The sequence below is a fragment of the Azospirillum brasilense genome (assembly GCF_005222205.1).
Taxonomy (GTDB): domain Bacteria; phylum Pseudomonadota; class Alphaproteobacteria; order Azospirillales; family Azospirillaceae; genus Azospirillum; species Azospirillum brasilense_G.
Map to the genome: position 1 here is coordinate 275,001 of NZ_CP032348.1, position 112,837 is coordinate 387,837.

Genomic DNA, 112,837 nt, shown 5'->3' on the forward strand with positions numbered 1-112,837 from the left:
CTGGCCGGGCTGGGAGCACGGGCGACCGTGCTGGTGCTCTGCGGGATCGGCAACCACGACAATGTGGGAGGCATCTTCCGCAACGCGGCGGCCTTCGGGGTGGACGCGGTGCTGCTCGATTCCGGCTGCTGCGACCCGCTTTACCGCAAGGCCATCCGCGTGTCGGTCGGGGCGGCGCTGCGGGTGCCCTTTGTGCGAATTCCGGCGGGAACCGATCCGGTCGCCCTGCTGGAGCGGCACGGCTTCGCCGTCCTCTCGCTGAGCCCGGCGGGGGCGGTCCCTCTGGCGGCCCTGCGCCGTCCGGAGCGCGCGGCGCTGCTCCTGGGGTCGGAGGGGCCGGGGCTGCCGGCTTCCGTGCTGGAGCGGACACGGACGGTGCGCATTCCCATGGCGCCGGATTTCGATTCCCTGAACGTCGCCACGACCAGCGGGATCGTCCTGCACCACCTCGCCTTCATGGCGGAGCCGGAGTCAGGCGTCGGCTGAGCCGTCGATCCGGCGCAGGCCGGGCGGGGTGGCGTCGCGCAGGCTTTGGGCGAGCGCGCGGAAGCCGGCGGCGCGCGGGTCGCTGGCCCGCCAGACCAAGCCGATGACCCGGCCCGGCGGGTCGCCCTGGAAGTCGCGGTAGGCGACCAGACCGCCCACCGTCGCCGCCTCCCCGTTGCCGGTGGCGAGGCGCGGCATCAGGGTGTAGCCGGTGCCGCTGGCGACCATGTGGCGCAGCGTCTCCAGCCCGGTGGCGTGGCGCATGCCGCGGGTGGTGGCGCCGCAGGCGGCCAGCGCCTGATCGCGCAGGCAGTGCCCTTCCTCAAGCAGCACCAGCTCGCCGGGGTCAAGGTCGGCCAGGGCGATGGAGGGCAGGCTTTCCAGCCGGTGGCCGGCGGGGTGGGCGAGCACGAAGGGTTCGAAGAACAGGGCGTCGCAGGTCAGCCCTTCCGCCTCGACGGGCAGGGCGAGCAGGACCGCGTCGAGCCGCCCCTCCCGCAACTCCTCCAGCAGGCCGTCGGTGCGGCCTTCGGACAGGACGAGCTGGACCTCGGGCAGGTGCCGGCGCATCGCCGGCAGGACATGGGGGAACAGGTACGGCCCCAGCGTCTGGATCGCCGCGATGGCGAGCGGACCGTGCAGGGCCCCCGCCGTCCCACGGGCCAGCGCCAGCAGGCGGCGCGCCTCCTCCAGGACGACGCGGGCCTGGCGGATCACCACCTCCCCCTGCGGGGTGGGCAGCACGCGGCGGCTCGTCCGCTCGAACAGGGGGATGCCGAGAAGGTCTTCGAGCTTGCGGATCTGCGCGCTCAGCGATGGCTGGCTGACCGAGCAGCGCTCCGCCGCCTTGCCGAAATGCCGCTGCTCGGCCACCGCCACCACATATTCCAGATCGCGAAGGGACAGACCGGCGAGATTCATAGGTTCAGACTATCGAAGCATTTGAAACGATGTCTTGGATATATCAACGAAGCGGCGGGATAACCAGGGGGCAAAGCGGACGCGGCAACTGATAAGAAACGCAAGGAGTTGAGCCATGAGCACCCTGACCACTGCCGCCGGCATCCCCGTCGTCGACAACCAGAATTCGCTGACCGCCGGCCCGCGCGGTCCGGTGCTGATGCAGGATTTCCACCTGATCGAGAAGCTGGCCCACTTCAACCGCGAACGCATCCCGGAGCGGGTGGTCCATGCCAAGGGGGCCGGCGCCTATGGTGTCTTCCGGGTGACCCGCGACGTGACGCCCTACACCGCGGCCAAATTCCTGTCGGCGGTCGGCAAGGAGACGGAGGTGTTCCTGCGCTTCTCCACCGTCGGCGGCGAGAAGGGCTCCGCCGACGCCGAGCGCGACCCGCGCGGCTTCGCCCTCAAGTTCTACACCGAGGACGGCAACTACGATCTGGTCGGCAACAACACGCCGGTCTTCTTCATCCGCGACCCGCTGAAGTTCCCCGACTTCATCCACACGCAGAAGCGCAACCCGGCGACCAACCTGAAGGACCCGACGGCGGTCTGGGATTTCTTCTCCCTGTCGCCGGAGACGATGCACCAGCTGACGATCCTGTTCAGCGACCGGGGCACGCCGCGCGGCTACCGCCACATGGACGGCTTCTCCAGCCACACCTTCTCGTGGATCAACGCGGCGGGCGAGCGCTTCTGGGTCAAGTACCACTTCAAAACCCGCCAGGGCATCCAGAACTTCACGGCGGATCAGGCGGTGCGCATGGCCGGCGTCGATCCCGACCACGCCACCCGCGATCTGTTCGCCGCCATCCGCGACGGTGATTTCCCGGCTTGGACCGTCTCGGTGCAGATCATGCCGGAGGTCGAGGCCCACGCCTACCGCATCAACCCGTTCGACGTGACCAAGGTGTGGCCGCACGCCGATTACCCGCTGGTCGAGATCGGCGAGCTGGTGCTGAACCGCAACCCGGAGAACTACTTCGCCGAGGTCGAGCAGGCCGCCTTCAGCCCGGCCAACGTGGTGCCCGGCATTTCCTTCAGTCCGGACAAGATGCTGCAAGGACGCCTGTTCGCCTACGCCGACGCGCACCGCTACCGGCTGGGCGCCAACCATCAGGCGCTGCCCGTCAACCGCCCGCACGCCGCGGAGGTCCGCAACCACCAGCGCGACGGCGCCATGCGCTTCGACGGCAACGGCGGTAGCAGCCCGAACTACGAGCCGAACAGCTTCGGCGGGCCGGTGCAGAACCGCGCGGTGGCCGAACCGCCGCTGCGCATCGCCGGCGACGCCGCCCGCTATGACCACCGCGAGGGCAACGACGACTACGCCCAGGCCGGCGCGCTGTTCCGCCTGATCGGGGCGGAGGCGCAGGAGCGGCTGATGGACACCATCGCCAACTCGCTGGGAGAGGCGCCGCTCTTCATCCAGCGGCGGCAGTTGGCGCACTTCTTCGCGGCGGACCCCGCCTATGGCGCGGGCGTCGCGAAGCGGCTGGGGGTGGCGGCGGCGGCACAGCCTGAAGAGGCTGCCGTGGCCGGCTGAGGCCCAGCTCCCGAACACTCGGCACCGCCGGACGCACCCCCTCGCGTCCGGCGGCTTTTTTTGTGGGACGGGTCAGTCGGCCGCGGTGTTTTGCCGTCCCTCGTGCTGCCGGCTCGTCCAGCCCTCGGCGATGCGCGGCAGGTTGAATTCGATCCAGTCGGCGAGGAGGCGCACCTTCTCGGCGGCTTCCCGTCCCAACGGCGTCAGGCTGTAGTCGACATGGGGCGGCACCACGTCATGGGCGGTGCGCTTGACCAGCCCGTCGCCCTCCAGCCATTGCAGCGTCTGGGCGAGCATCCGTTCGCTGACCCCGCCGATGGTGCGGCGGAGTTCGCTGAAGCGCAGCGTTCCGCTTTCCAGGGCGATCAGGACCAGCACGCCCCAGCGGCTGGTGACGTGCTTCAGCACCTCCCGCGAGGGGCAGGCCGCGGCCATCAGGTCGCCGCGCTGCATCCGCTCCGACAGCGGCAGCGGAATGTAGTCATCGTCCGGTTCCGGCATGGCCGTCCTTCTTCCACCAGGAATCTTCACACTTACATTTATGTACGTACTTACGAAAAGTAAGTAAGTGGTTTAGGTAGTGGGCATCACCCAACCGCAAACGGGACACCCGACCATGACCATCGCCGTCACCGGTGCCACCGGCCAGCTTGGCCGCCTCGTCATCGCCCGCCTGAAGGAGACGGTTCCGGCCTCCGGCATCGTCGCCCTGGTGCGCTCCCCCGCCAAGACCGCCGATCTGGGGGTCGAGGCCCGCGAAGCCGATTACGGCAATCCCGACGCGCTCGCCCGCGCGCTGGCCGGCGTCGACACGCTGCTGCTGATCTCGTCGAACGAGATCGGGCAGCGGGCGGCGCAGCACCGCAACGTCGTCAACGCCGCGAAGGCGGCGGGCGTCGGCCGGATCGTCTACACCAGCCTGCTCCACGCCGACCGCTCGCCGCTGAGCCTCGCCGAGGAGCACCGGGCGACCGAGGCGGACATCACGGCGTCGGGCATCCCCTTCACGATCCTGCGCAACGGCTGGTACACCGAGAACCACACCGGTTCGGTCGGTGCGGCGCTGGCCGGGGGCGCCTTCATCGGCAGCGCCGGCGAGGGGCGGATCTCCTCGGCCACGCGCGCCGACTACGCCGACGCGGCGGTGGCGGTGCTGACCGGCACCGGCCATGAGGGCAAGACCTACGAGCTGGCCGGGGACGAGGCGGTGACTCTGGCCGACCTTGCCGCGGAAATCTCCCGCCAGTCCGGCAAGGACATCCCCTACCGGAACCTGCCGGAAGCGGACTATGCGGCGATCCTGGCCGGCTTCGGCCTTCCCGAGGCCTTTGCGAAGGGCATCGCCTCCTGGGACGCCGACGCGTCGAAGGGCGCGCTGTTCGACGACGGGCGCCAGCTTTCCGCGCTGATCGGGCGCTCGACCACGCCGCTCTCCGCCGCCGTGGCTGCGGTCTTGCCCCGGTAACGGTGGGGCGGCAACAGAAAGACGTCTTAGAGAGGTCGACGTGTAGCTAGACGACAGCGCTATTGATGACCATCTGCACCGGCAAGCCGCTGGTGTTAGTGCAGGGTATGCGGGAACGGTCCCATGCCTCGGCATTTTCCATGCGCAGCACCGTACGGAGCGAAATGATCCAAGCGGTTGCGGAAAAGAGGAAATGCCGAGACATAACGGAGCCATCAACGCTTTTCGTTGGCATTGACGCCAGTTCGTGATGTCGTTACATTTTCCTAATGCTGACACCGGAGCAGAGCCGCGCCGCGCGTGGATGGTTGGATTGGTCGCAGGATGATTTGGCAAAACGTGCAAACGTTTCGCTATCGACAGTTCGCGACTTCGAGAAAGGCAGACGTGTTCCGATTGCCAACAATTTGGAAGCAATCCGGAAAGCGCTGGAAAGCGCAGGCATTTCCTGCCTGACCAACGAAGCGGGAAATGCCACTGGCATCCGTTTTGACGGGATGCCAGTGGCTGCCAGTTGAGGCTATTATTGGGTGGGCGGAGCTACCCCGCAGTCGCTGGGACAACTCCGCTAACGGCGGGAACTAGCGCCGAGGCCAACGTCGCGTGTGTCGGCAGACGATCTCAGGGCGACCGAACCGGAAGCGGGTGTACGAACGCACGCGGACGCGCAGATTAACGGTAAGCATGAACGTAACTCCTTATCGTTGACCCTTGCCAACAGGAGCCATTTCATGCGAGTATCCAAGCTGTGGTGGCTGACGGACCTCGCAAGGGGACTTCCATCGGCTACGTCGGCGGGGCGGGTCACGTCCACCGACAACCCTTTCGTCATTTGGCGTTAGGCTTTGGGACCTGACAACGAGGGGGCCTATTCCCTCCTTGTCAGGCTCCCGATCCCCCTGTTCCGCCGGGGACCTAAGAGCGACGGTTATGTCATCTCCGTTGAGAGATCACTCCTTCCAAGTGTCATTGAGCAACGACGAGGGGGGCATAGTCTGCACGCCTATCTCGTCGCTATCGGTCTCAGCCTGCTCGTCTGCATCATCCGTTGCGTCGCCGAGCTGGGCGAGTTTTTTTCCTCTGAGTTTCTGATAAGCCTCAAAGCGTTCAAGTAGCGACAAGCCCGCTGGTGTCAGACTCAGCTTCTCTTCCGCTCCACTTTCGGCCACAAAACCCAACTGCAGGTCGGAAACCATCTGATCACGCACGCGCTTCTCAGACAGATTCGTGGCATCAGCTATTTCGTGGCGGGTAAGGCTTCCGAGCGTGCGCAGCGCAATAAACATCTGGTAGCGTTGCGGACCAATCCGAGCGCGCGGCGGCTTTGTATTTTCAACCGCAGTGTCTTTACCCCCAATCGCTATGGATATAGCCAGCTGCCCAACGCCGCCTGCGGCGTTCGTTCCGAGCATCTTGCGATACAACGCCTCTGTAGTGTCTAGAGCGCGCTCTTGCTCTTGAATTTTTGCCCGCTGCGCAAGGCACTCCTCGAGCTGTGACTTCAACTCTTGTTCTCGCACGCTGATACGCTCGACCTGCAGGCGCAGGTCGGAGCGAATGCGCACATGCGCAGACAATATCTGATTGAGAGTCGTGTCTAGCGGGGGCGTGTCGTTCATAAGGAATTGATACCGGACACAACCGCCCGAGTCAATGCGCTGTTATTCTGGTAGCGCGCAGCTACCGGCGCCAACCGCCTTGGCGCGGCTTGCGGCGATAAAATATGCTTAAAGGCATATGCCTTCGATGTGCTGGCGCTAAGTCGCGCCACATTCTGGCCTAAATGGGTAACCCTGAATGTAGCGCTCTTGTGAACAAGCGTACGACTCGGAAACAGTGGTGAGGAATGACGAGCCGGTTTCTGCCCGACTCGAATGCGGGCCAGCGTCGCGTCGCTAGGCTACGCAAACATTGCTGTGGAAGCCGATTTGGTAGGAAAGAACCGCGGTGATGTTTGTCACCTAATGCCAAAAAAGCCCCCCTCGCCCGTGCAAGGCGAGGGGGGCTTTTTTTGAGAGGCTACGGTCTGACGACGCTTACTGCGAAGCCGCCGCGATCTCCCGCGCGCGGCGGGAGACCGACGCCGCGTAGTGGTCCTTGGCCAGCACGGTGTAGACCGCCGGCAGGACGAACAGCGTGAACAGCGTGCCGATCAGCATGCCCGACACGATCACCAGACCGATGGAGAAGCGGCTGGCGGCACCGGCGCCGGCGGCGGTCAGCAGCGGCAGGAGGCCCACCACCATCGCCGCCGTGGTCATCAGGATCGGGCGCAAGCGGACGCGGGCCGCGTGCTCGATGGCGGTGCGGCGGTCCACCCGTTCGTTGATCTGCATCTCGCGGGCGAACTCCACCATCAGGATGCCGTGCTTGCTGATCAGGCCGATCAGCGTCACCAGACCCACCTGGGTGTAGATGTTCATGGTGGACAGGCCGAAGAACAGCGGCAGCAGCGCGCCGCAGATCGACATCGGCACGGAGATCAGGATCACCAGCGGGTCGCGCAGCGATTCGAACTGCGCGGCCAGCACCAGATAGATCACCACCAGCGCGAAGGCGAAGGTGACCATGAGCTGGTTGCCCTCGGTCACGTACTGGCGCGATTCCGACAGATAGGAGTGGCCGAAGCCGGCGGGCAGGACCTCGCGGGCCTGCCGCTCCAGGAACTCCACGGCCTGGCCCATCGTCACGCCCGGCATCGGCACCGCGGAGAAGGTCGCGGAGGGAAGCTGGTTGTACTTGGTCAGGGCGTTCGGCTCCGTCGCCATCTCGATCGAGACGACGGTGGACAGCGGGATTTGCGCGCCGTTGCCCGCCGTGACGTAGTAGCGGGTCAGCGTCTCCGGCGTCAGGCGCTTGTCGCGCGGCACCTGCGGGATGACCTCGTAGGAGCGGCCGTTCAGGTTGAAGCGGTTGACGTAGTTGCCGCCGACCAGGACCGCCAGCGTGTCGCCGATCGACTGCATGGACAGGCCGAGGTCGGCCGCCTTGGAGCGGTCGACGTGCAGCCGGACGACCGGGCTGTTGAACTGCAGGTCGCTGTCGGTGACGATGAACATGCCGCTTTCCATGGCGGCGGCCTTGATCCGCTCCATGGCGTTGAAGATGGTCTGGTAATCGCCGGGGCTGTTGATGACCATCTGCACCGGCAGGCCGCCGGTGGAGCCGGGCAGGGCCGGCGGCGACACCAGGAACACCTGCGTGCCGGACACCTTGCCGAGATCGGCCTGGACCAGCGGCTGAAGCTCCTTGGCGCTGCGGGTGCGCTCGTCCCACGGCTTCAGGATCATGCCGGCGAAGCCCTGGGTCAGCGTCGGCAGGCCGTTCAGCACGAAGCGGGTGTCGGTCTCCGGATAGTGGGTGAACACCTCGTCCATCTCGCGCCCGTAGGCGTCCATGTAGTCGAGGTTGGCGTACTGCGGCCCCTTGGTGATGCCGAACAGGATGCCCTGGTCCTCCTCCGGCGCCAGCTCCGACATGGTGTTGGCGAAGAGGAAGCCGACGCTGAGCAGGACTCCGAAGCCGAACAGCAGGGTCGCCGCCCGGTAGTCCAGCGCGCCGCCCAGACGCCGCCCGTACCAGCCGGACAGCTTCTCGAAGGTCCGGTCGACGAAGCGGGCGAAGCGGCCCTCGTTCATGTCGCGGGTCAGCAGGAGCGAGCACATCATCGGCGACAGCGTCAGCGCCACCACGCCGGAGATAATCACCGATCCCGCCAGCGTGAAGGCGAACTCGCGGAACAGCGCGCCGGTCAGCCCGCCGAGGAAGCCGATGGGGGCGTACACGGCGGCCAGCGTGATGGTCATCGAGATGATCGGCCCGATGATCTCCCGCGCGCCGATCAGCGCGGATTCGACGGGCGATTTTCCCTCCTCCAGGTGGCGGTGGACGTTCTCCACCACCACGATGGCGTCGTCCACCACGAGGCCGATGGCCAGCACCATGGCGAGCAGCGTCAGCAGGTTCAGGCTGAAGCCCATCGCCAGCATGATCGTCGCGGCGCCCACGATGGACAGCGGGATCGTCACGATGGGGATCAGCACCGAGCGGAAGGAGCCCAGGAACAGGAAGATCACCACGATGACGATACCGACCGCTTCCAGCAGCGTCTTCTGCACCTCGTCGATGGAGGCCTGGATGAAGCGGGTGGAGTCGTAGACGATCTCCATCTTCAGCGACGGCGGCAGGTTGCGCTCCAGCTCCGGCACCAGCTTGCGGATGTCCTCCACGATGGTCAGCGGGTTGCCGGTCGGCGTGGAGTTGATGCCGATGAAGATCGCCTGCTGGCCGTTCATCGACACGCTGGCGTTGGAGCTTTGCGCGCCCAGTTCGATCTCGGCGATGTCCTTCATGCGGACCAGAGCGCCGTCCTTGGACTTCACCACCATCTGCCGGAACTGCTCGACGTCGGTCAGGCCGGTGTTGGTGGTGATGTTGGAGACGACGAAGACGCCCTTCGATTGCCCGGGGGCCGACTGGTAGTTGTTGGCCTGGATCGCCGCCCGCACGTCGGCGGCGGCGATGTTGCGCGCGGCCATCCGGTCGGGGTCGAGCCAGACGCGCATGGCGAAGGTCTGCCCGCCCAGGATCTGCGCCTCGGCCACGCCGGACACGGTGGACAGCAGCGGCTGCACGACGCGCGTCAGGTAGTCGGAGATGGCCGCCCCGGACAGCTCCGGGCTGGCGAAGCCCATGTAGAGGATGGAGGTCGTCTCGCCCGTGGACTTCAGGATCACGGGGTCGTTGGCCTCGCGCGGAAGCTGGTATTTGACCTGCTGCACCTTCGACATCACGTCGGTCATCGCGACGTTGGGGTTGAAGTTCAGCCGGATATAGGCGGTGACGAGGCTCACCCCCTGGGTGGAGGAGGAGGTGATGTAGTCGATGCCTTCCGCCGTCGCCACCGCCTGCTCGATGGGCGTCGTGATGAAGCCCTGCATCAGGTCGGGAGAGGCGCCGGGGTAGGAGGTGGTGATGGTGATGACGGTGTTCTGAAGCTCCGGATACTGCCGGATCGGCAGATCCGTCAGCGAGCGGACGCCGACCAGCAGGATCAGCAGGCTGACCACCAGAGCCAGGACCGGCCGTCGGATGAAGATGTCGGTGAATGACATGGCCGGGTCCTCAGTTGCGCGGAACGGTCTGCGGCGGCACCAGCGCGCTCGCTTCCGTCGGCACCACGGCGGCGCCGTTGTTCAGCTTGAGCTGGCCGGAGGACACCACCCGGTCGCCGGGCTTGACCCCGTCGAGGATCTCCACCTTGCCGTCGAAGCGGTCGCCGGTCTTCACCGGGACGCGGTTGGCGACGTGGCCGTCCTTGCCCTCGGCGTCCTTCTGGGCGGCGACGACGAAGACGCTGTCGCCGTAGACCGTGTAGTCCACCGCGGTTTCCGGAATGACGATGCGGTTCGCGGCCGGCGGCTGGACGACGCGGATGTTGGCGAACATGCCGGGCAGCAGCTTGCGCTCCGGGTTCTTCAGCGTGGCGCGCACCTTGATGGCGCGGGTGTCCGGGCTGACCTGCGGCTCGATGGTCGAGATCACCGCGTCGAAGTTGGCGCCGGGGGCGGCGTCGGCGGAGATCAGCACCGGCTGGCCGACGCGGATCTGGCTCAGCGCCTGCTCGGGCAGGGTGAAGTCGACGAACAGGTTGGTCAGGTCGGTCAGCGTGACGACGGGGCCGCCGGCGCTGACATACTCGCCGACATTGACCTGCCGGATGCCCAGTTCGCCGTCGAAGGGGGCGCGGATCAGCTTCTGGGCGATCAGCGCCTCGGTCTTCTTGATGTTGGCGTTGGCCTCGTCGAGCTGGGCCTGGTTCTGGTCCACGGTGACCTGCGGGCCGGCCTGGTTGCGCAGCAGGTTGCGGGCGCGCTGCAGGTTGTTCTCGGCCAGCTTCGCCTGGGCGCGGTAGGCCAGCAGGTCGGCCTGGTCCGGAGCGTCGTTGAGCTGCACCAGCGGAGCGCCGGCCTTCACGCTGGCGCCCGATTCGAAGAAGATCTGGGTCACGCGCCCGACCACCTCCGGCGCCACGGTGACCTGCCGGCTGGCGGTCAGGGTGCCGATGGCGGTTGTGTATTTGGGAACGGACTGGGCCGTCGCCTCGGCGACCGAGACGGGGGTCGGCGGCGGCTTGTTGCCGGCGAAGAAGTCGGCGATGGCCTTGTTGCGGAAGTTGTTGAAGGCGTACAGGCCGCCGAACAGCACGGCCAGGATGACGGCCATAATGATGATGCGGAACGCCAGCCGCCCGCGGGTGACCGGACGGCGTGCGGTGGTCCGCTCCGGCGCGTGAGCGGAATGGTTGATGTCACTCGTCACGATCAGCCTCTCTCGAACGGGTCGGTTCTGGTTCTGTTGATTGGGTGCAATGCAATGATGACGTGTAAAGGGCGACCGCCTCCTCCTTCAGGCCGAGGCCGCGGAGGATGAAGGCGACCGCGTCGCGAACGGTGCGCCGCGGCTCGGCCAGGGAAGGGACGAGCGGCGTCGGCGGCAGGTGAACGGTCGCCAGGGTCGAGCCCAGCATTTCGGACAGCCAGAAGGCGTTTTCCGTCACCGGGGCCGAGGGGATGAGGTCGCCGGCGTCGCGGGCGGCGCGCAGCGACGCCACGAAGGGCGGCGCGATGTGCTCCGACATCCAGCGGCGCACCATATGGGCGAACTCCCCGTCCTCCAGCAGGCTCATGAAATAGAGCCGGAAGCGGGGGAGCATGATGTCGCGGTCGCTCGGCAGCTCGCTGGCGTAGCAGCTCACCATCGCCTGGACGTAGGCGGCGAGCGTCTCCGTGCTGGGCGGCATCGCCAGCAGCTTCGCCAGATCCTCGTCCCCGTCCACGCAGGAGCGGAAGATCGCCTCGTAGAGGGCGGCCTTGCTGGGGAAATGCTTGAAGATCAGCGCCTCCGACACGCCGGCGGCCTGCGCGATCTCCTTGGTCGTGGTGGTGGCGAAGCCCTTGCGCGCGAACAGCGGAAGGGCCGCGTCGATGATCGCCGCGCGCCGGGCCGAGTTGTCCAACCGTCCCATGATTAACCTTATGGCATAAGTGAGTACTAACTCACTTTGTTCGGGCCGGAGATACCACGGCGCGGCGGGGCTGTCCATGGTGGTCATCGGAGCGGCGTGCGAGGCGCGAATTAGCGCTTGACCTTCCCGCCGCTGGAAGGTGGAAACTGTGCGGTGTGATGCCGATGCAGGAGCGGGAAACGACGATGGCGCGGGGTGGATGCACCCTTGTCGGATCGGTGCCGATGGGGCGGCTGATGGCGGCGCTGCTGCTGCTGGCCGCGCTGGCGCTGTTCGCGCCGTCCCCAGCGCAGGCCCACATCCATGCCGGCGCCCATGGACAGAACCATGCCGCATCCTCGGCTTCTCCGCCGGCCAACGCCGTCTGGATGGGCGATGCCGACCACGCGCCGCCGTCGGACGACGCCTGCGCGGGGAGGAACGGTCTGTCCTGCGGTGGCGCCTGTCCGATGATGCTGTCGGGCATCGCCGCCACGGCGGCCTTCCCGACGCCGCCGCTCCGTGCGTCCGCGCCCTTCCGGCCGACCGGCCTGCTTCCGGAGGGAATCGGCCCGCCCCCCGCCCTCAGACCACCACGCCTGGCCGTTTGACCGGACATCCACGCCCGGGCCGCGTCTTCGTGGCGCGCCAAGGGCCGGCATTTCCCGAAAACGGACCATTGCATCATGACGATTCTTCAAACCCGCCGCCGTTTCCTGGAGTCCGCGGCGTCGGTCGCCGCGCTGGGCGGCCTGTCCGCCCTCATCCCCGCGGCCGTGCGCCCGGCGCGGGCCGAGGCTCCCCTCCGACTAGCCGTCGAGCGGAGGGTGCTGGAGGTGATGGGCAAGCCCGCCTCCGTCTTCGGCATTCGCCAGCCGGACGGCACCTCCGGCCTGTTCCTCGATCCGGGGCAGCGCTTCCGGGTCGATCTGGCGAACCGGGCGGGGGAGGACGCGGTCATCCACTGGCACGGCATGACCCCGCCCTACGCCCAGGACGGCGTGGCCGACGCGAACCGCCCGCTGATCCGCGACGGCGCCAGCCAGGACTACGACTTCGAGCCGCGGCCCGGCACCCACTGGATGCACTCGCACCACGGCCTTCAGGAGCAGCGGCTGATGGCGGCCCCGCTGATCGTCCGCACCGCCGAAGACCGGCGCGCGGACGCGCAGGAGGTCACCGTGCTGCTGCACGATTTCACCTTCAAGGACCCTGCCCAGGTGCTCGCCGGGCTGACCGGCGGCACCATGAATCATGGCGGGATGGATCACGGCGGCGGTCACGATGGCGGGCATGGCGGGGGACATGGAGGCGGCCACGGCGGCCATGGCGGCGCCATGCCGATGATGGACCACGCGAACATGACGGGCATGGGCGGCATGCCCATGGCCGCCATGGACCTCAACGACGTGGAGTACGACGCCTACCTCGCCAACGACCGCACGCTCGACGACCCGGAGGTGGTGCGGGTGGAGCGCGGCGGGCGGGTCCGGCTGCGGCTGATCAACGGGGCGACCTCGACGGCCTTCCACATCGACCTCGGCGCCCTCGACGGCACGGTGGTCGCGGCGGACGGCAACCCGGTCCAGCCGGTGACCGGGCGGCGCTTCGGCATGGTCATGGGCCAGCGGCTGGACATCCTCGTCCAGCTTCCCGCCGGGGGCGGCGCCTTCCCCATCCTGGCGCAGCGGGAGGGCGAACGCCAGCGCACCGGCGTCATCCTCGCCACCCCCGGCGCGCCGGTGGGCAAGACCGCCGTCCTCGCGGACGGCGCCGCCGGACCGGTGGACCTGTCGCTGGAGCGGCGGCTGACGGCGCTCGACCCCCTGTCGCAGCGCCCGGTGGGCGCGGCCTTCACCATCCGGCTGACCGGCGGCATGGCCCCCTATGCCTGGACCATCGACGACCGCCCCTTCGGCGAGCACCGGCCGCTGACCGTCCGCAAGGGGCAGCGGGTGAGCATCACCATGGTCAACGAAAGCCCGATGGCGCACCCGATGCATCTGCACGGCCAGCATTTCCAGGTGACCGCGCTCAACGGGACGGCACTGGCCGGGGCGGTGCGCGACACGGTGCTGGTGCCGATGAACGGGTCCGCCACCATCGCCTTCGACGCCGACAATCCGGGGCGCTGGCCGTTGCACTGCCACAATCTTTTGCACATGGCGACGGGGATGATGACCGAACTGGTGTGTGAACAAACCATATGAACACGAAGATTCCGGCGCGGCCCGACCGCGCCGGAACGGGTACCGCAAACGCTCCGCGCCGGTTCGGACGGATGAAACCGGCACATCCAGGCGCATTCCTTTGGGAGCGAACTTTCACGCATCACTCCCATTCACATTGGACCGGGACGTGTCACTTCTCTTCCATCTCCGGGGGCGGCAACCAATGTTCCGGGACCAATCTTCTGCGGGGGCGGCCATTGGCCATGGATACGTGGTGTTATGACGGCGGTGCCGGGGGGCGCTCGGCCGCCGGGTCTGGTGGCGGGTCCGCCGGCGGTGCCGCCGGTGCGGCGGACCTGTGGCTGGACCCGGATCTTGCGGCCCTGGAGGCGCTGTCGCTGCGGGTGCGGGACCTGGTGCTTCCGCATCTGGGCAGCGGGCCGGCCGTCTATGCGGACATTCCGGTCCATCTCAATGTCGGGGACCTGCTGATCAACCAGGCGGCGGAAACCCTCTTCACCGACGGCGGGGTGGAGATCCGCGAGCGGGTGACGCTGGGCAACGCCCGGCGCCTGCTGCGCCGCCAGCGCGACGGGCAGGCAGCGATCCTGCTGCACGGCGGCGGCAATTTCGGCGACCTCTACCCCCATCACGAGACGTTCCGGCAGAAGGTGCTGGAGAGCTTTCCGTCCAGCCGCGTCGTTCTGCTGCCGCAGACCGTCTACTACCGCGACCGCGACCGGCTGCGCCATGACATGAAGCGCTGGGCGGCCCACCGCAATCTGGTCTTCATGGCGCGCGACGCGCCGTCGCTCGATCTGGTGCGGCCCTTTCTCGGGGAGCGGGCGATCCAGGTGCCGGACCTCGCCCACTACCTGACGCGCTACCCGACGCGGCTGACGCCTGTGCGCCCGGCCCACGACACGACCCTGCTCGTCATGGCCCGGCGCGACCAGGAATGCGCGGGGCGCCACTGGCTGCGCCAGGACTCGCCGGTCTTCGACTGGGAGGATCTGTGCGGGCCGGAGGATTTCGCCGGCTTCGCGCTGGCCGCCCGGCTGATCCGGCTGGACGACGCGGTGCCGTTGCCCGCCGACCCGCTGCGCGGCTGGTACCCCATCCGCGACCGGCTGGTCCGCAAGGCCGTCGCGCATTTCGGCGCGGCCAACGCCGTGGTCACCAACCGCCTGCACGGGATGCTGCTCGCCCTGATGATGGGGTTGCCGGTGCAGGTGCGCGACAACTCCTACGGCAAGCTGACCAACTACATCGACAGCTGGCTCGCCGATTGGAAACGCTGAGACCTCCGGGAACGTTTGCGCCCCGCATCCGTCTGTCATCCCGGAACACGGGCTGAAGAGGGCGTCGGCGGGCATGGCGGGCAGGGGGTTGCACATCGGAGTCGAGGAGACGGCAAGCGGCGGTCTGGTCCGCCGCACCGTCCTGCTGTCCGAGGACGGCGCCCGCCGTCGGCACCGCGTGGTCTACGAGTTCGAGGACCCGGCCGGAACGGCGGCGGACCGGCCGATGGACGGGACGGTGATGGCCGTCCTGTTCCACGCCATGGAGCGGGGACTTCCCGTCCATGTGCACGGGCCGCTGACCCGCACGGCGCTGCACAACATCGACGCGCTTCAGGGAGTGTGGCGGCGCTGGCGTCCCGACCGCTATCGGACGGTGGAGATCATCCCGGAGACGGTCGTCGACCGCACCGCGCCCAAGCCGGGGCGGCGGGCCATCGCCGCCTATTCCGGCGGGCTGGACAGCACCTTCACCATCCTGCGCCACCGGCTTCTCCTGCCGCCGGAACGCCGCCACAGTGTCGGCGCGCTTCTCATGGTGCACGGTTTCGACGTGGAACTGGACCGGTCCGAGGATTTCGAGCGGCTGGTCGAGCGCACCCGGCCCTTCCGCGAACTGGTCGGGCTGGACCTGCGCGTGGTGCGCACCAACAGCAAGGAGCTGCATCTCCAGAACTGGCAGGATTCCCACGCGGCGGAACTGGCGGCCTGCCTGCACCTCCACGAGGCGGAGTTCGAGTTCGGGCTGATCGGCAGCACCAAGCCGTACGACGCGCTGGTCATCCCCTACGGCACCACGCCGATCGCCGACCATCTGCTGTCCGGCGACGGCTTCTCCATCGTCCATGACGGCGCCGCCTATTCCCGGACGGAGAAGGCGGCGGCGGTTGCCGTCCATCCGGAGGCGGTGCGCTCCCTGCGCGTCTGCTGGGAGGGGGCGGAGCAATTCCGGAACTGCGGCGTGTGCGAGAAATGCGTGCGCACCCGGATGAACTTCGCCGCCGCCGGGGTGATCGCCCCGGACTGCTTCGACGGGCCGCTGGACCCGACCCGCATCGCCGGCATCCCGGTGCGCAACGAGCCGCAGGCGGCGGAGCTGCGCTCCATCCTCGACTACGCCCGCCAGAACGCGGTGGAGGGAGAGTGGCTGGAGCGGCTGAAGGAGCGGGTGCGCGCCATCCAGCCGGATTTTGGCCAATCCGAGGGTGGCTCCTCCGAACCCCGTCCTGTCCGGGCGGTGAAGGGCGCCGCCGCCTCGCTGCGGCAGGCGGCGGTGGGGCTGCTCGACGCGATGGAGCTGAAGCAGCCGCTCAAGCGGGTCCGCAACCGGCTGCGGACCCGCGGCTGAGCTGTTCGTTCCGTAGCCGGCCGTCCCGTCGCGCGCCGAGCAGCCGCATCGCCACCAGCATCAGCAAAGCGGCCGCCAGCAGCAGGATGGCGCAGGCCACGGCGATGCCGGTCTCCCCGGTGGCGATGTTGAGGAAGACGGCCATGGGCAGCGTTTCGGTCTTCATGCGGGTGGCCCCGGCGACCATCAGCGTGGCGCCGAACTCGCCCAGCGCCCGCGCCCAGGCCAGCACGGCCCCCGCCGCGATGCCCCTGGCGGCCAGCGGCAGCTCCACCCGCCAGAACACGGTCCAGGGGGAGGCGCCCAGCGACTGCGCCGCGATGGCGCAGCTCCGGTCGACGGACCGGAAAGCGGCCGTGGCGGTGCGCACCACGACCGCCGTGGACACGAAGGCCAAAGCCACCACCACACCCGCGGGAGAGAACAGCAACTCCATTCCCAGCTCCGGGAATGGCCCGTTGCGCCCGAGCAGGAACAGCAGACCCAGCCCGGCGACCAGCGGCGGCATGACCAGCGGCACGTCGAGCAGCGTGTCGAGCAGGAGCTTCCCCGGAAAACGCCGCCGCGCCATCAGGTAGGCCGCCGGCATGCCGAGGACCAGCGCGATCCCCAGCGCCGCGACGGAGGTCAGCGCCGACAGCCGCAGCGCGAACAGCGTTTCCACGCTGGTCAGTGCGGCCCGGAGGTCGCCCGGGGGCAGGCGGGCCAGCAAGGCGACCAGCACGCCCGCGATCGTCAGCGCGACGACGGCGAGCGGCAGGGCGAGGAGGGCGGCAAAGCCCATCCGTCACATCTTCGGGGCGGGCGGGAAGCCGAAGCGCTGGAAGGTGGCGAGGCCGGCGTCCGAGGCCAGGAAATCCGCGAAGCGCTTGGCGGCGTCCGGCGCGGCGCTGGTCTTCAGCACGGCGACGGGGGCGTATTCGGCCTCGTACCACTCTGGCGGAATGGCGATGACGGACAGCTTGCCCGGGTTCTGCGCCGCCTCCGACGCGCCGATGATGGCGGCGTCCACGTTGCCGTCCAGCACATAGAGGGCGAGCTGCTTCACGGTCGCGGCGCGGACGGTGACGTTGCGGCGGATCGCCTCGCCCTGGCCGGACTTGTTCAGGATGTCCTCCGCCGTGCGGCCCAGCGCCATCGCCTGCGGGTCGCCCAGCCCGACGCGGACGCCCGGCTTGGCGAGGTCGGCGACGCTGCGGATCGCCTCGGCCTTGCCCGGCGCCACCGCCAGCACCGGGCCGTGCACCACCAGCACCTTGAGGTCGGCGACGGCATCCAGTTCCTTCAGCTTGTCGGTGTAGAAGGTCGTGCCGGGGATGAACAGGTCGCCGGCCCTCGTCTCGTCGAAGCGGGCGAGAAGCTGGCCCGACCCGCCGTATTCGGCCGTCACGGTGATTCCCGTCTCCTTGCGGAACGCCTCGATCAGCGCCTCAACCGGCGGGCGGAGGCCGGCGCCGACATAGGCGTGGAGGTCCTGGGCCGCCGCGGCGGTCTGGGCGGCGGTCTGGAGAGCCAGCAGCCCGAAGGCGAGGGCGAGGGCTGTCAAACGCATGGGCACGGTTCCTTCGGTTCGTTGCGGAATGGTGACTCGCCCGACGCTGTATCGGTTCGGATACTGCGCTGGGTGGACGCTGTCAACAGGCCGTTGTACGCGAAGGTATATAGCGGTTGTGAGGGCATTGAGCGTTCCCCTCTCCCCCCTGGGGAGAGGGTTAAGGGTGAGGGGGGTGCACGCTTGCCGGACGTTAGCGCCACGCGCAACCCCCTCACCGGCCCTGCGGGCCACCCTCTCCCCGGAGGGGAGAGGGCTTCTGACTCAGCTCACCAACGCTTCCAAAGCGCCGCGCATGCCGCGCTCCTCGATCACCGCCAGATGGGCGGCGGTGCGGTGCGCCAGACCGGGGATGCGGGTCAGGTCCTCGCCCCACAGCGCGGCGTTGGACAGCACCGCGTCCACCAGCGCCGCCGGGACGCCGCCATGCGCCGCCCAGGCGCCGGACAGCGCCGTCAGCACCGCCGCGTCGTCGCGGATCGGGTAGGGGCCGGCGTCGCGGTTGCCGGTGCAGGCACCGTCCGCCGTCCGCGTGCCCTTGTAGAAGCGCAGCAGGGCGGCCAGCGAGAAGGACAGGCCGTCCGGCGCCTCGCCATGGGCGGCGGCGTAGTCCTTCAGGCTGGGCAGGACGCGCACCTGCCACTTCGACACCGAGTTCAGCGAAATGGCGATCAGCTCGTGCCGGATGTAGGGGTTGCCGAAGCGCTCCATGATGGTGCGGGCGTAATCCTGGCGCTCGGCGTCGGGCAGGGGCACGAAGGGGACGATCTCCCCAAACATCACCGTGTTCAGGTAGGCGGACAGGGTGGCGTCGTCCATCATGCCCTTCACCGTGTCCACCCCCGCCACGAAGGCGGCGAGGGCGCTGGCGGTGTGGGCGCCGTTGAGGATGCGCACCTTGCGCGTGCGGTAGGGCTGCAGGTCGTCGGTCCAGACCACGTTCAGCCCGGCCTTGTGCAGCGGGAACTCCTCGGCCAGGGCCGCCGGGCCTTCGATGACCCAGACGTGGAAGGGCTCGCCGGCCACGGCCAGCGGGTCCTCATAGCCCCATGCGGCGGCGAGCGCCGCGGCCTCGTCGCGCGGGTGGCCGGGTACGATGCGGTCGACCAGCGTGTTCAGGAAGTGGTTGTGCGCCTCGACCCAGGCGGCGAAGCCGGATTCCAGGCCCCAGCGCTTGGCGTGGGCCAGAACGATCCGCTTCAGCTTGGCGCCGTTGGCCTCGATCAGCTCGCAGGGCAGCAGGACGAGGCCGCTCTCCGGCGTGCCGCCCAGCGCGGTGAAGCGGGCGTGCAGCAGCGCCGCGACCTTGGCCGGGAAGCTCTGCTGGCAGGCGCCGGGGGTGTAGGGCTCCGCCACGTCGGCAATGCCGGCCTCCGTCGTGTTGGACACCAGGAAGCGCAGCGCCGGTGCGGTGGCGAGCGCCAGCATGCGGTCCCACGCGGCGTAGGGGTTCAGCGCGTCGGACACGCAGCTCACCACCCGGCGGGATTCGACCTCCTTGCCTTGCTCGATGCCGCGCAGCAGAACGGTGTAGAGCCCCTCCTGCGCGTTCAGCAGGCCGGCGACGCCCTGGTCCAGCGGCTGGGCGACGGCGACCCCGGCGCTCATCAGCCCGGCGCCGTTGGCGACGTCCACCATCCAATCGACGAAGCCGCGCAGGAAGTTGCCGTCGCCGATCTGAAGGACGGTGACGGGCAGGCGCGGGGCGCCCGCCGTGTGCGCCACATCGAAGGCGCCGGCGGCGAGCGATTCACGGGAGAGAAGAGGCATGACGGAGAGTCCTTTGGGAATCGGATTGCGCTGGCCGGGGATTCAGGCGACGCCGAAGCGGTAGACGATGCGGCCCGTGTACCACTGGCCGGGGGCCAGAGCGGTGGAGGGGAAGGACGGGATGTTGACGGCGTTGGGGAAGTGCGACGGCTCCAGGCAGAAGGCGCTGTGCCGGGTGTAGAGCGTGCCGCCTTTGCCGAGGTCGCGCGGCGTCTGGCCGTCGAGGAAATTGCCGGTGTAGACCTGCACGCCCGGTTCCGTTGAGAGGACCTCCAGCACCCGCCCGCTGCCCGGATGGACGACGCGGGCGTGCAGCCCCAGCGCGCCCTCCGGCTTGTCCACCGCGTAGTGCAGGTCGTAGCCCTTGCCGAGTGCCAGCATCGGGTGGTCGGCGCCGATCCGCGCGCCGAAGGCGGCGGGGCTGCGGAAGTCGAGGGGCGTGCCGGTCACGTCCACAAGCTCCCCGGTGGGGACGGCGGTGGCGTCGAGCGCCAGATAGCGGCTGCCGTTGACCGTCGCCACATGGTCGAGGATGGACGACCCGGCGTCGCCCGACAGGTTGAAGAAGCTGTGGTCGGTGAAGTTCGCCACGGTTGCCTTGTCCGCCGCGACGGCGGTCCAGGCGATGGTCAGGGCGTTGTCCTCGTCCAGCGCATAGACCAGCCGGACGGGCAGGGTGCCGGGGAAGCCCTCCTCCCCATCCTCGAAGACATAGGTCAGTTCCAGGCTCGTTTCGTCCAATTGACGCGCGTTGAAGGTGCGGAAGCGCGAGCCGCGCTGGCCGCCGTGCAGCGTGTTGGGCGGCGCGTTGACGGCGGTGCGGTGCTCCACCCCGTCCAGCGTGAAGCGTCCGCCGCCGATGCGCCCGCAATAGCGCCCGATGAAGGAGCCCATGGAGGGCTGGCCGGCCATCGTCTGCTCCAGCGTCTCGTAGCCCTGCACCACGTCGCCGAGGGCGCCGTCGCGGTCGGGCGCCAGGATCTGGACGATCTTGCAGCCATAATTGGTGATGCGGACGGCCATGCCCCGGCGGTTCCGCAGGGTGAACAGGTCGGTCGGCGTGCCGTCGATGGTGGCGCGGAAATCCTCGCGCCGGAGGTCGGCATAAGGCGTCATGGCGTGGGTGCCCCTTGGACCGGAGGATGCCGGAAGGATATTGGATATATTAATATATCAGTATCCGGGGCGGAAGGAGAAAGGCGCCCGCCGCGGGAGCGGGCGCTTTTGCCGCACGTCGACGGCTTGGCGGCGTCAGCGGGCCAGGGCTGCGCCCAGCGCCGCGACGTCGATCTGGTGGGTTCGGAGAATCTTGTGCTCCGCGTAGCCGAGGCGGCGGTTGATCGCCAGCATCGGCCCGTTCGTCGCCGCGTTGCGGGTGATCATCAGCCGGACGGAGGGCCGGGCGGAACGGACATGCCGCAGCAAGGCGGCCTTCAGCCCCTTGCCCACCCCCAGCCCGCGCCGGTCACGGCGCACGCCGGTGACGATCTGATGGACCCGGTCGGTCATCTCCGGGTGCCAGAAAACGTCGCTGAAGCCGATCACCGACCCGTCGGCATCGCGCAGCACGATCATGTGGTGCTCCACCTGCTGGAACTGGACGTTGCGCTTCCATTCCATGGCCATCGCCATCGTCACTGGGATCAGCGGCTGGTCCAGCCGGTCGCGCGGCAGATCGGGCAGCAGGGCGTTGTGCAGCGGCAGGATCGCTTCGAATTCCGCGTCCGGGACCTCGCCGGCGTGGATGGTTTCCGTCAAGCCGGGGACCGCAAGGGGCATTGCCGCGTGCCAATCCTCCACCATCGCCCAATCGACGCTGTCCAGCGCCAGCCGGCTGTCCACCGATCGCAGCCGTTCGTCGGCCCCGATGGCGCGGAGGAAGCCGTGGCCGTCCGCCTCTTCGGTGACCAGGGTCAGCAGGTTCTTCCCGTGCGCGGTCATCAGGCCGTGGATTTCCGCCAGCAGTCGGCGGCCGATCCCCCGGCGCCGCCACTCCTTCAGCACGAAGCCGTCGGCGTGCAGGTGGGGCAGCGCCGCCCGGATGTCCGGCTGGTCGGGGTTGGGCAGGAAGGCGTAGACGATGCCGACGATTCGCCCCTCCGCCCGAGCGACCCAGTGGACATTGCGTCCGAAGGCGCTCGGCTGCCGTTCGATCGCTTCGAACCAGGCGTCGGAGGGCGGGAGATCGTCCGCGCCGGACTGCGCGTGCCGCGCCCGGCGGAAAACATGCCGCTCCGCCCACAGCTCCGGCGGAGCGCTGTGCGGGTCGAAGGGAAGAATATCGAACGCGGGCAGAGCGGAAGCGGTCATGAACACCCTCGGCGGAACCGATGCACGGAGCGCGGGAGTGTGTGGTGTGTCGCCACGCTCCAGGGCTGTGTCGGATCGTCGCAAGCCGAGGGGCCCAGACGTTGCCCCGGCCCGTCGACCGGGCCGGGGCAATTCGCGGAACACAGGAAAGGGCTGTCCTACCCGGCAGTTACCAAGCCGGGACCACCGCGCCCTTGAAGCGGTCGAGGATGAACTGCTTCACCTCGTCGCTCTGGTACACCTTCACCAGCGTGGCGACCCACGGCTTGTCCTGGTCGGCCTTGCGGACGGCGATGACGTTGGCGTAGGGGCTCTCGCTGGCCTCGCGGGCGATGGCGTCCTTGTTCGGGTCCAGGCCGGACTCCATGGCGAAGTTGGTGTTGATGACCGCCACGGTCACATCGTCCAGCGAGCGCGGAAGCTGGGCGGCGTCCAGCTCCAGGATCTGCAGCTTCTTCGGGTTGTCGGAGATGTCGAGCGGCGACGCCTTCAGGCCGGCGCTCTCCTTCACCTTGATCAGCCCCTTGGCCTGGAGCAGCAGCAGGGCGCGGCCGCCGTTGGTCGGGTCGTTGGGGATGGAGATCTTGGCGCCGTCGGGCAGCTCGTCCAGGCTCTTCACCTTCTTCGAGTAGACGCCCATCGGGAAGATCACCGTCTTGGCGACGCTGACCAGCTCATAGCCACGGTCCTTCACCTGGTTGTCCAGGTAGGGCTGGTGCTGGAAGGAGTTGGCGTTCAGGTCGCCCTGGGCCAGCGCCTGGTTCGGGATGACGTAGTCGGAGAACTCCAGCACCGTCAGGTCGAGGCCCTCCTTGGCGGCCAGCGGCTTCACCTTTTCAAGGATCTGGCCGTGCGGGCCGGGGGTGACGCCGATCTTCAGGGCTTCGGCCGACGCGCCGACGGCGGTCGCCAGGGTCGCGATGCCGGCCACCAGACCAAAGGCCGCGCCGAGCACACGGGTACGGAACATCTCCAACTCCTCAGGACTTCAGGTTGCGTTTGTTGACGCGGCGGGCGATCCAGTCGCCCGTCGATTGAACGATCTGCACCAGCACGATCAGCACGATCACCACCGCCAGCATGACCTCCGGCAGGAAGCGCTGGTAGCCGTAGCGGATGCCGAGGTCGCCCAGGCCGCCGCCGCCGACAGCACCCACCATGGCCGAATAGCCGATCAGGCTGACCACCGACAGCGTCAGGCCCAGCGCGATGGCGGGCATCGCCTCCGGCAGCAGGACCTTGCGGATGATCTGGAAGGGCGTGGCGCCCATGGACTGCGCCGCCTCGATCAGGCCGCGGTCGACCTCGCGCACGGCGCCCTCGACGATGCGGGCAATGAAGGGCACGGCGGCGACCGTCAGCGGCACGATGGCCGCGGCGGTGCCGATGGAGGTGCCGGCGATCATCCGGGTGAAGGGGATGATCGCTACCACCAGGATGATGAAGGGGGTGGAGCGCGTCATGTTCACCAGCACGCCGGCGATCCGGTTGAAGGTGAGGTTCTGCAGCAGCTCCCCCCGGCCGGTGACGGCCAGGAGCACGCCCAGCGGAAGGCCCAGCGCCGTGCCCAGGAGGCCCGACACCGCCACCATGTAGAGCGTGTCGAGAAGCGCCTTAAACAGCAGCGCGTAGATTTCCGGGGACAGCATGACCGAGCACCTCGACACCGAGCTTGTTGACGTTCAGGAGGCTGATGGCCGCCTCGATGGACTGCGGGTTGCCGATGGCCTCCACCACCAGCGTTCCGAAGGGCGCGCCCTGGATCTCGTCGATCTGGCCGTGCCAGATGTTCAGGTCCAGGTTCAGCTTGCGGCTGATCGCGCTGATCACCGGGGAGGTCGCGCGCTCGCCCGTGAAGGTGATGCGCAGCACCATGTTCGACCCCGGAACCGGCGTCGCCGACAGGCGGGCGCGCAAGCTGTCCGGGATGCCGCGGTTGATGACCGGATCGACGAAGGTCTTCGTCGTCTCGTGCTTGGGGTGCGCGAAGATGTCGAAGACCGGCCCCTGTTCGATGATCCGCCCGTTCTCCATCACCGCCACCTTGTGGCAGATTTCCTTGATGACGGCGATCTCGTGGGTGATCAGGACGATGGTCAGCCCCAGCCGCTTGTTGATGTCGGCCAGCAGGTGGAGGATCTGGGTCGTCGTCTCCGGGTCCAGCGCGGAGGTCGCCTCGTCCGACAGCAGCACCTTGGGCTTGCTGGCCAGCGCGCGGGCGATGCCGACGCGCTGCTTCTGCCCGCCCGACAGCTCCGCCGGGTAGCGGTCGCGCTTGTCGGTGAGGCCGACGAGGTCGAGCAGCGGCTCCACCGTTTCACGGATCTGTGCCTTGGCCACCCCGGCCAGCTCCAGCGGCAGGGCGACGTTGTCGAACACCGTGCGCGAGGACAGCAGGTTGAAGTGCTGGAAGATCATGCCGATGCTGTGCCGCGCCTCGCGCAGCTCGCGCGGCGACAGGGCGGTGACGTCCACCCCGTCGACCAGCACGCGGCCCGAGGTCGGCTTCTCCAGCAGGTTCACGGTGCGCAGCAGCGTGGATTTGCCGGCGCCTGAACGGCCGATGATGCCGTAGATCTCGCCGCGACCGATGGTCAGGTCGATGTCGGCGAGCGCCTGGACCGGCTGGCCGGTGCCGCGGGACGGGTAGGTTTTCTGAAGCTGTTCGAAGGTTATCATACGCTCTTGGCCTCCCGACGCGCGCCCAGATCGCGGGCCGCGTCGCGCAGGACGGTCTTCTGGATTTTACCGGTCGATGTCTTCGGCAGATCGCTGAACACAACGGTGCGCGGCACCTTGTAGTGCGCAATGCGGTCCCGGCACCATTGAATTATGTCGGACTCAGAGGGGCGTTCGCTGCCGGGCTTCACCGTCACGAAGGCGCAGGGGCTCTCGCCCCAACGGTCGTCGGGGCGTGCGACCACTGCGGCCTCCAGAACGGCGGGATGCCGGTACAACGCTTCCTCCACCTCCAGGGACGAGATGTTCTCGCCGCCGGATATGATGATGTCCTTGCTGCGGTCCTTGACTTCGATATAGCCGTCGGGATGCAGCACGCCCAGGTCCCCGGTGCGGAACCAGCCGTCCTTCAGCGCCTCCTTGGTCGCCGCGGGGTTCTTCAGATAGCCCTTCATCACCGTGTTGCCGCGCAGCGCGATCTCTCCGATGGACTGCGCGTCGGCGGGCACCGGCCGGCCGGTTTCGCGGTCGAGCACGGTCGCGTCCTCCACCGCGACGTGGTTCACCCCCTGCCGGGCGAACTGCAGCGCCAGCCCGTCGGCGTCCAACGCCTCCCAGCCGTTCTGCGGGGCGCAGACGGTGGCCGGGCCGTAGCATTCGGTCAGCCCGTACATGTGCACCACCTCGAAGCCCAGCGTCGCCATGCCGGCGAGGACCGCGGAGGGAGGGGCGGCGCCGCCAGTGCCCACGACGACGCGGCGGGGGGCCGCCCGCCGCACCGCCGCCGGGGCGTGAATCAGCATGTTCAGCACGATCGGCGCGCCGCACAGATGGGTGACGCCCAACTCCGCGATGGCGTCGAAGATCGCCGCCGGCTCCACCCGGCGCAGGCAGACATGGGTGCCGCCCGCGGCGGTGACCGCCCAGCTGTAGGTCCAGCCGTTGCAATGGAACATCGGCAGCGTCCACAGGAAGACGCTCTCGGGCCGGACGTTCAGGGTGAAGGCGTTGCCCAGCGCGTTCAGATAGGCGCCGCGGTGGTGGTAGACGACGCCCTTGGGGTTGCCGGTGGTGCCGCTGGTGTAGTTCAGCGCGATGGCCTGCCACTCGTCGTCCGGCCCACGCCAGGGGGCGGGCTCGGCGGCGGTGAGGAAGTCCTCATACTCCACGGCACCCAGCGACGGCGCGTCGGGCACCTGCTCGTCGGCGACCTCCACCACCGTGATCGGGCGCTCCGTCCGGGCGAGCGCCGCCTTGGCGACCGGCGACAGCTCGCGGTCCACAATGAGGAGCTTCGTCTCGCTGTGGTCCAGGATGAAGGCGATGGCCGCGGCGTCCAGCCGGGTGTTCAGCGCGTTCAGGACCGCCCCGGCCAGTGGCACCGCGTAATGCGCCTCCAGCAGCGCCGGGACGTTGGGCGCCAGCACCGACACCGTGTCGCCGCGCCCCACCCCAGCCCGCAGCAGCGCCCCGGCGAAGCGCCGCACCCGGTCAAGGAACTGCGCATAGGTGATGCTCCGGCGGCCGTGGACGATGGCCGGCTTGTCCGGATAGACCTTCGCCGCGCGCTTCAGGAAGCTGAGTGGGCTGAGCGGAACGTGGTTCGCGGGGTCGGGGGCGAGGCCGCGGTCGAAGATCGAGGCGGTGCGGCTGAACGGGCCGGTCATGACGGAACTTCCTGAAAAGAAAGGCCCCTCTCCCCTTCAGGCGGGGAGAGGGGATGGGCAGAGGGCAGTCACCAGGTCGGGATGATGGTGCCGTTGAAGCGCGTGTTGATGAAGTCCCGCACCTCGGCGGAGCGGTACAGCTCGATGAAGCGCTTGATCGCCGGGTCCTCGGCGCGGTCCTTGCGGACGGCCCAGACGAGGTGCCATTTCGACTGGTCGTCCTCCAGAACCAGCGCGGTCTTCGGGCTCAGCCCGGCGAGGACCGCGTAGTTCAGCGTGATGACCGAGGCGTCCACGTCGTCCAGCGAGCGCGGAAGCTGGGCGGCGTCCAGTTCCACCAGCTTGATCTCCTTCGGGTTGGACGCGATGTCGGCGATGGAGGTGTTCAGGCCCGCCCCGTCCTTCAGCCCGATCACCCCGGCCTTGGCCAGCAGGAACAGGGCGCGGGCGCCGTTGGTCGGGTCGTTGGGGATGGAGACGCTGGCCCCCTCCTTCAGGTCGGCCAGAGACTGGACCTTCTTCGCGTAGATGCCCATGGGCACGACGATGCTCTTGGCGACCGGAACGATGTCGTAGCCGCGCTGCTTGATCTGGTTGTCCAGGAAGGGCTGGTGCTGGAAGTTGTTGGCGTCGATGTCGCCGGACTGGAGCGCGGCGTTGGGCATGTTCCAGTCGGTGAACTCGATCACCTCCGCCTTCAGACCTTCCTTGGCGGCGATCTTCGCCGTGTATTCCAAGATCTCGCCATAGGGACCGGCGGACACGCCGAGCTTCAGGGCCGCGGCGCCGGCGCCGGTGGAGACGGTGAGAAGGGCGGCGGTGACAATGGACGTCAGAAAGGCTTTCACGGAACGGGTCCTCTATGCGCGGTGTGGAATGGTCGGATCGGGCGCGGGGTCGGTGTGAAATGCGGGCGCGATCAGCGCCGCCGCACGCCGGAGCGCCGGGCCGCCAACTGCTTGGCGGCGCGCTCGGCCTGTCCGACGTTGCGGAAGGTCTGGCGGTCGAGGTCCTTGAAGGACCAGTCGGACACGAAGAAGGTGAAGCCGCCCTGGCCGGCGACGACGATGCCGGCGGACCGGCCCTGGACCTCGATGGCGTAGGCGTTGGAGGTGCTCATGACGGTGTTCTCCCTCGGCCCGCGGCGCTGCGCGCGCGGGTTTCATGCGGATCGGATGCTGGACGGGACGGGTTGGCGCGCTGGGGTCAGCGGCGACACGAGGCGTTGCGCATTCGGCAACACAGGTCCGTCGCGGTGCCGGTCCGATCGGCTGGGGAGGGGAGGGTCATCATGGTCATTCCGGTCACTCCTTCCAGAGTTCCACGACCGGTATCGTGGCGCTTTAGCGTTTGGTGACGCGGCGCAAGCTGGCGATCAAATTGCCGCGGGGCGCCCCCCTTGGGCGTCCGGCTTTTTATCTACAATGAGAGTGGGCATTCGGTCAAGGCGGAAAGTGAATTGAATTTGTGAAAATGCACATATCACTTTTTTAGATTGTGAAATAGGGCGCTCGGCCATGGATGGCCGGGGCTCAGCGCGCGCCGTCCTCGCGCGCCGTCTCCCGCGGGCGGCTCTGCGCGTAGTGCAGCGACAGGGCGCGGATCTGCTCCTCCGTCAGGTTGCGCACGGCGGTGCCCATGATCCTGGACAGCGGCGTGTCGCCGTGCGCGTCCCTCTGCCAGAGGCGGAGCTGGTCGGCGATGTAGCTCGCGTGCTGCCCGTCGAGGCGGGGGTAGCGCGGGTCGCGGTCCTCGCCATGGCAACCGGAGCAGGCCGGCACCCCAGTGTCGCGGTCGCCGGACTCGGCCAGCCGTGCGCCCAGCGCCAGCAGGGCCGGATCGGCGTCGGCGGGCGGCGGCGGGTAGGGCGCCCTCTGCCTTGCATAGTGGTCGGCCAGGGTTCGCAGGATCGGCTCGTCCAGCCCGGCGGCCACCGGCTGCATGATGCCGCTGTGCCGCCCGCCCTCGGCGTAGGCCTTCAGCGCGTGGAAGAGATACGCGGCGTTCTGGCCCGACAGGCGGGGGAAGGCGGCGGCGCTGTCTCCGGGGCCGCCCCCGGCGCCGTCATAGCCGTGGCAGCGCGCGCAGTTGTCCAGCACCTCGCGGGCGGAACCGTCCAGCATCGCCAAGTCACTCAGCGCCGAGCGGTCGCCGTCCGGCGTCGTCTCCCCGAAGGCGAGGCGGCGGTACTCCTCGGCGCTCATGCCGTCGAGCCGGCGCAGGAAGGCGGCCACCGCCCAGGGCTCGTCGTCGCGCGCCTGCGCCGGCCAGGCGGGCATGCCGGCGTATTTGATGCCGTTGTAGGTGATCCAGTAGAGCTGCTTGTCCGTCCAGTCCCCGGCATGGCCCGGCAGGAAGGGCGGGGCGGGCAGCATGTGGCGCGAGATCGGGTTGCGCCCGACGTCCGGCGCGCCGTGGCAGGGGGCGCAGCCGTCCTCGTAATGGCCGGCGCCGCGCCGGATCAGCGCCGGATCGTCGAGGTCGGGCGGATCGCCGACGAAGGCGGCGTGCGTCTCGATGGAGCTGCGCATCGCCATGCTGAAGAACCAGTGGACCGGCGGCCAGTGCTCCTTGCTGGCGGCGATGCTGTAGAGCCCCGACCAGGCGAACAGGAAGCCCCCCACCGCTTGGGCGCCCAGAACCAGCCCGATGATCGTCAGAACTCTGCGCATGGATGGGACGCTCCGCCGGTTGCGAGTGTTTGTTCCCGAGTGAATGCTCCCCCGCTGACCGAAGTTCCGGCGGAACCTGCGGCCTTGCCGTGAGTTTAGCCGTGCAACGACGATGCCCGCCGCCGCGGGCCAACGCCGCGAGGGGGGTGCATGGACCGCAGGTCTGGCCGCAGCGAGGGACGCCGACGGAACTGGCGGAGAGCGGCCCTGGCCGGCGGACTGGGGCTCCTGGCGGCCTGCGAGCGGGGTCCGCAATCCGCGCTCCACCCCGCCGGGCGCAACGCCGAGGCGATCCTCGACCTGACGCTGATTCTCGTCGCCGGGGGCGGGGTCATCTTCCTTTTCGTCATGGCGCTGGCGGGGTACGCCGTCATCGCCCGGCCGGAACGCTTCCCCGGAAGCCGCGCCTGGATCATCGGCGGCGGCCTCGTCTTTCCCATCGTCACGCTGACCGCGCTTCAGGTCTACGAGTTCGCCGTGGCCCGGCAGTTGTCGGACACCGGCGGGGTGGAGCCTCTGCGCGTCGAGGTCACCGGCTACATGTGGTGGTGGGAGGTCCGCTACCCCGACGTAAGTATAGAAGGGGCCGGGGAGGGCGGTGAGGTCCTGCGCAGCGCCAACCGCCTCGTCATCCCGGCCGGGCGCACGGTGGAGGTGGTGGTGACCGCGGCGGACGTCATCCACAGCTTCTGGGTGCCCAGCCTGGGCGGCAAGATGGACATGATCCCCGGCCACGAGAACCGGCTGATCCTGGTCGGCGAGCGGCCCGGCACCTACCGCGGCCAGTGCGCCGAGTACTGCGGCGCCCAGCACGCGCTGATGGCCTTCGACGTGGTGGTGGAGCCGCCCGACCGATTCGAGGAATGGCTGGCCGCCGAGCGCCGTCCCGCCGCCGAACCCGAAGGGCTGCAGCAGGCCGCCGGGCGCGACGCCTTCCTGCGCGCCGGCTGCGGGTCCTGCCACACGGTGCGCGGGACGCCGGCCAACGGGGCGGCCGGGCCGGACCTGACCCATGTCGGCGGGCGCGGCGCGCTGGCCGCCGGGACGCTGCCCAACACGCCGGAGGCCCTGGCCGGCTGGATCGCCGGGGCGCAGCACATCAAGCCGGAGAACCGCATGCCGTCCTTCCCGATCCTGGGCGGCGACGATCTGCACGCCATCGCCGTCTGGCTGGAGAGCCTGAAATGACCCCGCCGCTCGACGATGCCGCCCTGCCCAGCCGCCTGCCGCGCCCGAAGGAGGAGCTGGAGGCGCTGAAACGCGCCTGGAAGCCGACCTCCGGCCTCGGCCTGCTGAAGGAGGTGAACAACAACATCATCGGCGTGATGTACATCGGCACGGCGCTGCTGTTCTTCGTCATCTCGGGCACGCTGGCGCTCGTCATGCGGACGCAGCTCGCCGTGCCGGAGAACGACGTGCTGGGGCACAGCCTCTACAACCAGTTCTTCACCGTGCACGGCACGGGCATGATGTTCCTGTTCGCCGTGCCCATCGTCGAGGCCATCGGCGTCTTCCTGCTGCCCTCCATGCTGGCGGCGCGCGACCTGCCCTTTCCGCGGCTGTCGGCCTTCGCCTTCTGGGCCTATCTGTTCGGCGGGCTGGCCTTCTTCTGCTCGCTGATCTTCGAGGTGGCGCCGGACGGCGGCTGGTTCATGTACCCGCCGCTGACCAGCATGAAGTTCTCGCCAGGCATCAACGCCGATTTCTGGCTGCTCGGCATCGGCTTCATCGAGATTTCGGCCATCGCCGGGGCCATCGAGATCATCGTCGGCATCCTGCGCACCCGCCCGCCCGGCATGACGCTGGACAAGATCCCGGTCTATTGCTGGTCGATGCTGGTCATGGCGGGGATGATCGTCTTCGCCTTCCCGGCGGTGATCATCGCGACCGCGCTGCTGGAGATCGAGCGGGCCTTCGACTGGCCCTTCTTCATCGCGGAGCGGGGCGGCGACCCGCTGCTCTGGCAGCACCTGTTCTGGTTCTTCGGCCATCCCGAGGTCTACATCATCTTCCTGCCGGCGGCGGGGCTGGTGTCGATGATGGTGCCGGCGCTGGCGCAGCGGCCGCTGGTCGGCCACGACTGGGTGGTGGTGGCGCTGGTCGGCACCGGCTTCTTCAGCTTTGGCCTGTGGGTGCACCACATGTTCGCCACCGGCATCCCGCCGCTGAGCCTCAGCTTCTTCTCCGCCGCCAGCATGGCCGTGTCGGTGCCGGCGGGCATCCAGGTCTTCGCCTGGATCGCCACGCTGGGCAAGGGGCGGCTGCAATGGACGGTGGCGACGTGGTTCCTGCTGGGCTTCCTGTTCATCTTCGTGGCCGGCGGCCTGACCGGCGTGATGGTGGCGGTCATCCCCTTCGACTGGCAGGCCCATGACAGCTACTTCGTGGTGGCGCACCTGCATTACGTGCTGATCGGCGGCATGGTCTTCCCGGTCTTCGCCGGGCTGTATCACTGGTGGCCGACGATGAAGGGCACCATGCTGTCGGAGCGGCTGGGGCGCTGGGCCTTCTGGATGATGTTCATCGGCTTCAACGTCGCCTTCTTCCCCATGCATGTCAGCGGCCTGATGGGCATGCCGCGCCGCGTCTACACCTATCCGGGTGATCTCGGCTGGAACGTCCTGAACATGGTCTCCACCGTCGGGGCCTTCGTGATGGCCTTCGGCGTCCTGCTGGTGCTGATCGACATGGCGCGCGACGCCTTCGGCCGGGGGCGCCCGGCGCCGGAGAATCCGTGGAAGGCGGGAACGCTGGAATGGATTCCGAACGACGACTACGCGACGCGCAGCATCCCGCATGTCCGCTCGCTCTACCCGCTGTGGGACAACCCCAACCTGTCGCGCGAGGTGCAGGAGGGCGCCCACTACCTGCCCGGCGCCCCGACCCGCCGGCGGGAGACCATCGTGACCAGCCCGATCGAGGCCCGGCCCCAGTATCTGATGCCGATGCCCGGTCCGCACTGGAGCCATTTCCTCGCCGGGCTGTTCACCGCCGCCCATTTCATCTGTCTGGCCGTGCAGCTCTACTGGGTGTCGCTGGTGCCGGGGGTGCTGGCCATCGCGTCGGTCTTCTGGTGGGTGTGGGGCCTGGACAAGGGGGCCGACCATCCGCCGCAGGACGTTGGCGGCGGGTGGCGCGTGCCGGTCTATCTCCAGGGATCGGAGAATCATTCCTGGTGGGGGACGGCGGTCCTGCTGCTGGTGGACGGGACGGCCTTCGCCTGCCTGTGCTTCACCTACGTCTTCCTGTGGACGGTCAGCCCGGACGTCTGGCCGACAGGCACCGACGCCCTGCCGGGGCTGGGGTGGCTGTTCGGCGAGGCGGCGCTCTGGATCGTGGCGGCGGGCGCGATGCTGCTGGCGAGCCGCGCCGTGGCCCATAACCGCTCCTGGACGATGCGGGGCGCTCTGCTCGTTGGTCTCCTGCTGATGCTGGCCGCCGCGGCGGCCGAGCCCTACAACCACATCGGCAGCGGGCTCGTGGCGTCGGAGAGCGCCTATGGCGCCATCGTCTACATGCTGGCCTCCTGGCAGGTCTTCCACGTCGTGATCCTGGTTCTGATGACTGGCTTCACGCTGGCGCGCTCCTTCGCCGGGCGGCTGCACGCGCGGCGCCGCGTCACCTTCGACAACGTGATGCTGGTCTGGCTCTACACCTGCGGGCAGGGGGTGGTGTCGCTCCTGCTGGTGCATCTGTTCCCGCGTCTGGCCGTGTGAGGCGTGCCATGGAAAAAACGGCGTTCACCGCGACCTTCACCGGGATGATGTCGGCCTTCCTGATCTGGGCGGTCCATTTCGCGGCGGTCTACGGCATCAACGGGCTGATCTGCGCCCGTGCATGGGACGGGGTGGAGCTGTACGGCCACCCCGTCGCGGTGGTTCTGATCCTCGGCGCAACGGCGGTCGCCCTGCTGCTGGCCGCGGGCGTGCTGGCGGCGGCGCTGTGGGGCGCCGCTCCGGGCCGGCGGACCAGCGAGGACCCGCGGCGCTTCATCCGCCTGTTCACCGGGCTCGCCGCCGCGGGATCGCTGGTCGCCATCCTGTGGAATGGGCTTCCTGCTTTGCAGGTGCCGGCCTGCGGCTAGCCCGGCCGCCTCATTCCGGGATCAGGCGACGGTAGAGGTGCCATGTGGCGTGGCCGAGCACCGGCATGACGATCACCAGCCCGACGAAGGCGGGCAGCGAGCCGAGCAGGAGCCCACCCGCCACGATCAGGCCCCAGAGCGCCATGGGTTCGGGATTCCTCAGGGTGGCACGAACGGAGGTGCGGATGGCCGTCGCCACGCCGACGCGGCGGTCCATGAGGAGCGGGAAGCTGACCACGCTGATCGCCAGCACCAGGACCGCGAACAGGAAGCCGACACCCATCCCGAGAACGATCATGCTCCAGCCGGCGCGGGTGGTGAACAGGGCTTGGACGAAGGCGCTCCAGCCCTCCGGCGCCAGCGGGGCGAGGGTCGCCATGTAGATGAGCTGCGCCGCCACCAGCCACAGCAGGAACACCGCCGTCAGGATCGCCCCCATCGCCAGGATCGCCCCGAAGGCCGGGGAGCGCGCCACGCCGAAGGCGTCCGCCCAGGACACGTGCTCGCCCCGCTCGCGCCGGCGGCTCATCTCATAGAGGCCGACCGCGGCGAAGGGGCCGATCAGGACGAAGCCGGAGGCCAGCGGAAACAGCAGGTGCAGCGCGTTCTGGTCGAAGACCACCTCAGCCAGCAGCAGCCCGACCAGCGGGTAGATCAGGGCGATGAACAGGACGTCGGTGCGGCAGGCCATGAAGTCATGGAGCCCCTTCCTCAGCGCGTCGCGCAGATCGTCGCTGCGGATGCGCCGCACGGTCGGCTCCAGCGCCGCCCGCTCCGCCGCCGGCGGGGCGATGGCGTGACCCGCCTCGGCCAGGCCGTGGGACCAGGATTTGAAATGGGCCGCTCCCCATTCCGCAGGGTTTCGGATGGTCATGTCCGTTCCTCCCGAACCGTTCGTTCAGGGAACGCGAGCCCGCCCGTGCCCGGTCGCGGCCTTCGCTGTCGCGGCCCGGCGGTCACAGGAGATCCCGCGCCCCGCCATGCAAGGGATGATACGCCGACGAATGGTTGGCGGCACTGTTCATTGGGGGAGGGGAGGGCGCCGGCTTTTCCGGAACCGGCGCCTGTCCTATTGTCCTTCGCCTCATGGAAACGACACCGGGGATGGGAATGGCGGATAAGGAAGACCGCAAGGCCGTGCTGGCCCGCATTCATGGCAAGGTGCAGGGCGTGTGGTACCGCGGCTGGACCGTGGAGACGGCGAACCGGCTGGGGCTGGACGGCTGGGTGCGCAACCGCGGCGACGGCACGGTGGAGGCGCTGTTCGCCGGCCCGGCGGACGCCGTGGACCGCATGCTGGAGGCCTGCCGCCGCGGCCCCTCCGCCGCCATCGTCAGCGACATCGCCGTCGAACCGACCCGCGATCCCGGCCCGGGCGCCTTCGAGCAGCGTCCGACGCAGTGACGCGGGTGGGATGGCCGGGCGCGGCCGGGCGCGATGGTTAGCGTTCTGTTAGCCATGCGGGGGCTAGGCTGACCGGTGTGGATGAGGGGTCGGATCGCCTTGCCCCCACCCCGGCCCTCCCCCGCTGCGCAGGGGAGGGAGGATGGTCCCCTCCCCTGCGCAGCGGGGGAGGGTTAGGGAGGGGGCACTCGGGTCGGGATGAGCGGCAAAAGGCCAAAATCAGCGCTCCGGCTCCTGCGCGGCACGTTTCTGTCGCTCGGCTTGCTGACGACCGGAGCCGCCTGGGCCAAGGGACCGCTCGACCGGACGGAGCCGGGGCACATGCCGCCGGTGCCGCCCGGCGGCTATAACCTGCCGCTGGCGCCGCCGGTGGTCCAGTACCCCTTGCCGCCGCAATGGGTGACCATCCGCTCCACCCAGGACTGGCGGCACGCCGGCACCTTCGAAAAAGAGCTGAGCAAGGCCTGCGCCGCCCGCCAGTTCCGCGAGCAGACGCCCATGCGCTTCCGCGCCGTCTTCAAGGGGGAGGTCCTGGGCGTCGCCTTCGGCCATGGCCTCAACCTGCACGACCCGAAGAAGCAGGCGAACCGCAAGCTGATCTACCTGTTCCGCAACGGCGACAGCACCGGCTGCACCATCGTGTCGATCACCAACGAGGATCTGCGCGTCCTCAACGACGCGCAGGCCGGCGGGGCGCCGAAGCGGTAGGAGTCATTCCTCACCGGCGGCGCCGCCGAAGACCTCTGCGAAGCTGGCGATCAGGGCGGCGTCCACATCCTCCATGGTGACGAGATGGCCGAGCGCCACGATGGAGGTCACGCCATGCTCGCTGATGCCGCAGGGGACGATGCCGGCGAAGTGGGACAGGTCCGGCTCGACGTTCAGGGCGACGCCGTGGAAGCTGACCCAGCGGCGCACCCGCACGCCGATGGCGGCGATCTTGTCCTCCTGGCCGGGGGCGCCGCCATAGGGCTGCTTGTCCACCCAGATGCCGACGCGGCCGTCCCGCCGTTCGCCACGGATGTTGAAGGCGGCCAGCGTGCGGATCAGCCACTCCTCCAGGTCGTGGACGAAGGCGCGGATGTCGGCGCCGCGCGTCTTCAGGTCGAGCATCACATAGGCCACGCGCTGTCCCGGCCCGTGATAGGTGAACTGCCCGCCGCGCCCGGCCTGATAGACGGGGAAGCGGCCCGGTTCCAGCAGGTCCTCCTCCCGCGCGCTGGTGCCGGCGGTGTAGAGGGGCGGATGTTCCAGCAGCCAGACCAGCTCCGGCGCGGTGCCGGCGCGGATGGCTTCGACGCGCGCTTCCATCTCGGCCAGCGCGTCGGGGTAGGGGACGGGCGTGTCGCTGATGCGCCACTCCACCGCCCTGGCCGGGGCGGGAGCGGCGGCGGGAACGGCATCGCCGATGGCGTCGGGGGCGGGCGGAACGGGGGCGGTGAGGTCGGTCATCCCGACGTTATGAACTTTCTTTGGCAAAAACGCGAGACGCCGCTTGATCGGTCTTCGGGGATCTGCTATTCCCCCGCTCCACCCGATGACGGGAGCGATCCTGACGTCGGTTCTACCAGCCTTGTGCGGTCGTGGCGGAATTGGTAGACGCGCAGCGTTGAGGTCGCTGTGGCAGAGATGCCGTGGAAGTTCGAGTCTTCTCGACCGCACCATCCCCCTGAAACGGGGGATTTGGCAAACAAACGAAAAGCCCGCCGGTCCATCGGACCACAGCGGGCTTTTTCGTTTTCGGGCCGTCTTTCGTTGTCAGGCTGCCCTGTCCAGGCACCTTCCCCTTAGCGGAACTCCACATACTGGTCGAGCGCGACGCGGCGCATGGTCTGCACGATGTAGGGCTGTGCGTTGTGCACCGTCACCAGCCCCTTCGCGTCGCGGCAGCGGTTGGCGAGGACGAACAGCATGCCGATCGCCGCGGAGTCGAGAAAAGTCAGATAGCGCAGGTCGAGCCGCACGTCGGGCCGCGCGCCGATGTCCCAATCCGCCAGCAGGTCGTGGAACTTGCGGCTGTCGTCGTAGGTGAAGCGCCCCGACAGCATGATCCCTTCCTGACCGTCGATGTCGGTGTAGGCGTACTCCATCGTCACATCCGCTGGCCGGTGGTGTCGGTTCTTCTCGGGCTGCGCGAGGTGGAAAGCCCCGCGCGCATTATGGGTGCACGAATTGTGAAGCCCACGCAAGCAATTGCGCGTGGGGCCGGACGCTCCGGAATGGCCCGCCGGACTGGACAAAAGGGCGGCACACCTATATTCGGTGGTCGCCCCGGCGGGAACCCGCGAGGGCTCCCCACCAACCCGCAAACGCCGGTGCGCCATGGTCGGCCGATCGCAGGACCATGCCGTCACGCCGCATTGCCATCGTGAAGGGAGGGTGCCGCCATGCACACCGACCGCCAGGAACCGGATCGTATCCAGGACGATGTGCCGCACCCGGCCGAACGCCCCGACCCGCCCCGCGAGGACGGCGAGGAGGAGCGCGCCTATGGTGTGGAGCCGGAATTCGTCGAGGAGGTCGTCGAACGGCTGCACGCCGGCCGGCGCGACGAGCTGCGGGCCGAACTGGACCGGCTTCATCCCGCCGACATCGCCGACCTGATCGAGCAGCTCGGCCACGACGACCGCGAGGCGCTGATCGGCGTCCTGCGTCCCGACTTCGACGGCGAGGTGCTGAGCTACCTCAACCCCGATCTCCGCGAGGAGATCGTCGAGCTGTTCGAGCCGAAGGAGCTGGCCGCCGCCGTCGCGGAGCTGGACACCGACGACGCCGTCGACGTCATCGAGGACCTGGACGAGGACACCCGGCGCGAGGTGCTGGAGAATCTGCCGGCCGCCGACCGCGCGCTGGTCCAGGAGAACCTGACCTACGACGAGTACACCGCCGGCCGCCTGATGCAGCGCGATCTGGTGGCGGTGCCGCAGTTCTGGACGGTGGGCAAGACCATCGACTATGTCCGAGCCGCCACCGACGAGCTGCCGGAGGACTTCTACGACATCTTCGTCGTCGATCCGATGCACCGGGTGGTCGGGGCGGTGCCGCTGTCGCGCCTGCTGCGCCAGAAGCGGTCGGTGCGCATCGCCGATCTGGTGACGGAGGAGGTCGACACCATCCCCGCCACCATGGACCAGGAGGAGGTGGCGAATCTGTTCCGCCAATACGCCCTGGTCTCCGCCCCGGTGGTGGACGCCGGCGGGCGGCTGATCGGCGTCATCACCGTCGACGACGTGGTCCACATCATCGACGAGGAGGCCGAGGACGACATCGGCAAGCTGGGCGGCGTCGGCGACACCTCGATCTACCGCTCGGTATTGGAAACCTCGCGCTCGCGCATTTCCTGGCTGGGGCTGAACCTGTTCACCGCCTTCGCGGCGGCCGGCGTCATCTCGCTGTTCGAGGCGACCATCGAGCAGATCGTGGCGCTGGCGGTGCTGATGCCGATCACCGCCTCGATGGGCGGCAACGCCGGGACGCAGACGCTGACCGTGGCGGTGCGCGCCCTGGCGACGCGCGAGCTGTCGTCCTCCAACGCGCCCCGCGTGGTGGGGAAGGAGGTGCTGGTCGGGCTGCTCAACGGCGCCGTCTTCGCCACGCTGGTGGGGGCCATCGCCGCGACGTGGTTCGAGCCGATGATCGGCCTCGTGATCGGCTGCGCCATGGTCATCAACCTGTTCGTCGCCGGGCTGTGCGGCGTGCTGATTCCCATCGGGCTGGACCGGCTGGGCGTCGATCCGGCGGTGGCGAGTTCGGTCTTCCTGACCACCATGACCGACGTCATCGGGTTCCTGTCCTTCCTGGGGCTGGCGTCGCTTTTGTTGTTGTAACCAACGAAAAGGGGCTTGCCAAAGGCGGCCCTCTTCCGGATGATCCGGGCATTGGCTGGGGTGCCGTGCGGGATGAGCCCGCGCGGCTGAGATCACACCCATCGAACCTGTCTGGATAATGCCAGCGAAGGGAGCCGCCGCATGGTATCCGCGCCCTCATTTCACTCCGATTCCGCTCTTTCCGTTTCTGGAGGGCCCTCCGTCGCCGTGGTCGGCGCCGGTGTGATCGGCCTGTCCATCGCCTGGAGACTGGCCGCCGCCGGCTGCCGGGTCGAGGTCTTCGACCGCGGCGCCGCCGGCCGGGGCGCCAGCCACGCCGCGGGCGGGATGCTCGCCGCCTGTGTGGAGACAGAACCCGGCGAAGAGAGCCTTCTGCCGCTGACCCGCGCCTCGCAGAACCTGTGGCCCGCCTTCGCGGCGGAGCTGGAGGCCGCCTCGGGCATGGCGGTGGACCTGCGCACCGAAGGCACGATGGTCATCGCGCTGAACGCCGACGACGCGGCCAAGGTGCGCTTCCTGCACGACTTCCAGACCAAGCTCGGCCTGCCGGTGGAATGGCTGAGCGGGGCGGAGGTGCGGCGGCGCGAGCCCTATCTCCAACCCGGCGTGGCCGGCGCGTTGTTCTGCGCCGGCGACCATCAGGTGGACAATCGCAAGGTTGCCGCTGCCCTGCACGCCGCCGCCCTGCGCGCCGGCGCCGTGGTCCATGAGTACGCCGAGGTGTCCCGCATCGAGATCCGCGGCGGCCGGGCCGTCGGCGTCCAGGTCGGGGACCGGCTTTTCGAGGCCGATCAAGTGGTTCTGGCCGCCGGGGCGTGGTCGGGCTGGATCGACGGGCTGTCCCCGGCGGTGCGTCCGCCGGTGCGTCCGGTGAAGGGGCAGATGCTCTGCTTGCGGATGGACGCCCGGCTGCCGCTGCTGCGCCATGTGGTGTGGACCCCCGGCACCTACCTGATCCCGCGGCTGGACGGACGGCTGCTGGTCGGCGCCACGACGGAGGAGCGCGGTTTCGACGACCGCCTGACCGCCGGGGGCCAGTTCGCTCTGCTGGAGGGGGCATGGCGCGCCCTGCCGGGCATCGCCGAACTGCCCATCGAGGAGGCGTGGGCCGGCTTCCGTCCGGGCACCCGCGACGACGCCCCGATCCTCGGCCTCTCGGAGGTGGAGGGGCTGGTCTACGCCACCGGGCACCACCGCAACGGCATCCTGCTGACCCCGGTCACCGCGGATTCGGTGGCGCGGCTGATCCTGACCGGGGAGGCCGATCCGGTGATCCGCCCCTTCGCGCTCGACCGCTTCGCCCAGCCCAAGGGGGCCGCGGCATGAGCGCCCGCATCCGTGTGAACGGGCGGGAGGAGGATCTCGCCGCCCCCACCGTCGCCGCCCTGCTGGCCGGGCGGGGAATCGCCGCGGGCACGCGCGGAGTCGCCGTCGCCCTGAACGGTGCCGTCCTGCCCTCCCGCCGCTGGGACGAGACGCCACTGTCCGCGGGCGACGCCCTGGAGATCATCCGTCCCGTGCAGGGCGGCTGACCTTCTCGCCCGCCGCGCCTCTTGATCGGTACTCCCGCAAAGGCGGCGCCCAATCCCTCTCCCGTCCCGGGAGAGGGTGCCCGCGCAGCGGGCGGGTGAGGGTCGTGCAAGGATCAAGGCGCTGATACTCGGCGGCACCCTCACCCTTCCCACGCTTCGCGTGGGTCCCTTCCCTCTCCCGGGGCGGGAGAGGGCATATCAATCATCAAGGAAACACCCATGAACGACACGCTCACCATAGCGGGCCGTGAGTTCCGCTCGCGCCTGTTTCTCGGCACCGCCGGCTATCCGAACCAGCAGGTCATGCTCGACGCGCTGGGAGCCAGCGGCAGCGAACTGGTCACCCTCGCCATCCGCCGCATCAGCCTGGACGGCTATTCGGAGAGCCTCGTCGACGTCATCGGCGACCGCGCCGGGCTGCTGCCCAACACCGCCGGCTGCCTGACTGCCAAGGAGGCGGTGCTGACCGCTCAGCTCGCCCGCGAGGCGCTCGGCGTGGACTGGATCAAGCTCGAGGTTATCGGCGACCGCGAACTGCTCTATCCCGATGTCGAGGAGCTGCTGCGGGCGACCGAGGAATTGGTGGCCGACGGTTTCACCGTTCTGCCCTACTGCAACGACGATCCGGTGACCTGCCGCAAGCTGGCCGACCTGGGGGCGGCGGCGGTGATGCCGCTGGGCGCCTTCATCGGCTCCGGCCTGGGCATCCGCAACCCGCACGCCATCGAGACGATCTGCGCGCGCAGCCCGGTGCCGGTGGTCCTGGACGCCGGGATCGGCACGGCGTCGGACGCCGCCCTGGCGATGGAGCTGGGCTGCGCCGCCGTCCTGCTGAACACCGCCGTGTCGAAGGCGCGCGATCCGGTGCGCATGGCGGCGGCGATGCGCGACGCGGTGGCGGCGGGGCGGGCGGCCCGTCTGGCCGGGCGCATGCCGAAACGCGCCTTCGCGGAGGCGTCGAGCCCGCAGCTCGGCTTGATCGGAACGTAAGGCTGGCGCAGGGTAGGGGCCGCCCGAACACAATCAGAGAGACCCGAGACGTGCCCAAGACCTTCGAACCGCGCGATCCGGACTGGGAGGCGCGCTGCCGCGCCGGCTTCGAGCGCCAGCCGATCTGCAAGACGCTGGGGATCGAGCTGACGCGGCTGGAGCCCGGCTTCTGCGAGATGCGCCTGCCGTTCCGCGCCGACCTGACGCAGCAGCACGGTTTCTTCCACGCGGGCATGGTCAGCACGCTGGCCGACAACGCCGGGGGCTACGCCGGCTACACGCTGATGCCGGCGGGCAGCGAGGTTCTGGCGGTGGAGTTCAAGGTCAACCTGATGTCGCCGGCCAAGGGCGAGGTGATGATCGCCCGCGCCCGCGTGTTGAAACCGGGCCGCACCCTGACCGTCACCAGCGTCGAGATTTCGATGCTCGACGGTGGGGTGGAGAAGGACTGTGCCATCATGCAGCAGACCCTGTTCTGCCAGGCCCCCGCCTGACCCGCCCCAACTTTTTCCGTCCGATCCAGGAGGTTCGCATGCCGCTGTCGCGTCTTCTCGGTGCCGCGTTGATCGCGGGCGCCGCCACCGTCGCCCTGGCCCAGCCGGCCTTCGCCCAGAAGAAGGAGCCGCCGGCCTGCGGCGCCGTGTCCTTCCGCCCCATCGCCCCCGGTGCGCCGGACGGCGAAACCGACGCCGGCCTCTACAAGTCCCGATTCGGCAAGATCGAGGTGAAGGCCGAGGTGAAGGGCGGGCAGGCCACCAACTACTACATGGTGCTGAACGGCAAGCGCGTCGACGCGTCGGCCAACCCGCCCAAGGCCGCCGATTCCTGCCTGAAATCCAAGAGCGTCAAGCTGCCCTACCAGAAGCAGGCGGCGGGCGCCTGCACCGGCAACCGCTTCCGCGTGGTCATCGACCGCTCCGGCAAGCAGCCGGTGGCCCTGTTCTTCGGCCTGCACGGCGACGACTGGGCCTATTGCAGCGGCACGACGCTGGACAAGGGCGCCTGACGAGAGGCTTCGCGACCGGGAGACCGCGCATGACCGGCACCATCGCCCATCTGTTCGCCGCGGGGCTGTTCCTGCTGCTGACGCATTTCGGCATTTCCAGCACGCCGCTGCGCGCGGCGCTGGTCGGACGGCTGGGCGAGAAGCCCTATCTCGGCCTCTATTCGCTGGTCTCGGCGCTGGCCTTCTGGTGGCTGGTGGCGGCCTGCAACGCGGCGCCCCATGTGCCGGTGTGGCCGCCCTCCGGCGGGCTGGCCTGGGTGCCGGTCCTGCTGGTGCCGGTGGCGCTGTTCCTGCTCGTCGCCGGGCTCACCACCCCGAACCCGACCTCGGTCGGGCAGGAGAAGCTGCTGACCGGCGACCGGGAGCCGGTCCGCGGCATCCTGCGGGTGACGCGGAACCCGTTCCTCTGGGGCGTCGGGCTGTGGGCGGTCGCCCATATGGTGCCGAACGGCGATCTCGCTTCCCTGATTCTGTTCGGCACGCTCGCCCTGCTGGCGCTGGGCGGCAGCGTTCTGATCGACACGAAGCTGGCGCGGCGGCTGGGGGCGGCGTGGGAGCACTACGCCGCCCGCACCTCGAACCTGCCCTTCGCGGCGATCCTGGCCGGGCGCCAAAGCCTCGTCTGGCGGGAGATCGGCTGGTGGCGCCCGGCGGTGGCTTTGCTGCTTTACGGCGGGCTGCTGCACCTGCACCGGATGCTGTTCGGCGTGTCGCCGCTGCCCTGGTGACGGTCAGCTTTCACGTTTAGCCCGCCACGCTCAGAACGTCATGCCGCGCACCTGATCGCGCAGCGTGTTGCGGGCGGTGTCGGCCTCCTTGCGGGCGGTGGCCAGCTCGCGGGACAGGCCGTCCAGGCGGGTTTCCTGCTCGCCCATCTTGGCGATGGTCCGCTTGAACAGGTCGCTGTCGCGCGGCAGCGTGGCGAGGTTCTGGCGCAGCCGCTCCTGCTCCTTGCCGATCTCCGCCTGTTCGCGCTCCAGGTCGGCGACGCGGCGCTCCTTGTCGGCGACGGCGCCGCGCAGGGTCGCGACCTTGCCCAAGGCCTCGCGCGCCGCGGGCGGCAGCTCCGTGGAGGAGGCGTAGGCCCGCACCTGCTCCGGCGACATCTCCGAGATGCCGAACCGTTCGATCCGCGGGCGCTCCAACGCGACCGACAGGGTCACCGTCTGGCCGGCGGGCACCGCCACCGGGAGCCGGTAGGCGTCGGCCGTCAGGTCCGGGGCGGCCCCACCCGAAGGCTGCACCAGCTCCCAGCCGGAACGACGCGGATGCTCGACGATGACCGTGCGGTCCTCGCCCGCCGCGCCGGCGATCCGGTAGGTGGTGGTCTGGCGGTCGGTCACGGTCAGCTGCAGCACCCCGTCGGCCAGGGTGGCGCGGGACAGGGTGCGGCTCGGCTGCTCGGAGCGGTCCACCGTCACCGCCTGATCCACCGCGAAGCTGAGGATCCGGCTCTCGCCGGCCGGCAGGGTGGCCAGCCGCGCGTCGCCCACATAGGCGGCGGCCCCGCCAATCCGTTCATAGAGCGTCAGCACGCCCGGCGGCAGGCCGGTCTCTCCCGAGTCGCCGTTGCTGAGGCGCAGCGCGGCCAGCGGATGGCGCGGCTGGGTGTTGGGCTGGTAGAGCGACAGCCGCTCCGCCGGGATGGCGCGGGCGGTGATCGGCATCATCATCGTGCCGCCGTTGGCCAGGGTCACCGGCTGCGGGTAGCGGAACAGCACCTGCGCCGTCGCCTCCGTGCTCTCGGCGGGGGTGGTCTCCGCCGCCCGCTGGGGCATCGCGCCGGCGAAGGGCGCGCTCATGGCCGGTGCGGGGGCCGGCGGGGGCGGGGCGGCCATGGCGGTGGGGGCGCCGGACTCGGCGGCGGCGCGGGAGCGGACGGCCGAATCCTGCGCCTTTGCCATCACGTCGGCGGCCACGGCCCCCTCGTCGGGGGGCGGCAGGACGCGGCCCAACACCTCCACCGGCACCTCCGGACGGTTCACGAAATAGGCGGAGTAGAGCGCCTGCCGGAAGGTGACCGGATTGCCCGACGCCACCGACAGCTCCACCCCCTTCCAATCGTCGCCGCTGAGATTCTCCAGCACGGCCCAGCCCTGCAGGTCGCCGGTGCCGCCCTCGGTCCCCTTCGCCGATCCGGGCGCCGATTCGGGCAGGGTCAGGCGGTAGGTCGCCTTCCACAAGGGGGCCGCGACCACATAGGCGACGCGTACGGTGCGCTCGGCGCCCGCGTCCGCCTGCGGGGCGGTGGTGCGGATGGTCAGGCGCCGCCGCTCCTTGCCCGCCGCTCCGGCGACGGCAGCCAGCGCGGAGTCGAGCTGCGCCTGCACCCGCGGGTCGGCGAAGCGCAGGGAATCGGTCTCCTCCAGGACGAGCTGGCGCAGCCCCTCCGCCGTCATCAGGCTGACGCGGTTGCGGGTGACGGTGCCGCCGCCGTTGGGAAGCTGGGTGTATTCCTCGGTCACCGAGAGCAGGCGTCCCGACACCGCGCGGGAGCCGCTGGTCTGCACCTCCGCCCCCTTCATGGCGTTCAGGAGCGCGGTGGGGGAGGCGAGATCCTGCGGCGTGAAGGGCAGCTCGCGGAAGGCGGTTTCCAGCGGCTCCTGACCCGGCAGGTCCACCGTGCCGATGCCGCCGCGGTCGTCGTAGACCACGATGCTCTTCAGCACGTCGTCCACCTGGTCGCGGCGCACCTCCAGGGTCAGGGCCGCGTCGCCGGAGACGCGCGCCTCATGCTCGAAATAGCCGACGCCGCCGGTGGACAGCAGCACCCGCTTCAGCGCCAGCGCTCCCGGCGGCTGGTCCGCCGCCAGGGCGGGCGCGGCCAGCAGCGGCACGGCGAGGGTGAAGAGGGCGGCTTTCGTGATCCCGGACATGCGGGTTTCTCCCATTATGGACGATTGGGCGTTCTTGGCCTGACGCAGAGGGCCTGACGGATTGGGCCCGGCTTCCTGGCCCGGCTTACGCTTGGATTTGGGAAAGATTTGGGCAGACGGAAAGACGCAAACCGCGCCGACATGCCGCGGAACCGCCGCCGGTCAGGCTTTGTGCGGGTTCGGCCCTCTGTGACATAAAGGCGCCAAGATGGTTCTGCTGACGATCAAGAACACGAACAACAAGGGAGGGAAGCGCCATGGATCGTGGTGGGAGCAAAGCCGAAGGGATGCCCGGTGGCTGGTGGGGCAACGATGCGCGGGCGCTTGTGGCAGGGAGTGCGGGCGCACCGGACCGGCGCTGGGTGTTCGTGTCCGGCACCTCCGGCTTCGACGCCGAACGCCGGGTGATGGCCGGCGATGTGGAGGAGCAGGCGCGCCAGACCCTGCGCAACATCCGTGGAGCGCTGCGGCGGTCGGCGGCGGATTTGTCGGACGTGGTGCGGATGCGGGTCTATCTGGCGGATGCCGCCGACTTCGCCCGGGTTCAACCGATCCTGGGGGAGGCGTTCCGCGACCGCCCGCCCATCGGCACGACCATGGTCTGCCCGCTCGCCGACCCACGGATGAGGATCGAGATCGAGGTCACGGCCCGCTGCTGAGTGCTTCTCCGGTCCGGCTCACGCGTCGCCGACCAGCGTGCGCGCCGATTCGATGTGACGGCGGGCCTCGCTCAGCAGCGCGCGATGCTGGGCCAGCGCTTCGCGGATCGGCAGGCGGTTGTTGTAGACGCGCACCTCGTTCAGCAGGCGGTCGGCGCGGTCGAGATGGGCCATCCGTTCCAGGCACTGGTCGAGCACGAGCATCGTCATTCCCCTTCGGTGCGGGCTTTTGCCTTTCGCCTCGCGGCTGAGAGGAATAAACCAACCTGTGATGACCGCGTGATTTCAGGAAACCGGCTTTTTCGTTTCGATCGCGCGGCAGGATGTTTCAGCCGATTCACCCATCGGTCGTGCGGCGAGTGCCTGTTACCGGCTTGTAACCGATTGCGTGCACCCACGGCGGTGAGCTATGAAGAGGACGGGAGGTAACGGCCATGCACATTCTCGCGGTCGATGATGACGAGCCGGTGCGCGAACTTCTGGAGTCCTATCTGGCTTCGGAAGGCTACCGCGTGACCACCGCACCGGACACGGCCGCGGCGAAGAAGGCGTTGGAGAGCGATTCCGTCGATCTGGTGGTCTGCGATCTGCGGCTTCCCGACGGCGACGGGCTGGGGCTGGTCCGCCAGATCCGCACCGAATCGCACATCCCCGTCATCATCCTGTCGTCGAAGGACCAGGACGTGGACCGCATCGTCGGGCTGGAACTGGGCGCCGACGACTACCTGACCAAGCCGTTCAACCCGCGCGAATTATTGGCCCGGATCAAGGCGGTGCTGCGCCGCGTCTCCGGCGAGGGGCGTCCGCCGCGCAGCCCCGACGACCTGCGCGCCGTCGTGCAGTTCGCCAACTGGGAGCTGGACCTGACCGCCCAGCGCCTGCGCAGCCAGGACGGGCGCGAGGTGGAGCTGACCAAGGCGGAGTTCGGCCTGCTGGCCGCCTTCGTGAAGCGCCCGCAGCGCGTGCTGACCCGCGACCAGTTGCTGGACCTGACCCGCGCCGACGGGGCGGAGGTGTTCGACCGCTCCATCGACGTGCTGATCCTGCGCCTGCGCCGCAAGATCGAGGCGAATCCGAAGGAGCCGCGGATCATCAAGACCGAGCGCGGCGCCGGCTACGTCTTCGACGCCAAGGTGAAAACGGTCTGAGTCCCGTCCGGCCTCGGCGGTGGACGGAACCTTCGGCGCGCGCTAGCCTTTCCGGAAAAGCAGAACCGGGAGGATGCGCGGATGGCCGACCCCATCGATTTCTATTTCGATTTCGCCTCGCCCTACGGCTATTTCGCCAGCCGCCGCATTGAGGAGCTGGCTGCGGCGCATGGCCGCACCGTCACCTGGCGCCCGATCCTGCTCGGCGCCATCTTCAAGGTGACGGGGATGAAGCCGAACCTGCAGCAGCCGTTGCGCGGCGAGTATCTGGTCCATGACGTGGGCCGGATCGCCCGGCTGACCAACGCGCCCTTCACCTACCCCGACTCGGCCCCCGCCAACAGCGTCGCCGCGTCGCGCGCCTTCTACTGGCTGACCGACGAGCATCCCGAGCAGGCGAAGCTGCTGGCGCGCACCCTGTACCACGCCCATTGGGGGGAGGGGCGCGACATCGGCCCCGCCGAAACGGTGGTGGAGATCGCCGGCACGCTCGGCCACGACCGGGCGGCGGTGGCCGCGGCCCTGCAGGACCAGACCGTCAAGGACCGCCTGCGCGCCGAGAACGACGCGGCGGTGGACCGCGGCGTCTTCGGCTCCCCCTTCGTCATCGTCGACGACGAGCCTTTCTGGGGCTGGGACCGGCTGGACATGGTGGACCGCTGGCTGGCCACGGGCGGCTGGTAGGCCCGCCGCAAAGCCCGTTGGGGGAGGGCGGTTGAAAGTCCTGCCATCGGGGCCGGCGGTGGGGCTATAAGGTGGGCACCACCGACAACCGGTTCGCGCATGGACCAGATCCTCCCCGACCGCCGCTCCAGCAAGGCCGCCGGCCCCGCCCATACGTCCCGGCCGCGCGCCCGCCGCTCCTGGCTGACCGGCGCGGTGCTGACCGCGCTGATGCAGGGGATGATCGCCCTGTCCATCCGCTCGGTGTCGGGCGATCTGGCCTTCGCCCTGCTGGGGTCGGTCGGCCTCGTCGTCGGGGCCTTCCACTATCTGTTTCCGGGGAGCCAGTTCTTCAGCCTGGCCCTGGCGAACTTCATCGGCGTCTACGCCTGCGTCTTCGTCTTCTTCCTGGAAAGCAACTTCCACAGCATCCCGTCGCATATCCAGGCCGCCGCCTTCGCGATCCCGCTGATCGCCTTCCTGGGGGGCGCCTGGTGGCGGGCCGACACGATCCGCAGCATCGTGATGTCGCGGCGCCTGCGCGACGGCGGGCATTTCGACCGCATCTTCCTGTGGATGGCTCCGGTCTGGGGCATCGGCGCGCTGACCTTCCTGCTGCCGGGGCGGGAGGTGGCGCCGGAGACGCTGACGGCGATCTTCCTGCTGTCGATGTCCGCCATCGGAGTCGTCGTCGCCCTGGTCGCCCGCGACATCGCCGTCTTCCTGCTCGACGCCGGGCTGCTGTTCGAGGGTTTCTTCCAGCAGGCGGCCCGGCTGGTGCTGCCGGCCTTCGCCTTCCTGACCTTCTATTCGCTGTGCATCATCATGTTCGGCGCCTTCTACACCATCCTCGACCGCTTCATGGTGGAGCCGAACTTCATCATCGACGGCGTGCGCCGCGACCTGACCTTTCCGGAGGGGCTGTACTTCTCGCTGGTCACCTTCGCCACGGTCGGCTACGGCGACATCCACCCGGTGACGGGGGCGGTGCGGCTGATCTGCGGGATCGAGATCGTGATGGGCGTCCTGCTTCTGCTGTTCGGCTTCAGCGCCATCATCGGCCACACCGCCCCGCGGGACCGCCGCGACCGCGACGGTCCCCTCTGAGCCGCATCAGGGGGCGAGGAACACCGTCTCGGCCTGATGGACCACCCCGTCCGACAGGCGGGTCAGGGTGAGGGTCAGCGGCGTGGAGCCGGCCACCGCGGCACCCGCCGGGGCGCGGACATGGACGCGGTGGGTCTGCACCGTGTCGGGTTCGGCGCCCAGCACCGGCGCCGCGCCGTCGGCACCCGCGCCGCCGGCCGCCGTCACCGTGGCGCCGCGGGGACCGGTGACGGTCAGGCGGTAGCCCTGCGGGGCGCGGGTCATGTTGGAGATCTTGACCGTGTAGCTGTTCTGGATCGCGCCGTCGGACAGGGTGACGTAGAGCGGCGCCCGGTCGCGCAGGACGGAGACGTCCACCGTCGGCTCCAGCAGCACGCCGAGCGTCATCATCCCGCCGACCACCAGCATCACCAGCGAATAAATGATGGTGCGCGGGCGGACCAGCCGGTAGGGCTCCGGCTTGCGGGCCACCGCCTTGGCCTCCTGGGCGGCCTGGGTGTCGTAGCGGATCAGCCCGCCGGGGCGCCCGATGCGGCCCATCACGTCGTCGCAGGCGTCGATGCACAGGCCGCAGCTGATGCAGTCCATCTGCAGGCCGTCGCGGATGTCGATGCCGGTCGGGCAGACCTGGACGCAGGCCTTGCAGTCAATGCAGTCGCCAAGCCCCTCGGCGGAGCGCTCCGCCCAGCTCTGTTCCTTGCGCAGCGGCGCCCGGCCGTCGCCGCGCCAGTCCTGGTAGGTGACGGTGAGGCTCTCGTCGTCCAGCAGGGCGGCCTGGATGCGCGGCCAGGGGCAGACATAGACGCACATCTGCTCCCGCATGAAGCCGGCCATGGCGTAGGTGCAGGCGGTCATGAACAGGATCCAGCCGGTCGCCACCGGTCCCGGCTGGAAGCGCAGCAGGTCCGCGACGTAGCCCGGCGCGTCCACGAAGTAGAAGAGGGCCGAGGCCCCGGTCGCCAAGGCGATCAGCAGCCAGACCGCGTGCTTGGCGGCCTTCTTGGCCAGCCAGCCGGCGTCGCGCGGGCCCTTGTCCAGCCGGATGCGGGCGCCGCGGTCGCCCTCGATCCATTCCTCCACCTTCACGTAGAGGTCGGTCCACACCGTCTGCGGGCAGGTGTAGCCGCACCAGACGCGGCCGGCCAGCGCCGTCGCCAGGAACAGGCCGACCGCCGCGAGGATCATCGCGCCGGTCAGGTAGTAGATGTGCTGCGGCCAGAGTTCGAGGGCGAACAGGTAGAAGCGCTGGCTGTCCAGGTCAAAGAGGATCGCCTGGTTCGGCAGGCCGGCCCCGCGGTCCCAGCGCAGCCAGGGCAGCAGCATGAACAGCGCCAGCAGGCCCACCATCAGCGCCGACTTGATGCGGCGGAACCGGCCGCGCGCCGCCTTCGGGTAGATCTTCCGGTGCGGCGCGTAGAAAGCGACCGGGGCGGACGGGGCCGGCGCGGCGGGCGGCGGGGAAAGAGTGGACGAGCGGGCGGGATTCTGCATGGCGTGCCTCTGCGCAAACATCCGGACCACCCGAGCGGCGGCCTGCGGCATGGCGCCGACTGTATGCCTTCAATCGCCGACTCCGCAAGCGGGATTGACTGCATTCAATGAGGCGTGTGTATGGAAAACCCTGATTCTTCGGGATGCGATCCCAGCAATGCGACACTCTGAAGCAGGCTTTGATGGCCTCAGATGATCACGCCGGCGGTGGCGGGGGGCAGGACCAGGGCGTCGGCCAGGATCTCCAGCGCGCGGCGGGTCTCGTTGCGGTCCAGGGGCGCGCCCAGGCAGAAGCGCAGGGCTGCGGGCACGTCCGGGGTGGTGGCGAAGGCCTCCGCGGCCACCGCGGAGATGCCCCGGCTGCGCAGATGGGCGGTGAACTCCCCGCCGGTCCAGCCGTCCGGCAGGGTGAGCCAGAGATGGAAGGCCTCGCGCTTGGTGACGATCCGCTCCGCCGGCAGCAGCGATTCGGCGAGCGCCCGGCGGGCCATGGCCTCCGCCCGGATGGCGTCGCGCACGGCCTCCGCGGTGCCGTCGGCGATCCACAGCCGGGCGATGGCGGCGGACAAGGGGGCGGCGATCAGCGTGGTCGCCCGCTGCGCCACCGCCACGCGGCGGGCCTGCCGGGCGTCGGGCGCCGCCACATAGGCGATGCGCAGCGCCGGGGACACGCATTTGGCAAGCCCGGCGACGTGGTAGGTCAGCTCCGGCGCGAAGGCGGCCAGCGGCGGCGGCGCCGTTTCCGGCAGCGGGCCGTAGATGTCGTCCTCGATGACCGGAACGCCGTGGTCGCGCAGCGCCGCAGCGACCGCCCGCCGCCGCTCCTCCGGCATGGTCGCGGTGGTCGGGTTGTGGAAGGTCGGGATGCAGTAGAGCGCCTTGGGCCGGTGCTCGGCGAGCACGGCGCGCAGCGCGTCGGGGTCGATGCCGTCCGCGTCCATCGGCACGCCGACGACCCGCAGCCCGAGCTGGGCCGCGGCGGCGCGGAAGCCGGGATAGGTCAGCGCCTCCGCGCAGATTGTGTCGCCGGGGCGGGCCAGGGCGGAGAGCAGGGCGAGCAGGGCGGCCTGCGTGCCGGGCGCCACCAGCACCCGCTCCGCCGTCAGGCCGGGCAGGCGGTGGCGCAGCCAATGCACCGCCGCCTCGCGGTCGTCCGGGCTGTCGGCCCCGTCCGGGTAGCGCAGCAGGTCCGGCAGTCCCAGAGCCGCGGTGGCCGCGGCGACTCCGCGGGTCATGCGGGCGGTCAGGGCGGTGGAATCCTCCGGCTGCGGCGGCTGGTTCATCGCCATGCTGACGGCCAGCGGCACCGTGCCGACGGTGGTGTGCGGCTCCGCGGCGAAGGGCGGGAGGACGTGGCCCGACTTGCGCACGAAGGTTCCCTGCCCGACCCGCGCGTCGACGAGCCCGCGGTGGCGCGCCTCCCCATAGGCGCGGCTGACGGTGGTGAAGTCGATGCCCAGCCGGTCCGCCAGGATCCGCTGCGGCGGCAGCCGGTCGCCGGGCCTCAGCCGCCCCGCCCCGATGTCCGCCGCGATGGCGTCCGCGATGGCGATGTAGACGGGCCGGCTGCGGTCCTCCAGCGAGGGCGCCCAGTCGATGGCTTGGGAGACAGGGAGGGAAGCGGCGGTTTGGGGGTCGGGAAGCGGTGGCATGGCGATCCTTGTAGGGAGGCGGGGGGCTCCCTTCCAGACATAAGACCCGTGATTGTATGGATTGTCAATCCGCGCGTCGGAGAAGCGCGACCGGAGGGGCCGGCACCGCATCGTCTCCGCGGCGCGGCGCCACATCCGTGATGACGAAGCGTCTGCGCGGCACCGCCGGCAGGCGCAAGCGGGGGTTCGTCACGAAGCGGTACCCTTCCGACAGGCGGGCCAGCGTGCTGTCCGGGCTGGTGTCGCGCGGAATCGGATGCATGGGAACCTCCTTTCCTCCCACCGGGGACAACAGGCTCCACAGCCAAAGCGTGCGCAGAAAAAAGGCCACCGGGGTGGTCCCGATGGCCTTCGAGTCTAGGGAGGAAACGTCCAGGACGTCGCACCAGCCGCCGCGATTGGCGGCCCACAACGCTTGAACACAAGAGGAAGCATACTAATATATTAATATGAAGGCAAGCGGGAAATCGGGGGTGGCAATCCATTTTCGATGCCGTTCCACGGTTTTGCCGCTTCCGCTTCCGCCCCGCCGGAGCGACGGAGCGGAAGCGGCGGCCACAGAGGTCAGCCGCTGTTGCGCAGACCGGCGGCGACGCCGTTGATCGACATCAGGATGCCGCGCCGCACCCGCTCGTCGCTGCTGCCGGCGCGGTGGCGCCGCAGAAGCTCGACCTGGACGTGGTTCAGCGGGTCCATGTAGGGGAAGCGGTTGCGGATCGACCGCGCCAGCAGCGGGTTCTCGCCCAGCAGCTCGTCATGGCCGGCGATGGCCAGCAGATGGCGGCGGGTGCGCTGCCATTCCTCGCGGATGCGGCCGAAGATGCGCTCGCGCAGCTCGACGTCCTCCACCAGCTCCGCGTAGCGCGAGGCGATGGCGAGGTCGCTCTTGGCCAGCACCATGTCCATGTTGGACAGCAGCGACTTGAAGAAGGGCCAGGCACGGTTCATGCGCTGGAGCAGGGCCAGCCCGTCCGGCTCCTCCTTCAGCCAAGCCTCCACGGCGCTGCCGAAGCCGTACCAGCCCGGCAGCATCAGGCGGCACTGCGCCCAGGAGAAGACCCAGGGAATGGCGCGCAGGTCCTCGATGCGGTCCGACTTGGTGCGCGAGGCCGGGCGGCTGCCGATGTTCAGCGTGGCGATTTCCGAGATCGGCGTGGCCGTGCGGAAATACTGGGTGAAGCCCGGCGTCTCGTAGACCAGCCCGCGGTAGGCGCCGAAGGCCAGCTCCGACAGCCGCTCCATCGCGGCGTAGAAGGACTCCGCCGGCTCGACGCGGTTCTCCAGGTCGAGCAGGGTGGCCTCCAGCGTCGCCGCGGTCAGGACCTCCAGGTTGCGCTGCCCGACCTCCGGACGCCCGTACTTCGACGCGATGACCTCGCCCTGCTCGGTGATGCGGATCTGGCCGGACACCGCGCCGGTCGGCTGGGCCAGAATGGCCTGATAGCTGGGGCCGCCGCCGCGGCCGACCGAGCCGCCGCGGCCGTGGAACAGCCGCATGCGCACGCCGTGCCGGTCGAACAGCTTGGCCAGCTCGATCTCCGCCTTGTACAGCTCCCAGCCGGAGGTCAGGAAGCCGCCGTCCTTGTTGCTGTCGGAATAGCCGAGCATCACCTCCTGCTCGTCCCCGCGCGAGGTGACCAGGGCGCGGTAGGCGGGCAGGGTGAACAGCCGCTCCATCGTCGCCGGGGCCTGCCGGAGATCCTCGATGGTCTCGAACAGCGGGACGATGTTGAGGCCGAGCGCCGGCTCGCCGCCCGCGCCCGGGCGCAGCAGGCCGGATTCCTTGAGAAGCAGCGCCACCTCCAGCAGGTCGGACGCGCCGTCCGTCTTGGAGATGATGCTGTTCGGCAGGGCGGCGGGTCCGTAGGTCTCGCGCAGCTGCCGGGCGGCGAAGAAGATCGCCAGTTCGCCCGCCGTCTCCTCCGAATAGGCGTGATAGGGCGAATGGAGCGGGCGCGGGCTCTGGATTTCCTCGGCCAGCAGGGCGATGCGCTCGTCCTCCGACAGGGCGGCGTAGTCGGCGCAGCGGCCGGCGACGGCCAGCAGCTCCGCCACCGTGCGCTGGTGCACGTCGGAGTTCTGGCGCAGGTCGATCGGCGCCAGATGGAAGCCGAAGGTCTTCACCGCGATGATCAGGCGGCGCAGCCGCCCGGCGGCCAGACGGCCCGCCCCGTGGGCCTTCAGCGAGGCGGCCAGCACCTCAAGGTCGGCCAGCAGTTCGGCGCTGGTGGCGTAGGGATCGCCCTTGCCGACCGCGTTGCGCAGCGCCTCATGCTGGTCGAGCGTGCGCGAGGTCGCCGCCAGACGGGCGTAGATGCCGGTCAGGGCGCGGCGGAACGGCTCGTCGGCGCGGTGCGGCGAATGGTCGGGCGAGCGCTTGGCCAGCTCCTCCAGTTCCGGCGAGGTGCCGAGCAGCAGCTCGGACAGCGGCAGCTCGCCACCCAGCTCGTGGATTTCGGTCAGATAGTGGTCGAGCGCGGCGGTCGATTGCAGGCGCATCGCCTCGCGCAGGATCGGCGCCGTGACGAAGGGGTTGCCGTCGCGGTCGCCGCCGATCCAGGAGCCGATGCGGAAATAGGGCGGCAGCGACCACTCCCGGTCGGGGAAGCGCTTGGCCAGCAGATCCTCGAAGCGGCAGAACAGCTTCGGCAACTCGGAGAAGAAGGTGTCGGTGTAGTAGGAGATGCCGTTCTTCACCTCGTCGATCACGGCGAGGCGCTGCGGGCGCAGCATGCGGGTGCGCCACAGGGTCAGGATGGCCTCCTGCAGCGCGTCCATGTTGGCCTCCGCCTCCTCCGGCGTCAGGCGGGAGCGGTCGCGCGTGTCGAGCAGGGACGCCACCTTGTGCTCCAGCGCCAGGATGCTCTTGCGCTGGACCTCGGTCGGGTGGGCGGTCAGCACCGGGCTGACCTGGGCGATGTCCAGCATGCCGGCCAGCCGGTCCGGCCCGACGCCGGCGGCCTCCAGCCGCTCCAGCGCGTAGGGCAGGGTGCCCTCGCGCGCCGGCGAGCCGGCGATGGCGTGGTCGCGGGTGCGGCGGATGTGGTGCTGGTCCTCGGCGATGTTGGCGAGGTGCAGGAAGTAGGAGAAGGCGCGCACCACCGACATCATCGTGTCGCGCGGCAGGCCGTTCAGGATCTCGGCCATCTCGCGGCGGGCGGAGTCGTCGTCGTCGCGGTTGAAGCGCACCGAGGCCTGGCGCACGCTCTCGATGACGCCGTAGACGCCGTCGCCCTCCTGCTCGCGCACCGTGTCGCCGAGCAGGCGGCCGAGCAGGCGGATGTCCTCGCGCAGCGGGAAATCCTTGTCGTCGATGCCGGTATCGGTGCCGGTGTCGATGGTGTTGGCCGGAGCGTCGGGACGGAGGGCGGCGTCGGTGGTCATCGTGGGTCGCTCCGGCTGTGCGAAGGTGGAACCGTCGAGAAAGATCGGCGTGCAACTGTAAAGCAGTTTGCTGCACCCGCTAAAGCCCTTTTTCCCTTGTGGGAGAACGGCTTCGGCACGGTTGCGGACGCCGCCGCCCGGGGGCGCCGGTTGCGCTGCGGTGTCCGCACAGATCTATCACTTGGCGAAGGGGCCCGCCACGGCGGCGCACGATCCTTCCGCCATGCGGTGACGGCTGCTGGTCAGCGCCAGAGTTATACTAGTATATCAAATCTGCTGGCAAGACTCGCAGCCTGTTCAGGGCGCGCCGAACCGTCCCGGCGGCAGCCCGACGACGCCGGGCGTGCAGGCGAACAGCCCGCCGGCCAGCGGTTCCCCGGCCGGCGCGTCCTGAGTGGTGGCGGCGGCGGTGGTGATGAACAGCCGGTCCAGGCCCGCCCCGCCGAAGGCGCAGGAGGTGACGTTGGACACCGGCAGCCGCACCACCCGGTCCAAAGTCCCGTCGGGCCGGAAGCGGCTGACCCGCCCGCCGCTCCAGTGGGCGACCCAGAGATGGCCCTCGGCGTCGCAGGTCATGCCGTCGGGATAGCCGTCCTCCTCGCCGAAGCGGATGTGGACGCGCTTGCCGGACAGGGCGCCGTCCGCGCCCAGGGCGAAGGCGAAGATGGTCCGGGACGGGCTGTCGGTGTGGTAGAGCGTCCGCCCGTCCGGGGACAAAGCGGGGCCGTTGCTGACCGTGTAGCCCTCGTCCACCCGCTCCGCGCGGCCGTCCGGCCCGACGCGGTAGAGGGCGCCGGAAGCCTCCCGCTCCGCGTCGTCCATGCTGCCCACCCACAGCCGGCCCGCCGCGTCGGCCATGGCATCGTTCAGCCGGTTGCCCGGAGCGTCCTCCTCCAGCCGCAGCAAGTCCGGCCCCACCGAGAGTCGGTCGCCGTCGAGCGTCAAGCCGACCAGCCGGCGCGAGCGCAGCCCGGCGACGAAGCCGGTGCCGTCCGCCCGCTCGACCAGCCAGCAGGCGGCCTCCTCCAGCGGCCAGGCGCGGCCCCGGCCGTCGGCGGGGGTGTAGCGCAGCAGGCGCGACCCGCGGATGTCCACGGCGAACAGGGCGTCGCGCGACGGCGACCAGACCGGCCCCTCGCCGAGCTGCGCGCCCGCCTCCCAGACACAGTGAGCGTCCATGGTCCCGGCCTCCTTCTCTGGCTGTCCTGCTTCTCTGCCTGTTTTGCGCGATGCCGCGGGTCTTTTCGTCACAGGTCCAGGGTGGCGTTCGCGGCAAGTCTTTTGCAGCGTTCCGGCGCGGGAAGTGGCAAAAAGAGCGCGTGGCGTTCGCCGGTCCCATGCCCATATGGGGCTTGACCGAACGATCGAACCGACGTTTGAACCGAAGTTCGAGCCAAAGTTTCAAGGCAGTATTTTTCCGAGGGAGGAATTCACCCATGTCTGCCCCGACCCGACTGAAGCCCGGCGTCGTGACCGGAGAGGACTACCGCGCGCTGATCGCCGCCTGCCAGGACGGCGGTTACGCTCTGCCGGCGGTCAACGTGGTCGGCACCAACGGCATCAACGCCGTTCTCGAGGCGGCGGCGAAGAACCGCTCCGACGTGATCGTGCAGCTCTCGAACGGCGGCGCCCGCTTCTACGCCGGCGAAGGCATGAAGGACGCGCTCCAGGCCCGCATCCTCGGCGCCGTGTCGGCGGCCCAGCACGTCCATCTGCTGGCCGAGCAGTACGGCGTCTGCGTCGTTCTGCACACCGACCACGCCAACAAGGGCCTGATCCCCTGGGTCGAGGGCATGATCGGCCATGGCGAGGAGCATTTCCGCCGCACCGGCCGTCCGCTGTTCAGCTCGCACATGCTCGACCTGTCGGAGGAGTCGCTGGACTTCAACCTGTCGGAATGCGCCCGCATCCTCAAGCGCCTCGCCCCGCTGGGCATGAGCCTGGAGATCGAGCTGGGCGTGACCGGCGGCGAGGAGGACGGCATCGGGTCGGAGGACCTGGACGCCGCCAACAATGCCCACCTCTACACCCAGCCGGAAGACGTGCTGCGCGCCTATGAGGAGCTGTCGCCCATCGGCCACTTCTCGGTCGCGGCCTCCTTCGGCAACGTGCACGGCGTCTACGCGCCGGGCAACGTGAAGCTGCGTCCGGAGATCCTCGGCGCCTCGCAGGCCCTGGTGGCGGAGCGTCACGGCGGCGGCGCCAAGCCGTTGGCCCTGGTGTTCCACGGCGGCTCGGGGTCGGAGAAGGAGAAGATCGCCCAGGCGGTCGGCTTCGGCGTGTTCAAGATGAACATCGACACCGACACCCAGTTCGCCTTCGCCGAGTCCATCGGCGGCTTCGTGCTGGAGAACGAGGCGGCCTTCCGCCATCAGATCGACCCGCAGTCGGGCAAGCCGCTGAAGAAGCTGTACGACCCGCGTAAGTGGCTGCGCCTGGGCGAGCAGGGTATGGTCCGTCGTCTCGATGAGGCCTTCGCCGATCTGGGCGCCGCCGGCAAGTCGCTGGCCGGCTGATCGGTCGGAAATGGGGGGTGGGGGGCCGGCATGGCCGCTCACCCCTACACCGACGGCGGCACCGCGATCACCGGCTCCGGCGGCGTCGCGAGCACCGCCGGGGTCGGGGGTGCGGTGAAATCCACCGCCAACTGCTCGACCGTCATCGACCCGGCGCCAGCCGCCACCTCCGCGCCGAACTGGAAGCCCAGGATCCAGTCGGTCTCGTTGACGATCCCGCGGGTCTGAAGCTCGTCCAGCAACCCGTCCAGGTCCAGCGTCCCGGCAAGCCGGTCGTCGCCGTATTGCAGGACCGTGTATTCCCAGTCGATCGGATTGCCGTCCACCCCACCGCTGAACACCGGCTTGTTCCACAGGGTGGCGTCCCCCTGCGCGTCGGTCAGCGTGGCGACCGGCTCCCCGGCGGGGGTGAAGTAGCCGCTGTGCAGCCACACCATCACCTCGTCGGTCACCCCTTCGATCCCCTTTTTCGGATCGTCGCCGATCCACAGGCTGACGGCGACGTTGTAGAGGTTGGTCGCACCGGTCAGGCCGACCTTGTAGGTCACGTCGAAATTGGGCAGGTCGGCGATCCGCGCCGGCAGGACCGCGCTGGTGGACGGCGCGCCGTTCCACGGGTTGACGCCGTGGGTCAGTTCCGGATAGGCGCGCACCGGGTAATTCTCGTAGGTCAGGGCGCGCCGGCTGTCGTAGGGCCAGTTCCAACTGATCACCGTCCCGTTCGGAAAGGCCGCTTCGTCGAGGGCGATGGACTGGGTGAAGTCCTTGCCGCTGCGGTAGCCGCCCGGATTCCAGACGTTGCTGCTGGCTGCCCAGCCGCCCGCCTCCAGGCGGTCGGCGCTTCCCGTCAGCGTCGTGGTCATGGTGGGTCCCCGCTCCGTCCTGTTCTGTCCGGCGTCGGGGCTTCAACACGGGCGGGCGGCGATGATCGCGGTGGCGCTCAGCCCCCCATGGACAGCCGGCGGTCGATGTCACGGGCGAGCCGGTCCATCGGACTCTCCGGCTCGATGGCGTCGAACCACTTGTTGTGCCAGTGGAAGCAGAAGGCGCCGGGGAAGAAGCTGTCGAGGTCGAACGCGACCGGCGACGCCTTCATGAAATCCTTGAAGTGCAGCACGGGATTGTCGATCCACCCGGCGTCGAACCAGGGGCAGGGCAGCACGAGGATGTCCATCGGTGTGTCGTAGACCAGACCGGCCTGCTGGAAGCCCCAGCCGCGACCGCGGTTCCGGATGAACGCGATGTTGCCCTTCATCGCCTCCGACCGCGGCGTGGGGGAGATGTAGAGCGCGCCGTTGGGATAGTTCTGCCGCTCCCATCGATAGGCCAGGATCTTGCCGGGAAACTGGTTCAGGAGCGGTGTGACGCTTCTCAGGAACAGGCAGTCGAGGTCGAACCAGACGCCGCCGTGTTTGTAGAGCAGGATGTACCGGACGATGTCGGAGTAGAAGGATGCGTCGAGCGACCGCCCGAAATCATAGCCTTCAAGAAAGGTCCCGCGGCACTCGTCGCGCTCGGAGAAGGCACGGATCTCCGCGTATTTTGCGATTTCATTCCGATACGCGTTGTCAACGCCGTTCTGCGTCCAGACGATGATCCTGTTTGCCTTGCCGCGCACATTGAACAGATGGCAGCTTTTCACCGAAATCAGGTGCTTCTCGTTCAGCGCGCCGTCCCAATAGGCATGGAAGGTGAGCGGCTCGGCCGGAGGCGTTTCGTCCTTGATGAGCTTGGCGACCTCGAGCGAGAGAAGTTCATGGGAGAAATCCTCCGGCGAGAACTTCAGCACTTCCATTGGTGGCCCCTTTGCGACGCTGTTCTTGGGGAATTCTCCCGTCGAATGCCGTTATGCAACAGGTCCGGCAGGGCCGGCAACCTCACCCCAGCGGAAGACGGGCGCCCGGCGGCCGGGCGCCCGCTTCTCCTGCGGAGGCCGTCACTTGTCCTTGCGGGTCAGCAGGAAGGCGAAGACGCCGATGGTCACGACGAACACGCTGACGGCGCCGACCAGGGCGATGGTGGTGGTGGTGTCGAAATTCATGGCGCGCTCTCCTTGGTGGACGAGAAAGACGGGATCAGGGACCGAGGAAGACGGTTTCGTGCTGGACGGTCAGCCCGTCCGGCTGGCGGGTGACGACGAAGGCCGCGGGAGTCGAGGGCTGGCGCAGCGTCTCCTTCGGCACGCGGACCAGCACGCGGTGGGTCGCCACGCTGTCGGGATCGGCCTGGACCAGGACGGAGCCCTCCGCCGGCTCGCCCTCGCCGCCGGCCACCGACAGGACGGCGCCGGGAAGCCCGGTGACGGACAGGCGGTAGGTCTGGGCCGCCCGCGTCATGTTCAGGACCTTGACCGTGTAGGCGTTCTGGACGTCGCCATTGGACAGGGTGACGAACAGCGGCGCGCGGTCGCGCAGGATGTTCACGTCCACCTTCGGCTTCAGCACCAGCCCGGCGGCCATCATCCCGCCGACGACGGTCAGCAGCAGCGCGTAGACGATGGTGCGCGGGCGGATCGGCTTGAAGGCCGGCTTGGCGCCGTTGGCCCGCGCGATCTGGGCGTTCAGCGAATCGAAGCGGACCAGATCGCCGGGCCGCCCGATCCTCGCCATCACGTCGTTGCAGGCGTCCACGCACAGGCCGCAGCCGATGCAGGCGAGCTGCGGGCCGTTGCGGATGTCCACCCCGGTCGGGCAGACATGGACGCAGGCCCCGCAATCGATGCAGTCGCCCAGCCCCGCCGCCCTGCGCTCCTCCCAGCTTTGCGAGCGCTTCAGGTGGCCGCGGCCCTCGCCCCGCCAGTCCTCATAGGTGACGGTCAGGCTCTCCTCGTCCTGCATCGCCGCCTGGAAGCGCGGCCAGGGGCACATGTAGATGCACACCTGCTCGCGCGCGTGGCCGGCCAGCAGATAGGTGGTGGCGGTGAACAGCCCGATGAACAGCAGCACGGACGAGGACGCCTCGAACCGCAACATCTCCAGCGCCAGGGTCGGGGCGTCGTTGAAGTAGAAGACCCAGGCGCCGCCGGTCAGCAGCGCGATCAGCAGCCAGGCGGCGTGCTTGGCCGCCTTCCTGCCCAGCTTGGCCGGCGACCAGGGGGCGTGGTCGAGGCGGATGCGGTCGCCGCGGTCGCCCTCGATCCGGCGCTCCACCCATAGGAACAGGTCGCTCCACACCGTCTGCGGGCAGGCGTAGCCGCACCAGACGCGGCCGGCCAGCGCGGTCGCCAGGAAGAGGCCGATGGCCCCCAGGATCAGCGCGCCGGTCAGGTAATAGACCTGCTGCGGCCACAGCTCGATGAAGAAGAAATACAGGCGGCGGCCCGGCATATCCACCAGCACCGCCTGATCCGGCGCATTGGGGCCGCGGTCCCAGCGAATCCAGGGGGTAACGTAATAAAGGCTCAGCAGACAGATCAGCGTCAGCCATTTCAGCCGGCGGAAGGTGCCGGCGACCGACTTCGGGTAGATCTTGTCGTGCTTGGCGTAGAGGCCACTCTTGCGCGCGGATTCCGCGGGGCGGGAGGCGGTTTGCGGTTCGGTGGTGGAAACGCTCATCATGCTCGTCCGTGGTTCGGCCCGCGGACATGGGTGCAGAGGGGGCAGGGCAGGGGGCGGGCCGTTCCCCAGGCTAGGCAGACGGCGCGGCGCCGCCTTTGCGAATCCGCAAACGGACGAGGGTGGAGCGTCGATTCTTATCGGCGGACGCGCCGGGGTGCGGAGCGTGCCCCGGCTCAGGGCAGCAGGATCGCCGACTGCCATTGCTGGAGGAAGCGCTCCCGCTTCAGCCGGTCGAGGAAGACCAGCAGGGCCGGGCTGAGGGCGATGGGGTGCAGCGGCGCCGCCGTGCTGGAGCGCAGGCCCGACGCCGAGGCCTCCCGCTTGATGCCGGAGGAGATGGCGTAGAGGGCGGAGCGGTCGGCCACCACCTCCTGCCCGCGCGGCGACAGCAGGTAGTCGATGAACGCCCCGGCGAGCTGCGGCCGGGGCGCCGTCCGGGGGATCACCGCGACGCGGGAGATGACCAGCGTGTAGTCCTCCGGCACCACGATGCCGATGGGCGCCCCCGCCGCCGCCCGCGCCCGCGCGTAGGAGCCGAGGACGTTGTAGGCGATCAGCACCTCGCCGCGCTCCACCAGATCGAGGATGTCGCCGGAGCAGCAGGCCAGCCGCGCCTGGGCGTTGCCCATCATCGCCACGAGCTGCCAGTACTGGCCGAACAGCAGGGCGTCGTGGGCGGCCAGCAGATAGCCGATGCCGCTGGTGGCGGTGTCGTAGGTGGCGACGCGCCGGCCGAAGCGCGCCGGGTCGTCGCGCAGCAGCCGGATCAGCGCGGGGCGCGTGCGCGGCACTTCCGCGTCCGGCAGGAGGTTGCGGTTGTAGGCGATCACCGCCGGCTCGAATGTGAAGCCGAACGCCTCGTCCCGCCAGTTCGCCCAGTCCGGCAGGGCGTCCGTCAGGGCGGAGCGGTGGGGCTGGGTGTGGCCGTCGTTGACCAGCTTCACCTGCAGGTCGGAGGCGGAGCTGATGAGCAGGTCGGGGGTCTCCGCCGCGGTCCCCTTGGCCGGCGCGGCCACCGCCTCGGCGTAGAGGTCGGCGGTGTCCATGTCCTTGTATTCGATGGTGACGTCGGGGTGGAGTTGCTGGAAATCGAGGACCAGCGGCTCGATGGCCTGGCGGTCGGTGGCCGAATGGATGCGCAGCCGCTCCCGCTCGCCGCCGGGGGCGGAATAGGTGATGAGCTGCGCCGCCTGCGCCCAGGGGGACCAGAGCAGGGTGCAGAGGACCAGAAGCGGCAGCAGGGCCCGCGCGGCTCCTCCCGGCGCCGGGGCAGTGCCGTCCGCCGCGAGGAAGTCGATGCGCGCGATCAGCCCGCCGCCGGGACGGTCGAGCAGCGCGAACGCCGCCCCGTGCGCCTCCACCACCGAGGTGACGATGGCGAGGCCGAGGCCGCTGCCCGCCACCCCGGAGGCGGAGCTGCCGCGCCCGAACCGCTCCAGCACGCGGCGCTTCTCGGCGTCCGGCACGCCGGGGCCGCGGTCGGCAATCTCCACGCGCAGGCCGCGCCCGTTCGGCGAAGGGGTCAGGGTCAGGTCGATGGGGCCGGACGGGCCGGCGTACTTCACCGCGTTGTCGAGCAGGTTGGTCAGCGCCTCGCGCAGGCTGATGGCGTCGCCGGGGACGGTGGCCGCCTCCGCCGCGCGGTCGATGTCGAGGCGGATCGCCGTGTCGCCGGCCACCGCGCGGGCGCGCTGGAACACCTGCTCCAGCAGGGCGCCGAGATCGACGTCCTCGGGCTTCAGCGCCTCGCTGCGGTGAATCACCATGGCGTGGTTGAGGAGCTGGCTGGTGAGCTGGCTGGCCTCCACCGCGTTGCGGTGCACGCGCTGGGCGATGCGGTGCAGGGCATCGGGATCGTCCTCGTCGATGGCGAGTTCGGCCTGCAGGCGCAGGCTGGCCAGCGGCGTGCGGATCTGGTGGGCGGCGTCGGCCAGGAAGGTCTGCATGGTGTCGAGGTTGGATTGGAGCCGGGCCATGAGCTGGTTGATCGCCTGGACGAGCTGCGAGACCTCCTGCGGCGGCGGCATGGCGATGGGGGAGAAGTCGTGGGGCTGCCGCTCGCGGATCATCCGCTCCAGCGAGCCCAGCGGGGCCAGCGCCTGCCGCACCCCGAACCAGATCAGCCCGCCCGCCGCGACCACGGTGAAGGCGATGGGCAGGAAGGCGTTCGCCAGGATGTCGCGGGCCAGCGCCCCGCGCTCCTCCCGCGTCTGGGCGACGGCGATGGTGACCCAGCCGCCAAGCTCCGGCTGCGTGGCGAAGCGCTTCAGGACGGCGACGCGCACCGGCATGCCGCGGAAGATGGCGTTCTCGAACCGGGTGGCGGAATCGCCGCCGGCCGCGCCGGCGACCCCGGTCCTGGGAGGCGCCACCGGCAGGTCGTGGTAACCGGTGATCAGCTCGCCGTCCGGCGCGGTGATCCGGTAGAACACGCGGTCGCGCCGCGCCTGGGCCAGGATGCCCAGCGACGAGTAGGGCAGGTCGACGGAAAAGCGCCCGTCCTCCACCCGCACCGTGTCGGAGATCGACAGCGCCGACGCCATCAGCAGCCGGTCGAAGGCGGCGTCGGCGGCGCGCTGGGCGTAGGCGTTGATGAACAGGAACAGCCCGGCGGTCAGAACGGCCAGCACGCCGAGCAGCCGGATGAACAGCCGCCGCCGCAGCGAGAATCCTTCAGCCTTCGGCACACACTTCCGCCACATACCCGAGCCCCCGAACCGTCCGGATCTCCACCGACGCGCCCTCCAGCTTGCGCCGGAGGCGGGAGACATACAACTCGATGGCGTTCAGCGCGGTGGGCTGGTCGAGGCTGAACAGCCGGTCCATCAGGTCTTCCTTGGACAGGACCGTGTTCAGGTTGCTGAGGAACAGCTCCAGCAGCCGGAACTCGCGGCCGCCGAGATCGACGGGGCGGCCGTCGACCAGCACCTTCTTGGCCGCGGCGTCGAAGACCAGATTGCCGAACTGCGTGCGCGAGGAGGCGAGCCCGTGCGAGCGGCGCAGCAGGGCGCGGCAGCGGGCCTCCAGCTCCCGCAGGTCGAAGGGCTTCACGATGAAGTCGTCGGCGCCGAGGTCGAGCAGGTCGACCCGGACATTCACCTGGGAGCGGGCGGTCATCACCAGCACCGGCGTGGCGTCGCGGCGCTGGCGCAGGCGGTTCAGCAGCGTCTGCCCGTCCACCCCCGGCAGCATGATGTCGAGCAGGACGAGCTGGTACGCCTCCTGGCGCAGCAGCTCCTCCGCCTCGTCGCCGGTCGGCGCCCAGTCGACGGCGTAGCCCAGCTTGCGCAGCCGGTGGACGATGGCGTCGGCCAGATCCTCGGTGTCCTCGACGACGAGTATGCGCATGGTCCGTCTCCCGGTGCCGGGGCACCGTAATGCACAAATCAGTGGGCCATGAAGATGGGAATGGCGGGTGGTTCGCGCAGCACATCGAGCGTCACGCCGCCCCACACCCGTTCGCGCACACGGCTGTGGCCGTAGGCGCCCATCACCAGCAGGTCGCAGCCGGCTTCCGCCGCCGTCTCCTGCAAGGCCCGCCCGACCGCCCGGCCCGACGCCGTAACCCGGCGGATCGACGCCGCGACGCCGTGCAGCGCCAGATAGGCCGACAGGCGGTCGGGGTCGGCGGTGCGCCCGGGGTCGGCGACGTCGGCCGACAGGATGACCGCCTTGCCGGCGCGCTGCAGAAGCGGCAGCGCCGCCGCGACCGCCCGCGAGGCCGCAGCCCCGCCGTCCCAGGCCACCGCCACCGCAGAGCCGACCGAGGCCGGTTCGGCCGCCGGGGCCAGCAGCAGCGGGCGGCCGGAGCCGAACAGGCTGGCCTCGATGGCCGGCCCCATGGCGTTGGTCCCGTCGGAGGTCTGCGCGATCACCACCAGATCGGCGAGCCGCGCCTCCTCCGCCAGGGTCTCGGCCAGCGGACCGGTCGCCTGCTGCCAGGAGGCGGTCGGACCGTCCGCGCCCGCGACGCCGCCGGTCAGGCTGTCCGCCTCGGCGGCGCCGAAGCGGCCGCGGAATTCCTCGAACAGCTCGTGGGCGGAATCGACCACGCGCGCCTGATCCTCCTGCCCGATGCGGATGAGCTGCTCGACCAGCGCCTTGGGGATCGCGGCGCTTTCGACGGAGGTGCGGATTTCGACCTGCGGCATGACGCTCAACCCCTCGACATGGGCGCGGAAGCGGCCGGCGAGCAGAAAGGCCGTGGCGATGGCGCGGCGGTCCAGCGGCCGCCCGGTCAGGGGAACGAGAACCTTCTTGATCATCGGATTCGCTCCGTCACGATAGCCAGGAGGTGTGCATGAGGACTTCGTTGCTGCCGCGCCAGATCATGTCGAGCGCCACATAGGTGATGATGGCGAGACCGACCCAGCCGACCCAACGGTGCTTGTGCAGGACGTGGGCGATCATGTTGGCGGCGGCGCCCATCAGAACGACGGACAGCAGCAGGCCGATGACCAGGATGGTGGGGTGGTCCTTGGCCGCGCCGGCCACCGCCAGAACGTTGTCGAGCGACATCGACACGTCGGCCACGACGATCTGCCAGATGGCGGCACCCACCGTGACGCCGCCGACCGCGGCACCGGCGGCGGCGTTTCCGGACACCCCCACCGGCGTGTCGGGGGCCTCCATCGCCTCGTCGGGCGCCACCTCGTCCGTCCCGTGGGAGCGCAGCTCGCGGAACATCTTCCAGCAGACCCACAGCAGCAGCACGCCGCCGGCCAGAGTCAGCCCGATGATGGCGAGGAGCTGGGTGGTGATCAGGGCGAAGAAGATGCGCAGGACGATGGCGGCGCCGATGCCCCAGAAGATCACCTTGCGGCGCTGCGCCAGCGGCACCGCGGCGGCGGCCATGCCGACCACGATGGCGTTGTCGCCGGCCAGCACGAGGTCGATGGCGATCACCTGCCCGAGGGCGGCGAGCTGCGACCAGAGATCGACGCTTTCCATGGAAAAGTCCTTCGAAGAATGGCCGAAGAGTGGCGGTCTTACGTCGCGGGATGGCTGCCGGACGGGGAGGCGCTGCCATCCTTGCCCGCGCCCTTGGCCGCGCTGTTGCTCCGGTAGCGCACGACCATCGGGCCGATCACCAGCAGGGCCGCGATGATCAGCAGGGCCGCCGAGATCGGGTGGGTCAGGAAGACCGACGGGTCGCCCTGGCTGATCGCCAGCGCGCGGCGGAACTGCTGTTCGGCCAGCGGCCCCAGGATCAGCCCGACCACGCAGGGCGCCACCGGCACGTTCAGGACGCGCATGCCGAAGCCGAGCAGGCCGATCACCCACAGGATGACCAGATCGATGACGTTGTTGTTCAGCGTGTAGGCGCCAAGCGACGAGAAGACCAGGATGCCGGCGTACAGCCAGGGCCGCGGGATCAGCAGCAGCTTCACCCAGAAGCCGACCAGCGGCAGGTTCAGCACCAGCAGGAGCACGTTGCCGATGTAGAGGCTGGCGATCATGCCCCAGACCAGCTCGGGGTTGTTGTCGAACAGCGTCGGGCCGGGCTGCAGGCCGTATTGCTGGAAGGCGGCCAGCATGATGGCGGCGGTCGCCGAGGTTGGCAGGCCGAGCGACAGCAGCGGCGCCAGCACGCCGGCGGCCGACGCGTTGTTGGCGGCCTCCGGACCGGCGACGGCCTCGATGGCGCCCTTGCCGAACTCCTCCGGCTTCTTCGCCAGACGCTTCTCGACCAGATAGGACAGGAAGGTCGGGATCTCGCTGCCGCCCGCCGGCAGGGTGCCGATGGGGAAGCCCAGAAGCGTGCCGCGCAGCCACGGCTTCCAGGAGCGCGCCCAGTCCTCGCGGCTCATCCATTTGGAGCCCTTGAGCGCGTAGATCTCCTCCGTCTCGAAGCGGTGGCGGGAGGCGACGTAGAGCGTCTCGCCGACCGCGAACAGGCCGACCGCGACGACCACCGTGTCGATGCCGTCGAGGAGCTCGGGCACGCCGAAGGCCAGCCGCGCCTGACCGGTCTGCATGTCGATGCCGACCAGACCCAGCGCCAGACCGAGGAACAGGCTGGCCAGACCGCGCGCCAGCGAGCTTCCCAGCACCGCGGTGACGGTGGTCAGCGCCAGCACCATCAGCGCGAAATACTCGGCCGGGCCGAACAGCAGGGCCATCTTGACCATCAGCGGGGCGACGAAGGTCAGCGCCGCGGTGGCGATGGTGCCGGCGATGAAGGAGCCGATGGCGGCGGTCGCCAGCGCCTGGGCGCCGCGGCCCTGGCGGGCCATGGCGTGGCCGTCGATGGCGGTGACGATGCTGCCGGACTCGCCCGGCGCGTTCAGGAGGATGGAGGTCGTCGAGCCGCCGGACATCGCGCCGTAATAGATGCCGGCGAACATGATGAAGGCGGAGGTCGGCTCCAGCCCGTAGGTGACCGGCAGCAGCAGCGCCACGGTCAGGGCCGGGCCGATGCCGGGCAGCACGCCGACCGCGGTGCCCACGGTCACGCCGATCGCCGACCACAGCAGGTTGTAGGGGGTCAGCGCCACGAGGAAGCCGTGGCCCAGGGCGGCAAGGGTGTCCATTGTGCAGTTTCCTTCCCGAAGCGGGGGCCCGAAGCGGGGCCCCGAAGCAGGGCCCCGAAGCAGGGCTTGTCCGGCGGTCCTACTCGGCGTCGGGGGACGTGAGCCGTTCGACGATGCTGCCCTCGGGCAGGTTCAGGCCGAGCCCATAATTGAAGGCCACGAAGGTGAAGGTGGCGAGCGCCAGCCCGATGGCGAGGTTGACCATCAGCCGCCGGCCGCCGAAGGCGCGGGAGACCGCGGCGAACAGGATGGTGGTGGAGGGAATCCAGCCCAGCGTGTCCAGCAGCAGGAACTGGACGGCCAGCCCCGCCGCGACCAGCGCCACCGCCCAGAGGTCCAGTTCCAGCCCCTCGGCGTGGGCGACGGCACCGGCAAAGGCCTCGCGCAGCAGCGACAGGCCGACCAGGACGAGGCCGCCCGAGATCAGGTAGGGAAACAGGGCGGGGCCGACCACCGCCCGGCCGACGCTCGGGGTCAGCATGGTCTCGACCGCGATCAAGCCCCCCAGGGCGATCAGCCCGCCGCCCAGCACCGCCTCTCCGGCGCGCATGCTCCGACCGGTGGTCATCGCTTCATCCTCCCAGACTGTTTTTTTGCGGACCGGCGGGCGCGGCGCGGTGGCCGCGCCCACCTGGTTCGGTCCTTACTTCACGAGGCCGATGTCCTTCAGCGTGCCTTCGATCTGCGCGCGCTCCTGCTTCAGGAAGGAGGCGAACTCGGCGGAGGGCTGGTAGAGGTCGATCCAGCCGCGCTGCTTCACGGCCTGCTTCCACTCATCGCTGGCGACGGCCTTGGCGACGGCCTCCTGGAGTTCCTTCAGCTCGGCCGGCTTGGCGGAGGCCTGGGCGAAGACGCCGCGCCAGTTGACGAACTCCAGGTCGACGCCCTGCTCCTTCATGGTCGGCGTGTCGGAGCCCGGCAGGCGCTGCGGGGCGGAGACGGCGATGGCGCGCAGCTTGCCCGCCTGGAACTGCGGGGCGAACTCGCTGTAACCGCCCATGCCGAGCGTGACGTGGCCGCCGAGCGCCGAGGCCAGCAGCTCGCCGCCGCCCGCGGTGGCGACGTAGTTGACCTTGTTGGGATCGACGCCAACGGCCTTGGCGATCAGGCCGGCCAGGATCTGGTCGCTGCCGCCCGCCGAGCCGCCGCCCCAGGAGACCGAGCCGGGGTCCGCCTTGAACTTCTTGATCAGGTCGTCGAAGGTTTTGATGGGCGACTCCGGCGGAACGACGATGGCGGTGTATTCGCCGGTCAGCCGGGCCAGCGGGGTCACCTGGTCGAGCGTCACCGCCGACTTGTTGGTGACGATGGCGCCCAGCATGATCTGGCCACCGACGAGGATCGTCGGCGAGCGCTTCTTGGCGGTGACGAACTGGGCGAGGCCGACCGTGCCGCCGGCGCCGGGGATGTTCACGACCTGGATGCCGGAGGCCAGCTTCTGGTCCTGCAGAACCTGCTGGAGGGTGCGGGCGTGCTGGTCCCAGCCGCCGCCGGGGCTGGCCGGGGCGATGATCTCCAGCCCCTTGATCTCGGCCAGCGACGGGGTGGCGGCGAGGGCGGCCGTGGCGAGGACGGCGGCGGTCAGGACGCCCTTCACGGCGCCCGGCATGCGGATGGTCATGACGCTTCGCTCCATGGGTGTGTTTTGTTTTGATACTTGGTCCCGGCGGTCCGCCGCCGGGCTCCGGTCACTTGACGAGGCCGAGTTCCGTCAGGACGCCTTCGATCCGCGTCCGCTCGTCCTTCACGAAGGCGGCGAACTGGTCGGACGGCAGGTAGAGGTCGATCCAGCCGCGCTCCTCGGCGATGCGCTTCCACTCGTCGGTGCGGACCATGGCGCCGACCGCGTCGTCCAGCACCTGCTTCTCCGACGCCTTCAGGTTGCCCGGCGCCATCACGGCGCGCCAGTTCACCAGCTCGACATCCACGCCCTGCTCCTTGAAGGTCGGGACGTCGATGCCGGGAAGGCGCTGCGGGGAGGAGATCGCCAGCGCGCGCAGCTTTCCGGCCTGGAGCTGCGAAGCCATCTCGTTGTAGCCGCCGGTCGCCACGGTGATGTGGCCGCCGAGCACCGAGGCCATCATCTCGCCGCCAGCGCCGGCGGCGATGTAGTTCATCTTGGAGACATCGCCGCCGATCGCCTTGACAAGCAGGCCGTAGAGGATGTGGTCGGGGCTGCCGACGGCGAAGCCGCCCCAGGAGACGGAGCCAGGGTCGGCCTTGAACTTCTTCACGAGGTCGTCGAGCGTCTTCAGCGGCGAATCCGCGGCCACCACGATGGGCTGGTACTCGCCGGTCAGGCGGGCCAGCGGGGTCACCTGATCGAGCGACACCGGCGACTTGTTGATCAGGATCGCCCCGATCATGCCGAGGCCGGAGATCATCAGGCCGGGGTTGCGCTTCTTGGCGGTGACGAACTGGCTGAGGCCGATGGTGCCGCCGGCTCCCGGAATGTTGACCACCTGGACGCTGGAGGCCAGCTTGTGGTCCTGGAGGACCTGCTGCATGGCGCGCGCGTGCTGGTCATAGCCGCCGCCGGCGTTGGCGGGGGCGATGATTTCCAGATTCTTGATCTCCGCGGACGCGGGGGCGGCGAACAGGGCGGAAGCGGCCAGCACGGCCGCCGCCAGCATCCCCTTGGCGGGGTTGCCGAGGCTCATGGTGTTTCCTCCGATTGGGCTTCTTGTTCTTTTGGATGGCGCTTGGTGCGCCTTACGCTGCCTTGGCGGTGGGGCGTTGCGGCCGTGCCTCGTAGAGGAGGACGGAGCCGCCGGCCCCCGCGCCGCAGGCGGCGCCATAGAAGAGCGGAGTCCGCTCGTCCGCCGATGCGGTCTTCGCCGTGGTTTCCGCCGGCTTCCTGGCTGCGGATTCGGTCGCCATGGTGGAGTTTCCGGGAACGGTGGTTGGTTGTTCCAACTGTTTAGCAGACGAACCTGTCATGAACCTGTCAGCCACCACCCAGGCACGCGAAAATTCGGCGCTCCACCCGGAAGAGGCGGAGACCGGTTCATGGCGGCGCTCCAGGCTTTTGTTGGCGAGCAACCAGGCATTGGCGTGCTCAACGATACAGCGGACCGGACCGAGGCCGGAGCCGTGCGGCTGGCCGGTCTTGCGGATGATGGGTTGGATGCCTTCACCTAAAGCGGATTGCAATCCGCTTTGGAGCGCGACGGCGGTCCCGGTCGCACATGCGACCGGAGCCCGTCGGCGCATGAGGCGATATGAGTCTAAAGCGAACGGAAATTCGCTTTAGACAGAGCCATCGGTTGTCGGCGCTATCCTATCCGGCGTCCGCGTGGAGGCGAGCGATGCTGGCGCAGACGACCATGGCCAAGCGCGGAAGGTCGGGAAAGAGCCGGGTATCATGAACGTTGGCGGGCGATGGCAAAGCCGCCATGGAAGCCCTTCCGTGGTGACGACCACATCGTACTTGGTCCCCGGCTTGCCGCGATCCGTCGGGTGGCCAATGAAGGCTCCACCGCGCTTGGCGCGAACCGAGCGGCTATCCACCACGATGCTCCACGGATCGGCAGCGGCTTCCGGGCCGGAGCGGACCATGCGGATCAGCACGGCGTGGACGCGGCGCAAGAGGGCCGTTGGCCCCATTCCGTTAGCCGACGGCGCACCGTTGATCCCGGGGCGCGATCCGGTGAGGCCCGAAGTTCCCGCCACTGCACGCCTTCGCGCAGGAAGAAGCGGAGCGTCTCAAGGACGGCGTTGGTCGGCACCGGAGGCCGACCCGGTCCCGTGACGGCCCGCTCCATCTGGTCAATGATGCCTGCCACCAGTCCACCGTTGTTGGTCCCATACCAGCCTCCCCATGCCAGAGGCAGAGGAACTGGTGCGAGATCAAGGAGTGCCGGAGCAACAAGGCCGTTTTCCGGGAAATTCGTTCTCTGACGCTGGATTGCGCACTCCCAGAATGCTCTGCATAATCTGGACGCGACCGACGCCAAAGCGAAGCCGCGTCCTCGCACGAACGTCCGCGATCCAGCGACGCAAGGCTCAGAACACCCCGTCAACGAGCAGACAGGCAGAGGCCCGATGACGAAACAATCCCCTCCGACGACTCCAGATGAGGATCTGCACATAGACGCGGACGCTTGGCGGCTGCGCGGCGAACGGCAGAGGGATCGGGAACGGCAGAGGGACCGGAATGATCAGTCCCGTGCCGAGGCCGAGCAGGAGCGTGTCGAGGCCGAGCAGGAGCGTGTCGATTCCGAACATCTCCGTACCGAGGCGCACAAGCGTTACGAGGCGGCGGAAAGCGCCCGCGTCGTCGCCGAGGAGGGGCGGGTCTCCGGTGAGCTTCAGAGGTTGGAGGCGGAAGGGCAGCGCATCCGGTCGGAAACCATCCGCCGCGTCTCCGAGGAAGGGCGCCGCGTCCTGGAGGAAGCCCGTCGCGTGTTGGAAGACGCTCGCCAAGGCGAAGAAAGGATGCGGCAGTTCCAGGAGGACGCACGTCGTGCCTCAGAGAAGGCCCGTGAGGAGGCAGAGCGGGCGCGAGCGGCCGCCGAGGAGCAGCGCCAACTGGTCGACGAGATGCGGCGAACCATCGAGCAGTACAAGGCGATGATGGCCAAGAAAGACGGCTAAAGCGAACTTCCGTTCGCTTTAGACTCATATCGCCTCATTCGCCGGCGGGCTCCGGTCGCATGTGCGACCGGGACCGCCGTCGCGGTCCAAAGCGGATTGCAATCCGCTTTAGGCCGGCGGACAGAGCCGTTGCGCGTCCGGCCCCGGACGGACCGCCATTCGGGGCCGGGAGCGGGTCCCCTCCGGTCCCGCTGGCCGGATGGCCTCACCCCGATCACGCCCGGTGGATCACCTCGCCCAGCGCCTGCACCAGTTCCGCCGGCTCGACCGGCTTGTGCAGCAGGCGGCAGCCAATGGACCTGGCCTCGCGCAGGCGCTCCGGCGCGGTGTCGCCGGTGATGATGACGCCCGGCACGTCCCAGCGGCGGCGCACCAGATCCACCACGTTTCGCCCCGTGCTGCCGCCCGGCAGGCGGTAGTCGGTCAGCAGCACGTGCGGGCGGGTACGCAGGCGGGGCAGGCGCGTGGTCAGTTCCTCGACGGAGGCGACGGCGACGACCCGCACGCCCCAGCGCGTCAGCGTCATGGTCAGGCTGCGGCGGATGCGCTCGTCGTCCTCGACCAGCAGCACCGTACACCCCTTCAGCATCGCCAGGACGGCGGCGTCGAGGGCCACCGGCGCCGGCGGGCGCACCACCACGCGCGTCCGGGCGAGCGGCACCGCGACGGCGAAGACGGAGCCGCGTCCGACCACGGAGCGCACTGACACCTCCAGCCCCAGCAGCCGCGCGATGCGCGCGACGATGGAGAGGCCGAGGCCGAAGCCGCGGGCCGCGTTGCGCTCGGGGTTCTTGAGCTGGCGGAACTCCTCGAAGATGGCACCGCGCGCCTCGGGCGGGATGCCCGGGCCGTTGTCGCACACCTGGAACTCGACCGAGCCGGCGCGGCGCCGGCAACCGAGCAGCACCCGCCCGCGGGTCTTTCCGGCGCCGTCGGGCGCGCCGTGGGAGACCGCGTTGGAGAGGAGATTGCGCAGTACACGCTCCAGCAGGTGCGGGTCGGTGGTGACGGCGAGGGAGGTGGGCACGAAGCGAAGATCGATGTTGGCCTCCTCCGCCATGCTGCGGAATTCGGCGCAGAGGCGGGTCATCAGCTCGCCCGGCGCGACGTCGGCGATGGCGACGTCCACCGCCCCAGCCTCCAGCCGCGACAGGTCGAGCAGGCCGCTCAGCATGCCGTTCAGGTTCTCAATGGATACCTTCAGCAGGTCCAGCACCTCGACCGCAGCGGGGTCGGAGCCGATAGACCCGCGTAGCACGTGGGCGTAGAGCGCGGCGGCCTGGATCGGTTGCCGCAAATCGTGGCTGACGGCGGCGAGGAAGCTGGTCTTCGCCCGGCTGGCGCTCTCCGCGGCGTCCCTGGCGCGGCGCAGGCTCTCCTCGATCGCCTTGCGCTCGGTGAGGTCGAGGGCGAGCCCGGTGACGCGGGCCGGCCGCCCGGTCGGGTCGCGCTCCACCACGCGGCCGAGGCTGGCGATCCAGCGCACGCCCCGGTGCGGGTGGCTGATGCGGAACTCGACGCGGAACTCGTCCTCGGCCTGATCGCGGGTGATCTCGAGCATCCGCTGCAACGCCGGGAGATCCTCCGGCAGCACGATGGACAGCAGGCGGTGCGGCGGCAGCGGGCGGTCGCCGTCCCGGTCGAGGCCCATGAGGTCGTAGCACTCGGGCGACCACGTGACGTGGTTCGCCGCCACGTTCCAATCCCAGGTGCCGGCGCCGGCGCTTCGTTGCGCGAGGCTCAATTGCTGCTTGCGGATGCGCAGGGCCGCGTTCGCCTCCTCCAGCTCGACGGTGCGTTCCGCGACCCGCCTCTCCAGGTCGGCGTTGCTGCGGGTCAGCTCGTCGGCAAGGACCTGAAGCTGCTTGTAGGAGGTCTTGAGTTCCGCGACGAGGTGGGCTTCGTCCTGTCGGGCTGCGGACATATGGCGGTCGGCCCGCTCGAGCGCGGCGCGCAGATCCCGAGCCTCCGCCTCGGCACGCGCGAGGCGGAGCCGCAGATCAGCGTCCTGTTGGCGCGGCTCGGTCGGGGGAAGGGCGTGCTCCTGGGCGTCCGGGGTACGGGCCAGGGTCGGTTCGCGGCTCTGCTCCTGCGCCCCGACGGGGTGACGCAGGACTTCGGCATCTTTGTTGTCGTTGCTGCCCTGAGACGACCGCATGTTCACTGTGGCGCCCTCGCCGGGGGTTGCCGTGCCTGTGCACGATCACACACCTCTCCCCAACAGCGCAGTTCCCTTATCGTCCTAATTCGAATGGCCGTGAAGGGAGGTGCTGTGTGCGGCCGATCCATGGCAACGGGTTTTTCGCGCTTTGGCTAGGTGTTGGAGCACCCATCCTGCGCATACTGAACATTGCGGAAAGCCGCCAACGTGCCTGGGCAAATCACCCAAGGGTTCGCTCATCGTGAGTTGGCGCGGTTGTGGAAACAGTCCCAATATCTCCCCTCCCTGCGTCAGCGGGGGGACCGGGGGGGCAACACCCCCGAACCTACCGCACCACCAGCAGGAACAGCCCCTGGCCGAGATAGACGGTGCCGGTCACGGCGACCAGACGCTGGCTCCAACTGCGGAACTGGGCGTCGCTCATGGCGTCGAGCACGCGGCGCGACAGGTTCGTCCCCAAAACGGCCATGCCGATGCAGACAAGGGTCACCGTGATGTCCAGAGACTCCGCCTCCGACGCCGCGACGAGGGAGCCGAAATAGACCGTCTTGAACAGGTGGCCGAAGACCTGCATCGTCGCCTTGGTCGCGACGACGCTCTGCCGCGACAGGCTGGACTTCACGAAGAAGACGTCGAGCAGCGGCCCGGAGATTCCGGCGATCAACTGCACGCCCATGCACAGCAGGCCGGCCAGCGTGCTGTGGCCGCGCCGCGACACGTTCGGCGACCAGTGCGACGGAACCGCCATCGCCATGAAGGGTGACAGCCCCAGCAGGATCAGCGATTCCGCCTTGCCGGGCACGTAGCGGATCAGGGTGAAGACGCCAACCGCCACCGCCCCGCCCAACAGAAACTGCGCCACGATCCCCCATTGCACGTGCCGCCGCCACAGCCACGCCCGCCAGCCGTTGGCGGTCATCTGCGTGATCCCGTGCAGCAGCATGGCGGAGGATACCGGCAGCAGCAGCAGCAGCAGCCCCATCAGCACCATGCCGCCGGCCATGCCGAACAGGCCCGACAGGAACGAAGTCACCAGCGCCGCAAGGCCGAGTCCGAGTGTCAGGGGAACCGTCAGCATCCCGCTCATCCGAAAGTTTTCTTTGGCTGTGGACGGCATCATGCCCCTGGCGCGCTTGCCCCGCAAACGGGATTGTCTGATGCTGACCCCCAGGATTTGTTGGGGTGCATGGAGAGGGGATCGGATGCGGCGCCTGCCATCGCTGAACGCCCTGCGGGCGTTCGAGGCCGCGGCCCGCCACGGCAGCTTCACCGGGGCGGCGGGCGAGCTGAACGTCTCGCAGGCCGCGGTCAGCCGCATGGTCCGGCTGCTGGAAGAGCGGATGGGCTTCCCGCTGTTCGAGCGGCGGGCCAACGCGCTGGAGCTGACCGACCGCGGGCGGGCGCTGCAGCCCGGCCTGACCGGCGCCTTCGACGCGATCGCGGACAGCGTCGAGCGGGTCGCCGCCATGCGCGACGGACCGGTGCTGACGCTGGGAGTGGGCGCCACTTTCGCGGTGCGCTGGCTGATCCCGCGCCTGTCGGCCTTCCATGAAAGCCACCCGGACGTGGAGGTGCGCATCGCCACCGGCGGCGCCGGCGCGCCGATCCGCGAGGACTGGACCTGCGCCCTGCTGCTGGGCGACGGGCATTGGCCGGGCTACGAGGTGGAGGAACTGTTCACCGCCGATATGCTGCCGGTCTGCGCGCCGGCCCTGGCGCGGACGCTGCGCCGTCCGGAGGATCTGCTGTCGGCGACGCTGCTGTCGGTGTCGCACTGGGCGGACGACTGGCCGCACTGGTTCGCCTCGGCGGGGCTGGCGCCGCCGGCCGTGAAGGGACTGTCCTTCAGCAGCTACGCCATGACCCTGCAGGCGGCGGCGGACGGGGTGGGGGTGGCGCTGGGGGCGCGGCTCTACATCGCCGACGATCTGGCGGCGGGCCGGCTGGTCACGCCCTTCGCGCTGGCCGTGCCGATGGGGCGGGCGTGGTATCTGGTCTCGCGGCCGGCGCGGCACCGGGAGCCGGGCTTCACCGCCTTCCGGGACTGGCTGCGCGCCGCGGCCGGATCGTCGGACCCCGGAAAGAAAAGACCGCCGGAGCGTGCCCCGGCGGCCTGAAGTCGCACTTTGGAGAAACGTCACTCGGCGGAACCGCGCGCACGGTGCGGCCTGCCAACTGGGTTTCAAAGGATAACCGAACGAAAACACTTATACTAGTATATCACTGAACGCGCAAGCCCTTTCGCTCACATGACGGCGCCCATCTGCCAGGGCGTGAACTCGTCGGAGCCGAAGCCCAGCTCCTCGCTCTTGGTCTTCTTGCCCGACGCGGTGTCGAGGATGAGCTGGAAGATCGCCCGTCCGACCTCCTCGATGGTGGCGTCGCCGGTGGCGATGGGGCCGCAGTCGATGTCCATGTCGTCGGGCATCTTGCGGTAGAGCGGCGTGTTGGTGGCGAGCTTCAGCGACGGCGTCGGCTTGCAGCCGAAGACGGAGCCGCGGCCCGTGGTGAAGCACAGCACGTTGGCGCCGCCCGCCACCTGTCCGGTGGCCGACACCGGGTCGTAGCCCGGCGTGTCCATGAAGACGAGGCCCGGCCCGGTGATCGGCTCGGCGTAGCGCACCACCTCGACGAGGTTGGTCGTGCCGGCCTTGGCGACCGCGCCCAGCGACTTCTCCAGGATGGTGGTCAGGCCGCCCTTCTTGTTGCCGGGGGACGGGTTGTTGTTCATCTCGCCGCCGGTGCGGCTGGTGTAGTCCTCCCACCAGCGGATGCGCTCGACCAGCGTCTCGCCGACCGCCGGGCTGACGGCGCGGCGGGTCAGCAGATGCTCGGCGCCATAGACCTCCGGCGTCTCGCTCAGCACCGCGGTTCCGCCGTTGCGGATCAGCAGGTCCACGGCGTGGCCCAGCGCCGGGTTGGCGGTGATCCCCGAATAGCCGTCCGACCCGCCGCATTGCAGCGCCAGGATCAGGTGGCTGGCCGGCACGGTCTCGCGCCTCACGTCGTTGACGCGGGGCAGCAGCGCGCGGATGCGCTCAACGCTCGCCCGTACGGTGGCGGCGGTGCCGCCGCTCTCCTGGATCGCCAGCGTCTGCAGGGTGTCGCCGACGGTCAGCCCCTCGACCTCGACCAGCTTGTCAATCTGGTTCACCTCGCAGCCGAGGCCGAGCACGAGCACGGCGGCGAAGTTGGGGTGGCGGGCGTAGCCGGCGATGGTCCGGCGCAGCGCGTCGATGGCGTCGCCCTGCGAGCCCATGCCGCAGCCGTAGGCGTGGGTCAGCGCGACCACCCCGTCGATGTTGGGGTAGGCGGCCAGCGCGTCGCCGCGGAACTGGTCGGCGATCATCCGCGCCGCGGTGGCCGAGCAGTTCACCGTGGTCAGGATGCCGATGTAGTTGCGGGTCGCCACGCGCCCGTCCGGACGGACGATGCCCTGGAAGGTGGCGCGGTCCGCCTCCGGGACGAGGTCGGTGGGGTGGACGTCGGCGCCGAAGGCGTAATCGCGCTCGAAGCTGTCGCCCACGCCGATGTTGTGGACGTGGACATGGTCGCCCGGCGCGATGGGGGCGGTCGCGAAGCCGATGACCTGGTTGTACTTGCGCACCGGCTCGCCGACCGCGATGGCCTGCACCGCGACCTTGTGGCCGGAGGGGATCGTGGTCCGGGCGACGATGCCGGTGTCGGGCAGGGGGGTGCCCTCCGGCAGGTCGGCGCCGGCAACGACGACGTTGTCCGCGGGGTGCAGGCGGATGGTCAGCGATGCCATGGTGGTGGTCCTTTTCCTGAAGTTCCCTCTCCCGTCCCGGGAGAGGGAGGGGCCCGCCGCGAAAGCGGCGGGAGGGTGAGGGTGCCAGCAAGGATGAAAGCTTTGATCCTTGGACGACCCTCACCCGGCGCCGTTGGCGCCACCCTCTCCCGGGACGGGAGAGGGGCTTCACATCAGAGCTTGTAGGCCTTCTTGGCGAGGGTGTAGGCGAGGTCCACCGCCAGCTCCGCGGCCTCGTCCTCCTCCAGCCGGTGCTCGGCGACGAGGCGGGCCAGGAAGGCGCAGTCGACGCGGCGGGCCACGTCGTGCCGGGCCGGGATCGAGCAGAAGGCGCGGGTGTCGTCGTTGAAGCCGACCGTGTTGTAGAAGCCGGCCGTCTCCGTGATCATCTCGCGGTAGCGGCGCATGCCCTCGGGGCTGTCGTGGAACCACCAGGCCGGGCCGACGCGCAGCGCCGGGTAATGGCCGGCCAGCGGCGCCAGTTCGCGGGCGTAGCTGGTCTCGTCGAGCGTGAACAGGATGATGGTCAGGTCGCGCTCGTTGCCGACGCGGTCGAGCAGCGGCTTCAGCGCCCGCACATACTCGGTGCCGGTCGGGATGTCGGCGCCCTTGTCGCGGCCGAAGCGCTCGAAGACGCCCGGGTTGTGGTTGCGGAAGCTGCCCGGATGGATCTGCATGACCAGACCGTCGTCCAGGCTCATCTTGGCCATCTCGGTCAGCATCTGGCCGCGGAAGATCTCCGCCTCGGCCGCCGTGATGGTGCCGCGCAGCGCCTTTTCGAACAGCCGCTCGGCGTCGGCGTCCGACAGGTCGGCGGTGGTCGCCGTGGCGTGGCCGTGGTCGGTCGAGGTGGCGCCGCCGACCTCCTTGAAATACTGGCGGCGGTTGCGCAGGGCGGCGAGGTAGCCGGCCCAGGTCCCGGTGTTCTCACCGGACAGCGCGCCCAGAGTCTCGACGTTGGCCTGGAAGCCCTCGAACTCCGGATCGACGACCGGGTCGGGGCGGAAGGCGGTGATGACGCGGCCCTTCCAGCCGCTCTCGCGGATGGCGCGGTGATGCTCCAGCGTGTCGAGCGGCGACTCGGTGGTCGCCAGCAGCTCGATGTTGAAGCGCTCGAACAGGGCGCGCGGCAGGAATTCCGGCTTCTGCAGGCAGGCGTCGATCTGGTCGAAGATGCGGTCGGCGCTGGCCCCGCTCAGCCGCTCCGTCACGCCGAACACCGTCTCGAAGGCGTGGTCGAGCCACATGCGCGTCGGGGTGCCGCGGAACAGGTGCCAGTTCTGGGCGAGCAGGCGCCAGATCTTGCGCGGATCGCTCTCCACCGCCCCGCCGTCCTTGCGCGGCACGCCCAGGCTTTCCAACGTCACGCCCTGGCTGTAGAGCATGCGGAAGGCGTAATGGTCGGGCACCACGAACAGCGACGCCGGGTTCGGGAACGCCTCGTTCTTGGCGAACCAGGACGGGTCCGTGTGGCCGTGCGGGCTGATGATCGGCAGGTGGCCCACCTCCGCGTACAGCCGGCGCGCGATGTCGCGCTGCGTGGGATCGCTGGGGAAGAGGCGGTCGGGGTGGAGCATCGCTCATCTCCGGATAAAGGGATGCCGGACCGGGGTCCGGTGCCCATTTGAATGGGTGGTTCGGGTGTGGCGCCCTGTGCGGCGCCGGTCATGCCCCGCATGACGGAATATATTAATATATCAGTTCCGGATGCAAGGACTTTGTGCGTCCCGCCCACAATTCTGTCGGCAGGACGCGCAATTCAAGAGGAAGGCCGGTCAGAGGCTGCGCGAATTGTGGGCGGCGAAGTCCACGGCCCGCGGGCGGTAGCCGCTGGTGAAGAGGGGGGAGGAGATCACCATGTCGGCGGTCGCCTCGTTGCAGGCCATCGGGATGTTGTAGAGCGTGGCGAGGCGGGTCAGCGCCTTCACGTCCACGTCGTGGGGCTGGGCGGTCATCGGGTCCACGAAGAAGACGAGCAGGTCGATCCGGCCCTCCGCGATCATCGCGCCGATCTGTTGGTCGCCGCCCAGCGGACCGCTCTTCAGCGAGGTGATGTCCAACTGGGGGTGGGCCTCCCGGACCAATCGGCCGGTGGTGCCGGTGGACCAGAAGACGTTGCCCTCCAGCGCGTGGATGTTGGCACCGAGCCAGCCGATCAGATCCGGCTTGCGGGCGTCGTGGGCGACGAGGGCGATGCGTTTGCGGTCCACGGTGACGGTCCTTGCGGCTGTGCGCTCCGCGGTGGAGCTTCCTTCAATATACTAGTATACTGATGAGCGGTGCAACGCGCTTCCCGGTGGGACAAACTGGCGCGGAACCGGGGCGCCGCGCGGGGTGAAGGCGTTTGACCCACCCCGCCGGGTATTAGTATATTGCGATGAAGGGCGGACCGTCTGCGGCGTGAACCAGCGGGTTCGACGCCGGCATCCCGGAGCAGCGGCGCCCTGACTTTTCCTGGCAGGAGCGGGTGTTGAAAAAGGCGGCGCAGATATCGACGGCGGATTCCGGACAGGACGAGGGCGTCAGGACGCGGACCCGGCGCCGCACGGCGGCGGCGGTCGCCCGCCCGGCCCAGCGCGGCACCACCGTGGCCGCGACGATCTACCGCGACCTGCGCAACGAGATCGTCTCGCTCCGCCGCAAGCCGGGCGAGCCGGTCGCGGAGAAGGTGATCGCCCAGGATTACGGCGTCAGCCGCACCCCGGTGCGCGAGGCCGTGCTGCGTCTGGCGGACGAGGGGCTGATCGAGATCTTCCCGCAGTCCGGCACCTTCGTCTCCCGCATCCCGCTGGGCGCCCTGCCGGAAGCCATCGCCATCCGCAAGGCGCTGGAGGAGGCGACCGTCCGCTACGCCGCCAAGCGCGCCACCCGCAGCCAGATCGCCAAGCTGCGCGCCAACCTGGAACTCCAGCGCGAGATGGAGGCCGCCCAGAATTTCGAAGGCTTCCATCAGGCCGACGAGACCTTCCACGCGTTGCTGGCGGAGACCGCCGGCTATCCGGGATTCTGGAGCCTGACGCAGCAGGTGAAGGTGCAGGTGGACCGCTACCGCCTGCTGACCCTGCCGGTGCTGGGCCGGGTGCCGGACGTGATCGCCGAGCATTCGGTCATCATCGAGGCCATCGCCAACAACGACCCGGAGGCTGCGGCCAAGGCCATCGACCTGCATCTGGACTATCTCCAGGTCACCATCGCCGACGCGCAGAAGGCCAACCCGCTCTATTTCACCGCCCCCTCGGAAGACGAGGCCGAGCCGGTCTGACGTCATTGCACACATCCCCTCTCCCGGGGCGGGAGAGGGCATTGCGGCATTCTTAGGACTGACTGCTGGCTTGCGCTGTTGGTGTTGGGATGCATCTGTGGGCTAATATATCAGTCACGTTCCTCCCAACACCGCGCAAGACAGCCAGGAGACCGCGATGCAATCGCTCTACCGCGCCGATCCGGCCCGCTACACCGCCATGACCTACCGCCGCAGCGGGCGGAGCGGGCTCGACCTGCCGGCCATTTCGCTGGGGCTGTGGCAGAATTTCGGCGGCACCGACGTGTTCGAGACCGGGCGCGCCGTGCTGCGCCGGGCCTTCGACCGTGGCGTCACCCATTTCGACCTCGCCAACAATTACGGCCCGCCGCCGGGATCGGCGGAGGAGAATTTCGGGCGCGTCCTGGCGACCGACTTCAAGGCCCACCGCGACGAGCTGATCGTCTCCACCAAGGCCGGCTACGACATGTGGCCCGGCCCCTACGGGAGCTGGGGCTCGCGCAAGTACCTGACGGCCAGCCTGGACCAGAGCCTCAAGCGGATGGGGCTCGACTATGTGGACATCTTCTACTCGCACCGCGTCGATCCGCGCACCCCGCTGGAGGAGACGATGGGCGCGCTCGACCACGCCGTGCGGCAGGGCAAGGCGCTCTATGTCGGCATCTCCTCCTACTCGCCGGAGATGACCCGGCGGGCGGCGGTGATCCTCAAGGACCTCGGCACGCCCTGCCTGATCCACCAGCCCTCCTATTCGATGCTGAACCGCTGGATCGAGGGCGGTCTTCTCGACGCGCTGGAGGAGACCGGGATCGGCTGCATCGCCTTCTCGCCGCTGGCCCAGGGCATGCTGACCACCAAGTATCTGAACGGCCAGCCCACCGACGCCCGCGCCGCCAAGGGCGGCACGCTGAAGGCGCATTTCCTGTCGCCGGAGAATCTGGAGCGGGTGCGCGCCCTGGACGCCATCGCCCAGCGGCGCGGCCAGACGCTGGCCCAGATGGCCATCGCCTGGGTGCTGCGCGACCCGCGGGTGACCTCCGCCCTGATCGGCGCCCGCAACGTCGAGCAGCTCGACAACTCGCTCGACGCGCTGAAGAACACCGCCTTCACGCCGGAGGAACTGGCCGAGATCGACCGCCACGCCGTCGATGGCGGGCTGAACCTGTGGCAGAACTCGTCGAACGCCGAAGCCGGCTGATCCGCCGAACGCCGACATGAAAAGGGCCGCGCCGGGGATGCCGGCGCGGCCCTTTTTCGTGACCCTGTGGGCCTCAGCGCATCAGCAGATGGGGGAGCCAGAGGGAGAAGGTCGGAACGTAGGTGACGAGGAGGAGGGTGACGAAGAGGGCGCCGTAGAAGGGGGTGATGGAGCGCATGACCTGGCCGACCGAGACCTCGCCGATGGCGCAGCCGATGAACTGGGTGGTGCCGACCGGCGGGGTGTTGAGGCCGAGTGCGCAGTTGATCAGCATGACGATGCCGAACTGCACCGGGTCCATGCCGTACTGCATGGCAATCGGCAGGAAGATCGGCGTGCAGATCAGGATCGTGCTCGCCATGTCCATGAAGGTGCCGAGCAGGAACAGGATGATGTTGATCAGCAGGAAGATGACCAGCGGGTTGGTCGAGATGCCCGCCATCAGCTCGCCGGTGATCTCGGCCACTTGGTACAGCCCCATGATGTACTGGAACATCGTGGAGACGCCGATCAGCAGCAGGACCACGCCGGTCGTCTTGACCGTCTTGGCGGCCGCCGCCAGGAAATGGTCCCAGGTCAGCGTGCGGTAGACGAAGGTGGTGAGCAGCAGCGCGTAGATCACCGCGATGGAGGCGGACTCGGTGGCGGTGAAGACGCCGGACGTGATGCCGGCCAGGATGATCACGACGATGAGCAGGCCGGGCGCCGAGGCGGCGAAGGAGCGGCCCAGGATGGCCCAGCCGGGGAAGGTGCCGGCGGGGTAGCCGCGCTTGACCGCGACGTAGTAGGCCGCCCCCAGGTTGCAGACCATCAGCAGCAGGGCCGGGACGATGCCGGCGGCGATCAGCGCGCCGATGGAGGCTTTGCCGCCGGCGGCCAGCGCGTAGATGATCATGTTGTGGCTGGTCGGCATCAGCGCGCCGACGAGGGCGGCGTGGGTGGTGACGTTGACGGCGTAATCGGCGTGGTAGCCCTCGCGCTTCATCATCGGGATCATCACCGCACCCATGGCCGAGACGTCGGCGACGGGGGAGCCGGCGACGCCGCCGAACAGCGTGCAGGCGACGACGTTGGACATGCCGAGGCCGCCGCGGATGTGGCCGACCATGTTCTTGGCGGTGGCGACGATCTTGTCGGCGACGCCGCCGTGGAGCATCAGCTCGCCGGAGAAGACGAAGAAGGGGATGGCGAGGAAGGAGAAGACGTTCATGCCGGACATCATCTGCTGGAAGATGACGGCGACGGGGAGGCCCTCGTAGAGGATGGTGCAGAGCGCCGACAGGCCGATGGCGAAGGCGACCGGGATGCCCAGGACGAGGAAGCCGAAGAAGGTGACGGCGAGAATGGTCAGTTCCATGACGGCGCGACCTCCTCGCCGCGGATGATGGCGACGATGTGCTCGATGGAGAAGAGCACGATCAGGACGCCGGAGAGCACGAGCGGGATGTAGCGGACGGCTTCGGAGACGTGCAGGTTGGGAATGTAGTAGGAGGCGACGGAGGTGCCGAGCACCCAGCCGTTGTAGGCCATGCAGGCGCCGAAGACGCCGACGAGGGCGTAGATGACGATCTCGACCTTGCGGCGGATGGCGTCGGGGAGCATGACGAGGAAGGATTCCAGGCCGATGTGTCCGGCGTCGCGGACCCCGACGGCGGCGCCGATGAGGGTGACGTAGAGGACCAGCACGATGGCCAGGCTCTCCGCCCAGGTCGGCGAGTTGTTCAGCACGTAGCGGCCGAAGACCTGATAGAACACCACGCCCACGATGGCCATCAGGCCGACCATCGCCACGCACATCCCCGACCGCGCCAGCCGCGCGTTCACCCGCGTCAGCAGGCCCGCGCTCTGCGGGGGGCTGTGGTCCATTGCTTGCAGCTCGACATCCATGCCGCCGGCTCCCCTCAAAGGACGCGGCGCCGCCCTTCGGTCTGCCGAAGGGAAGCGCCGCGTTCGACTGTTCTTACTTCGTGTCCTGGATGCGCTTCACGAGGCCGTCCAGCTTCGGCGTGCTCGCGAACTGCTTGTAGACGGGAGCCATCGCGTCGATGAACTCCTGCTTGTTCGTGACCTCGACGATCTGGGCGCCGGCCTTCACGACCACGTCCTTGGACTTCTGCTCACGCTCGTCCCACAGCTTGCGCATGTAGGGGACGGAGTCCTTGGCGGCCTTGCGGATGGCGGCCTGGTCGTCCTTGGACAGGCGGTCCCACGAAACCTTCGAGAAGACCAGCACTTCCGGCGCCATCGCGTGCTCGGTCAGGGTGAAGTACTTGGCGGCCTCGAAGTGGCGCGAGGACTCGTAGGACGGGTAGTTGTTCTCCGCCGCGTCGACGATGCCGGTCTTCAGCGCCGTGTAGACCTCGCCGAAGGGCATCGGCGTGGCGTTGGCGCCCAGCGCCTGGATCATGGCGACGAACAGGTCGGACTGCTGGACGCGGATCTTGGCGCCCTTCATGTCGGCCAGCGTCTTGTAGGGCTTGGCGGCCGAATACATGCTGCGCGAGCCGCTGTCGTAGAAGGCCAGGCCGATCATGCCCTGGCTTTCCATGGCGGCGAGGATCTCGTCGCCGATCGGGCCGTCCAGAACGGCGCGCATGTGCTCGGTGGAGCGGAAGATGAAGGGCAGGGCCGTGACCATCGTCTCCGGGACGACGTTGTTCAGCGGTGCCACGTTGATGCGCATCATGTCGAGCCCGCCGATCTTCAGCTGCTCGATGGTGTCCTTCTCGGTGCCGAGCGCGCCGTTCGGGTAGACCTTCACGCCGAGCTTGCCGCCGGTCCGCTCCTTCAGGAGCTTGTCGACGTACTTGACGGCCTCGACGGTCGGGTAGTCGGCCGGGTGGATGTCCGCGGAGCGGAAGTCGCGGGCCACGACCGGGGTGGCGAGCAGGGTGCAGGCCGCGCAGGCGGCGAGAAGGGCGGCGCGGATACCGCGGGTCGAAAGATGCATAGCGTGTCCTCCTGGCGATTGTTCGGCAGCTTCAGGCTGGTTCTTTGGTTTGGACGGTTGGGTCCGGAAGCCGCCCGGCGCGTGTTCCCGCGCGCCGGGCAACGGGTGAAGGTCGGCGGGTGATCTCGTCAGGCGAGGAAGTCCTCGCGCGGGGGCGTGAAGATGTCGAGCAGGACGCCCGGCTCCAGCGCGACGACGCCGTGCAGGGCGTTGGACGGCACCATGTAGCCGTCGCCGGTGCCCAGCCGCCGGGTGACGCCCTCGATGGTGACGTCGAAGGCACCCTTTTCGACCACGGCGCACTGGACGTGCGGGTGGCGGTGCTGCGGTCCGATGGCGCCGGTCTCGAACTCGACGCGCACCATCATCATGGCGTCGTTGTGGCCGAGGATCTTGCGGCGCACCCCGGCGCCCAGGTCCTGCCACGCCACCGCCTCGTCGATCACGAAAACGTCCGTGCTCATCCTCGTCTTCCCCTTACAATCTTCGGCGGGCTCTGGTCGTTTGGCCCGTCAGCGGGCGAGCCAGCCGCCGTCCACCGGCAGGATCGTGCCGTGGACGTAATCGGACGCATCGGACGCCAGAAACACCGCGGGACCGCCCATGTCGGCGGGCTCGCTCCAGCGTCCGGCGGGGATGCGGGCCAGAATTTCGGCGTTGCGGCGCTCGTCGGCGCGCAGCGCGCTGGTGACGCTGGTCGCGACGTAGCCCGGCGCGATGGCGTTCACGTTGATGCCCTTGCCCGCCCATTCGTTGGCGAGCAGCCGGGTGATCCCGGCGATGCCGCTCTTCGACGCCGCGTAGGAGGGCACGCGGATGCCGCCCTGGAAGGACAGCATGGAGGCGATGTTGATGATCTTGCCCTTCCGCCCGTTCCCCAGCGCGTAGCGCCCGAAGGCCTGGCAGAGGAAGAAGACCGACTTCAGGTTCACGTCCAGGACGGCGTCCCAGTCGGCCTCGGTGAAGTCCAGCGGGTCGTCGCGGCGGATCAGCCCGGCGTTGTTGACCAGGATGTCCAGCCCGCCGAGCGTGCCGACCGCCTCCTCCATCACCGCGGGGATCGGGGCGATGCTGGACAGGTCGGCGGGGATCGCGGCGAAGCGGCGGCCCAGCCCCTCGACCAGCGCGCGCGTCTCGTCCGGCGCGGTGCGCCCGGCCACGGCGATGTCGGCGCCGGCCCGCGCCAGGGCGACCGCGATGGCCTGCCCGATGCCGCCGTTGGCGCCGGTGACCAGGGCGGTCCTGCCGGAGAGGTCGAAGGGGTTGGTCATGACGGGGTGCTTTCTGTCTTCGTCTTCGACGGGGTGTCCGGCTGCGCGCCGGAGAAGAAGAAGGGGTTGGCCCCCTGGGTGTTAGGTACGGACTCCAGCAGAGCGCCGAGATGGATCGTCATCAGCCGCTCCGCCTCGGCCGGGTCGCGCGCCGCGATGGCGTCGACGATGCCGCCGTGCTCGGCCAGCACATGCGGGATGCGGCCGGGCTCCGGCAGGGTCAGGCGGCGGTAGCGGTCCACCTGCATCTTCACCTGCTGGGCCATGTTCCACAGGCCGGGGAAGCCGGCGATCTCGGAAATCAGGCGATGGAATTCCTCGTCGGCCTCGTGGAAGCCGTCGAGATCGCCCGCCGCCATGGTCTCCTGCTGGAGCAGGATGTTGGCCCGCAGCGCTGCGATCTGGCTGCGCGCGGCACGGACGGCGGCGTAGCGGACCGCAGTGCATTCCAGCGAGGTGCGGATCACCACCGCTTCGGGCAGGGCATTGACCGGAATGCGGGAGACGAAGGTGCCGGACTGCGGGAAGATCTCGACCAGCCCGTCGTCGGCCAGCCGCAGCAGGGCCTCACGCACCGGGGTGCGGCTGACGCCGAAGGACTCCGCGACGTGCTTCTCCACGATGGGCTCGCCCGGCTTGCGCCGCATGGCCACGATGTCCCCGCGCAGCGACCGGTAGATCTCCGCGGTGGCCGTGGCGCGGGCGGACAGGCGCGGTTCCTTGACGGTTCCCAAGACGGTCTTGGGCGTCTTGCCGGGCACGGTCCCCGGAGCGGTTCCGGGTGGTTGGGCGTCCAGGGCGGGCCTGGAGGTCGAAGCCATTGCGATCCTCCCCATGCGCCGGCCCGTGCCCCCTCCGGGGCCGTTCCGTGCTGTTCCTTGAGGGAGAGCATATTAATATATCAGCGTGTCGCGCAAGCCGATTTTGAGGAAGGGGCGAACATTTTTTCAGAAAGGAGGGGAGGCGGTGATGCCGGAGGGTTCCGCCAGCGCGGGCGGCCCCGGCGGTTGAGCGTCGCAAGGGATTCACTGATGGTGCGTCTGATGGAGGGTGCGGCCTTCGCGCGCTCCGATGTTGCGGCAGGAGCCGGTGTGTGTTTGCGTGGCGTTCGCCCGGAGAATGCGAGGATATCCATGCCGCATGAGATGCACGAGGCCAATCGCAGGTCTTGGAACGCAGCGACTGTTGCGCACAACAGCCACAAAGGCGATCAGGCCAACTTCTTTCAGAAGGGCGGCAGCACGCTTTACGATGAAGAATTGACTTTGCTCGGCGACATTGCGGGCATGGATCTCCTGCACCTTCAGTGCAACGCCGGGCAGGACAGCTTGAGCCTCGCGAATCTTGGCGCCAGGGTGACAGGCGTCGACATCTCCGACGAGGCCATCGATTTCGCCTCCCGGCTTTCCAATGAAAGCGGCATTCCAGCCCGCTTCGAGCGCGAGGACCTGTTCGAATGGTTCGAGCAGGCGGCCAGGGACGGGCGGACCTTCGATCGCGTCTTCTCCTCCTATGGAGCCATCTGCTGGTTGTCGAACATCGACACGTGGGCGCGGGGCATCTCTTCGGTGCTCAGGCCGGGAGGGAAATTCGTCCTTGTGGAATTCCATCCCTACGCCATGGTTTTCAATGAGCAATGGCAGCCGCACTACGATTACTTCAGAACCGAACCCATCAGGGAGACCGGGGTGGGCGATTACGTGGCGGAGTCGCGCGACGGCTTGGCTCTTGAAGGTTATCAGGCCGGAATTGAGAACTTCGTCAACCCGCACCCTTGTTTCGAGTTCTACTGGGGAGTCGGCGACGTGGTGTCGTCGCTCATCCGTGCCGGACTGACTCTCGACCGGTTGGTCGAGTATCCCTATTCGAACGGCTGGCGCGGCTTCGAGAGCATGCGTGCGCTTGACGGAAAGCGCTGGGGGCCGCCGGAGACGATGCCCAGCATCCCTCTCATGTATGGTGTCGCTGCAGGCAAATGATTGGGGCGACCGCCGCTTCGGAGCGGAGTCGGTTTCCTGGCCGCCATGGAAAAGCGATTTCTGAAGGATCGCCGCGTGGATGCGCCATCATACGGTTGCCGTGCCGGACGCCGGTGGCGCAGAAGGCCAGCCGGACGCCACGTCCGATCGGGCGTCCCACCTTCTGCGCGGCGGCGGGCCGGACCCGGTGCGGCGACAGTTGAGGGTTGCTGAGGCTCCCAGACCCGGCCGGCGGGACCGGGGAGGACAGCCGTGCCCCCCCTCTTCCACGACGCTCCGCATGAGGACTTTCGCACTTGGCCCGTCGCTGACATCCTCTATGGCGGGGTCGGTGTCGTTGAAACCTTGCCACTCTTGCCACTCGTCGATCCGGCACGCATCGCGCTCAGCGGCTGGAGCCCGGGCGAGCTGCGCAGCTTATCGCCTGCCCCACCCTGATCACCCAGGTGGAGAGCGACGCCCTGTCGGCCGGCGCGGGCGCCGCCTTCGACGCGCTCACCGGCCCGAAGGCGCCGACCCGCCGCACAGCCGTTCCGTCAGTGATTGTCGCGCGGGATGCCCATCGTCTGGGCGACGCGCTGGTACTTGACGGCGGGTTTCAGCACCATGCCCTCGTCGAGCTGGTCGACGATGCCGCGCTGGATCTCCTGCCAGGGGGTCTGCGACGGCGGGATGGGGTAGCCGCCCGCGGCCTCCAGAGCGGCGCGGCGGTCGGCCAGCTCGCCCTCCGAAATCAGGATGTCGGCGCTGCCGCGGCGCAGGTCGATGCGCACCCGGTCGCCGCTGCGCAGCAGGGCCAGCCCGCCGCCCGCCGCCGCTTCCGGGGATGCGTTGAGGATGGAGGGCGACCCCGAGGTGCCAGACTGGCGGCCGTCGCCGATGCAGGGAAGGGAATGGACGCCCTGTTTGATCAGCGTGGCGGGGGGCCGCATGTTCACCACCTCCGCCGCCCCCGGATAGCCGATGGGGCCGGTGCCGCGGATGACCAGGATGGTGTAGGCGTCGATGCCCAGGCCGGGGTCGTCGATGCGGTGATGGTAGTCCTCCGGCCCGTCGAAGACGACGACCTTGCCCTCGAACGCCTCCGGGTCCCGGGGGTTGGACAGGTAGCGTTCGCGGAACTCGTCGGAGATGACGCTGGTCTTCATGATGGCGGCGTTGAACAGGTTGCCGCGCAGCACCACGAACCCGGCGTTGATCTTCAGCGGCTCGTCGATGGGATGGATCACCCGGGTGTCGAGAATCTCCGTATTGCGGCAATTCTCGCCGATGGTCCGGCCGTTGACGGTGGGCGCCCCCTCGCGGATCAGCCCCTTGCCCATCAGCTGGGCAACGACCGCGGGCACGCCGCCGGCGCGGTGGAAGTCCTCGCCCAGATACTCGCCGGCCGGCTGGAGGTTGACCAGCAGCGGCACGTCGTGCCCGTGGGTCTGCCAGTCCTCCACCGTCAGCGGCACGCCGATGTGCTTGGCGATGGCGTTGATGTGGATCGGGGCGTTGGTCGAGCCGCCGATGGCGGAGTTGACGACGATGGCGTTGAGGAAGGAGTCGCGGGTCAGGATGTCGGACGGCTTGAGGTCCTCGCGGACCATCTCCACGATCCGCTTGCCGGTCTCGTAGGCGGCCTGCTGGCGCTCGCGGTAGGGGGCGGGGATGGCTGCGGAGCCGGGGAGCTGCATGCCCAGCACCTCGGCCAGCGAATTCATCGTGGAGGCCGTGCCCATCGTGTTGCAGTAGCCGGTCGAGGGGGCCGACGACGCCACCAGCTCGATGAAGCCCTGATAGTCGATCTCGCCGGCCGCCATCATCTGGCGGGATGGTGCCGGAGCCGGTGCGCTCGCCGCGGAACCAGCCGTTCAGCATCGGGCCGACCGACAGGGCGATGGCCGGGATGTTCACGGTCGCCGCGGCCATCAGGCAGGCGGGGGTGGTCTTGTCGCAGCCGATGGTCAGCACCACCCCGTCGAGCGGGTAGCCGTGCAGCACCTCGACGAGGCCGAGATAGGCGAGGTTGCGGTCGAGCGAGGCGGTCGGCCGCTTGCCGGTCTCCTGGATCGGGTGGACGGGGAACTCGATGGCGATGCCGCCGGCGGTGCGGATGCCCTCGCGCAGGCGTTCGGCCAGGACCAGATGGTGCCGGTTGCAGGGGCTGAGGTCGGAGCCGGTCTGGGCGATGCCGATGATCGGGGCGCCCGATTGCAGCTCCTCCCGCGTCAGTCCGAAGTTCAGGTAGCGCTCCAGATAGAGCGCGGTCATGTCGGGGTTGTCGGGGTTGTCGAACCACGCGCGCGACCGCAGCCGCCGGCCGGAGCCGATTTCCGGGTGCTGGGGAGAGGGCTTCGTATCGGACATGTCGGCACCAATTCGGGTTGGGGGCGCGGACCGGGGTCGGCCGGCGCCGGGGTCGTTCGGAGCCTCGTTCGGGGCGTCGTTGGGAGTCGGCCGGGCGACGTGCCCGGCGCTTTACCAGTGGAAGGCGTCGGTGGTGCGCCAGCGCCCGACCAGACAGGCGTCGGCCACCAGTTGCAGCGGACGGGCGTCGACGTCGCCGGCCGCGTCCGCGATCAGATGGTGGAAGCGTCGGTAGATGCCCTGGTACTCGGCGTCGGGCTCGGCCAGCACGGGCACGCCGTCCACACTCAGCCGCGTGCCGCCATGGGTCAGGTCGAGCCGCCCACCCTCCGCCCCGATGCCGTCCGTTTCGATGGCGATGGTCCAGGTCTGCTCGCCCTCCTGGAGGAAGTCGAAGGCGGCCGTCACTATCCCGACGGCGGAGCCCGCAGCCCCCTCCATCCTCAGGGTGGCGGCGATGGGCGTGTCGCGGTTGGCGGGGACCCGCAGCTCGGCGTCGCGGACGACGACGGGGGCCGGCAGGATCTCGGTCAGGATCGACAGGGCGTTGATGCCCGGATCGAAGACGCCGAAGCCCCTCGCCGCGAAGATCCAATCCTGGCCCGGATGCCAGCGTCGCACGTCCTCCTTCCAGGTGATGGCGGCGTGGCGGACGGTGGCGCCGGCCAGCCGCCGCCGCGTCTCCTCGACCGCCGCGTTGAAGCGGGAATGCCACGCGGCGAACAGCGTGCGCTTGGCGCCCTCCGCCGCGTCGAGCAGCAGGCGCAGCTCCGTCAGGGTGGCGGCCGGCGGCTTCTCGATCAGGACATGTTTGCCGGCGCGCAGCGCCTCCACCGTCAGGGCATGGCGGACGGCGGGCGGCGTGCAGATCGCCACGGCGTCGAGGCCGGGCAGGGCGGCCAGCATCTCCGCCTGGCTGCGGAAGACCGGCACGTCGCCGAGCCCAATCTCCTCCATGGAGGCGCCGTGCGGGCTGACCACCGCGGCGAGGCGGAACAGGCCGGTGGCGGTGATGGCCGGGACATGCTGGTCGCGGGCGATCTTGCCGAAGCCGACGATGCCGAGCGTGAGCGGGGCGGGACGGGTCATGACGGTCCTCACGCCTTGTTCTTGTTGTAGACGTCGATGGTCACGGCGGCGAGCAGCACCATCCCCTTGATGACCTGCTGCCAGTCGATGCCGATGCCCAGGATCGACATGCCGTTGTTCATCACGCCCATGATGAAGGCGCCGATCACCGCACCGGTCACCCGGCCCACCCCGCCCGACGCCGAGGCGCCGCCGATGAAGCAGGCGGCGATCACGTCCAGCTCGAACGAGACGCCGGCCTTCGGCGTGGCGGTGTTCAGGCGCGCGGCGAAGATCAGCCCGGCCAGCGCCGCCAGCACCCCCATGTTGACGAAGGTGTAGAAGCTGAGACGCCGCGTGTCGATGCCGGACAGCTTGGCCGCCTTCTCGTTGCCGCCCAGCGCGTAGACGCGCCGACCCACCGTGGTGTTGCGGGTGACGAAGCTGTAGAGCGCGATCAGCACGCTCATGATGATCAGCACGTTGGGCAGGCCGCGGTAGGAGGCCATCAGCTGCCCGACATAGAGCAGGACGGCGGCCAGCGCGACGTTCTTCGCCACGAACAGCGGCAGCGGCTCCTGCTCGATGGCGACGCTCTGCCGGCGCAGGCGTGCCATGGTGTTCATCACCACCAGCGCGGTGGCGACCGCCCCGCAGAGCAGCAGGCTGGTGAGGTGGAACCTGCCCATGTTGAAGGCGTCGAGCGCCAGGAAATCCGGGATGAAGCCGGAGCTGAGGCGCTGGAACTCCACCGGGAAGGGACCGACCGACTGGCCGGCCAGCAGGATCAGGCACAGGCCGCGGAAGACCAGCATGCCGGCCAGCGTCACGATGAAGGAGGGGATGCGAAGATAGGCGACCCAGAAGCCCTGCACCGCCCCGATCGCCGCCCCGGCCAGCAGGCACAGCAGCGTCGTGGTGACGAAGTCCAGGTGGAGCCGCACCATCAGCGTCGCCGCCAGCGCGCCGATGAGGGCGACGACCGAGCCCACCGACAGGTCGATGTGCCCGGCGACGATCACCAGCAGCATGCCCAGCGCCATGATGACGATGTAGCTGTTCTGCAGCACGAGGTTGGTCAGGTTCAGCGGCTGCAGCAGCGTGCCGTCGGTCATGTACTGGAAGAACAGGACGATCGCGACCAGCGACAGCAGCATCCCGTACTCGCGCATGTGCGCCTTCACGAACCGTCCCATGGACACCCGCGGGCCGCGCGCCGGAAGGTTGAGTTCGGCACTCATGGCAGAGCCTCCCCGGACATCAGCGTCTCGCCGGAGCGCATGATCGCCCGCATGATTTTCTCCTGGCTGGCCTCCGCCGCCGGCATCTCGGCGACCATTTCGCCGGCGTTCATCACGTAGATGCGGTCGGCGACGCCCAGCAGCTCCGGCATCTCCGAGGAGATCAGGACGACGCCCCGGCCCTCGGCGACCAGCTGGTTGATGATGGTGTAGATCTCGTACTTGGCGCCGACGTCGATGCCGCGGGTCGGCTCGTCGAGAATCAGCACCTGCGGGTCGGCGAACAGCCACTTGCTGAGCACGACCTTCTGCTGGTTGCCGCCCGACAGGTTGACCGTCTCCTGGAACACGCCGGCGCAGCGGATGCGCAGCCGGCGCCGGAACTGCTCCGCCACCTGGATCTCGCGCTCATGGTCGATGACCCAGCGTTTCGCCACCCCTTTGAGGTTCGCCAGCGTGACGTTGTGGCGGATGTCGTTGTCGAGCACGAGGCCGAGATGCTTGCGGTCCTCCGTCGCGTAGGCGAGGCCGTTCGCCATGGCCCGGCTGATGGTGGAGACGTCGATCTCCCGCCCGCCGAGGAAGGCCTGCCCGCGGATGTTGCGGCCGTAAGAGCGGCCGAACAGGCTCATCGCGAACTCGGTGCGACCGGCGCCCATCAGCCCGGCGATGCCCACCACCTCGCCGCGGCGGACGGTCAGGTTGACGTCGCGGACGACGCGCCGGCCGGGATGGGCCGGGTGGTCGGCGCTCCAGCCCTTGACCTCGAACAGCACCTCGCCGGGCACGGTGGTCCGCCTGGGGTAGCGGTCCGACAGCGCGCGCCCGACCATGCCGCGGATGATGCGGTCCTGGCTGACCACGGCCTCGCGGCAGTCCAGCGTCTCCACCGTCGTGCCGTCGCGCAGGATGGTCACCCGGTCGGCGACCTTGGCGATCTCGTTCAGCTTGTGCGAGATGAGGATGGAGGCGATGCCGCGCGCCTTGAACTGCAGCAGCAATTCCAGCAGGGCGTCGCTGTCGCTCTCGTTCAGGCTGGCGGTCGGCTCGTCCAGGATCAGCAGCTTGACCTCCTTGGACAGCGCCTTGGCGATCTCCACGAGCTGCTGCTTGCCGACGCCGATGTCGGTGATCAGGGTTTCCGGCGGGTCGTGCAGCCCGACCAGGCGCAGCAGCTCCCGCGCCCGCAGGGTGGCGGCGTCCCAGTCGATCACCCCCCGTTTCGCCTGCTCGTTGCCGAGGAAGAGGTTCTCGGTGATCGACAGCAGCGGGACGAGCGCCAGCTCCTGGTGGATGATGATGATGCCCAGCCGCTCGCTGTCGGCGATGCCGCGGAAGGCCTGCGGTTGGCCGCGGAAGCGGATTTCGCCGTCGAAGCTGCCTTGCGGGTAGACCCCGCTCAGCACCTTCATCAGCGTCGATTTGCCGGCGCCGTTCTCGCCGATCAGCGCGTGGATCTCGCCCTCGCGGACCGACAGGTTGACGTTGTCGAGCGCCTTCACGCCGGGAAAGGTCTTGGTGATGCCGCTCATCTCCAGGATCGGCATCGCCAGACTGGACCGCTCCAGGATGGAGTCCATGAACACCTCCGAGGAACCTGCGATCGCCCGAGCACACCTCAGGCCGGCGGCGGGGCGCTCGCATTTTCAATCCCCTCTCCCCCCTGGGGAGAGGGTTAGGGTGAGGGGGTTGCGCTTTTGCCGGACGCACCGTCACGCGCATCCCCCTCACCGGCCCTCCGGGCCACCCTCTCCCCGCTTTCGGCGGACCGAAGGTCCGCCTGTCGCGGCAGCGCAAACGAAGTTTGCGCGTGAGCGGAGGGGAGAGGGCTATGAAAGCCGCATGGCGTCCGCCCCGCGCCGCCGCGTCATTTGAACTGCGCTTCGGTGTAGTAGCCGCTGCCGACCAGCGTGCTCTTCCAGTTGGACGCGTCCACGCTGACCGGCTTCAGCAGGTAGGCCGGGACGACCTTCTTGCCGTTGTCGTAGGTCTTGGTGTCGTTGACCGGGGGCGTGCCGCCGCCCAGCACCGCGTCGACCATCTCCACCGTGATCCGGGCCAGTTCGCGGGTGTCTTTGAAGACGGTGGCGCGCTGCTCGCCCGCCAGGATCGACTTGATCGAGGGCACCTCGGCGTCCTGCCCGGTCACCACCGGCATCGGCTGCGACGGCGAGCCGTAGCCGACCCCCTTCAACGAGGAGATGATGCCGATGCTGATCCCGTCGTAGGGCGACAGCACGGCGTCGACGCGGCGGTTGCCGTAGAAGGCGCTCAGCAGGTTGTCCATGCGGGCCTGGGCGGTGGCGCCATCCCAGCGCAGGGTGGACACCTTATCCATCCCCACCTGACCGCTGCCCACCTTCAGCTTGCCGCTGTCGATGTAAGGCTGCAGCACCGACATGGCGCCGTTGTAAAAGAAGTAGGCGTTGTTGTCGTCGGGGGAGCCGCCGAACAGCTCGATGTTGAAGGGACCCTTGCCGTCCTTCAGGCCCAGCGCGTCGACGATGTAGCTGCCCTGGAGCACGCCGACCTGGAAATTGTCGAAGGTCGCGTAATAGTCCACGTTCTCCGACCCGCGGATCAGCCGGTCGTAGGCGATGACCTTGACCCCGCGGTCCTTGGCCTGCTGAAGCACGTCGGTCAGCGTCGTGCCGTCGATGGCGGCGATCACCAGGACCTTGCTGTTCTTGGCAACCATCGTCTCGATCTGGGCGAGCTGGTTGGGGATGTCGTCCTCGGCGTATTGCAGGTCGGTCTTGTAGCCCTTGGCCTGGAACTGCTTGACCATGTTGTTGCCGTCGTCGATCCAGCGGGCCGAGGACTTGGTGGGCATCGCGATGCCGACGGTGGGCTTGTCCTGCGCCAGGGTCGGCGTGGCGGCAACGGTGAGGGCCAGCACGCCGACGGCCATCCCGGCCAGTGTGGTCGTGAACGAAGAAGACATGGGCCGATTTCCTCCCCCTTCTGCGGCACCGGGTTGGCCACACCCGCGGCTCTTGAACGGGTGTCGGGTGGCGCAATGTTTGTAAGGCTAGCAATCGGCCGAAAAACCATAACTGTCAAATACGATTATTGGCGGAATCCATACACATTTCGATATCACTTGAAGAGCCCGGCTGCGGCGTTTCCAGCGCGCGTCGCATCTTGGCGTCGGACGCCGCGCGCAGAGCGGCCAGGGCGGTGCGGGCGCCCGGCGACAGCGGGCGGTCCTTCAGCCAGAAAATGCCGTAGGGCTCGACGCTGAAGCGCTTGTGGAAGGGCACGATGGTGCAGCTGCCGGTGGGGGAGAACACCTGGGCGAGCGCGCGGGCGAAGACGGTGACCGAATCGTTCTCGACCACCATCGCCAGCGAGATGACCGGGGAGGCGCTTTCGATCACCTTGCGCGGCGGCGGAACCCCCTCGGCGCGGAACAGCGCCTCCACCCGGCTGCGCAGCAGGCTGCCCAGGGGCTGGAGAATCCAGGTGGCGTCCACCAGATCGGCGGCGGTCAGCGGGCGGCCGAGCCGCAGCAGCGGGTGGCCGTCGCGGCAGACGAAGCACAGCTCCTCGCTGCTGATCTCCTGATAGTCGAAGCACGCGGCGTCGACATGGTCGGGCAGGCGGCCGATCGCGAAATCCATCACGCCCTGTTGCACCCGCTCGGCCAGCACGTCGCTGGTCTCCACCGCCACGGCGATCTTCAGGTCGGGATGGTCGCGGGTCAGCGTGGTGATCACCGGCACCACCAACTCCACCGCCGGGGCCATCACCGTGCCGATGGAGACGCTGCCGCTGTGGCCGGCCAGCAGGTCGTTCAGCTCCTCCCCCGCCTCCTGCAGGCCGCTGAGGATCGCCCGCGCGTGGCGGATCATCAGGCCGCCGTACCAGTTCGGCTCAACGCCGCGGCCATGGCGCTCGAACAGGGTGACGCCCAGCGACTCCTCAAGGTCGCCCAGCAGCTTCGAGGCGGCGGGCTGCGACATGGTCAGGCTGGCGGCGGCGCGGTGCAGGTTGCGGTGCTCGTCCAGGGCGACGAACAGCTGGAGATGGCGCAGCTTCAGCCGGGCCTTGAGGAACCAGTTGGCCGGGAAACGGTGCGGGGTCACGGGCGGGGGCCTCCGGTCTGGCGACGCCGCCGGCATACGAAATCTCGTATCGCCGACGCCGATATTCGTATTGGACGATTATCAGAACGCTCTCTAATGTTGGCGTGGTCAACAAAATTCAGAACGGGACCGCGAGGGGGAGGCGAGACGGCATGCCGCAGGAGGTTCGTTGCGTCTGGCCCGCCCGGGCGCTCCTGGGCGAAGGCCCGCTGTGGGCGCCGGGGCAGGGCGCCGTCTTCTTCGTCGACATCCACGGATCGCGGATCCTGCGCTACGGGCTCGACGACGGGTCCCAAGCGGACTGGGCGCTGGAGGACGCCGCCTGCTGGCTGGTGGAGTGCGCCGATGGCGACGGCTTTATCGCCGGGCTGCGCTCGCGCCGGGTGGTCCGCTTGCGGTTGGAACCGGGTCGCGTGGTGATCGCCGCAGAACTGGCGCGGATCGACCCCGACCGGCCGGGCAACCGGCTGAACGACGCCAAGGCCGACGCGCAGGGGCGCCTGTGGATCGGCAGCATGGACGACGGAGAGAAGACGCCGTCCGGCGCCTTCCACCGGCTCGACCCCGACGGTTCGATCGCGCGTGTGGACGAGGGCTACACCGTCGCCAACGGCCCGGCCCTGTCCCCGGACGGGCGGACACTCTACCACACCGACAGCGCGGCGCGGACGATCCACGCCTTCGATGTCGACGACGCGGGGCGGCTGTCCGGCAAGCGCGTCCACATCCGCTTCGCCGAGGCCGACGGCTATCCCGACGGCATGACCTGCGACGCCGAGGGCGGCCTGTGGGTCGCCCATTGGGACGGCGGGCGGGTCAGCCGCTTCCGGCCCGATGGCACGCTGGACCGAGCGATCGCGCTGCCGGTGTCGCGGGTCACCTCCTGTGTCTTCGCCGGCCCCGCCCTCGACCGGCTGTTCGTGACCACCGCGGCGCACGGCATCGGCCGCGACGGCCGCCCCGACGAACCGCTGGCCGGCGCGCTGTTCGAGTGCGATCCCGGTGGCGTACGCGGCCTGCCGCCCGGCCGCTTCGGGCGCCCGCCGGGCTGACCGGCTCCTCCGCAAACCGATCCGGCCCGCAAATCACCCGACAGAAGGACTCCAACGGCCATGGCCTCCAGCGCCCGCCCCTACCGGGGAGTGTTCCCCGTCGTTCCCACCATCTTCACCGAGACGGGGGACCTCGACCTCGCCGGGCAGACGCGCTGCGTCGATTTCATGATCGACGCCGGCTCCGACGGCCTGTGCATCCTCGCCAACTTCTCCGAGCAGTTCGTGCTGACCGACGCCGAGCGCGACGTGCTGATGGAGACCATCCTCGGCCACGTCGCCGGGCGGGTGCCGGTCATCGTCACCACCACCCATTTCAGCACCGCCGCCTGCGCCGCGCGCAGCCGCCGCGCCCAGGAGCTGGGGGCCGCCATGGTGATGGTCATGCCGCCCTACCACGGCGCCACCATCCGCGTGCCCGAGGCGGGCATCGTCGCGTTCTTCCAGCGGGTGTCCGACGCCATCGACATCCCGATCATGATCCAGGACGCCCCGGTCAGCGGCACCGCGCTGTCGGCGGAGCTGCTGGCCCGCATGGCGCGGGAGATCGCCAACGTCGCCTACTTCAAGGTCGAGGTGCCTCAGGCCGCCGCCAAGCTGCGCCGGCTGATCGAGCTGGGCGGCGACGCCATCGAAGGGCCGTGGGACGGCGAGGAGGCCATCACCCTGCTGGCCGACCTCGACGCCGGGGCCACCGGCGCCATGACGGGCGGCGGCTATCCCGACGGCATCCGCCAGATCATCGACCCGTTCCTGGCCGGCGACCGCGAGGCGGCGGTGGCGGCCTACGGGCGCTGGCTGCCGCTGATCAACCACGAGAACCGGCAATGCGGCCTCGCCACCGCCAAGATCCTGATGAAGGAGGGCGGCATCATCGCCTGCGACGCCGTGCGCCACCCGCTGGCGGACCCGCACCCGGCCAGCCGCGCCGGCCTGCTCGACGCCGCCCGCCGCCTCGACCCGCTGGTCCTGCGCTGGGCGCGCTGAGGACGGCGCCACCCCTCGCCAAACCGGGAGACCCATGATGACCATCACCGGCGAGATGCTGATCGGCGCCGAATGCCACCGCGGCTCCGACGGCGCGTTCCGCGCCGTCGATCCCGCCACCGGCGCGGAGCTGGAGCCGGTCTTCGGCGGCGGCGGGGCGGCGGAGGTCGAACGCGCCTGCGCGCTGGCCTGGGCCGCCTTCGACGCCTTCCGCGAGACCGGGCTGGAGGCGCGGGCCGCCTTGCTGGAGACCATCGCCGCGAACATCCTCGACCTCGGCGACGATCTGATCCTCCGCGCCATGGCCGAGAGCGGCCTGCCGCGCCCCCGGCTGGAGGGAGAGCGCGGGCGCACCGTCGGCCAGCTCCGCCTATTCGCCGCGGTGGTGCGGGAGGGGAGCTGGATCGGCGCGCGCATCGACCCGGCCCAGCCGGAGCGCAAGCCGTTGCCGCGTCCCGACGTCCGGCAGCGCCACATCCCGCTCGGCCCGGTCGCGGTGTTCGGCGCGTCGAATTTTCCGCTGGCCTTCTCGGTGGCCGGGGGCGACACCGCGTCGGCGCTGGCCGCCGGCTGCCCTGTGGTGGTCAAGGGCCACTCCGCCCATCCCGGCACGTCGGAGCTGGTCGGCCGGGCCATCCAGGCGGCGGTGGCCTCCTGCGGATTGCCCGAGGGCGTCTTCTCGCTGCTGTTCGGCGTCGGCAACCCCATCGGAACGGCGCTGGTTTCCGACCCGCGCATCAAGGCGGTGGGCTTCACCGGCTCGCGCGGCGGCGGCTTGGCTTTGATGGAAGCGGCGGCCCGCCGGCCCGAACCGATCCCGGTCTATGCGGAGATGAGCAGCATCAACCCGGTCTTCCTGATGCCGGCGGCGCTCGCCGCGCGGGCGGAGGCGCTGGGCAAGGGCTTCGTGGCCTCGCTGACCATGGGCGCCGGCCAGTTCTGCACCAACCCCGGCATCCTGCTGGGCGTCGACGGGCCGGACCTCGACCGCTTCCTGGCCACCGCGGTGGATGCGCTGGGCGGCAGCGCCGCCTCGACCATGCTGACCCCGGCCATCCAGGCCGCCTACGATTCGGGGGTGGCGCGGCTGTCCGGCAGCGCCGCCGTGGCGACGCTCGCCCGCGGGCTGGCCTGTTCCGGCCCCAACCAGGCGCAAGCGGCTTTGTTCGGCACGACGGCCGACGCCTTTCTCGCCGACCCGGCTCTGCAGGACGAGGTGTTCGGGGCGGCGTCGCTGCTGATCCGTTGCCCGGACGTCGCGGCGATGCGGACCGTCGCCGAGCGGCTGGAGGGCCAGCTCACCGCGACCGTGCAGATGGAGCCGGCGGACGGCGCCGCCGTGGCCGCGCTGCTGCCCACGCTGGAGCGCAAGGCGGGCCGCATTCTGGCCAATGGCTGGCCGACCGGGGTGGAGGTCTGCCACGCCATGGTGCATGGCGGGCCCTTCCCGGCGACCTCGGACAGCCGGACCACCTCGGTCGGCACCTTGGCGATCCGGCGCTTTCTGCGCCCGGTCTGCTACCAGGACATTCCCGCCGCCCTGCTGCCGGAGGCGCTGCGCGACGGCAACCCGCTCGGCCTGTGGCGGCGGATTGACGGCGTGCCGGGACAGGAGTGAGGGAAGGACCGGCAACGCTTTGCCCGCACCGGGCGATCATGCCGGTTTCGGTATCGCTTCGGTCGATAATCGTATTGGACAGATATGGTTTTCGACGCCTAATGTTGGCTCAACGAACAGATGCGAGCGGGCACAGGCGGGTCGCCGGGGCTGCCCGGATCGATGACAAGACACCCAGGGGAGTGAAACGGTATGTCCAGGACATGGCTGATCTCCGCCGCTGCCGCCGCGGCCTTGTTGATCGGGCTCGGCGGTGCGCAGGCCGCCGACAAGAAGCTGGTGGTCGGCTTCTCGCAGATCGGCTCGGAATCGGGCTGGCGCGCCGCCGAGACCAAGACCGCCAAGACGGAGGCGGAGAAGCGCGGGATCGACCTGAAGATCTCCGACGCCCAGCAGAAGCAGGAGAACCAGATCAAGGCCGTGCGCTCCTTCGTCGCCCAGGGCGTGGACGCCATCTTCATCGCCCCCGTGGTGGCGACCGGCTGGGATTCGGTGCTGAAGGAGGCCAAGGAGGCGAAGATCCCCGTCGTCCTGCTCGACCGCCAGATCGAGACCAGGGACCCCGGCCTCTACATGACCGCCGTCACCTCCGACACGGTGCTTGAGGGCCGGGTCGCCGGCGAGTGGCTGGCCAAGCAGACCGGCGGCACCTGCAACGTGGTCGAACTGCAGGGCACCGTCGGCTCCTCCCCCGCCATCAACCGCAAGAAGGGCTTCGACGAGGTCGTCGCCAAGAATCCCGGCATGAAGATCATCCGCACCCAGTCCGGTGACTTCACCCGCGCCAAGGGCAAGGAGGTGATGGAGAGCTTCATCAAGGCGGAGAACGGCGGCAAGGGCATCTGCGCGGTCTACGCCCACAACGACGACATGGCGGTCGGCGCCATCCAGGCGATCAAGGAGGCCGGCTTGAAGCCGGGCAAGGACATCCTGGTCGTGTCCATCGACGGCGTGCCCGACATCTTCAAGGCGATGGCCGACGGCGAGGCGAACGCGACCGTGGAGCTGACGCCGAACATGGCCGGTCCGGCCTTCGACGCGCTGATCGCCTTCAAGAAGGACGGCAAGGCGCCGCCGAAGTGGATCCAGACGGAATCGGCGCTGTTCACCCCCGACACCGCCAAGGCCGAGTACGAACGCCGCAAGGACGCCTACTGACCCGGCCGTCCCACGGCACCGCCGGCGAGGCCCCCCGCATGACGGACCCCACCCCCACCGCGTCCCCGCCGCTGCTGGCGATCCGCGGCCTGTCCAAGGCCTTCCTGGGCGTCCAGGCGCTCGACGGCGTGGATTTCACCGTGCGCCACGGCGAGATCCATGCGCTGCTCGGCGAAAACGGCGCCGGCAAGTCGACGCTGATCAAGACGCTGACCGGCGTCTACCAGCGCGACGCCGGCACCGTAACGCTGGAGGGGCGGGCGATCGCCCCCCGCGGCGTGGAGGAGGCGCAGCGCCTGCACATCGGCACCGTCTACCAGGAGGTGAACCTGCTGCCGAACCTGTCGGTGGTGGAGAACCTGTTCCTCGGCCGGCAGCCCATGCGCTTCGGTCTGGTCGACCGCGGCGCCATGCGGCGGCGGGCGCGGGCGGTGCTGATCCCCTACGGCCTGTCCCTCGACGTGACGGCGCCGCTCGGCCGCTTCTCGGTGGCGACGCAGCAGATCGTCGCCATCGCCCGCGCGGTGGACATGTCGGCCAAGGTGCTGATCCTCGACGAGCCGACCGCCAGCCTGGACGCGCAGGAGGTGGCGGTCCTCTTCAAGGTGATGCGGACCCTGCGCTCGCGCGGGATCGGCATCGTCTTCGTCACCCATTTCCTCGATCAGGTCTATGCGCTGTGCGACCGCATCACCGTGCTGCGCAACGGCCGCCTGGTCGGGGAGCGGCGCACCGCCGAGCTGCCGCGCCTCGACCTCGTCGCCATGATGCTGGGGCGGGAGCTGGAGGCGGCGGCCCACCGCATCGCCCCGCCGGACGATGAGGGGGATGAGGACGCCCGGCCGCCGCTGGTCCGCTTCCGCGGCTACGGCAAGGCGCGCAGCGTCGAGCCCTTCGACCTCGCCATCCGCCCCGGCGAAGTGGTGGGGCTCGCCGGGCTGCTCGGCTCCGGCCGGACGGAGACGGCGCGGCTGGTCTTCGGCATGGACCGCGCCGACCGGGGCGAGGTGGCGGTGGACGGCCAAGCGGTGCGGCTGCGCGGGCCGCGCGACGCCATCCGGCTCGGCTTCGGCTTCTGCCCGGAGGACCGCAAGAAGGAGGGCATCGTCGGCGCGCTGTCGGTGCGCGAGAACATCATCCTGGCGCTCCAGGCGCGGCAGGGCTGGCTGAGGCCGATCCCGCGCCGCCGTCAGGAGGAGATCGCCGACCGCTTCATCCGGCTGCTCGACATCCGCACGCCGCACGCGGAGCAGCCGATCCAGCTCCTGTCCGGCGGCAACCAGCAGAAGGCGCTGCTGGCCCGCTGGCTGGCGACCGAGCCGCGCCTGCTGATCCTCGACGAGCCGACGCGCGGCATCGACGTGGGCGCCCACGCCGAGATCATCCGCCTGATCGAGCGGCTATGCGCCGACGGCATGGCCCTTCTGGTCGTCTCGTCCGAGCTGGAGGAGATCGTCGCCTACAGCCGCCGCGTCGTCGTGCTGCGCGACCGCCGCCATGTCGCGGAGCTGAGGGGAGGGGAGGTCGCCGTGGACCGCATCGTCGCCGCCATCGCGTCGGAACCGGCCGTGGCCGGGGAGCCGCGCCCATGACGCGGCCGGCCCCCGGCCCGTCGCGCAACCTGCCGCAATACGGCGCGCTGGCCGCCGTGCTGCTGGCCAACTGGCTGCTCTTCCCCGATTTCTTTTCCATCCGGCTGCAGGACGGCCGGCTGTTCGGCAGCCTGATCGACGTGCTGAACCGCGGCGCCCCGGTGGCGCTGCTCGCCATCGGCATGACCATGGTCATCGCCACCCGCGGCGTCGACCTGTCGGTGGGCGCGGTGATGGCGATCTCCGGCGCGGTCGCCGCCACCCTGACCCAAGCGGGCTGGGGGCTCGCCCCGGTGCTGGCGGCATCGCTGGCGGCCGGCCTGCTCTGCGGCCTGTGGAACGGGCTTCTGGTGGCGGTCCTGCGCATCCAGCCGATCGTTGCCACCCTGATCCTGATGGTCGCCGGCCGCGGCATCGCCCAACTGGTCACCGAGGGGCAGATCGTCACCTTCACCAGCCCCGGCCTCGCCTTCATCGGCAGCGGGTCCTTCCTGACGGTGCCGATGCCGGTGGTCATCACCGCCGTCCTGCTGGGGGTGACCGCGCTGCTGGTCCGGATGACCGCGCTGGGGCTGATGATCGAGGCGGTCGGGGTCAACCGGCTGTCCAGCGCCGGGGCTGGCGTCAACACGCCGGTCGTGCTGATCGCCGTCTATGTCTGGTGCGGCCTGTGCGCCTCGGTCGCCGGTCTGGTGGTCGCCGCCGACATCCGCGGCGCCGACGCCAACAACGCCGGCCTGTGGCTGGAGCTGGACGCCATCCTGGCGGTGGTGGTCGGCGGCACCTCCCTGCTCGGCGGGCGGTTCGGGCTGCTGCTGTCGGTGGTGGGCGCGCTGACCATCCAAGCGATGAACACGGGCATCCTGCTGAGCGGCTTCAAGCCGGAGTTCAACCTGATCGTCAAGGCGGGCGTCCTGATGGTGGTCCTGCTGCTGCAGTCGCCGACCCTGACGCTGTTCCTGCCTCGCCCGGCCGGCCACCGGCCCGCCCAGCCGCCGGTCCGGCCGCCGACACCGCCACGGGCCAAGCCCGAGAGCCCAAGCCCGAGCGCGGGAGCGTGACGCCATGATCCACCGCTTCCTTCCCCTGCTGGTGACCAGCGCCGTCCTGGTGGTCGGCTTCCTGCTCTGCGCCGCGCAGTTCCCCAACTTCGCCTCGCTGCGGGTCGTCGGCAACCTGCTGACCGACAACGCCTTTCTCGGCATCACCGCGGTCGGCATGACCTTCGTGATCCTGTCGGGCGGCATCGACCTGTCGGTGGGGGCGGTGATCGGCTTCACCACCGTGCTGCTGGCCGTGCTGATCGAACAGGGCGGCTGGCACCCCTTCTCCGCCTTCGCCGTGGCGCTGGCGGTGGCCGGCGGCTTCGGCGCGGCGATGGGCGCCGTGATCCACGTCTTCCAGATGCCGCCCTTCATCGTCACGCTGGCCGGCATGTTCGTCGCCCGCGGCCTCGGCTTCGTGCTGAGCACCGATTCCATTCCGATCAACCACCCGCTCTACGCCGAGCTGGGCGATCTGGCGCTGCGCTTCGACGGCGGGGGCAAGCTGACGCTGCCGGCGCTGCTGATGCTGGGGGTGGTCGTCGCCGCGGTGGTCTGCGCCCATTGGACGCGCTTCGGCGCCAACCTCTACGCGCTGGGCGGCAACCGGCAGTCGGCGGAGCTGATGGGCGTGCCGGTGGGGCGCACCACGGTGGCGGTCTACGCCCTCTCGGGGCTGCTCGCCGGGCTGGCGGGGATCGTCTTTTCGCTCTACACCGGGGCCGGCTATTCGCTGGCGGCGACGGGGGTGGAACTGGACACCATCACCGCGGTGGTGATCGGGGGCACCCAACTGACCGGCGGCTACGGCTACGTGATCGGCACCTTCATCGGCGTGCTGATCCAGGGACTGATCCAGACCTACATCACCTTCGACGGCAGCCTCAGCAGCTGGTGGACGAAGATCGCCATCGGCGTCCTGCTGTTCGTCTTCATCCTGCTGCAGAAGGGCCTGCTGGCGGTCTGGACCGGCCGCGGCGGCGCCCCGGCGGAGGCGTAGTCCCGTTTACTTGGCGGGTGCGGTCGCCAGGGTGACCTTGTTCATGAAGTTCTCCGCCTGCCCCTTCACGACCAGCGGGAAGGCGTCGGCGACGGCGTCGATCAGCGGGTCGAGCCAGCTCTGCTCGGCCTTGGCGAAGTCGTGCAGCACATAGCCGCTGACCCGGTCCTTGTCGCCCGGATGCCCGATGCCCAGGCGGATGCGCCAATACTCCTTGCCGAGATGCGCGTCGATGGAGCGCAGGCCGTTGTGCCCGCCATGCCCGCCGCCCTTCTTCACCCGGAGCTTGCCGGGCGGCAGGTCCAGCTCGTCATGGATGACGACGACGTCCTCGGGCTTCAGCTTGAAGAACTGGACGGCCGCGGTGACCGATTGGCCGGACAGGTTCATGAACGTCAGCGGCTCCAGCGCGATCACCTTTTCGCCGCCGATCGTGCCCTCGGCGGTCTGGCCCTGGAAGCGCTTGCGCCAAGGGCCGAAGCCGTGGCGGCGGGCGATCTCCTCCACCGCCATGAAGCCGATGTTGTGCCGGTTGCGCGCGTATTCGGCGCCAGGGTTGCCCAATCCCACCAGCAGCAGCATGGCGCATTCTCCTCACTTCGAAACAGCGTAAGCCGGAAACGAAACAGGGGGCCGAAGCCCCCTGTCGCAACCCCAAAGGCGGCTTCCGATCAGGAAGCGGCGGCCTCGGCGCCCTCGGCCTCCTCGGACTTCAGCCCCGACGGGGCGACGATCGTGGCGATCGTGAAGTCGCGGTCGGTGATGGTCGAGGCAACGCCCTCCGGCAGCTTCACCGCGGAGATGTGGATCGAATCGCCGACGTCGTAGCCCTCGCAGGAGATCGTGATCTGCTCCGGGATGTTGCCGGCGGAGACAGTCACGTCCAGCTCGTGGCGGACGATGTTCAGCACGCCGCCGCGCTTCAGGCCCGGCGACTTCTCCTGGTCGACGAACTCGACCGGAACCTGCACGGTGGTGCGGGTTTCGGCGGAGACGCGCAGGAAGTCGACGTGCAGCGGGACGTCAGTGACCGGATGGAACTGCACGTCGCGCGGCAGGACCCGGTGGGTGGCGCCATCGACGGTGACGTCGAACAGGTGCGTGAAGAAGCCCGCCTGGTTCAGAACGCGGGTGAACGCGAACTTCTCCAGCGAAATCATGATGGGGGCCTGCTTGCCACCGTAGATCACGGCCGGGATACGGCCATCACGACGGGTCTGGCGGGCGGTCCCCTTGCCGGCCCGGTCGCGCGCTTCGGCGCTGAGCGGAACGATCTGCGTCATCGGAAGAACTCCTTGAACGGAAAAAAGCGCCAGCCTCCAGGGGTGCTGACGCGTGGGCGCGGTGATTAAGCCATGTGGGGCGCGGCGTCAAGGACAGAGTCCGGAAACTCCCGGATGGCCCTTATGAAAAGATGGCGCCCATGAAAAAAGCCCTTCCCCCGCGAAGGGAAAGGGCTTTTCGGGTGTGGTCCGGCGCCGTTACGAGAACAGGCTCGACACCGAACGCTCCTCGCTGATGCGGGTGATCGCGTCGGCGAGCAGCGGGGCGATGGTGAGCTGGCGGATGTTGCGGGACACGCGCACGGCCTCGGTCGCCTGGATGCTGTCGGTGGTGACGAGCTGCTCCAGCGGCGACACGGCCACGCGGGCCACCGCACCGCCGGACAGGACGCCGTGGGTGCAATAGGCGTGGACCGACTTCGCGCCGGCGTCCATCAGGGCGACCGCGGCGTTGCACAGCGTGCCGCCCGAATCCACGATGTCGTCGAGCAGGATGCAGCGGCGGTTCTTGACGTCGCCGATGATGTTCATCACCTCCGACACGCCGGCGCGCTCACGCCGCTTGTCGATGATGGCGAGATCGGCGTCCAGCCGCTTGGCCAGCGAACGGGCGCGCACCACGCCGCCGACGTCGGGCGACACCATCGTCACCTCGCCGATGTCCTCGAAGGTCGCGCGGATGTCCTTCTCGAACACCGGGGCGGCCATCAGGTTGTCGGTCGGGATGTCGAAGAAGCCCTGGATCTGTCCCGCGTGCAGGTCCATGGTCAGCACGCGGTTGGCGCCGGCCTGGGTGATCAGATTGGCGACCAGCTTGGCCGAGATCGGCGTGCGCGGGCCGGTCTTGCGGTCCTGGCGCGCATAGCCGTAATAGGGGAGGACCGCCGTGATGCGCCGGGCCGACCCGCGACGCAGGGCGTCGATGGTGACCAGCAGCTCCATCAGGTTGTCGTTGGCCGGGAATGACGTCGACTGGACCACGAACACGTCTTCGCCGCGCACGTTCTCCAGGATTTCGACGAACACCTCCATGTCCGAAAAACGGCGGATGCTCGCTTTGGTCAGCGGCACGCCGAGACAGGTGGAGATGGCCTCGGCCAGCGGACGGTTGCTGTTGCCGGCAAGCACCTTCATCGCAGTCGGCTCTCTCTGCAGGGAATAGGTTCCGGTGCGACCGTCAGTCCCTTGCCGACGCCGCCCCTTGAAAACGCGGCGGACCATAACAAAGGGGCGCACCTATGTAAACGTTCCATGACGGGCGGTTCAAGACGCCGCAGCCAGCCGGCCCTGCGATTCCCGCATGGCGCAAGCGTGGCGGCAGGACGCTTGCGCATCACCGCACGGCGAACTTCGCAAGGTGCGATTTCATGGGCAGGTCGGCCTTCACGAAATGGTCGAAGAACCAGAATTGCAGAAGCTCGTCCGCCTTGGCCTTCACATAACCGTATTCGAAGGCCGACTCCTCGGCGTCCACCTGCCCGATGATGTCGTCCAGGAGGGTGGCCAGCCGGCGGTGCTGCGCCCGATGCTCCTCCAGATGCGGGTAGCGCATCGAGGCCTGGACCCGCTCCTCCCGCAGGAAATGGCGGACGGAGACGCGACGCAGCTCGTTCAGCAGGGCCAGCGCCGGCTTGCGCCCGGCTTCCTCGCCCGGCAGGGCGACGAAGCGGCGGATCAGCTCGTGCTGCATCCGGTGGTCGGCGTCCAGCCCGCCGTTGTCGAGCACCATCCGCGCGTTGCGCCAATCGCTTCGCCCGTCGCCGCCCCGCCCATCGCTCCGATGCGTGTCTTCCCGGTGCGCGTCCATCGTCATGCCGGCGTCTCCCTCTCCGGAATGCCCTCACCCTTGAGAATCGATCTTACCTGAAATAGGTCGTATCGCAATCAGTCAGAGGTAAGAACAAATTTCGGGCGGGAACTTTTCTGTCGTGCTCAGCCCTGAAGGACGATGGCCGACAGGCCGCGCCCATAGTCCTTTTCGCCGCGCAGGCAGGACCGGCGGTAGCTGAAGAAGCGATCCTCCTCGACCACCGTGTCGTTGGGGCAGCGCTGGATGATCTCCACTCCTGTGTCGCCGAGGCGGCGGGTGATGTAGCCGGCCAGATCGAACAGGAAATGGTCCGGGCGGCGGGCCGGCGCGAAGTAGTCGCGGTTGCGCGGGTCTTCCGACAGGAAGGGCGCGGGGAACTCCGGCCCGACCTCGTAGGAGCGCTGGGCGATGCAGGGGCCGATGGCGGCGACGATGCGGTTGCGCTTGGCGCCCAGCTCTTCCATCCGCGCGATGGTCGCCTCCAGCACGCCGCCCTTGGCGCCCTTCCAGCCGGCGTGGGCGGCGCCGATGACGCGGGCCTTCTCGTCGGCGAACAGCACCGGGGCGCAGTCGGCGGTGAGGATGCCCAGCGCGATCCCCGGACGGTCGGTCGCCATCGCGTCGGCGTGGGGCGCCTGATCGGGCGTCCAGGGCTCGGTGACGGCGACGCAGGTCGGGCTGTGCACCTGATAGCAGGTGACGAGCCGCTCCGGCGGGACGTCCATGCGGGCCGCGGCGCGCGCGCGGTTCTCCGCCACGGCGGCGGGCGCGTCCCCGGAGCCGAAGCCGACGTTCAGCGAGGCGTACAGCCCCGTCGACACGCCGCCGGTGCGGGTGAAGAAGGCGTGTCGGATGTGGGTGATGTCGTTCAGCGCGCCAAGCGTAATCACGAACCCGTCCCTTTGCTGTCGCGATCTCTTGTTAGGATGCCAGTGTCTAAGATGCCGGTTCCGGGCTTTCGAAGCCCGCCGGAGGCCCCAGACCGGGGGAGGCGAGGGCCAACACCTTGAAGAGGGTGCCCATTTGGTCGGGCGCGATCAAGCGGGCCAATGCGGAGTCGATGTCCGCGGCCTGCTTCGTCGTGGCGCCGCGCTTCAGCGCGGCGGCGCGCGGCTGGATGCCCAGCCGGGCCAGCCAGTCGCCCTGGTCCACCGGCCCGAAGCCCTCCGCCCCGCCGTCGCGCGCGGCGGCGGCGATGGCGGCGAAATCCACATGGGCGGTCAGGTCGGCTTCGCCCGGCGCGTCCAGCACCGGGGCGTAGGCGTGGCGGCGCAGCGCCTGGAGGGTGTCGCCGACCGCCGGCCCGCCGCGGTAGCCGTAATCGATGACCAGAGCCGCTCCGGGATGGGCCGCCAGACGCTCCCCGATCAGCCGGGCCACCGCCTGGGAGGCCGGGGAGACCTCGACCACGCTGCCCTCCGGCGCGTCGCGCAGGGCTGCTGGAATCAGCCGGGCGCCGGCGCTGCCGAAGGCCTCCAGGACGAAGCGGAAGCGGGGCGTTTCGGAAGTCGTATCGGTGGGCGCGGCGGGGTCGATGTCGATCAGCCGCTCGAACCAGCCGTGGTTGGTCTTCTGGACCTGACGGATGGGCAGGGCGTCGAAGAACTCGTTGGCGAGGATCAGGGTCGGGCCTTCGGGCACATCCTCCAGCCGGTCGTGCCAAGCGACCGGATGGCCGGCCAGGGTTTCCTTCTGGCGGGCGCGCAGCGTCGGGCTGGTCTCCACCAGATGGACCTGGGCAGCCTCACGGAAGGCTGGAACCAGCGCGGCGGCGCGCAGGGCGTCCTGCATCAGCGTGCCGCGGCCCGGCCCCAGCTCCACCAGATGGAAGGGGGCGGGGCCGCCCAGCCGCGCCCAGGTGTCGACGCACCACAGCCCGGCCAGCTCGCCGAACATCTGGCTGATTTCCGGGGCGGTGGTGAAGTCGCCGGACACGCCGAAGGGGTCCTGGCGCATGTAGTAGCCGAAGCGCGGGTGCCCCAGCGCCTCCGCCATGAAGGCGGCGACCGACAACGGCCCGTCCATCAGGATGCGGCGGGCGAGGTGGTGGGCGAGGCTGTCCGGGGCGGCATCACTCATGACGGGACCTTCCGACCTCAGACGGCGGCGGGGCGGCGGCGGGCCTGGGCGACCAGCCACACACCGAACAGAACCATCGGCACCGACAGAAGTTGTCCCATCGTCGCCCCGGCGTAGAGGAATCCGAGCTGCGCGTCCGGCTCGCGGAAGAACTCCGCGATGATTCGCGACAGGCCGTAGCCGATGAAGAAGATGCCCGCCGTCATGCCTGCCCGCCCGCGCACGGCGGGCATCCGCACCAGGATGGCCAGCAGGACGAACAGCACCGCCCCTCCAGGAAGGATTCATAGAGCTGGCTGGGGTGCCGCGGCACCTGCAGCGGGTCGCGCGGGAACACCACCGCCCACGGCACGTCGGGCGCCGGGCGGCCGTACAGCTCGCCGTTGATGAAGTTGGCGATGCGGCCGAAGAACAGCCCGATGGGGGCCGCCGCCGCGATCAGGTCGCCGAAGGCCAGCGGCGAGAGGCCCCGCTTCCAGCAGAACAGCAGGATCGCGGCCAACACGCCGATCAGCCCGCCGTGGAAGGACATGCCGCCGTGCCAGACCATCAGCGCGTCGAGCGGATTCTGGAGGTAGAAGGGCAGATTGTAGAACAGCACGTAGCCGATGCGCCCGCCCAGGATGACGCCGACCACGGCCCAGGTGAGGAAGTCGTCGTAATCCTCCGCCGAGGGGCGGCCCGGCGTGCTGCGGGCCAGCGCCAGACAGTAACGCCAGCCGAGCACGAAGCCCGCCAGATAGGCCAGCGCGTACCAGCGGATGACGATCGGCCCGAGTTCGAACGCCACGGGGTCGATGGCGGGGAAGGCGATGGCGAGCATGCGCGGCGGGTGCCTTATATTGTTTGGGCTTGTTGTTTCGGCGTTTCCCCCGTCGACGGGGGAGGCGGAACCGTCAGCGGTAGGGGTCGGGCTGCGACAGGAAATCCTGGACGTAGCGGCGCACGCCCTCTTCCAGCTCGGTGAAGGGCTGGTCGAATCCGGCGGCGCGCAGGCGTTCGGTGCGCGCCTCGGTGAAATACTGGTATTTGCCCTGAAGCTCGGCCGGCATGTCGAAATACTCGACGCGCGGCTCCAGCCCCAGAGCGGAGAAGGTGGCGAGCGCCAGATCCTTGAAGCTGCGAGCCTTGCCGGTGCCGACGTTGAACAGCCCGCTGACCTGCGGGTTGTCGTACAGCCAGAGCATCACGGCCACACAGTCGTCCACGAAGATGAAGTCGCGGAGCTGCCCGCCGTCCTCGAACTCCGGGCGGTGGGACTTGAACAGGCGCGCCGGCTCCCCGGCCTTGAGCTTGGGGTGCAGCTTGGCGACGACGCTCATCATGTCGTCCTTGTGCCGCTCGTTCGGGCCATAGACGTTGAAGAACTTCAGGCCCGCCCACTGCGGCGGCACGATGTCGCCCTCCGTCACCACGCGGGCGACGCGGCGGTCGATCAGATGCTTGGACCAGCCATAGGCGTTGAGCGGGCGCAGGGCCGCCAGCGCCTCCGGCGATCCGTCGTCGTCGAAACCGGCGGAGCCGTCGCCGTAGGTCGCGGCGGAGGAGGCGTAGATCAGCCGTGCGCCCCGCCAGGAGGACCAGCGCCACAGGTCCAGCGTCAGCGCCACGTTGTTGGCGACGATCTTGTCCACGTCGCGTTCCGTCGTCGCCGAGATGGCGCCGAGGTGGAAGATCACGTCGATCTCCGCGGCGTGCTGGTCGAGGAAGGCGAGCGCGTTCTCCGGAGCGACGAGGGTGGCGAGTTCCCGCTTGGCGAGATTCTGCCACTTCTCCCCGTCGCCGAAGCGGTCGATCACCGCGACGTTGGTGATCCCGCGCGCGGCCAGGGCCGCCACGAGGTTCGAGCCGATGAAACCGGCCCCACCGGTGACCACGATCATGCGCTTTTCCTTGCCGCCGGACCGAAAGAAAGGAC

General features: G+C 69.2%; 101 protein-coding genes, 1 tRNA gene, 2 pseudogenes and 1 riboswitch (1 of these 105 running past the window's edge). Of the genes and pseudogenes, 39 read left to right on the forward strand and 65 right to left on the reverse strand.

The window, feature by feature from the left end; genetic code table 11:
- On the forward strand, positions 1–486 hold the 3' portion of the coding sequence (locus D3869_RS27200) for a TrmH family RNA methyltransferase (protein WP_137142838.1). Its footprint begins 354 nt before the window's first position; 486 of the gene's 840 nt are visible here — the last part of the coding sequence; its start codon lies off the left edge, out of view; its stop codon occupies positions 484–486.
- On the opposite strand, the gene D3869_RS27205 is transcribed toward D3869_RS27200, so the two are convergent.
- Positions 472–1,407 carry a LysR substrate-binding domain-containing protein gene (locus D3869_RS27205; RefSeq protein ID WP_137142839.1) on the reverse strand — a complete coding sequence of 312 codons (936 nt, stop codon included), beginning with the start codon at positions 1,405–1,407 and terminating at the stop codon, positions 472–474. The genes D3869_RS27200 and D3869_RS27205 overlap by 15 nt on opposite strands.
- A 115-nt stretch (positions 1,408–1,522) precedes the next feature.
- On the opposite strand from D3869_RS27205, the gene D3869_RS27210 reads away from it, so the two are divergent.
- A complete protein-coding gene (locus D3869_RS27210; RefSeq protein WP_137142840.1) occupies positions 1,523–2,992 on the forward strand; it encodes a catalase in 1,470 nt (489 codons plus the stop codon).
- Between the two features lie 72 nt (positions 2,993–3,064).
- Here the strand turns inward: D3869_RS27210 and D3869_RS27215 are convergent, their stop codons facing one another.
- Positions 3,065–3,493, reverse strand: a complete 429-nt coding sequence (locus D3869_RS27215; protein WP_137142841.1) for a winged helix-turn-helix transcriptional regulator — start codon at positions 3,491–3,493, stop codon at positions 3,065–3,067.
- Between the two features lie 115 nt (positions 3,494–3,608).
- On the opposite strand from D3869_RS27215, the gene D3869_RS27220 reads away from it, so the two are divergent.
- Both D3869_RS27220 and D3869_RS27225 read left to right on the forward strand, forming a co-directional pair.
- A complete protein-coding gene (locus tag D3869_RS27220) occupies positions 3,609–4,457 on the forward strand; it encodes an SDR family oxidoreductase (protein ID WP_137142842.1) in 849 nt (282 codons plus the stop codon).
- Between the two features lie 269 nt (positions 4,458–4,726).
- Positions 4,727–4,975: a helix-turn-helix domain-containing protein gene (locus tag D3869_RS27225; RefSeq protein WP_137142843.1), complete on the forward strand. Its 249-nt coding sequence runs from the start codon at positions 4,727–4,729 to the stop codon at positions 4,973–4,975.
- Between the two features lie 432 nt (positions 4,976–5,407).
- Here the strand turns inward: D3869_RS27225 and D3869_RS27230 are convergent, their stop codons facing one another.
- From D3869_RS27230 to D3869_RS27245, 4 genes are all read right to left on the reverse strand, one after another.
- Positions 5,408–6,076 (reverse strand): hypothetical protein, encoded by a 669-nt coding sequence (locus D3869_RS27230; RefSeq protein WP_137142844.1) that lies wholly within the window; start codon positions 6,074–6,076, stop codon positions 5,408–5,410.
- Between the two features lie 417 nt (positions 6,077–6,493).
- Entirely contained in the window at positions 6,494–9,571 is a 3,078-nt protein-coding gene (locus tag D3869_RS27235) for a MexW/MexI family multidrug efflux RND transporter permease subunit (protein WP_137142845.1), read from the reverse strand.
- Between the two features lie 10 nt (positions 9,572–9,581).
- Positions 9,582–10,778, reverse strand: a complete 1,197-nt coding sequence (locus D3869_RS27240; RefSeq protein WP_137142846.1) for an efflux RND transporter periplasmic adaptor subunit — start codon at positions 10,776–10,778, stop codon at positions 9,582–9,584.
- Positions 10,768–11,484: a TetR/AcrR family transcriptional regulator gene (locus D3869_RS27245; RefSeq protein WP_137142847.1), complete on the reverse strand. Its 717-nt coding sequence runs from the start codon at positions 11,482–11,484 to the stop codon at positions 10,768–10,770. Before D3869_RS27245 ends, D3869_RS27240 begins: the two co-directional genes overlap by 11 nt.
- A gap of 158 nt (positions 11,485–11,642) precedes the next feature.
- On the opposite strand from D3869_RS27245, the gene D3869_RS27250 reads away from it, so the two are divergent.
- The 4 genes from D3869_RS27250 (at position 11,643) to D3869_RS27265 (ending at position 16,283) form a co-directional block, all read left to right on the forward strand.
- Positions 11,643–12,074 carry a hypothetical protein gene (locus D3869_RS27250; protein ID WP_247896062.1) on the forward strand — a complete coding sequence of 144 codons (432 nt, stop codon included), beginning with the start codon at positions 11,643–11,645 and terminating at the stop codon, positions 12,072–12,074.
- Positions 12,075–12,149: 75 nt separating this feature from the next.
- Positions 12,150–13,673 carry a multicopper oxidase family protein gene (locus D3869_RS27255; protein ID WP_175426641.1) on the forward strand — a complete coding sequence of 508 codons (1,524 nt, stop codon included), beginning with the start codon at positions 12,150–12,152 and terminating at the stop codon, positions 13,671–13,673.
- A 224-nt stretch (positions 13,674–13,897) separates the two neighbouring features.
- Positions 13,898–14,935 carry a polysaccharide pyruvyl transferase family protein gene (locus tag D3869_RS27260; protein ID WP_137142849.1) on the forward strand — a complete coding sequence of 346 codons (1,038 nt, stop codon included), beginning with the start codon at positions 13,898–13,900 and terminating at the stop codon, positions 14,933–14,935.
- 88 nt (positions 14,936–15,023) lie between these two features.
- Positions 15,024–16,283 (forward strand): hypothetical protein, encoded by a 1,260-nt coding sequence (locus tag D3869_RS27265; RefSeq protein ID WP_247896056.1) that lies wholly within the window; start codon positions 15,024–15,026, stop codon positions 16,281–16,283.
- Here the strand turns inward: D3869_RS27265 and D3869_RS27270 are convergent.
- The 12 genes from D3869_RS27270 to D3869_RS27325 all read right to left on the reverse strand — a co-directional run bounded on the left by D3869_RS27270 (position 16,246) and on the right by D3869_RS27325 (position 28,933).
- The gene (locus D3869_RS27270; protein ID WP_137142851.1) at positions 16,246–17,067 is read right to left on the reverse strand and encodes an ABC transporter permease; all 822 of its coding nucleotides are present in this window, start codon (positions 17,065–17,067) and stop codon (positions 16,246–16,248) included. The two genes, D3869_RS27265 and D3869_RS27270, sit on opposite strands and share 38 nt — an antisense overlap.
- Positions 17,068–17,070: 3 nt before the next feature.
- A complete protein-coding gene (modA, locus tag D3869_RS27275; protein ID WP_137142852.1) occupies positions 17,071–17,835 on the reverse strand; it encodes a molybdate ABC transporter substrate-binding protein in 765 nt (254 codons plus the stop codon).
- A 264-nt stretch (positions 17,836–18,099) separates the two neighbouring features.
- A complete protein-coding gene (locus D3869_RS27280; protein WP_137142853.1) occupies positions 18,100–19,605 on the reverse strand; it encodes a tagaturonate reductase in 1,506 nt (501 codons plus the stop codon).
- Positions 19,606–19,647: 42 nt separating this feature from the next.
- Positions 19,648–20,721, reverse strand: coding sequence for an aldose epimerase family protein (locus D3869_RS27285; RefSeq protein WP_137142854.1), 1,074 nt, complete (start codon positions 20,719–20,721; stop codon positions 19,648–19,650).
- A gap of 135 nt (positions 20,722–20,856) precedes the next feature.
- Complete coding sequence (locus tag D3869_RS27290; RefSeq protein ID WP_137142855.1) at positions 20,857–21,915, reverse strand: GNAT family N-acetyltransferase; 1,059 nt, start codon at positions 21,913–21,915, stop codon at positions 20,857–20,859.
- A gap of 169 nt (positions 21,916–22,084) precedes the next feature.
- On the reverse strand, positions 22,085–22,885 hold the full coding sequence (locus D3869_RS27295) for a MetQ/NlpA family ABC transporter substrate-binding protein (RefSeq protein WP_094304190.1): 801 nt from the start codon (positions 22,883–22,885) through the stop codon (positions 22,085–22,087).
- A gap of 10 nt (positions 22,886–22,895) precedes the next feature.
- A complete protein-coding gene (locus D3869_RS27300) occupies positions 22,896–23,564 on the reverse strand; it encodes a methionine ABC transporter permease (RefSeq protein ID WP_137142856.1) in 669 nt (222 codons plus the stop codon).
- On the reverse strand, positions 23,530–24,594 hold the full coding sequence (locus D3869_RS27305; protein WP_137142857.1) for a methionine ABC transporter ATP-binding protein: 1,065 nt from the start codon (positions 24,592–24,594) through the stop codon (positions 23,530–23,532). The genes D3869_RS27300 and D3869_RS27305 overlap by 35 nt, the downstream gene beginning before the upstream one ends.
- Positions 24,591–26,261, reverse strand: coding sequence for a long-chain-fatty-acid--CoA ligase (locus tag D3869_RS27310; protein WP_137142858.1), 1,671 nt, complete (start codon positions 26,259–26,261; stop codon positions 24,591–24,593). Before D3869_RS27310 ends, D3869_RS27305 begins: the two co-directional genes overlap by 4 nt.
- Positions 26,262–26,329: 68 nt before the next feature.
- On the reverse strand, positions 26,330–27,109 hold the full coding sequence (locus D3869_RS27315) for a MetQ/NlpA family ABC transporter substrate-binding protein (protein WP_137142859.1): 780 nt from the start codon (positions 27,107–27,109) through the stop codon (positions 26,330–26,332).
- Between the two features lie 71 nt (positions 27,110–27,180).
- Positions 27,181–27,381 (reverse strand): hypothetical protein, encoded by a 201-nt coding sequence (locus D3869_RS27320; RefSeq protein WP_040138044.1) that lies wholly within the window; start codon positions 27,379–27,381, stop codon positions 27,181–27,183.
- 412 nt (positions 27,382–27,793) lie between these two features.
- Entirely contained in the window at positions 27,794–28,933 is a 1,140-nt protein-coding gene (locus D3869_RS27325) for a c-type cytochrome (RefSeq protein WP_137142860.1), read from the reverse strand.
- 150 nt (positions 28,934–29,083) lie between these two features.
- Between D3869_RS27325 and coxB the strand changes: the two genes are divergently transcribed.
- The 3 genes from coxB to D3869_RS27340 are packed head-to-tail and all read left to right on the forward strand — an operon-like array spanning position 29,084 to position 33,017.
- A complete protein-coding gene (gene coxB / locus D3869_RS27330; protein ID WP_137142861.1) occupies positions 29,084–30,121 on the forward strand; it encodes a cytochrome c oxidase subunit II in 1,038 nt (345 codons plus the stop codon).
- Entirely contained in the window at positions 30,118–32,649 is a 2,532-nt protein-coding gene (gene ctaD / locus D3869_RS27335; RefSeq protein WP_137142862.1) for a cytochrome c oxidase subunit I, read from the forward strand. The genes coxB and ctaD overlap by 4 nt, the downstream gene beginning before the upstream one ends.
- 8 nt (positions 32,650–32,657) lie before the next feature.
- Positions 32,658–33,017 carry a hypothetical protein gene (locus D3869_RS27340; protein ID WP_137142863.1) on the forward strand — a complete coding sequence of 120 codons (360 nt, stop codon included), beginning with the start codon at positions 32,658–32,660 and terminating at the stop codon, positions 33,015–33,017.
- A 10-nt stretch (positions 33,018–33,027) separates the two neighbouring features.
- On the opposite strand, the gene D3869_RS27345 is transcribed toward D3869_RS27340, so the two are convergent.
- Positions 33,028–33,891, reverse strand: a complete 864-nt coding sequence (locus D3869_RS27345; protein ID WP_137142864.1) for a DUF2189 domain-containing protein — start codon at positions 33,889–33,891, stop codon at positions 33,028–33,030.
- Positions 33,892–34,127: 236 nt separating this feature from the next.
- Between D3869_RS27345 and D3869_RS27350 the strand changes: the two genes are divergently transcribed.
- Both D3869_RS27350 and D3869_RS27355 read left to right on the forward strand, forming a co-directional pair.
- Complete coding sequence (locus D3869_RS27350; protein ID WP_137117925.1) at positions 34,128–34,421, forward strand: acylphosphatase; 294 nt, start codon at positions 34,128–34,130, stop codon at positions 34,419–34,421.
- Positions 34,422–34,682: 261 nt separating this feature from the next.
- Positions 34,683–35,129, forward strand: coding sequence for a hypothetical protein (locus tag D3869_RS27355; RefSeq protein WP_247896057.1), 447 nt, complete (start codon positions 34,683–34,685; stop codon positions 35,127–35,129).
- Positions 35,130–35,132: 3 nt separating this feature from the next.
- On the opposite strand, the gene lipB is transcribed toward D3869_RS27355, so the two are convergent.
- Positions 35,133–35,873 (reverse strand): lipoyl(octanoyl) transferase LipB, encoded by a 741-nt coding sequence (lipB, locus tag D3869_RS27360; protein WP_137117926.1) that lies wholly within the window; start codon positions 35,871–35,873, stop codon positions 35,133–35,135.
- Positions 35,874–35,998: 125 nt separating this feature from the next.
- Here lipB and D3869_RS27365 point away from each other — a divergent pair.
- Positions 35,999–36,085, forward strand: a tRNA-Leu gene (locus D3869_RS27365).
- 123 nt (positions 36,086–36,208) lie between these two features.
- On the opposite strand, the gene D3869_RS27370 is transcribed toward D3869_RS27365, so the two are convergent.
- A complete protein-coding gene (locus D3869_RS27370; RefSeq protein WP_040138053.1) occupies positions 36,209–36,511 on the reverse strand; it encodes an STAS domain-containing protein in 303 nt (100 codons plus the stop codon).
- Positions 36,512–36,808: 297 nt separating this feature from the next.
- Between D3869_RS27370 and mgtE the strand changes: the two genes are divergently transcribed.
- The 7 genes from mgtE (at position 36,809) to D3869_RS27410 (ending at position 42,504) form a co-directional block, all read left to right on the forward strand.
- On the forward strand, positions 36,809–38,248 hold the full coding sequence (gene mgtE / locus D3869_RS27375) for a magnesium transporter (RefSeq protein ID WP_137117927.1): 1,440 nt from the start codon (positions 36,809–36,811) through the stop codon (positions 38,246–38,248).
- Positions 38,249–38,294: 46 nt separating this feature from the next.
- Positions 38,295–38,398, forward strand: a riboswitch (TPP riboswitch).
- Positions 38,390–39,574 (forward strand): glycine oxidase ThiO, encoded by a 1,185-nt coding sequence (thiO, locus tag D3869_RS27380; RefSeq protein ID WP_137142865.1) that lies wholly within the window; start codon positions 38,390–38,392, stop codon positions 39,572–39,574. Its footprint overlaps the riboswitch before it by 9 nt.
- Positions 39,571–39,780 carry a sulfur carrier protein ThiS gene (thiS, locus tag D3869_RS27385; protein WP_014199889.1) on the forward strand — a complete coding sequence of 70 codons (210 nt, stop codon included), beginning with the start codon at positions 39,571–39,573 and terminating at the stop codon, positions 39,778–39,780. The genes thiO and thiS overlap by 4 nt, the downstream gene beginning before the upstream one ends.
- 201 nt (positions 39,781–39,981) lie before the next feature.
- Positions 39,982–40,770 (forward strand): thiazole synthase, encoded by a 789-nt coding sequence (locus D3869_RS27395; RefSeq protein ID WP_432613446.1) that lies wholly within the window; start codon positions 39,982–39,984, stop codon positions 40,768–40,770.
- Positions 40,771–40,820: 50 nt separating this feature from the next.
- Positions 40,821–41,264, forward strand: coding sequence for a PaaI family thioesterase (locus D3869_RS27400; RefSeq protein WP_014199887.1), 444 nt, complete (start codon positions 40,821–40,823; stop codon positions 41,262–41,264).
- Between the two features lie 38 nt (positions 41,265–41,302).
- Complete coding sequence (locus D3869_RS27405) at positions 41,303–41,776, forward strand: hypothetical protein (protein WP_137142868.1); 474 nt, start codon at positions 41,303–41,305, stop codon at positions 41,774–41,776.
- A gap of 29 nt (positions 41,777–41,805) precedes the next feature.
- Positions 41,806–42,504: an NnrU family protein gene (locus D3869_RS27410; protein ID WP_137142869.1), complete on the forward strand. Its 699-nt coding sequence runs from the start codon at positions 41,806–41,808 to the stop codon at positions 42,502–42,504.
- Positions 42,505–42,534: 30 nt separating this feature from the next.
- Here the strand turns inward: D3869_RS27410 and D3869_RS27415 are convergent, their stop codons facing one another.
- Positions 42,535–44,652 carry a hypothetical protein gene (locus D3869_RS27415; RefSeq protein ID WP_137142870.1) on the reverse strand — a complete coding sequence of 706 codons (2,118 nt, stop codon included), beginning with the start codon at positions 44,650–44,652 and terminating at the stop codon, positions 42,535–42,537.
- 257 nt (positions 44,653–44,909) lie between these two features.
- On the opposite strand from D3869_RS27415, the gene D3869_RS27420 reads away from it, so the two are divergent.
- A complete protein-coding gene (locus tag D3869_RS27420; protein ID WP_137117934.1) occupies positions 44,910–45,311 on the forward strand; it encodes a Rid family hydrolase in 402 nt (133 codons plus the stop codon).
- 18 nt (positions 45,312–45,329) lie between these two features.
- On the opposite strand, the gene D3869_RS27425 is transcribed toward D3869_RS27420, so the two are convergent.
- On the reverse strand, positions 45,330–45,521 hold the full coding sequence (locus D3869_RS27425) for a hypothetical protein (protein ID WP_247896059.1): 192 nt from the start codon (positions 45,519–45,521) through the stop codon (positions 45,330–45,332).
- A 224-nt stretch (positions 45,522–45,745) separates the two neighbouring features.
- On the opposite strand from D3869_RS27425, the gene D3869_RS27430 reads away from it, so the two are divergent.
- From D3869_RS27430 to D3869_RS27440, 3 genes are all read left to right on the forward strand, one after another.
- A complete protein-coding gene (locus D3869_RS27430) occupies positions 45,746–46,459 on the forward strand; it encodes a response regulator (protein WP_109072303.1) in 714 nt (237 codons plus the stop codon).
- An 81-nt stretch (positions 46,460–46,540) separates the two neighbouring features.
- Complete coding sequence (locus tag D3869_RS27435) at positions 46,541–47,143, forward strand: 2-hydroxychromene-2-carboxylate isomerase (protein WP_137117935.1); 603 nt, start codon at positions 46,541–46,543, stop codon at positions 47,141–47,143.
- A gap of 99 nt (positions 47,144–47,242) precedes the next feature.
- Positions 47,243–48,229, forward strand: a complete 987-nt coding sequence (locus D3869_RS27440) for a potassium channel family protein (RefSeq protein ID WP_137117936.1) — start codon at positions 47,243–47,245, stop codon at positions 48,227–48,229.
- A gap of 6 nt (positions 48,230–48,235) precedes the next feature.
- Here the strand turns inward: D3869_RS27440 and ccoG (D3869_RS27445) are convergent, their stop codons facing one another.
- The 5 genes from ccoG (D3869_RS27445) to D3869_RS27465 form a co-directional block, all read right to left on the reverse strand.
- Positions 48,236–49,720 carry a cytochrome c oxidase accessory protein CcoG gene (ccoG, locus tag D3869_RS27445; RefSeq protein ID WP_137142871.1) on the reverse strand — a complete coding sequence of 495 codons (1,485 nt, stop codon included), beginning with the start codon at positions 49,718–49,720 and terminating at the stop codon, positions 48,236–48,238.
- A gap of 188 nt (positions 49,721–49,908) precedes the next feature.
- The gene (locus tag D3869_RS27450) at positions 49,909–51,372 is read right to left on the reverse strand and encodes a PLP-dependent aminotransferase family protein (RefSeq protein ID WP_137142872.1); all 1,464 of its coding nucleotides are present in this window, start codon (positions 51,370–51,372) and stop codon (positions 49,909–49,911) included.
- 64 nt (positions 51,373–51,436) lie between these two features.
- Entirely contained in the window at positions 51,437–51,634 is a 198-nt protein-coding gene (locus D3869_RS27455; RefSeq protein WP_137142873.1) for a hypothetical protein, read from the reverse strand.
- A gap of 302 nt (positions 51,635–51,936) precedes the next feature.
- Complete coding sequence (gene ppc, locus D3869_RS27460) at positions 51,937–54,756, reverse strand: phosphoenolpyruvate carboxylase (protein ID WP_137142874.1); 2,820 nt, start codon at positions 54,754–54,756, stop codon at positions 51,937–51,939.
- Between the two features lie 297 nt (positions 54,757–55,053).
- The gene (locus D3869_RS27465; protein ID WP_137142875.1) at positions 55,054–55,935 is read right to left on the reverse strand and encodes an SMP-30/gluconolactonase/LRE family protein; all 882 of its coding nucleotides are present in this window, start codon (positions 55,933–55,935) and stop codon (positions 55,054–55,056) included.
- A gap of 257 nt (positions 55,936–56,192) precedes the next feature.
- Here D3869_RS27465 and fbaA point away from each other — a divergent pair, with 257 nt between their 5' ends.
- Positions 56,193–57,272, forward strand: a complete 1,080-nt coding sequence (fbaA, locus tag D3869_RS27470) for a class II fructose-bisphosphate aldolase (RefSeq protein WP_137142876.1) — start codon at positions 56,193–56,195, stop codon at positions 57,270–57,272.
- Positions 57,273–57,316: 44 nt separating this feature from the next.
- Here the strand turns inward: fbaA and D3869_RS27475 are convergent, their stop codons facing one another.
- The 12 genes from D3869_RS27475 to D3869_RS33300 form a co-directional block, all read right to left on the reverse strand.
- Positions 57,317–58,135 carry a GH12 family glycosyl hydrolase domain-containing protein gene (locus D3869_RS27475; RefSeq protein WP_137142877.1) on the reverse strand — a complete coding sequence of 273 codons (819 nt, stop codon included), beginning with the start codon at positions 58,133–58,135 and terminating at the stop codon, positions 57,317–57,319.
- 77 nt (positions 58,136–58,212) lie between these two features.
- Positions 58,213–59,067 (reverse strand): glycosyltransferase, encoded by an 855-nt coding sequence (locus tag D3869_RS27480; protein ID WP_137142878.1) that lies wholly within the window; start codon positions 59,065–59,067, stop codon positions 58,213–58,215.
- Positions 59,068–59,347: 280 nt separating this feature from the next.
- Entirely contained in the window at positions 59,348–60,826 is a 1,479-nt protein-coding gene (gene ccoG / locus D3869_RS27485) for a cytochrome c oxidase accessory protein CcoG (protein WP_137142879.1), read from the reverse strand.
- A gap of 176 nt (positions 60,827–61,002) precedes the next feature.
- Positions 61,003–63,516 (reverse strand): sensor histidine kinase, encoded by a 2,514-nt coding sequence (locus D3869_RS27490; RefSeq protein WP_137142880.1) that lies wholly within the window; start codon positions 63,514–63,516, stop codon positions 61,003–61,005.
- A complete protein-coding gene (locus D3869_RS27495) occupies positions 63,503–64,177 on the reverse strand; it encodes a response regulator transcription factor (protein ID WP_014200002.1) in 675 nt (224 codons plus the stop codon). Before D3869_RS27495 ends, D3869_RS27490 begins: the two co-directional genes overlap by 14 nt.
- A gap of 38 nt (positions 64,178–64,215) precedes the next feature.
- Positions 64,216–65,094, reverse strand: coding sequence for a universal stress protein (locus tag D3869_RS27500; RefSeq protein ID WP_137142881.1), 879 nt, complete (start codon positions 65,092–65,094; stop codon positions 64,216–64,218).
- Between the two features lie 13 nt (positions 65,095–65,107).
- The gene (locus tag D3869_RS27505; RefSeq protein WP_137142882.1) at positions 65,108–65,779 is read right to left on the reverse strand and encodes a TerC family protein; all 672 of its coding nucleotides are present in this window, start codon (positions 65,777–65,779) and stop codon (positions 65,108–65,110) included.
- Between the two features lie 38 nt (positions 65,780–65,817).
- Positions 65,818–67,362: a tripartite tricarboxylate transporter permease gene (locus D3869_RS27510; protein WP_137142883.1), complete on the reverse strand. Its 1,545-nt coding sequence runs from the start codon at positions 67,360–67,362 to the stop codon at positions 65,818–65,820.
- Between the two features lie 79 nt (positions 67,363–67,441).
- Positions 67,442–67,930: a tripartite tricarboxylate transporter TctB family protein gene (locus D3869_RS27515; protein ID WP_137107261.1), complete on the reverse strand. Its 489-nt coding sequence runs from the start codon at positions 67,928–67,930 to the stop codon at positions 67,442–67,444.
- Between the two features lie 75 nt (positions 67,931–68,005).
- Positions 68,006–68,983 (reverse strand): Bug family tripartite tricarboxylate transporter substrate binding protein, encoded by a 978-nt coding sequence (locus D3869_RS27520; RefSeq protein WP_247896060.1) that lies wholly within the window; start codon positions 68,981–68,983, stop codon positions 68,006–68,008.
- A 67-nt stretch (positions 68,984–69,050) separates the two neighbouring features.
- Positions 69,051–70,022 carry a Bug family tripartite tricarboxylate transporter substrate binding protein gene (locus tag D3869_RS27525; protein WP_137142884.1) on the reverse strand — a complete coding sequence of 324 codons (972 nt, stop codon included), beginning with the start codon at positions 70,020–70,022 and terminating at the stop codon, positions 69,051–69,053.
- Between the two features lie 52 nt (positions 70,023–70,074).
- Positions 70,075–70,242: a hypothetical protein gene (locus D3869_RS33300; RefSeq protein WP_175426643.1), complete on the reverse strand. Its 168-nt coding sequence runs from the start codon at positions 70,240–70,242 to the stop codon at positions 70,075–70,077.
- A 129-nt stretch (positions 70,243–70,371) separates the two neighbouring features.
- Between D3869_RS33300 and D3869_RS34785 the strand changes: the two genes are divergently transcribed.
- Together D3869_RS34785 and D3869_RS27540 are read left to right on the forward strand one after the other, a co-directional pair.
- A complete protein-coding gene (locus tag D3869_RS34785) occupies positions 70,372–70,503 on the forward strand; it encodes a hypothetical protein (RefSeq protein WP_432613445.1) in 132 nt (43 codons plus the stop codon).
- Positions 70,504–71,406: 903 nt separating this feature from the next.
- Positions 71,407–71,958 carry a hypothetical protein gene (locus tag D3869_RS27540; protein ID WP_137142887.1) on the forward strand — a complete coding sequence of 184 codons (552 nt, stop codon included), beginning with the start codon at positions 71,407–71,409 and terminating at the stop codon, positions 71,956–71,958.
- Positions 71,959–72,172: 214 nt separating this feature from the next.
- Here the strand turns inward: D3869_RS27540 and D3869_RS27545 are convergent, their stop codons facing one another.
- Together D3869_RS27545 and D3869_RS27550 are read right to left on the reverse strand one after the other, a co-directional pair.
- Positions 72,173–74,116 carry an ATP-binding response regulator gene (locus D3869_RS27545; RefSeq protein ID WP_137142888.1) on the reverse strand — a complete coding sequence of 648 codons (1,944 nt, stop codon included), beginning with the start codon at positions 74,114–74,116 and terminating at the stop codon, positions 72,173–72,175.
- A 328-nt stretch (positions 74,117–74,444) separates the two neighbouring features.
- The gene (locus D3869_RS27550; protein WP_247896061.1) at positions 74,445–75,197 is read right to left on the reverse strand and encodes a TSUP family transporter; all 753 of its coding nucleotides are present in this window, start codon (positions 75,195–75,197) and stop codon (positions 74,445–74,447) included.
- A gap of 124 nt (positions 75,198–75,321) precedes the next feature.
- Between D3869_RS27550 and gcvA the strand changes: the two genes are divergently transcribed.
- A complete protein-coding gene (gcvA, locus tag D3869_RS27555; RefSeq protein ID WP_137142890.1) occupies positions 75,322–76,236 on the forward strand; it encodes a transcriptional regulator GcvA in 915 nt (304 codons plus the stop codon).
- A 128-nt stretch (positions 76,237–76,364) separates the two neighbouring features.
- Here the strand turns inward: gcvA and D3869_RS27560 are convergent, their stop codons facing one another.
- The 3 genes from D3869_RS27560 to D3869_RS27570 all read right to left on the reverse strand — a co-directional run bounded on the left by D3869_RS27560 (position 76,365) and on the right by D3869_RS27570 (position 80,098).
- The gene (locus D3869_RS27560) at positions 76,365–77,888 is read right to left on the reverse strand and encodes a UxaA family hydrolase (protein ID WP_137142891.1); all 1,524 of its coding nucleotides are present in this window, start codon (positions 77,886–77,888) and stop codon (positions 76,365–76,367) included.
- Between the two features lie 173 nt (positions 77,889–78,061).
- Positions 78,062–79,465 (reverse strand): glucuronate isomerase, encoded by a 1,404-nt coding sequence (gene uxaC / locus D3869_RS27565; RefSeq protein WP_137142892.1) that lies wholly within the window; start codon positions 79,463–79,465, stop codon positions 78,062–78,064.
- Between the two features lie 198 nt (positions 79,466–79,663).
- Positions 79,664–80,098, reverse strand: a complete 435-nt coding sequence (locus tag D3869_RS27570) for a methylglyoxal synthase (RefSeq protein WP_137107255.1) — start codon at positions 80,096–80,098, stop codon at positions 79,664–79,666.
- A gap of 260 nt (positions 80,099–80,358) precedes the next feature.
- Between D3869_RS27570 and D3869_RS27575 the strand changes: the two genes are divergently transcribed.
- Positions 80,359–81,150, forward strand: a complete 792-nt coding sequence (locus D3869_RS27575; protein ID WP_247896020.1) for a GntR family transcriptional regulator — start codon at positions 80,359–80,361, stop codon at positions 81,148–81,150.
- A 157-nt stretch (positions 81,151–81,307) separates the two neighbouring features.
- Positions 81,308–82,348 carry an L-glyceraldehyde 3-phosphate reductase gene (gene mgrA / locus D3869_RS27580; protein WP_137142893.1) on the forward strand — a complete coding sequence of 347 codons (1,041 nt, stop codon included), beginning with the start codon at positions 81,308–81,310 and terminating at the stop codon, positions 82,346–82,348.
- A 73-nt stretch (positions 82,349–82,421) separates the two neighbouring features.
- Here the strand turns inward: mgrA and D3869_RS27585 are convergent, their stop codons facing one another.
- From D3869_RS27585 to D3869_RS27610, 6 genes are all read right to left on the reverse strand, one after another.
- Positions 82,422–83,705 carry a TRAP transporter large permease gene (locus D3869_RS27585; RefSeq protein ID WP_137142894.1) on the reverse strand — a complete coding sequence of 428 codons (1,284 nt, stop codon included), beginning with the start codon at positions 83,703–83,705 and terminating at the stop codon, positions 82,422–82,424.
- On the reverse strand, positions 83,696–84,235 hold the full coding sequence (locus tag D3869_RS27590; RefSeq protein ID WP_137142895.1) for a TRAP transporter small permease: 540 nt from the start codon (positions 84,233–84,235) through the stop codon (positions 83,696–83,698). Before D3869_RS27590 ends, D3869_RS27585 begins: the two co-directional genes overlap by 10 nt.
- Before the next feature lie 73 nt (positions 84,236–84,308).
- Positions 84,309–85,298, reverse strand: coding sequence for a TRAP transporter substrate-binding protein (locus D3869_RS27595; RefSeq protein WP_014199983.1), 990 nt, complete (start codon positions 85,296–85,298; stop codon positions 84,309–84,311).
- A 128-nt stretch (positions 85,299–85,426) separates the two neighbouring features.
- Positions 85,427–85,762: a cupin domain-containing protein gene (locus D3869_RS27600; RefSeq protein WP_137142896.1), complete on the reverse strand. Its 336-nt coding sequence runs from the start codon at positions 85,760–85,762 to the stop codon at positions 85,427–85,429.
- A gap of 48 nt (positions 85,763–85,810) precedes the next feature.
- The gene (kduD, locus tag D3869_RS27605; RefSeq protein ID WP_137142897.1) at positions 85,811–86,569 is read right to left on the reverse strand and encodes a 2-dehydro-3-deoxy-D-gluconate 5-dehydrogenase KduD; all 759 of its coding nucleotides are present in this window, start codon (positions 86,567–86,569) and stop codon (positions 85,811–85,813) included.
- On the reverse strand, positions 86,566–87,390 hold the full coding sequence (locus tag D3869_RS27610; protein ID WP_137142898.1) for a GntR family transcriptional regulator: 825 nt from the start codon (positions 87,388–87,390) through the stop codon (positions 86,566–86,568). The genes kduD and D3869_RS27610 overlap by 4 nt, the downstream gene beginning before the upstream one ends.
- 312 nt (positions 87,391–87,702) lie before the next feature.
- Here D3869_RS27610 and D3869_RS27615 point away from each other — a divergent pair, with 312 nt between their 5' ends.
- Complete coding sequence (locus D3869_RS27615; protein ID WP_137143143.1) at positions 87,703–88,548, forward strand: class I SAM-dependent methyltransferase; 846 nt, start codon at positions 87,703–87,705, stop codon at positions 88,546–88,548.
- Between the two features lie 536 nt (positions 88,549–89,084).
- Here D3869_RS27615 and D3869_RS27620 read toward each other — a convergent pair.
- The 6 genes and pseudogenes from D3869_RS27620 to D3869_RS27650 all read right to left on the reverse strand — a co-directional run bounded on the left by D3869_RS27620 (position 89,085) and on the right by D3869_RS27650 (position 97,297).
- Positions 89,085–90,900 (reverse strand): annotated as a pseudogene (locus D3869_RS27620) (IlvD/Edd family dehydratase).
- Between the two features lie 111 nt (positions 90,901–91,011).
- The gene (locus D3869_RS27625) at positions 91,012–91,989 is read right to left on the reverse strand and encodes a Gfo/Idh/MocA family protein (RefSeq protein WP_137142899.1); all 978 of its coding nucleotides are present in this window, start codon (positions 91,987–91,989) and stop codon (positions 91,012–91,014) included.
- Positions 91,990–91,997: 8 nt separating this feature from the next.
- Positions 91,998–93,209, reverse strand: coding sequence for a multiple monosaccharide ABC transporter permease (gene mmsB / locus D3869_RS27630; protein WP_137142900.1), 1,212 nt, complete (start codon positions 93,207–93,209; stop codon positions 91,998–92,000).
- Positions 93,206–94,789 carry a multiple monosaccharide ABC transporter ATP-binding protein gene (mmsA, locus tag D3869_RS27635; protein ID WP_137142901.1) on the reverse strand — a complete coding sequence of 528 codons (1,584 nt, stop codon included), beginning with the start codon at positions 94,787–94,789 and terminating at the stop codon, positions 93,206–93,208. The genes mmsB and mmsA overlap by 4 nt, the downstream gene beginning before the upstream one ends.
- A 287-nt stretch (positions 94,790–95,076) precedes the next feature.
- Entirely contained in the window at positions 95,077–96,120 is a 1,044-nt protein-coding gene (chvE, locus tag D3869_RS27645; RefSeq protein ID WP_247896063.1) for a multiple monosaccharide ABC transporter substrate-binding protein, read from the reverse strand.
- Between the two features lie 148 nt (positions 96,121–96,268).
- Entirely contained in the window at positions 96,269–97,297 is a 1,029-nt protein-coding gene (locus D3869_RS27650; RefSeq protein ID WP_137142902.1) for a LysR family transcriptional regulator, read from the reverse strand.
- A gap of 152 nt (positions 97,298–97,449) precedes the next feature.
- Between D3869_RS27650 and D3869_RS27655 the strand changes: the two genes are divergently transcribed.
- The 7 genes from D3869_RS27655 to yjfF all read left to right on the forward strand — a co-directional run bounded on the left by D3869_RS27655 (position 97,450) and on the right by yjfF (position 105,747).
- A complete protein-coding gene (locus tag D3869_RS27655) occupies positions 97,450–98,349 on the forward strand; it encodes an SMP-30/gluconolactonase/LRE family protein (protein WP_137142903.1) in 900 nt (299 codons plus the stop codon).
- A 60-nt stretch (positions 98,350–98,409) separates the two neighbouring features.
- Positions 98,410–99,336: a dihydrodipicolinate synthase family protein gene (locus D3869_RS27660; protein WP_137142904.1), complete on the forward strand. Its 927-nt coding sequence runs from the start codon at positions 98,410–98,412 to the stop codon at positions 99,334–99,336.
- Between the two features lie 34 nt (positions 99,337–99,370).
- Entirely contained in the window at positions 99,371–100,954 is a 1,584-nt protein-coding gene (locus D3869_RS27665; protein ID WP_175426644.1) for an aldehyde dehydrogenase (NADP(+)), read from the forward strand.
- 192 nt (positions 100,955–101,146) lie between these two features.
- On the forward strand, positions 101,147–102,112 hold the full coding sequence (gene ytfQ / locus D3869_RS27670; RefSeq protein ID WP_137142905.1) for a galactofuranose ABC transporter, galactofuranose-binding protein YtfQ: 966 nt from the start codon (positions 101,147–101,149) through the stop codon (positions 102,110–102,112).
- A gap of 38 nt (positions 102,113–102,150) precedes the next feature.
- Positions 102,151–103,704 carry a galactofuranose ABC transporter, ATP-binding protein YtfR gene (gene ytfR / locus D3869_RS27675; RefSeq protein ID WP_137142906.1) on the forward strand — a complete coding sequence of 518 codons (1,554 nt, stop codon included), beginning with the start codon at positions 102,151–102,153 and terminating at the stop codon, positions 103,702–103,704.
- Entirely contained in the window at positions 103,701–104,765 is a 1,065-nt protein-coding gene (locus D3869_RS27680) for an ABC transporter permease (RefSeq protein ID WP_137142907.1), read from the forward strand. The genes ytfR and D3869_RS27680 overlap by 4 nt, the downstream gene beginning before the upstream one ends.
- Before the next feature lie 4 nt (positions 104,766–104,769).
- On the forward strand, positions 104,770–105,747 hold the full coding sequence (yjfF, locus tag D3869_RS27685; protein ID WP_137142908.1) for a galactofuranose ABC transporter, permease protein YjfF: 978 nt from the start codon (positions 104,770–104,772) through the stop codon (positions 105,745–105,747).
- A 6-nt stretch (positions 105,748–105,753) separates the two neighbouring features.
- On the opposite strand, the gene pth is transcribed toward yjfF, so the two are convergent.
- The 8 genes and pseudogenes from pth to rfaD all read right to left on the reverse strand — a co-directional run bounded on the left by pth (position 105,754) and on the right by rfaD (position 112,802).
- Positions 105,754–106,329 (reverse strand): aminoacyl-tRNA hydrolase, encoded by a 576-nt coding sequence (gene pth / locus D3869_RS27690; protein ID WP_109469403.1) that lies wholly within the window; start codon positions 106,327–106,329, stop codon positions 105,754–105,756.
- Positions 106,330–106,418: 89 nt separating this feature from the next.
- A complete protein-coding gene (locus tag D3869_RS27695; RefSeq protein WP_137142909.1) occupies positions 106,419–107,030 on the reverse strand; it encodes a 50S ribosomal protein L25/general stress protein Ctc in 612 nt (203 codons plus the stop codon).
- A 198-nt stretch (positions 107,031–107,228) separates the two neighbouring features.
- Entirely contained in the window at positions 107,229–108,164 is a 936-nt protein-coding gene (locus D3869_RS27700) for a ribose-phosphate pyrophosphokinase (RefSeq protein WP_014199935.1), read from the reverse strand.
- A 199-nt stretch (positions 108,165–108,363) separates the two neighbouring features.
- Complete coding sequence (locus tag D3869_RS27705; RefSeq protein ID WP_137142910.1) at positions 108,364–108,843, reverse strand: bacteriohemerythrin; 480 nt, start codon at positions 108,841–108,843, stop codon at positions 108,364–108,366.
- A 119-nt stretch (positions 108,844–108,962) separates the two neighbouring features.
- Positions 108,963–109,730 (reverse strand): peptidoglycan editing factor PgeF, encoded by a 768-nt coding sequence (gene pgeF, locus D3869_RS27710; protein ID WP_137142911.1) that lies wholly within the window; start codon positions 109,728–109,730, stop codon positions 108,963–108,965.
- A gap of 46 nt (positions 109,731–109,776) precedes the next feature.
- Positions 109,777–110,919, reverse strand: coding sequence for a class I SAM-dependent methyltransferase (locus D3869_RS27715; protein ID WP_137142912.1), 1,143 nt, complete (start codon positions 110,917–110,919; stop codon positions 109,777–109,779).
- Positions 110,920–110,936: 17 nt separating this feature from the next.
- Positions 110,937–111,742: pseudogene (gene lgt / locus D3869_RS27720) on the reverse strand (prolipoprotein diacylglyceryl transferase).
- A 73-nt stretch (positions 111,743–111,815) separates the two neighbouring features.
- A complete protein-coding gene (gene rfaD, locus D3869_RS27725; RefSeq protein ID WP_137142913.1) occupies positions 111,816–112,802 on the reverse strand; it encodes an ADP-glyceromanno-heptose 6-epimerase in 987 nt (328 codons plus the stop codon).
- Between the last annotated feature and the right edge of the window lie 35 nt (positions 112,803–112,837).

Coding starts and splice junctions, on each gene's coding strand:
- D3869_RS27205 (WP_137142839.1), bottom strand. CDS start 1,407: ATGAATCTCGCCGGTCTGTCCCTTCGCGATCTGGAATATGTGGTGGCG.
- D3869_RS27210 (WP_137142840.1), top strand. CDS start 1,523: ATGAGCACCCTGACCACTGCCGCCGGCATCCCCGTCGTCGACAACCAG.
- D3869_RS27215 (WP_137142841.1), bottom strand. CDS start 3,493: ATGCCGGAACCGGACGATGACTACATTCCGCTGCCGCTGTCGGAGCGG.
- D3869_RS27220 (WP_137142842.1), top strand. CDS start 3,609: ATGACCATCGCCGTCACCGGTGCCACCGGCCAGCTTGGCCGCCTCGTC.
- D3869_RS27225 (WP_137142843.1), top strand. CDS start 4,727: ATGCTGACACCGGAGCAGAGCCGCGCCGCGCGTGGATGGTTGGATTGG.
- D3869_RS27230 (WP_137142844.1), bottom strand. CDS start 6,076: ATGAACGACACGCCCCCGCTAGACACGACTCTCAATCAGATATTGTCT.
- D3869_RS27235 (WP_137142845.1), bottom strand. CDS start 9,571: ATGTCATTCACCGACATCTTCATCCGACGGCCGGTCCTGGCTCTGGTG.
- D3869_RS27245 (WP_137142847.1), bottom strand. CDS start 11,484: ATGGGACGGTTGGACAACTCGGCCCGGCGCGCGGCGATCATCGACGCG.
- D3869_RS27250 (WP_247896062.1), top strand. CDS start 11,643: ATGCCGATGCAGGAGCGGGAAACGACGATGGCGCGGGGTGGATGCACC.
- D3869_RS27255 (WP_175426641.1), top strand. CDS start 12,150: ATGACGATTCTTCAAACCCGCCGCCGTTTCCTGGAGTCCGCGGCGTCG.
- D3869_RS27260 (WP_137142849.1), top strand. CDS start 13,898: ATGGATACGTGGTGTTATGACGGCGGTGCCGGGGGGCGCTCGGCCGCC.
- D3869_RS27270 (WP_137142851.1), bottom strand. CDS start 17,067: ATGGGCTTTGCCGCCCTCCTCGCCCTGCCGCTCGCCGTCGTCGCGCTG.
- modA (WP_137142852.1), bottom strand. CDS start 17,835: ATGCGTTTGACAGCCCTCGCCCTCGCCTTCGGGCTGCTGGCTCTCCAG.
- D3869_RS27280 (WP_137142853.1), bottom strand. CDS start 19,605: ATGCCTCTTCTCTCCCGTGAATCGCTCGCCGCCGGCGCCTTCGATGTG.
- D3869_RS27285 (WP_137142854.1), bottom strand. CDS start 20,721: ATGACGCCTTATGCCGACCTCCGGCGCGAGGATTTCCGCGCCACCATC.
- D3869_RS27290 (WP_137142855.1), bottom strand. CDS start 21,915: ATGACCGCTTCCGCTCTGCCCGCGTTCGATATTCTTCCCTTCGACCCG.
- D3869_RS27295 (WP_094304190.1), bottom strand. CDS start 22,885: ATGTTCCGTACCCGTGTGCTCGGCGCGGCCTTTGGTCTGGTGGCCGGC.
- D3869_RS27300 (WP_137142856.1), bottom strand. CDS start 23,564: ATGCTGTCCCCGGAAATCTACGCGCTGCTGTTTAAGGCGCTTCTCGAC.
- D3869_RS27305 (WP_137142857.1), bottom strand. CDS start 24,594: ATGATAACCTTCGAACAGCTTCAGAAAACCTACCCGTCCCGCGGCACC.
- D3869_RS27310 (WP_137142858.1), bottom strand. CDS start 26,261: ATGACCGGCCCGTTCAGCCGCACCGCCTCGATCTTCGACCGCGGCCTC.
- D3869_RS27320 (WP_040138044.1), bottom strand. CDS start 27,381: ATGAGCACCTCCAACGCCTACGCCATCGAGGTCCAGGGCCGGTCCGCC.
- D3869_RS27325 (WP_137142860.1), bottom strand. CDS start 28,933: ATGCGCAGAGTTCTGACGATCATCGGGCTGGTTCTGGGCGCCCAAGCG.
- coxB (WP_137142861.1), top strand. CDS start 29,084: ATGGACCGCAGGTCTGGCCGCAGCGAGGGACGCCGACGGAACTGGCGG.
- ctaD (WP_137142862.1), top strand. CDS start 30,118: ATGACCCCGCCGCTCGACGATGCCGCCCTGCCCAGCCGCCTGCCGCGC.
- D3869_RS27340 (WP_137142863.1), top strand. CDS start 32,658: ATGGAAAAAACGGCGTTCACCGCGACCTTCACCGGGATGATGTCGGCC.
- D3869_RS27345 (WP_137142864.1), bottom strand. CDS start 33,891: ATGACCATCCGAAACCCTGCGGAATGGGGAGCGGCCCATTTCAAATCC.
- D3869_RS27350 (WP_137117925.1), top strand. CDS start 34,128: ATGGCGGATAAGGAAGACCGCAAGGCCGTGCTGGCCCGCATTCATGGC.
- lipB (WP_137117926.1), bottom strand. CDS start 35,873: ATGACCGACCTCACCGCCCCCGTTCCGCCCGCCCCCGACGCCATCGGC.
- D3869_RS27370 (WP_040138053.1), bottom strand. CDS start 36,511: ATGGAGTACGCCTACACCGACATCGACGGTCAGGAAGGGATCATGCTG.
- mgtE (WP_137117927.1), top strand. CDS start 36,809: ATGCACACCGACCGCCAGGAACCGGATCGTATCCAGGACGATGTGCCG.
- thiO (WP_137142865.1), top strand. CDS start 38,390: ATGGTATCCGCGCCCTCATTTCACTCCGATTCCGCTCTTTCCGTTTCT.
- thiS (WP_014199889.1), top strand. CDS start 39,571: ATGAGCGCCCGCATCCGTGTGAACGGGCGGGAGGAGGATCTCGCCGCC.
- D3869_RS27405 (WP_137142868.1), top strand. CDS start 41,303: ATGCCGCTGTCGCGTCTTCTCGGTGCCGCGTTGATCGCGGGCGCCGCC.
- D3869_RS27410 (WP_137142869.1), top strand. CDS start 41,806: ATGACCGGCACCATCGCCCATCTGTTCGCCGCGGGGCTGTTCCTGCTG.
- D3869_RS27415 (WP_137142870.1), bottom strand. CDS start 44,652: ATGTCCGGGATCACGAAAGCCGCCCTCTTCACCCTCGCCGTGCCGCTG.
- D3869_RS27420 (WP_137117934.1), top strand. CDS start 44,910: ATGGATCGTGGTGGGAGCAAAGCCGAAGGGATGCCCGGTGGCTGGTGG.
- D3869_RS27425 (WP_247896059.1), bottom strand. CDS start 45,521: ATGACGATGCTCGTGCTCGACCAGTGCCTGGAACGGATGGCCCATCTC.
- D3869_RS27430 (WP_109072303.1), top strand. CDS start 45,746: ATGCACATTCTCGCGGTCGATGATGACGAGCCGGTGCGCGAACTTCTG.
- D3869_RS27435 (WP_137117935.1), top strand. CDS start 46,541: ATGGCCGACCCCATCGATTTCTATTTCGATTTCGCCTCGCCCTACGGC.
- D3869_RS27440 (WP_137117936.1), top strand. CDS start 47,243: ATGGACCAGATCCTCCCCGACCGCCGCTCCAGCAAGGCCGCCGGCCCC.
- ccoG (WP_137142871.1), bottom strand. CDS start 49,720: ATGCAGAATCCCGCCCGCTCGTCCACTCTTTCCCCGCCGCCCGCCGCG.
- D3869_RS27450 (WP_137142872.1), bottom strand. CDS start 51,372: ATGCCACCGCTTCCCGACCCCCAAACCGCCGCTTCCCTCCCTGTCTCC.
- D3869_RS27455 (WP_137142873.1), bottom strand. CDS start 51,634: ATGCATCCGATTCCGCGCGACACCAGCCCGGACAGCACGCTGGCCCGC.
- ppc (WP_137142874.1), bottom strand. CDS start 54,756: ATGACCACCGACGCCGCCCTCCGTCCCGACGCTCCGGCCAACACCATC.
- D3869_RS27465 (WP_137142875.1), bottom strand. CDS start 55,935: ATGGACGCTCACTGTGTCTGGGAGGCGGGCGCGCAGCTCGGCGAGGGG.
- fbaA (WP_137142876.1), top strand. CDS start 56,193: ATGTCTGCCCCGACCCGACTGAAGCCCGGCGTCGTGACCGGAGAGGAC.
- D3869_RS27475 (WP_137142877.1), bottom strand. CDS start 58,135: ATGACCACGACGCTGACGGGAAGCGCCGACCGCCTGGAGGCGGGCGGC.
- D3869_RS27480 (WP_137142878.1), bottom strand. CDS start 59,067: ATGGAAGTGCTGAAGTTCTCGCCGGAGGATTTCTCCCATGAACTTCTC.
- ccoG (WP_137142879.1), bottom strand. CDS start 60,826: ATGAGCGTTTCCACCACCGAACCGCAAACCGCCTCCCGCCCCGCGGAA.
- D3869_RS27495 (WP_014200002.1), bottom strand. CDS start 64,177: ATGCGCATACTCGTCGTCGAGGACACCGAGGATCTGGCCGACGCCATC.
- D3869_RS27500 (WP_137142881.1), bottom strand. CDS start 65,094: ATGATCAAGAAGGTTCTCGTTCCCCTGACCGGGCGGCCGCTGGACCGC.
- D3869_RS27505 (WP_137142882.1), bottom strand. CDS start 65,779: ATGGAAAGCGTCGATCTCTGGTCGCAGCTCGCCGCCCTCGGGCAGGTG.
- D3869_RS27510 (WP_137142883.1), bottom strand. CDS start 67,362: ATGGACACCCTTGCCGCCCTGGGCCACGGCTTCCTCGTGGCGCTGACC.
- D3869_RS27515 (WP_137107261.1), bottom strand. CDS start 67,930: ATGACCACCGGTCGGAGCATGCGCGCCGGAGAGGCGGTGCTGGGCGGC.
- D3869_RS27520 (WP_247896060.1), bottom strand. CDS start 68,983: ATGACCATCCGCATGCCGGGCGCCGTGAAGGGCGTCCTGACCGCCGCC.
- D3869_RS27525 (WP_137142884.1), bottom strand. CDS start 70,022: ATGAGCCTCGGCAACCCCGCCAAGGGGATGCTGGCGGCGGCCGTGCTG.
- D3869_RS33300 (WP_175426643.1), bottom strand. CDS start 70,242: ATGGCGACCGAATCCGCAGCCAGGAAGCCGGCGGAAACCACGGCGAAG.
- D3869_RS34785 (WP_432613445.1), top strand. CDS start 70,372: ATGGCGGCGCTCCAGGCTTTTGTTGGCGAGCAACCAGGCATTGGCGTG.
- D3869_RS27540 (WP_137142887.1), top strand. CDS start 71,407: ATGACGAAACAATCCCCTCCGACGACTCCAGATGAGGATCTGCACATA.
- D3869_RS27545 (WP_137142888.1), bottom strand. CDS start 74,116: ATGCGGTCGTCTCAGGGCAGCAACGACAACAAAGATGCCGAAGTCCTG.
- D3869_RS27550 (WP_247896061.1), bottom strand. CDS start 75,197: ATGCTGACGGTTCCCCTGACACTCGGACTCGGCCTTGCGGCGCTGGTG.
- gcvA (WP_137142890.1), top strand. CDS start 75,322: ATGCGGCGCCTGCCATCGCTGAACGCCCTGCGGGCGTTCGAGGCCGCG.
- D3869_RS27560 (WP_137142891.1), bottom strand. CDS start 77,888: ATGGCATCGCTGACCATCCGCCTGCACCCCGCGGACAACGTCGTCGTT.
- uxaC (WP_137142892.1), bottom strand. CDS start 79,465: ATGCTCCACCCCGACCGCCTCTTCCCCAGCGATCCCACGCAGCGCGAC.
- mgrA (WP_137142893.1), top strand. CDS start 81,308: ATGCAATCGCTCTACCGCGCCGATCCGGCCCGCTACACCGCCATGACC.
- D3869_RS27585 (WP_137142894.1), bottom strand. CDS start 83,705: ATGGAACTGACCATTCTCGCCGTCACCTTCTTCGGCTTCCTCGTCCTG.
- D3869_RS27590 (WP_137142895.1), bottom strand. CDS start 84,235: ATGGATGTCGAGCTGCAAGCAATGGACCACAGCCCCCCGCAGAGCGCG.
- D3869_RS27595 (WP_014199983.1), bottom strand. CDS start 85,298: ATGCATCTTTCGACCCGCGGTATCCGCGCCGCCCTTCTCGCCGCCTGC.
- D3869_RS27600 (WP_137142896.1), bottom strand. CDS start 85,762: ATGAGCACGGACGTTTTCGTGATCGACGAGGCGGTGGCGTGGCAGGAC.
- kduD (WP_137142897.1), bottom strand. CDS start 86,569: ATGACCAACCCCTTCGACCTCTCCGGCAGGACCGCCCTGGTCACCGGC.
- D3869_RS27610 (WP_137142898.1), bottom strand. CDS start 87,390: ATGGCTTCGACCTCCAGGCCCGCCCTGGACGCCCAACCACCCGGAACC.
- D3869_RS27615 (WP_137143143.1), top strand. CDS start 87,703: ATGCCGCATGAGATGCACGAGGCCAATCGCAGGTCTTGGAACGCAGCG.
- D3869_RS27625 (WP_137142899.1), bottom strand. CDS start 91,989: ATGACCCGTCCCGCCCCGCTCACGCTCGGCATCGTCGGCTTCGGCAAG.
- mmsB (WP_137142900.1), bottom strand. CDS start 93,209: ATGAGTGCCGAACTCAACCTTCCGGCGCGCGGCCCGCGGGTGTCCATG.
- mmsA (WP_137142901.1), bottom strand. CDS start 94,789: ATGGACTCCATCCTGGAGCGGTCCAGTCTGGCGATGCCGATCCTGGAG.
- chvE (WP_247896063.1), bottom strand. CDS start 96,120: ATGGCCGTCGGCGTGCTGGCCCTCACCGTTGCCGCCACGCCGACCCTG.
- D3869_RS27655 (WP_137142903.1), top strand. CDS start 97,450: ATGCCGCAGGAGGTTCGTTGCGTCTGGCCCGCCCGGGCGCTCCTGGGC.
- D3869_RS27660 (WP_137142904.1), top strand. CDS start 98,410: ATGGCCTCCAGCGCCCGCCCCTACCGGGGAGTGTTCCCCGTCGTTCCC.
- D3869_RS27665 (WP_175426644.1), top strand. CDS start 99,371: ATGATGACCATCACCGGCGAGATGCTGATCGGCGCCGAATGCCACCGC.
- ytfQ (WP_137142905.1), top strand. CDS start 101,147: ATGTCCAGGACATGGCTGATCTCCGCCGCTGCCGCCGCGGCCTTGTTG.
- ytfR (WP_137142906.1), top strand. CDS start 102,151: ATGACGGACCCCACCCCCACCGCGTCCCCGCCGCTGCTGGCGATCCGC.
- D3869_RS27680 (WP_137142907.1), top strand. CDS start 103,701: ATGACGCGGCCGGCCCCCGGCCCGTCGCGCAACCTGCCGCAATACGGC.
- yjfF (WP_137142908.1), top strand. CDS start 104,770: ATGATCCACCGCTTCCTTCCCCTGCTGGTGACCAGCGCCGTCCTGGTG.
- pth (WP_109469403.1), bottom strand. CDS start 106,329: ATGCTGCTGCTGGTGGGATTGGGCAACCCTGGCGCCGAATACGCGCGC.
- D3869_RS27695 (WP_137142909.1), bottom strand. CDS start 107,030: ATGACGCAGATCGTTCCGCTCAGCGCCGAAGCGCGCGACCGGGCCGGC.
- D3869_RS27700 (WP_014199935.1), bottom strand. CDS start 108,164: ATGAAGGTGCTTGCCGGCAACAGCAACCGTCCGCTGGCCGAGGCCATC.
- D3869_RS27705 (WP_137142910.1), bottom strand. CDS start 108,843: ATGACGATGGACGCGCACCGGGAAGACACGCATCGGAGCGATGGGCGG.
- D3869_RS27715 (WP_137142912.1), bottom strand. CDS start 110,919: ATGAGTGATGCCGCCCCGGACAGCCTCGCCCACCACCTCGCCCGCCGC.
- rfaD (WP_137142913.1), bottom strand. CDS start 112,802: ATGATCGTGGTCACCGGTGGGGCCGGTTTCATCGGCTCGAACCTCGTG.